The sequence below is a fragment of the Marinobacter excellens LAMA 842 genome (assembly GCF_001574445.1).
GTDB lineage: Bacteria > Pseudomonadota > Gammaproteobacteria > Pseudomonadales > Oleiphilaceae > Marinobacter > Marinobacter shengliensis.
This window is the reverse complement of the sequence record NZ_LOCO01000005.1, coordinates 72,648-185,705: the sequence shown is the minus strand read 5'-3', so window position 1 is coordinate 185,705 and position 113,058 is coordinate 72,648. Positions and strand designations below refer to the sequence as shown.

The following is a 113,058-nucleotide window of genomic DNA, read 5'->3' as shown; positions in this document are numbered from 1 at the left end:
GACGGCCGTAAGGTGTGGGTCTGGGAGCGTGGCTGCGGTGTCGAGCACGATGACGGCAGTGTTTTCCTGGAGGGGATAGTGCTGGATATCTCCGACCGCAAACAGCTGGAAACCGAGTTGGAGGAGATGGCCACCCGAGATCCTTTGACCGGCCTGCTCAACCGGCGGGAGTTCTCCAGAGTCCTGGAGGAAGAGTTGGAGCGCGCCCGCCGCTATGAACGTCCGATGGCGCTGCTATGGATTGATTTTGATCACTTCAAGGACATCAATGACAGCTGGGGCCACGCTGCTGGTGATACCGTGCTCTGTGCGGTGAGCGAGATCCTGACCGACCGGGTAAGAAGTGTCGATTCCGTCGGCCGGTTTGGTGGCGAGGAATTCGTTATTGTGCTGCCGGAAATGGATGTGGAGGGTGCCCGGGATACCGCCGAGCGTTTGCGCCAGCGGGTAGGTAACGCGCCGATACCGCTGGAGTCTGGCCACTCGGTGCCATTAACCATCAGCGTGGGTGTCGCGGTTTATCCTGTTCATGGTCACACAGTGGAAACACTTTGCAGCGCAGCGGACAAGGCGATGTATCAGGCCAAAATGCAGGGTCGCAACTGTGTGGCCATGGCGCAGCCGATCGAGCCGGTTCATAATGAAATCTGATAAAGGCTGAAATGTCGGCCTCAGCAAGTGTCCCGGGAGGGGCCAGTTCTCAATAACGATAAAAGGCGTCCGTTATGCATTCACTCGCCCGCCGTGCCCTGCACACCTGCGATATTCCGGAAGACCTGACCTCTGTCACTTTCCGCAATCGTGACACCGAACACCCGGATCGGGTTGGTTTACCGCAGGACGTAGTGGAATCCGTATGGCGTAGTGTGGAGGGCTTGTACCGGACCGGTGTGCACCCGGGAATCCAGCTGTCGCTCCGTTACCGGGGCGAGCAGGTGCTGCATGGCGCCATGGGCCATACCCGGGGCAACGGCCCCCATGATCCCGCCGCTCTGCCCAGGCTGCCGATGACCACGGAAACCCCGATCTGCTATTTCTCCGCCTCCAAGGCGGTGACGGCGCTGCTGATGCACATGCTCGCAGAGCAGGGCCTGGTGAATCTGATGGACCCGGTTTCCTACTACTGCCCGGAGTTTGCCAAGAACGGAAAGCGCACCATCACCGTGCACCAGATTCTCTCACACCGGGGCGGTATTCCGGCGATTCCCCGTGAGACCCCCATAGACGTGCTCTGGGAGCGTGATGAAATCTGGCGCCTGCTGTGCGCTGCCAAACCGGTCGAGGTGGATGGCGCGAAGGTGGCTTACCATGCCATTACCGGTGGCTTTGTGTTGCAGCGGGTCTTGGAGAAGGTCACGGGCGATACCATCGAGAATTATCTGGACCGGTACCTGCGCAAACCTATGGGTATGAAGTGGTTCACTTACGGAATCGCCCCGGAGAAGCTGCACGAACTGGCTACCAATTATGCCACCGGCCCGACCCCGATGTTTCCGCTGTCGTGGATCGTCAGCCGGGCCCTGGGCGGAGACATTCGCACGGTGGAGAAAGTCACCAACGACCCGCGCTTCCAGGAGGCGGTCATACCCGCCGGTAATCTCTGTGGCACCGCGGAGGAAATGGGCCGGTTCTTCCAGATGATGCTCAATGGCGGGGTCTGGAATGGTCAGCGAATTTGCAGTGAATTAACCATCCGCCGTGCCATCCACCAGTTCGGTTCATTGCAGATAGACCGTACCATGATGATCCCCATGCGCTTCAGTGCTGGCATGATGCTGGGCGGCAACCCGGTAGGACTCTGGGGGCAGCAGAGCCGTTATGCCTTTGGCCATGTCGGTCTGATCAACAAGTTGTGTTGGGCCGACCCGGCCCGGGATATTTCCGTGAGCCTGCTCAACACCGGGTTTCCGATCGTGGGTCATCACTTACCTGCACTGGCCAGATTTGTCTATACTGTGTGCAGGCAGTTCCCGGTGTTGCCGGAAAACAAGCGAAGGCTGGTGGCTGCCTGAGTCAGTAAAAGTGAAACCTTTTTCATTCTAATTGCACTTTGTCTGACAGTTCTGCAAAATCAGGCATTCTGAAACGGATTATTCACCAGACTCAAAGGATGAGGCACCATGGACAAACCGGAACTTCCCCCGCCTGAACTTCAGCGCGTCAAGCTGGACCAGCACGACAGCGTACGCAGCCATGTGCAACAGCAGGTCTGCGACGAGGTCCAGCGCCTTGAGTGCCGTATCGAAACACTGCGCCTGACCAAAGCCCCCCATGCGGCCATCATGATCTCCACCTACGAGCGTATGATCAGCCGGAAGAAAGGCTTTCTGCAGAACTGGGACCTGTGAGCCTATTTGCGGGTTGAGGCCGACGCTGCGTTCCAGGTGGCGATGGCGAGATCTTCGCTCTGGTAGACGCAGTTATCGGGATTCTGCTTTGTTGCATCGTCGTCTTCCGCCCCGTCGTCCGGTACACGGGCAGGCTTGCCATCCGAGGTGTAGATATGCACGGTATCCATGGCGTAGTTGATCTCCACCCGCAAGCAGTCAGGGGTGGTGTTGTCTTCTTCATATCGGTCCAGGTTAAGTACCGTCTGATCGGTATTCTTGATAAACAGCGTGTCGAGCTGGGCGTCGGTTACAAAGGTTTGGCGTAGTTCAATGCCCCCGTGATTCCGGCTGACGTAATCGGCGGTGGCATACTCCGGCTGGTTGTAGCCACTGGCAACAAACTGCAAGGCGTCAAAGCGGGAACCGGCCAGCACACTCAGCAGCTCCGGCTGCTCTTCCCTGACATCATCGTTGACGCTTCGGGCCACATACTGAATGGTCCGATAGACCTTTTCGGTAAGGTCACTGCCTTCGGGACCCTCCGGCAGATATCGCCAATCGAGGGTCTGGTAGTTCCATTCGTAGTCGTTCAGGGGCTGGAGACTGAAGGACGCCGCCTGGTCGGTAAAGCGAATACGGGCGCCGGCACTGCGGGTGTTGTAGTTGCCGGCCTGGGACAGCGCGATGCGATCCCGGATATAACGCCGGCCTTCATCAAAGTTGGTAATACCGCCCACGCTGATCACCTGGTTCATCAGGTCCAGCGGGTTACGCACCCGGGTATAGTCCTGGCCGGTGTCGTCTGGCTGTGCACCGATGAAGATATCGATATGCCGCCGGATTTCTTCCACCGTAGCCAGGTGGTCCTCGTTGTCGGCGTCGTCGCCAGTGGGTTGTATGCTTTGGTAGAAATCGCTGAACCGGGTGAAGCTGAGGGTATCCGGCGCCTGCTCGGTGTTGGTCAGGTCAAAGGTTGAGAACACCAGGTCAACATTGGTTGCCGGGTTGAACGCGGAGGAACCGGTACTTTCCATCCGGCACCCCGACAGGGTGAGGACGGACAGGGAAACGGCAACAAAAAGGCAGGAATGTCTCATTTCAGGTGGCCCCGGGGTGCGAAAAAACGGGTGAAAGGCTAAAGTGACTTGTGCTGACAATAAACGATAAAGCACGCAGCTACCCGCGCGGAGATCACATTTTGCAGCAACGGTTTTCCGAAACGCTCAACCGGGTGCTCGTCGCCCTGTTGATGCTGGTTGTTGTTTCCCTGCCATCGCTGGTGCAGGCGAAAAACGCCTGTCCTGCCGGGTCGGTGGTGCTGGATAGTACGACCAGCAGTGTGCGTAATCTCGATGGCTGTATCTGGTATCTGGAAGACGCCGGCCATGAGCTGGCCATTGACGACATCCTGGCTATGCCGGAGGAGCAGTTCAGCCTGCACCGGGGAGGCGTGCTCAATTTCGGTTATACCGACTCGGCCTACTGGACCCGTTTTGATCTGACCACCCGCGGCAGCCAGGTTGCCAGCAACTGGATCCTGGAACTGGCGTTGCCACTGGTGGATGAAGTCTGGCTGTATGTGGTGCGTGACGGTCGGGTGGTTGAACAGCGCCGTGCGGGCTACCTCGACAACTGGGACGACCGGGATCTGGCCGTGCCCAACCCGACCTTCCGTCTGCAGTTGTTGCCCGATGCCACCACCACCGTGTATCTGCGAACCACCACCACCAATACCTTCAGGTTGCCGGTAACACTCTGGCACCCGGACAGTTACATTGAGAAAGTCTCCATCGATGAAGCGGTCAGGGGCGTGCTGTTGGGGGCCATCCTGGCCATCCTCGCCTATAACCTGTTTGTTGCTGTGTCAGTCCGGGAACGCAGCAACATCTATTATGTGCTGTACCTGGTCTGCGCGGCGGTGTTTATCGGCACCGAACAGGTGCACGGGGTTCAGTTGCTGGACAACCGGCCACCGATTCTGGACAAGGCCTACCTGCATTTTCAGATCATCCTGACCTGGTTCTTCGGGTTGCTGATGGCCCGTTCTCTGCTCGAGACCCAACAGCGTTCCCCGGACCTGGACCATGTGATCCGCCTGTGCCTGTATTCGGTGACGGCCACCTTCGTGTTGTCGTTCTTCATGCCCTACTCGGTGGCGATGGAATGGATTGTGGTGGGGTCCATTCTGTTGAGCCTGATCCTGATTGTGGTCAGTTACCTGTCATGGCGCTATTACAACCCGGCGGCCCGGTCCTACTTCTTTGCCTGGACCATGGCGCTGATCGGTTTTGGGATCTATGCCCTGACGGTCATGGGGTATCTGCCCCTGAACACCTTCACCACCTATGCTCCCCAGTTTGGGTTAGTGGCTCAGATCATTCTGTTTTCCTTCGCCCTTGCCGATCGCATCAAGCAGGTTCAGGGCGAAGCGCTGGCCTGGAACCAAAGGGCACTGGCCAATCTCCAGCGCTACCAGTCACTGTTTGATAACGCCATTGAAGGGGTCTTCCAGATGTCGCCAGACCGGCGCTTTGTCACCGCCAATCCGGCGATGGCCGAGTTGTTGGGCTACAGCAGCAGCCGCGAGTTACTGCAGGACAACCCGGATGTGCTGGAAACCTGTATAGCCGATGACCGGTTGCGGCGCCTGGTGGTGGAACAGCTGGAGGTCCGGGGCATGGTCAAGGGTATTGAAGCCCGCTATTTCACCCGTAGTGGTGTTGAACGCTGGGCCACCATCTCGTTGCACACGGCCTACGATCTGGATGGCGAGCCGCTGCACCTTGAGGGTACCTGCATTGATGCAACTGAAAGTCACCAGCGCCAGCGAATCGAGCGTGAGCGTGAGCAGGAGCGCCTGGAGAAAGAGCTGGCCCGACACTCAGCCGAGGCCAAGAGTCAGTTTTTGGCCAACATGAGCCATGAAATCCGGACACCGCTGGCGGCCATTATCGGGTATGGCGAAACCCTGCTGGACCCAGACCTTGATGAACGGGAAAAACGCAGCAGCGCCGAGACCGTCGTGCGCAGTGGCCGGCATCTGCTGGAGCTGGTCAACGACATCCTCGACCACTCGAAGATCGATGCCAACAAGCTGGATGTCGATGTGGTTCCGGTCATGCTGCCGGATTTGCTGGATGAGATTCGCGCCTTTTTCGAACCCCGGGCCCGGGAAAAGGGCCTGGACTTTAACATTATCTGTGACTTTCCCCTGCCCGAGCAGATCCTGACCGACCCAACCCGGTTTCGGCAGATCATCATTAATCTGTGTGGAAATGCACTTAAATTTACCGAAAAAGGCACTATTTCTCTGATTTTGCGCTGTGACCGAGAAGCTGAAATCCTCTGTGCCCGGGTTGTGGACACCGGCATTGGCATGAAGCCGGAGCAACTGGAGCGGCTGTTTGATCCCTTCGCCCAGGGCAGTACGGCTATCTCCCGGCAATACGGCGGGACAGGTTTGGGACTCAGCATTTCCCGCCGGTTGGCCGAGCTGCTTGGCGGGAGCATCCGGGTATCCAGCACCTACGGTGAGGGCAGTGAATTTGACGTCTGCATTCGTACCGGGGGCCTTGCCGACGTTCATTTCCTGCGTGACGCCTCGGAGTTGAACCAGCGCCGGCGGGGTATTGCCATGGTGTTGGCCCCCAGGCTCAAAGGCCGGATTCTGTGTGCTGAAGATAATGACGTGAATCGACGCCTGGTATCCATGCTGGTGGACAGAACCGGTGCCGAGCTGGTGCACGTCAGTAACGGAGCCGAAGCGCTGGAATTGGCCAGCCGGGAGCGATTTGATCTGATTCTGATGGACATCCAGATGCCGGTGATGAACGGCCGGGATGCCACCCAGGCTTTGAGAGAAGCCGGGGTAAATACCCCAATCATCGCCCTGACAGCCAACGTAATGACGGAAGACATTTCCGAGTACCGGTTGGCAGGCTGTAATGAGCATCTGGCCAAGCCCATCGACAAACAACGCTTCTACGAGGTGCTGGCCCGGTACCTGACGGTTTGCCCCGAGGACTATCAGGGCGATACGCGCCAGTACTCGGGCAAGGTGCTGGTTGCCGAAGACAACGACGACAATCGTTTGCTGGTTGAGCGGATGTTACGGCGCTTTGGTGTTGAGCCGGTTCCGGTCGCCAGTGGTGATCTCGCGGTCCGGCTTGCGCTGGCTGACACTGTGCATCTGGTCCTGATGGATCGGCACATGCCGGAAATGGACGGTGTAGCCGCCACCCGCCTGCTGCGCCAGGCCGGTTTCCGCAGGCCGATCATAGCTTTCACGGCCGGGGATCAGACCGAGAACGATGCTCTGCTGGCGGCGGGCTGTGATGGGGTGCTGAACAAACCGATCGACCAGTCGCATTTGCAGGCCATTCTCGAACGATACCTGGTGGCGTCACCAGCCTCAGCGGTCACCTCCGATGATATGGCGCATTTGGTGCCCCGGTTTCTCAGTGGGCTCGGGGATCGGCGGGAGCGTATGCGAGTGGCTTTCCGGGCCAGGGATGCGAGCGCATTACAGATGGAAAGCCACCAGATCAAAGGCACCGCCGGGGCCATGGGTTACCCCTTGATGACGCGCCAGGCGAGCAGTCTGGAAAGCCGGCTGCGGGAAGATCCACCAGATTGGGCGCGAATCGGCAAAGCACTGAGAACACTGGATGAGATGATTGAACGGGCTCTGCATGGAGCGCCGGGTGAATGGGCTACAACACAGGAACAGGCCAATGAGTGAAAACCGACAACAACAGGAACAGTATTCCCTCAGCATGATGTATGGTACCTACGCCGACGTTCTGTTCGTGCTGTTTCCGTTTCTGGTGATTGCCATGCAGCGGTTGTGGGATGGCAACCTGTACCAGACGCTGATGCGCCCGGACCTGAGCATCGCGGCGGCGATACTGGCGGGTCTGGCCATTGGCAAATTTGTGCTTGGCCTGGTGACCAATCGAGAGCTTGGGCGTTACAAAGAGCGTATTGTGTTCTTTATTGCCTTGACGTTGTTCGTGGTGCTCGGCCCGGCGATTATCCTGATACTGAGTATCACAGCCAACGCACAGGTCCCGGGATTTGTGGCGTTTGTGCAGCCGGTCTTGTTGATTGTGGCCATTTCGCTCTACACCACGGCGGTGAGCATCGCCAATATTCTGGTGCGTACCAACCAGGGGCCGTCAGGGGCGGAGGTGTCTGAAGCCACGTCGCCGTCGAAAGATGGTCGTCCCCGGCCCGCGCCCCTGGATTTGCCCAGACGAACCGGCAACGATGGCTACTGATCGGAGCGGATAATACAGGAGACAATGGATGACGGATCTGAGAATACTGGTAGTGGAAGATGAGCCCGTGATGCGGGAGCGGTTGGTTGAAATGCTCTACAAGGCGGGGGCGACGCAGGTGGCTGAATGCCCGGATGCGGCCTCGGCCCGGGCGGCTTTCGATGCCAGCGAGTACCATATTGTTCTGCTGGATCTGGGTTTGCCGGATGGAGATGGCCATGAGTTAATGACGCGCTTCAAGCAGATTCGGGAGGATCAGCATATCGTGCTGGTCACCGCCGATGACTCCATTGAAAGCATTCAGCGGGCAATCAGTGCCGGTGCCAATGGTTATGTGGTCAAGCCCTACTCCCAGGAAAAAATTCACGATGTGGTGAATAACTACGCCATCGTGCATGGCGGCGATATGGCGATGATGCAGGGGCTGAACCGGCGCCACTGACCGGTTCAGCGCATCGTCAATGCAATCAGGCGACCTGGCGTGCAATCCAGGAGTTATAACGGGTGGCCAGGGCACGCACGTAACGCGCTTCGGATCCATCCAGATTGCCCAGAACCCCTTTGAAAATCCAGCCTCGTTCATACAGGCCCAGCACCCGCTGTTCGTCATCCAGGTTGACACGCTGATTCAGTTTCTTGCAAATCGCATCCAGCAGCGGCAGCTTTTCCGGGCGCTTGATCGGAGCCTGACGATTGCTGATCGGCTGATTGGCTGCACGGGTTGTCGGATGTCTTCTCATGATGTTCTCCTTGTCGTTTTGCGGCTGCAAAAACAAAAAACCCCGGGGCCTGAGGCAACCGGGGTTTGGCAGAGAAGCTGCCCCGGTCGCCGCAATGGCTCCCGGGACTGACCGAAAGCCGTTAGATGTCTTTCACCATGGCGCGCACAGACTGCCCGTGACGGCAACCGGTGGCGGAGTAAGCGGTGGTCTTGGTAATCATCCTGGTCATATCAGCTCTTTGGATTCGGTTCACTTACCAGTGTATAGGCAATTGGCCGGTTTGCAATAGCCCCGGTGATTCGGCAAACCCGTACAGACGTGGCGAAGGTCGATCGGGATAATTCCCAGCGTCACGTGTTTTTACGTTGTGCAATCCGCGGTACCTCCGTATCAGGTATCGAATGGATCTCTCCTTTCTACGCAGCCGAATTGGCTGCGTTTTTTTTGCCCGGATATTGGCAGGCCAGGGTGGTTTCGGTTAGTTCGTAGCCACTAGTCCGTACAGCCTCTTGGGGGCGTTTTTGCGATAATTCGTACACTAACTTAATGCATTGAATTATCCGAAACCCAGAGGTTGAAACCGAAGAAAATGCCCGACGAACCCGGATCTGCCCGTAACAAATTCCGTTCCGATTTCATGGTTGAGCTTGCGTTGATTGTCGCTGTGGCCGTATATCTGATGATGGCCCAGGGGCAGGCAGTTGGAGAAAATCTGTCGTTTACCGTGGTGGGTGCAGCCCTGATGGCCCTGGCCACTTACTGGACGCTGCACACCGTTCGTGACGGCCTGGAAGTTATCGCACTGCGGCTTCGCCCAGGCAAGTAACCCGCTCCCAGGTTTTGTGCAGGATCAGCGCGTCGTTGGCGGCCCGGTGAACCGGTAGTCCCAGGTCGGCAATGACTTGTTGGCGGGTGCCCGACCACTGCCGCACCTGGGCCGGGTTCAGCAGCATGGACACCGATTCCAGCTGGAACTCCGGGGTTTCGCCGGCGGCCCGGAACAGCCGGTGCAGCCAGAAGCTGTCAAAGGTCCAGGCGTCGCAGAAGATCTGCTCTGGCAGGAGGCGGTTCAGGGCACGGGCCACCTCCGATACCTGTGTGCCCTCCTGCTCCAGCCGTGCCCGGGATATACCGTGGATGGTTTCCGCGCTCTCTGACCAGTCCTGCCAAAGTACGTGCGGCTGAATCAGCCAGCTGTGCAGGCTGCCATCGGGCATGCACACGCCAACCTCGATCGGATAGCTTGCGATCAGATCGAGACTGGATGCTTCAAAGTCGATGAATGCCGGGCTGCTGTCTGAGTTCATTGAATCGTTGCTGGCTGTTTGTCGTTTTCCATCGAGTTTACCCCTGATCTTTCCGTGACGCGAACCCAAGCGGCTCTGGCGCTGTTACAATATAGCCATGGTTTGTAAAAGCCCAATGACAAATCCCCTTCTATTCCTGGTGAATACCCCATGACTGACACCGTTGTCGTTATCTATTCCGGGGGCATGGACTCCTTTACCCTGCTCCATCTTGCCCGGGCCCGTGGCCATAAGGTGCATGCCCTGTCGTTTAACTATGGGCAGCGTCATGTAAGGGAGTTGGAGGCGGCAGCTGCGGTGTGTCAGGCGGAGGCGATTCCCCACAAGGTGATTGATATCCGCGCCATGAGTGAGGTGATGGCGGGGTCCTCACTGACCTCAGACATTGCGGTGCCGGAGGGGCACTATCAGGAAGACAGCATGAAGTCGACGGTGGTGCCCAACCGCAACATGATCCTGCTGTCGCTGGCCACCGGCTATGCGGTCACGGCCGGTGCACAAGCGGTCTGGTTTGGCGCCCATGGCGGTGATCACGCCATCTACCCGGATTGCCGGCCGGAATTTATCGAGAAAATGGATGCCGTGTGTCGGGTGGCGAATTACCAGCCGGTGGCGGTTGAGGCGCCTTTCATGGCACTCGACAAGGGTGAGATCCTGGGTGAGGGGCTGAAGCTGGGCCTGGACTACAGCCAGACCTGGACCTGCTACAACGGCCGGGAACTGGCCTGTGGTCGCTGCGGCTCCTGCGTTGAACGCCTGGAGGCGTTTGCGGCTCATGGCCTGAAAGATCCCCTGGCTTACGAGAGTCGCGCCTGATGTACCGGGTAAAGGAAGCGTTTTACACCCTGCAGGGTGAAGGTGCCCAGGCGGGCCGGGCAGCGGTATTCTGCCGGTTTAGCAAATGCAATCTGTGGACCGGACGGGAGAAGGATCGGGCGGGGGCTGTCTGCAACTTCTGCGATACCGATTTTGTCGGTACTGACGGCCAGAATGGCGGTCGTTTCGAGACTGCTGTGGAGCTGGCCGAACATATTCGTAAGCTTTGGCCCGACGCCCCGGGCCGACCCTACGTGGTTTGCACCGGTGGGGAACCCCTGTTGCAGCTGGACAAGCCGTTGATTGATGCCTTCCACGCTTCGGGTTTCGAAGTAGGGGTGGAAACCAACGGTACCCTGCCGGCACCGGAGGGAATTGACTGGTTGTGTGTCAGCCCAAAGGCCGACGCCGAGGTGGTGATTACCGAATGTGATGAGCTGAAACTGGTGTATCCCCAGCCCTTGGCCCAGCCGGAACGGTTTCTGGGTATTCGGGCCAGGCACTATTTCCTGTCACCGATGGCCTCGCCGTCTGTGCCGGATCAGAATGATGACCCGGTCAAACGCAGCAACACCCGCAAAGCGACCGAGTATTGCCTGGCGCATCCGCAATGGCGCCTGACCCTGCAAATGCACAAGATCCTGGGCATTGACTGACCGAATGCCCGGGTGAGCCCCGCAGGCACTCTCCGGTCATGCTTCAGGCCGTTCGGCGCAGGGCCGTTTCCCGGGTGCGGAAATGGCTGGGGCTCAGACCGGTCCAACGCTTGAAGGCCCGGGTAAAGTTGGCCGCATCGGCATAGCCAAGGGCATCGGCAATCTGGCTCAGGTTCATGCCCGTGTTTTCCAGAAGTTCCTTGGCCCGCTCAAGGCGAACCTGATCCACCAGTTGCTGGAAGCTGGCCTCTTCTTCCTGGAGGCGGCGTTTCAGGGTGCGCTCGGACACAAACAGGGTAGCGGCTACCCGCGCCAGTTTTGGAGGAAACGGATGACTGGTCTCGATGACCCGTCGAACCCGGCAGGCAAAGCCGGCATCCTCCTTTAACTGCTTCAGGGCTTCCTCGCACTGCGCCCGTGAACTGGCAGCAAGCTGGTCGTCGCTGAATCGCACTGGCAGGCAAAGCTGGCTGACGGGCACGATAAGCGCGTTCTCGGTCGCGCCGTATTCCACCGGCACCCCGATACGATTGCGAAAGCGGTGGAAGTGGTTGGGCTCTGGCCCGCGCCGAAGCACCCGTGTGCCGGGCACCAGGGTGCCGGTCAGTTGGGCGCCCATGGTGACGCAGCCAAACAGAACCGCATCCAGCACAAAACCCTGCAGTGGCCCCAGCTCGATGTCGCAGGTCACGTTATACCAGGCGTTCTGCCCGGATACCCGTTTCTGAACTTTCAGGTGGGGCGCTCGCAGCGTCAGGTAGCGGGTCATCAGCTCCAGCGCCTCTTCCAGGGTTCGGCTGCTCATGACCGCCGTTCCCAGGGCGCCGTGCAGGGGGAGCTTGAGCTCCCGGGCGAGCATGATGCCAAGGCCCGGCTCGCCACTCTCAATAATGGCGCGGGTGACAAACTCGCTGGCCTGGGCCTGGCTGACTCTTACTTCCGTTGAGTTCAGGCGGGTGGGGTCAAGACCGACCCGAAGAATGAGATCCCTTTCGTCCACTCCAATGGTATGCAGCAATTCGGCCAGGGTATGCAGGTAGATGGCCGGCATGCCCAGATCCTGTGCAGTAGAAACTGAGACGCGCATGGGTTTCCTCGTCAGCGACTGTTCTTGTTATGTAAGGGTGTTCAGTATTGCTGATTATGACCGTTTGCCCGGGCCAGCCCCATGACTTGATTGACGGGTCAATGGGCCAGAGAGGCCAATTCGGCACCTCTCCGTTCAGTCATTTCAATGGCTATGGCGCCGGATGAAGGTTTCCAGAACCTTGGCGGAACGGCCAGGATTTTCCAGCATGGGCAGGTGGCCGACGCCCCGGAATACATGCACATCGGCGTCTGGTGTGGCGGTTCTGAACCAGTTTACGCAACGGGTCGGGGTGATAACGTCTTTCTCGCCCCACTGCACCTGCAGCGGTGGTGTGCCCGGGCCGAGATACCGGGCCGGAGCCAGGGCGTCAGCGAGCATGTCGTTGAAAATGTGTCTCAGTGCTTGTCGGCGGTTCAGAAGGTCCGGGCCCAGTAATCCGGCCATGGCCAGCCCGGGTAACGTTGGTTTGCCGGTGCCCACACTGTTGAACATCCGGTAGACCCCGGCCCAGTCCTGGGGAATCAGGATGGCATCGCGATCAGACTCAAAGGGAGCGTCAATATCCACATCCGCATGTTCCGGGATACCGGCACTGTTAAGCAGTGTCAGTGACCGGGGAGGTTGCTCCAGCTTATGGGCCAGAATCGACGCAATGGCGCCTCCCATGGAGCTGCCGGCAATGTGCAGGTTGTCTGTCGCGTAGCCGGATAGCCAGTCACTCAGCCGTCGGGCCTGGCTTTCATAGCGGTAGCAGGCGTCAGCATGGTACTGGCTCTCACCCAGTCCGGGTACGTCCGGAACCAGCAGGTGCCAGTCTGCAGGGAGTTTCTGCATCCAGAAGGCCCAGTTTTCCTTCATGGCGGCAAAGCCATGTATCAACACCAGGGTTGGTCGCCCGGGTGCCGGTTTGCCACGTTCCAGAAACACCATGCGATGGCCGTCGACAATGGCTTCCTGCCGTTGTGCGCGCAGCAGCCAGCGTTGGCCGGTGCGGGCGACCGGCCATAGGTTCGGGGTCGGGACTTTCATGGATACGACAACCTCTTGATGGTAAATCCGAATTCCAGTTTACCGCCCCTGTGGTTGGGTGCTATTGCCTGCCCGCCCCGATCTGGCGTCGGTGCGGCAACCGGGTTCAAGGCGATGGCAGCCGGATATCCGTGATCACCGGGTTGTGATCCGAAGAGCGCCAGGGGCCGCTGACCGGTATCCGAGGTGGCTGGTCGTAGCCCAGGGCCCGGGGTTCATCGGCGTTGATGTTCCAGGCCTGGGCGTGGATGACATGGGGCAGCAGGCTGGCCGAAGCCAGGGCATAGTCGAGGCTGCCTTTTTCTCCCCGGTATCGGTAACTGTGGTGTGGGCAGTGGTCCTGTTGGCAGGGATGGAAGTGGTGCACCAGGCTGGTAAAGCCCTGGCGATAAAGCACCTGCACCGGGTCTTCCTGAGCGTAGCTGTTGAGGTCGCCGGTGATCAGGGTGCCGGCGAGTGTGTCCGGTGCCGGAAGTGAGCCAAGCCAGTCGAGCATGGTTTCGGTAGCCTGGCTGCGCCGATAATTGAAACAGCCCTGGCCGTCTTTCTGATCGGAATCTTTGCCGCTGGCGTTCCGACAGGACTTCGATTTCAGGTGCGTCACTACGATGCGAACAACCTGGTCGCCATGCCGGGCCTGGAACATCTGGGCCAGGGGAGGCCTGCCCATGGGCTCTGACGGCTGCCGGCTGGCATCGCCAACAGGGGTTGCCCGGTCTGTCCGGTATAACAGGGCGCTGCGAATGGCGTCGGAGCCGTCATCGCCGGGTGTCGCCACAAAACGCCACTCGGCGCCAAGTCGCGCGGCCAGTTCGGCAACGGCACTGTCTGGGCCATAGCCGTCGTTTTCAAGTTCGGTGACGGCCAGTATGTCTGGGTCTGGCAGGGTGAGAGCCGCCACCAGCCGCTGGTTCTGTTCCCGGAAGGCTGCCACGCTCTCTGCCCCCCGGGCAGTGGGAAAGCCTGCACCCTGGCGGTTACCGTTGAAGTAGTTCTCCAGGTTCAGGGTGACGATCCGCAGGTCGACGTCATCGGGCTTTCCGGGTGGTTGCGGGCGCTCGTTGCTGGCTTTGAAGACCGGTTGCCTGTCTGGCTGGACACGCCACTGGCCAAAGCGGAAATCGAGAACACCCTGCAGTTGCGAGACGGTATCGCCGGCGCGTACCGTGTTCCGCCCATCAAGCCCGCCCGGTGGCCAAGGCACGGGATCGGGATTGCGCACGGCCAGGCCATCGTCCAGAAACACACGGTGTTGATGGTTGTTGTGGGCCTGCGTGACGGCTGCTGGCCCCGGTGCCAGGTATTCCGTCGGGATGACTTGATCCTCGGCGGCCAGAGTAAGCTCGCCGTAAAGGGCAAGGTTGTAGTGGTCAATAACCGTCAGCGGGGCGGCAAAGCGAACCCGCATGTTCTCAAGACTTTCCGGTGGTTGTGACCAGGGCAGTGACACCTCGATGGGCCTGGGCATTTTGCCCTCGCCGCAGACTGTCAGCTTGCCGACATCCACCAGTTCCGTCAGACCATGATATTCCTTGACGGTCCCTGTCAGTCGCAGGCGCTGGCCGAGCTTGCCCGCTGCCTGGCGTGTGTAGATGAACAGGGCTTCGGAGGTGGCCGGGTTCTGGTCCGTTTCAGCATCAGCCTGTTGCAGGTAGAAACCACCAAAACCACCTTTGTGGCGACTGTCCTGGGTGAGGATGCCTTCGACGGTGACGGTTTGCCCGACCAGGGGCGAAGCAGGGCCGCTGCCCTGAATGGCGTGGATGGCAGTGGCCGGCGCGCCGCACGCCTCGGCCACTGCCTGCGTCGGGACGCAGATCGTGGTAGCCAGGCCGAGGGCGGCGTTGAGCAGAAGTCTGGAAAGTGTCGTCACCGGGCCAGTCTAGCAGAGACCGGCCACCGCTTTGAGTGCCCGTTCGCGCTTGCTGCCAAAGCCAAGCTGGTCCGGGTTGGCCAGTTCCAGCTGCTGCACCAGTGGGTCCGGGTGGCTATTGTCAAAGGTAATTCCGAGCCGGGACAGGACATAGGGCGCCAACGCTGCACGGGTTTCGATGCTGAGGCAGCCCTGTTCCATACCGTAGTCGTTGGCAATGATCTGTTGTTGCGCCTCGGTCAGGCGCTGATCAGGTGCGATCTCCAGGGTGACCAGGCGTTGCCAGTCTTCATCCTGCTGCGCGGTGTGCCTGGATTTCTGCCGGAGTGCCTCCGGCTGGCCCTGAAAACGGCTCAGGGCGAAATCCCGGAATTCCCGGTTGGCATTGCACCAGGCCCGCACATGCCAGCTGTTACCCGTGCATACCAGTGAATGCGGCTCCAGCAGGCTGTCGGCGGCTTCCGGTCGGCTCAGGGACACGTAACTGGCCTTGAGTTGGCGGTGATAACGGGTAGCGTTAACCACAGCCCGCATGGTTTCCGGGGCGATGCGCCGGGACGGTTCCGGGATGACGGCATTGCCCGGCAGTCCAAGCTCCAGGTCAGAAAACGTGTCGCTCAGGCTCTGTTGCCGCGCAAGCAGGTCTTGATATTCGCTAACCTGGCCCCGTGTTACCACCGGTTTGAAACCGGCTGCCGGCACATAACCTTTCAGGTGCCGGTCGTAAACCAGGTTGCCGGGAGCCAGTTCCCGCAAGTAGGTGTTGATATCCTTTGATGCCTGCTGGCGACCAATGCCGAAACTGTGGCAGATGTGGTTGGTGGTCAGGCGTCCTTCCCACAAGGCGATGATTTCAATCAGTCGATAGCGAAGCAGTAAATCCCAGCGAATGGGCCAGTCCGTTTTCTTCATAACCAGGCGCTCACGGTCCGAGTAAGTAGCTTGATGTTTATGTTACCCGCTACGGCTATCAGGTTCTGTTACGGCCCATTAATGTAAAACATTGTCAAATACCGCGCCACTACTGGGTTCGAGGTCTCGGCAACTGCTTAATGGAGTCGTCTGGCGATGGCTGGTTAAATACTCACCAGCAGACAACCCATAACGTTGCTATCTTTTCTTTACTGTCACCCTGATGTAACCCAATACTCGGAGCCACTCATGACCCGAATGGTCACCTCCCTTTCGGCGCTGATCCTCAGCATTGTGTTGCTGGTCAGCGGCAATGCGTTTCTGATGACGCTGCTGGGTATTCGCCTGAGTATCGAAGAAGTCTCACCCAATGTCATTGGCTGGGTGCTGGTGTGCTATTCCATCGGTTTTGTCCTTGGCACCCTGTATGTCCACAAGATTATTGGCAGGGTAGGCCATATCCGCGCCTTTGCGGCATTTGCTGCTATGGCTGCCGTGGTGTCGCTGATGTATCCGATGGCGGTGTCGATGATTTTCTGGGCGGTCCTTCGGGTACTGTCTGGCTTCACCATCGCCGGTGTGTTGGTGGTGATTGAAAGCTGGTTCTCCAGCCGTGCCACTAACGCCAACCGGGGTGCGCTGTTTGCCGTTTACCAGATTGTTTTCTACTTGTCGGCCGCCGGCGGCCAGTTGATTGTCAACGTGGGTGACCCGGGCAGTTTCCTGCCGTTTTCGCTGGCGGCCATCCTGCTGACTCTCGCCCTGATTCCTCTGGCTCTCACTCGAATGGAAGCGCCGGCGATTGAGCAGGTGCACCGGATGTCGATCTTCAAACTCGGGCGGGAATCATTTTCCGGTGTCGCTGGCGCGCTGATCAGCGGCGTCATGATTGGCGGCTTCTATGCACTGGGGCCGGTATACGCCACGTTAGTGGGGCTGGACGTGGCCAGAACTTCGACCTTCATGGCCAGCGCCATCATTGCTGCCATGTTGTTGGCCTGGCCATTGGGCCGGGTGTGCGATCGATTTGACCGACGCCGGGTGATGTTCTGGGTGGCACTGATTGCTTCCGCTTCGGCCGTTGGGGTTGGCGTTTTCGGGGCGGCAAGCCTGGCGTTGCTCACCCTGCTGGTAGGACTTTTTACCGGTCTGTCGGCCACTCTGTACCCAATCGCGGTGGCCATCACCAACGACCGCATGGACAGCAACCGGATTGTCGCCGCCAGTGCCACGCTTTTGCTGAGCTACGGTATTGGCAGTGTGATCGGGCCGATCACCATGGCGGAGTTAATCAACATCATGGGGCCCTCCGGCTTGTTCTATGGCAACGCCGGCTTCCTGGTGTTGCTGGCAGTGATCACTAGCTACCGGATCAGCCACACCGACGACGTGCCGGTGGAGGAGCAGGAGCACTTTGTCCCGGCCATGCCGGAGGCGTCTCCGGTGCTTTCCGAGCTGGACCCGCGTAACACCGAGTTCCACGAATCTCCGGAAGTGGAGGAAATGCAGGAAGAGTTGCGTCAGGCTGGCTGACGCGCCTTTCGGTTTTCCCCAATTATATTTTCACCCTGATATCTGTTTTTATTTCAATGGTTAGCTTACTATTGGTGAATTTCCAATAAGGTAAGTGTTTTCTCGGTTTTCGGGGTGGCGTTTGCTTGTCCCATGCCGGATCACCATCAGGAGTGTTTAACCATGAGAGATCAATTCCCGTTTGCCGTTGCCCGGGTTACCCGCCGCTGGCGCAAGATGCTGGATGAGCGGTTGAAAGACTTGGGAGTCACGCAGGCTCGCTGGAGCACCATGGTGTATCTGCAGCAGGGTGGTGAAGGCCTTACCCAGCGCGAACTGGCCAGTCTGATGGCCATTGAAAATCCCACCCTGGTCAGGTTGCTTGATAGCCTGGAGCAGCAGGAGTTGATTGAGCGACGCCCCTGCCCGAACGATCGACGCGCCCGCCGGTTGCATCTGACCAAGGCCGGTGCCGAGTTCATGGATGAGCTGTCCGAGCGTGCCGCTGTGTTGCGTGAAGAGATGCTGGAGGGCGTGACTGACAAGGAAATCGAATGCGCGCTCAAGGTGTTCCACAAAATTATGGATAATGCCGAGAAGCAGAAGTAACGCTTGATCGATAATTCTGTCGAGGGCCTGACCGCCCGTTACGGCGAACGCTGGCGCTGGCTGGCCGTTGCTACGGTTGTCCTTGGCACCATGGCCACGGTGCTCAGCGCCACGGTGGTGAATGTTGCGCTCCATGACATCATGATGGAGTTCGGCATTCGCCAGGGCCAGGTGCACTGGCTGGCCACCGGATTCATCGCCGCCATGACCACCACCATGCTGGCGTCCGCCTGGCTGCTGGACCGTTTTGGTGTGCGCCTGACCCTGGGTGTTGCCATGGCGGTGTTCACCGTCATATCCCTTGTCGGCGGCTTTGCCGAGTCTCCTGAACAGCTGATTGCCGCCAGAATAGGCCAGGGCGCCATGGCCGGGTTGATGCAACCCATGGGCATGTACCTGGTGTTCCGGATATTTCCGGCAGACAGGCGTGGTCAAGCCATGGGCATTTATGGCATGGGGGTGATTCTGGCACCGGCATTGGGCCCTGTGCTGGGTGGCTTTCTGGTGGACCAGTTCAACTGGCGCTATGTGATGTTTGCGCCGGCACCGGTCACCCTTCTGGGTGTCTGGATGGCCTGGCGGTTCCTGCCGCTGCCCCGCTCCCGCCCTGCGCCTTATCCCTTTGATCTGCCCGGTTTGTTACTGCTTGGGGCAACCATCGCCCTGACCCTCGATACCCTGACCCGAATGCAGGCCTGGCCAGGCCAGGAACTGCGAATCGTGATGCAATGGGCGTTGGCCCTTGGCCTTCTGTTCGCCTTTGTCTTTCGGGAACGCACGGCGAAGCATCCCCTGGTTAACCTGCTACTGTTGCGCCAACCGGTGTTTCTGTTCGCCACGCTGGGCGCCATGGCGCTTGGGCTGGCGCTGTTTGGCTCAACCTACCTGATTCCTCTGTTTGTGCAGACCACGCTGGGCTTCTCCGCGACGGAGGCGGGTCTGCTGATGCTGCCCGCCGGGGTGGTGCTGGGCATTGTTTTTCCACTGTCGGGCCGGCTGGCAGACAAGCGCAGCGCCCGCAGCCTGGTGCTGTTTGGAATCGCGGTGTTCGCCCTGTCTGCGGTCCTGTTTGCTCTGACCGGCCAGTACGCTGGGTTTGGCTGGCTGGTACTCTGGGCAGTGCTGGGCCGGATTGGGATTGGCTTTATGCTGCCGGCCCTGTCCACCGGTGCGCTGAATCCACTGCCCAAGGAACAGCTGGGCGCCGGGTCCAGCACCATCAATTTCGCCCGCCAACTCGGGGGTGCCCTGGGGGTAAATGTGGTGGCACTGACCATCGAGTTCGGTGAACACCAGGGCAGTGTGCCTACTGTGGCTGCGTTCGAGGCAGCCTGGTGGCTGGTAGCGGTGTTTGTGGCGTTGGCTGCCGTGCCGGTCTGGAAAATGCGGGTGTAAGGTGGCCAGTTGCCATTTCCGGCGGGATTCATTAGCATGTGGCCAACTTCGGGGGAGTAGCCTTCGCTTCTGGGTAACAGGAGCGGACGGTAGTCAACATACTTGGAGCTCATTCTCCATGGCTACCGTGTTCCGTGATTGATCGCGGAATTGGCAAGACCTGAGGCAGATCACCTCCACTGGGCGGAAGGTGAGCTGTCTCATGTCTGACGATTTCCGCCCTGAGGTCTCTTCGAATGGATGCGTTTCTCGCTTCAACCCTTGCCGTGGCCGTTGCCGAAATTGGCGACAAAACCCAGCTCCTGTCTCTTTTCCTGGTTGCCCGATACGCAAAGCGTACCCCTATCATTCTTGGTATTCTGGTTGCGACCGTGCTCAATCACGCGCTCTCAGCGTGGCTGGGGGCCTGGGTGGCCAGCTGGATTCCGTCCCAGTGGCTGCCCTGGATTCTCGCAGTGAGCTTTGTCGCCATCGCCCTGTGGTTGCTGATACCGGATAAAGACGACAGTGCCGAATCTCGGTTTCTCGGCATGGGCGCCTTCTGGGCTACTACGGTAATGTTCTTCCTGGCGGAGATAGGTGATAAAACCCAAGTGGCTACGGTGGTCCTGGCGGCAAGGTATACGGAAACGTTATGGGTTATCATCGGCACGACGGTAGGCATGCTCCTGGCCAATATTCCGGTGATCCTGGCAGGGCGCTGGCTAATGGAGCGAATGCCGCTGGCGACGGCCAGGATCAGTGCCAGCGTATTGTTTGTGGTGCTGGCGGTGGTAACGGTCTGGACCACCCTGGTGAACTCCTGACACGGAACCGTGTCTTTCAGAGCAGAGGCCCGGAATGAATGTTTATGGGAACTGGTTGATATGTGGTTGAAAAAATGTGTCGCCGTTCTGGTGTGCCTGATGTTCCTGGCGTCAGCTGTCAATGCTGCGCAGAACCAAAAGCCGTCAGACACTGCAACGGTGGAAAACGATCGTTCGCCCCGGGTACCAACTTTCGCTCTTAACGGCGATCTGGCGGGGGAGCTGCAGGTTTTCACGACCCGCTATGAGGATACCTTTGCTGCTATTGGCCATGATGAGGCTCTGGGTTACCTGGAGTTGGTGAAGGCCAATCCGGGTGTTGACCCCTGGTTACCGGGAGACGGCACGACCATTACCCTGCCGCGTATGTATGTTCTGCCCGATGCGCGCCGGGAAGGCATCGTGATTAACTTGGCCGAGTATCGGCTCTATTATTTCACCAACGATGGCGTTCAGGTGTATCCGGTGGGCATTGGGCGTGAAGAGAATCCGTCACCGCTAACCGACGCCGAGGTAACCATGCCACTGGAATCGCCTGCGTGGTATCCGCCGGCCAGTATCCGGGCATCCTATGAGGCCCGCGGAGAGTATCTGCCGCGTATGATCCCGCCCGGCCCGGATAATCCGCTTGGCACTCATGCCCTGATGTTAAGCGAGAAAGGCTATCTGATCCACGGAACCAATAAGCGTTTCGGTATCGGCTTGCCGGTCAGTGCCGGCTGTTTCCGTATGTACAACGAAGACATTTCCCGGTTTGTCTATCAGGTTCAGAAGGGCACGTCGGTCCAGATTATTCGCGAACCTGTCAAGCTTGGCTTGTCTGGCGGCGAGGTTTGGCTTGAAGTACACCGGCCCCATGAAGATTACTCGCCCGAGGATCGCGAACAGCTATGGCGTGTAACACTGGAAAAACTGGAAGCCTTCCGCCAGCAACACCCGGACGTGGAAGTCCAGCGCCGGTCCATCGAGCTGGTGGTGGATCAGGCCGATGGCATTCCCACTATGGTCGGTGAGCGGCTGACCCGGGTGGCTTCTGATAAGGGGCAGACGGAAAGCAACCCGGCAGAGCCTGCAGAGCCGGAGCAAAAGCTGTACTTTTGACCCCGGCGCCGCAACCAACAAAAACCAAACGGCAGGAGTACTCATGAGTCGTACTATACTGATTACCGGAGCCAGTTCCGGACTGGGTGAAGGCATGGCCCGGGAGTTTGCTGCCCGGGGTGATCACCTTGCCCTGTGTGCCCGTCGTACCGAGCGGCTGGACCAGCTCCGGGCCGAGCTGGAGGGCACCTATCCGGGAGTGAAGATCAGTGTGCGGGCCCTGGATGTGAATGATCACGCACAAGTGGCCGAGGTTTTTCAGGCTTTCCGGGAGGAGTTTGGTCAGCTCGACAGGATCATCGTCAATGCCGGGATTGGCAAGGGGCAGCCGCTGGGCACCGGGCGCTTTGATGCCAACCGGCAGACCGCAGAAACCAATTTTGTTTCCGCCCTGGCCCAGATAGAAGCCGCCATGGAGATTTTCCGGGCACAGAACCATGGTCACCTGGTTGCCGTATCATCGGTAACGGCTGTTCGGGGGATGCCGGGCAACGTCACCACCTATGCGGCGATCAAGGCCGGATTGGCGGCACTTTGCGAGGGTTTGCGTGTCGAACTGAAAAAGCGCCGGTCTCCCATTCGCGTGACCACGCTCTATCCGGGGTATATCCGGACTGAGATCAACGAAAAGGTCAAGAACACACCTTTCATTGTGGACGCCAAGACCGGATGCCGGGCCATGGTCCGTGCCATTGAGTCCGGCAAGGCCGAACGTTTTGTGCCAGGTTGGCCCTGGACGCCCATTGGTTTCATACTGAGGCGACTGCCGGAGTCCGTACTGGCCCGAATATTCTGATCACTCTGCCTGGGAGATCGCCATGACGCCAAACCCGATGCAACGTCAGAACCTCCGCTTGCCCCTCTGGTCCCTGATTTTTTTCCTGGGAGGGCTGCTGGGACTGATCGGGGCTTCCTGGCAGGCAATTGCCCAGCAGGACACGCCGAGAACGGCACTGGTATTGACGGTCGAGGGTGCTATCGGCCCGGCCACAATGGATTATGTCACCCGTGGCATCAGACGGGCCGAGCAGGAGAATGCTGGCCTGGTCATTCTGGAAATGGATACGCCGGGTGGCCTGATGGATTCCATGCGGGAAATCATCAAAACCATCCTCGCCTCCGAGGTGCCGGTGGCAACCTACGTGTCACCCCAGGGCGCCCGCGCCGCCAGTGCCGGTACCTTCATCCTCTACGGCAGTCATATTGCGGCTATGGCGCCCGCCACCAACCTCGGTTCGGCAACGCCGGTTCAGATGGGCGGCCTGCCAGGCTCGCCAGAGCAAGAACCGGAGCAGCCCGCCGGGGACGACGAAGCTTCAGAGACCAGTGCCGACGACTCGGCCGCCGAACCACAGAAACGCCGGGGCGACACGGCGATGGAGCGTAAGGTTCTGGAGGATGCCGTCAGTTATATCCGTGGCTTGGCCGAGCGCCATGGTCGGAATGCCGACTGGGCGGAAGAGGCCGTCCGCGAAGCCGTCAACCTCGGCGCAACCGAGGCGCTGGAACTGAATGTTATCGATGTCGTGGCGCCTAACCTCCGCGAATTGCTGGAGGCCATTGATGGTCGCACCGTGCAGATGGCCACCGGCGAGCGGGAGCTGGTCACGGCGGACCTGGAACTGGTCCGTTCAGAACCGGATTGGCGAACCCGGTTACTGTCGGTGATCACCGATCCGAACGTCGCCTATTTCCTGATGATCATCGGTTTCTACGGCATTATCTTTGAACTGTCGAATCCCGGTGCCGTGTTCCCCGGGGTGATCGGTGCTATCTGTCTGATACTCGCGTTGTTTGCATTTCAGGTGTTGTCGGTGAATTACGCCGGCCTTGCCTTGATCCTATTGGGGCTGGCGTTCATCGTGGGGGAAGCCTTCATGCCTAGTTTCGGCATTCTTGGTGTCGGTGGCATAGTCGCCTTTGTCACGGGATCGGTGATTCTGATGGATGGCAGCCACTCGGATATCTCATTGCCCACCGTTGGCGGCACGGCTGTTGTGGCGGGCGGGTTTATTCTCTGGACGGTTACCCGCTTCATCGGTTTGCGACGCCGTACGCCGGTCAGTGGCAGCGAACACATGGCTGAGGAAAAAGGCGTGGCACTGGACGACTTTGAATCTTCTTATGACGGCTACAAGGGCCATGTCCGAGTCAGTGGGGAGCGTTGGAATGCCCGTTGTCCGCATCAGATCACCAAGGGCACGCAGGTGCAGGTAAACGGTATGGAGGGGCTGACCCTTCTGGTTGAAGCCAGGCCTGATTCTGATCAAGGTCATTGAACGAGCAATTCGTACTAACCAACGGCAAATCAAGGAGGCCGTATGAACCTGGGTGACATTATTCCCTATATTGCACCGACTGTGGTGCTGCTTCTGATTCTCGGTTCCGCCATCAAGATCCTGCCGGAATACGAGCGCGGTGTGGTGTTTTTCCTGGGCCGCTTTCAGGGTGTCAAAGGCCCCGGCCTGATCATCGTCATCCCCGGAATTCAGCAAATTGTCCGGGTGGATCTGCGGGTGATCACCCTGGATGTCCCAAGCCAGGATGTTATTTCCAAAGACAACGTGACGGTCAGAGTAAATGCAGTGCTGTACTTCCGCGTGGTTGACCCCGAGAAGGCGATTATCCGGGTCGAAGACTATGGCGCTGCTACCAGCCAGTTGGCGCAAACAACCTTGCGCTCTGTGCTCGGCAAACACGATCTCGATGAAATGCTGTCTGAGCGAGACAAGCTGAATTCGGATATTCAGGAAATCATTGATTCCCAGACCGAGGATTGGGGTATCAAGGTGGCCAATGTGGAAATCAAACACGTTGACCTGAATGAGTCGATGATTCGTGCGATTGCCCGCCAGGCAGAGGCAGAGCGCGAGCGTCGCGCCAAGATCATTCACGCAGAGGGCGAATTGCAGGCTTCCAAAAAGCTGGTCGAGGCCGCAGAGGTGATGTCTGTGAATTCCGGCGCCATGCAGTTGCGTTATCTGCAGACCCTGTCAGACATGAGCAACAACAACTCCTCCACGATTGTGTTCCCGCTACCGATGGACATGATGAAAACCTTTATGCAAAACCAGCAACAGAAGGCTTCCGGCAACCCGGAGGGGTAAGACAAAACATTTTGAGCGAGCACAAAAAAGGCCGGTTGAACCGGCCTTTTTTGCTAAACGGCAGCCTTACTTCTGGCTGGCACGCTCGAGCATGCGCTTGGCGCGCTCGTTCGCTTCGTCAGCGGACTTCTGAGCAGCACGGGCAGCAGCCAGGGCTTCTTCAGCAGTCTGCTGAGCAGTGCGAGCGGAGCTTGCAGCGCTGTTAGCAGTGTTCAGAGCGTTGTTAGCAGTTTGCTCGGCGGAGCTTGCAGTCGCATTGGCCTCGTCGATAGCGCCCTGCTCAGTGGTGGCACAGCCTGCAGTCAGAGCAGCGGCCATTGCAAACCCGGCGATCGTCAGTTTACGCATGGTAAATCCCCTTATTGGTCGTTTTATTTCCTGTGATCCAGAAGTCATTAAGACGACTTCCTGTCAGCTAAGCCCGATAGGCGTTGACTACCGGAGTCGTCAAACAGTGTAAAACACTCAGAGACAAAATGTTAACTAAGGATACGTAAATTTTCTTAGGCTATGACAACAACTTAATACTCCCGTCATGAACGGGGTGGGTTCTGCGATCAGGGAAGAATCCGAATGGGGGTGCCGTTATCGACCAGTGCCCAGATCTCATCCATCTCTTCATTGGTGACCGCAATACAGCCTTCGGTCCAGTCCAGGCCGGTATACGCGAAGGCAAGGTCGCCCGCTTCGTTGGGCAGTCCGTGGATCATGATGCTGCCGCCGGGATTGAGCCCCCAGGCTTCGGCCAGCTCCCGGTCACGGGCGTTCGGGTAGGATATATGGATGGACTTGTAGAAATCGCTGTTCGCGTTGCGCCAATCGAGAATGTAATCCCCTTCTGGCGTTCGCTTGTCACCCTCATACAGCTTGTGTCCTACCGGATTGCCTCCCAGTGAAATCCGATAGCTGCGCACCTTGTGCTCACCGCTCAACAGATAAAGCCTGCGCTCACTTTTGCGCACCAGAACCTTGGTGATGTTCAGGTGGTCTTCCAGCGTTGGTTCGCTGCCAGGCATGGCCATGCGTGTATCAGCCCGGGCCAGCAACTCCGAGCTACTGGCCATGGCAGGCAATAAGACAACTAACAGTGATAGAAAAACTCTGAAGATCATGATGCTGGCACAGGTCGCTGGATGGTTAAACTTTGTTCACGTGTGTTTATAACATAGCCAGCAAGGGGATTGATAAGGGGTTTTGTTACGGTTTTTGGTTTTCCTGCACAAACCGGACGGGCGTCACGCATCCATTTTCAGGCCAACCTTGGTTACCCGGTCGGCTTCGGTGGCCCGGGCCACGAGCGTTACTGGCCCCAATATGACGGTGTCGCCAACAACTGGATGCCCCTTGGTGCGTTTGGCGAAACACTCGGCCAGCGACAACTCGGGAGGCAACTCGTCGAACTCGATACCATAGACCTGTTCCACATCGCCGAGCAGGGCATCTCCGTTCAGCACGAAGTCGCCGAAGAAGGCTCGCTCTGCCAGGTGTTTCGGAGCTTGCCGCCCGCTCAATGCCTTGCCGAGATCGGGTAGAACCGACGGCGTGGCGAACATGGCCAACATATCGCCGGCGGTCACTTCGAGGTCCTTTGTGGGCTGAAGGCACTTGCGGTCGCGAAACACCCCGGCCACGGCGGTGTTTTCCGGCAGGCGCAGCTGGCCAAGGGCTCTGGGCTTGTCCCAACCCTTTCCCCGGAGCGGAAACAGCATCAGCTCATGGTCGCCAGCGGCAGGTGCATCCAGTGGTAGCCGACGGTAGGGATCTTCGCCAGCGGGAACTTCAAGCCGCAACTTGCGGGCGAGAGGTGCCATGGTGGTGCCCTGCACAATCAGCGACACCAGAACGATAAAGAACGCCGCATGGAACACCAGTTGCGCATCCGGCAGGTCGGCAATGATCGGGAACAGCGCCAAAACAATGGGCACCGCGCCTCGCAGGCCCACCCAGCTGATAAAGCCCAGCTCCCGCCGGTTGAAGCCGAATGGCCAGAGCGTGATCAGCACGGTTAATGGCCGAATAACAAAGATAAGCGCCAGAGCCAGCACCAAACCGGCGCCTGCCAGGGGGATCAGGTCTGATGGGCTCACCAGCAGGCCGAGCATCAGGAACAGGCACAGCTGTGCCAGCCAGGCCATGCCGTCGTGCACCTGAAGAATCATCGGCATCATCCGGACATGACGGTTTCCAATGACCACACCGCACAGGTAAATGGCGAGGAATCCGCTGCCTCCGACAGCGTTGGTGGCTGAAAACACCGAAATGCCGGCCGCACCCACCAGCAGGGGGTACAGCGCGGGGGTCAGGCGCATCCGATTGGCCAGTTCCACCACCAGAAAGCCACCCAGAACGCCGGCTGCGGCGCCGATGCCGAACTGTTGTACCAGCATGATCAGGCCCGAGAGAATGGACCCCTGCTCATGTTGGCCAATCAAGGTCACCAGCATCAGGGTGAGGAAAATGGCCATCGGGTCGTTACTGCCAGATTCGATCTCAAGGGTGGCACTGACCCGCTCGTTCAGGTGCAGGCCCCGGCCCTGCAGCAGAGAAAAGACAGCGGCGGCATCGGTTGAGGAAATAATGGCCCCGATCAACAAAGCCATCATCCAATGCAAATCGAATACCCACCATGCCACGATGGCCGCGCCACCCGCGGTCAGGGCAACGCCAAGGGTGGCAAGTACCAGGGCTGGCCGCAGACCTACCCGGAAGGTCTCTACCCGGGTGCGCATGCCGCCATCCAGCAGGATAACGGCCAGTGAAAGATTGGCGATAAGAAAAGCCAGCTCAAAGTTATTGAACTGGATGCCGCCCGGTCCGTCTTCGCCCATCATCATGCCAACAGCCAGAAAAACCAGCAGCACCGGCATGCCGACCCTGCTTGAAAGCGGGCTGAGAACGATGCTGAACACAAGCATCAAGGCGCCAATCAGAGTAAACGTGGGATCCATCAGACTCCTGACCAAAGGGACTTGCCCGGACGCTGGTCCGGGCCTATATTGCTGTGGCAATCATTATGCAGGCGGGCGTAGCTCAATGGTAGAGCAGAGGCTTCCCAAGCCTACGACGTGGGTTCGATTCCCATCGCCCGCTCCAGCCTCACACGCTAAGCAGTGGTTCGCTCAATGCAACTTCAGGCGAGGATGCATCGCTCGGCTGATCTTGTCCATCAGCCAGATAATGCCCGTGCGCACAAACCCGTGCAGGGCGACCTGGTGCATTCGATACAGCGATACGTAGAATAGCCGTGCGACCTTGCCCTCGATATACATACTTCGGCCTGACAAGTTGCCCATCAGGTTACCGACAGTGGTGTAACGGCTGAAATTGATCAGTGAGCCATGGTCATTGTAGACAAAGGCCACTGGGTCTTTGCCTTCCAGGCGGTTGCACAGCGTCTTGAACAGGGCATCGGCCTGCTGATGGGCGGCCTGGGCCCGTGGTGGCACGGGATGGTCGGAATCGGGCTGCGGGCAGGCTGCGCAATCACCGAAGGCAAAGATGTCGGTATCCCGTGTGGTTTCGAGGGTTTGCTTCACCAACAGCTGATTGCTGCGATTGGTTTCCAGGCCGCCGAGTTCCGCCAGAAACGGGGGGGCCTTGATGCCCGCGGCCCAGATGGTCATTTCGGATGGCAATTCGGTGCCGTCTTTCATGACCAGGCTGTTTTCGCGCACTTCGCTGACTGGCTGCCCGGTCAGTACTTTCACCTTCTGGCGTTCCAGTTCACGGGTGGCTGCCGCTGACAGGCGCCCGGGCAGGGCCGGCAAAATCCGGTCTGCCGCTTCGATCACGCTGATGGAAACATCCGAGGACTGCAGGTGGTTCATGCCGTAGACCGGCAATTCCCTGGATGCCAGTCGCAGCTCGGCAGCCAGCTCCACACCCGTGGCGCCAGCGCCGATGATGCTGATGTTCAGAGTATGGGGTTTGCCCTGATTGGCCTCGTGGTTCTTGCGCAGGAAGGCGTTGAGCATCAGGTTATGGAATCGCCTTGCTTGCCTGAGGCTGTCGAGAAACAGGCAGTGTTCCTGGGCGCCGGGTGTGCCAAAATCGTTGGCTGTACTGCCCACGGCGATCACCAGGGTGTCGTATTGAATCCGACGCTCGGGCACCACCTCGTGGCCCTCTTCGTCCAGGAACGGCGCGATGATGATTTCCTTGGCCGCCCGATCAAGGCCGTTCATGCGCCCCAGCTGAAATTCATAGTGATGTTTCCGTGCGTGGGCCCGGTAATTAATTTCGTTGGCACTGGCGTCCAGTGAGCCGGAGGCCACTTCGTGCAGCAGAGGTTTCCAGACGTGGGTCAAGCCGGCGTCGACCAGGGAGATGCGAGCCTTGTTCTTCTTGCCGAGTTTGTTGCCGAGGCTGGTGACCAGTTCCAGGCCTCCGGCGCCACCGCCGACGACGACAATGTGATGCAGGTTTTCCATAACAGTCAGACCTTCAGAAGATGAGAGCCAAGCGCTCTCGCGGGAAAACGCTTGGCTGTCTGCTCTGATCAGTCTGACCTGTGAACACAAAAGGTAGGCTGCTAACTCCGTTATACTAACGTTGACGGCCCGGGATGACAATTGGACAGAAGTGTTGCCTGGCGGGTGCTTTGGGTTACACCTGAGCGCAGAAGCCGTGTTTTCCGCCGCTAGTTTGCTAATCTGGACAAAGACCTGACGTGGTTGATAAAACCGGAACACCGGCCGGTCCCGTATCATTCGGCGATGGCTGAATTAATCAAAAGCCGCTCGACAGGAGAGACGATCGTGAAACTAGAGGTTCGTGGTGTAGAAGAGGGACAACCCATTCCAGAGAAGTTTGCCTTTGGGGTTTTCAGCGAGCAGGACCACATGAGCTTTGGCCCCAACCGAAACCCCGAGTTGGTCTGGTCTGGGGCACCGGAGGGTACGAAGAGTTTTGTGGTGATGATGTTTGACCCGGACGTGCCCAGCGTAGCCGATGATGTGAATCAGGAAGGCAAAACGGTGCCCGCCGACCTGCCCCGGGTGGATTTCTTCCACTGGTTGCTGACAGACATTCCAGCCAATATCGGCCGCATCCCGGAAGGCGAGGACAGTGACGGCGTGTTGCCCAAGGGCAAGGACCATGGGCCGGGTCCGATTGGCGTTCGGGGCGTGAATAATTACACCCAGTTCCTTGCCGGCAACCCGGACATGGCGGGCACCTATGCCGGATATGACGGCCCCTGCCCGCCCTGGAACGACGAGATCATCCACCACTACCATTTTGAAGTGCACGCGCTGGATGTCGAAAGCCTGGGGCTGGAGGGTGAATTTGACGGCAACGATGTACGCCAGGCCATGGCCGGGCACGTGCTGGCCAGTGCGCGGGTGACCGGCACTTACACCCTGAATCCGGACCTGCGTTAATGCCGTTGGTTGCCGGGCTGATGGTTTAGCGCCCGGCTTCATAAAACTGACTTGCCATTGTCACCCGGGTGTCACCGGAGCTTGCCAAGGTTGTTACAGGAAACCGAAGGCAGGCCTGACACCACGGGAGGCAACATGCGAGCGTATCGCAGCGTATTCATTTCCGACGTTCATCTGGGAACGGCCGATTGCCAGGCCGACTACCTGCTGGATTTCCTCAACAACGTTCGCTGCCAGACGCCAGGCTGTTGTTCAGTTCTGTGCTTTATAAGCTTCCAGAATCGCCGCCATGTCGTCGCCGAGCTGCTCCAGCTCGGTGGCCGACAGGTTGCGCTCAGCCATGGAGCGCAGCCCCATAATCTGGCTCTGAAGCAGCCTCGCCAGCCGCCGGCAATCGGTTTTGGCGGCAATTTCTCCCTGAGTCCTCGCACTTTCCAGCAGCTCGGCAAAGGACGTTTCAATAGCGGCCAGCACACTCTGGGCCTGTGAATACAGTGCCGGGTTGGTGCTGCTGGCCTCCAGCAGGGTTTTCACGATCAGGCAGGCGCGTGCGGGGGCGCAGTCAACGTCTGTGCAGCTGCTCGCGATTTTCCGAAGATACGCCTGCAACCCTTCGACAATGCTGTCATAGCCGGCCATGTGCTCTGAAAGATCAACCCCGCCCTGTTGGGCGTAACTGGCCAGGGCTTCAGAAAACAGGCCATCTTTACTGCCAAACGTGGCGTAGATGCTGCCCGGGCGCATATCCAGCGCCTGCTCAATCTGCTTCATTGAACTGCCGTGATAGCCCTTGTGCCAGAACAGACTGACGGCCTTGGCCAGGGCTGTATCCCGGTCATAGCTTGGAGGTCTTGGCATAACAACACCGCCTTCGTGTGAGCTTTGAATGTTCACTCAATTATAGCTTGAGTGACTGATCAAAAACAGCTGAGCTACCGTAACCGGCACGTACTGAAAGTGGTCATGACGTTGTCCCAGAAAATCATGAGTAACTACATCAATCACATCGCCAACAAGCCGGTAGATGGCCGTTTCAATTGAACTACCTTGATTACGCCCGCAGACTGGAGAGTCCAGCCAGAAGTCAGGGATGGTGAGGCTGGGCCCACCCTTTTGTTGTTATTGATTTAGTTGCAGCCAACGGGCCAGCCTTGAGCCGGGGCGTCGGCTGATCGACCAGGGTAACCATACCATGGCGGCCAGAATTGCAGCGCCGGCCAGCACGGTCAGTATGGGATTTAGCCTAAAGGTGTTCCCCAGCCCGGCGAAGACCACTGTCATCGGGAGCATGCCGAGCAGAGTCGCGATGGCAAAACGCCAGGCTTTAATGGCAGTAACGCCGGCGGCATAGCTGATCAAAGCAAAGGAAAATACAGGAATCAGCCGGGTCAGCAGAATTGCGATGGTCAGAAAACGCTGAGACCCATCCTGAGCCAGCACGGGGTTGTCGGGGAACCGTTTGCAGATGGCATCGCGGCCAAGGCTTCGGGCAATCCAGAAGGCCGCCATGGCGCCGACCAGCGCGCCGGTCGCCGCGATCGCTGTGCCCCACACAACGCCGAAGGCAAGTCCGGCGGTTGCGCTGACAGGTAGGGTTGGGATGGGGCCCACCACCACCGCGATGATCATCAACATCATCAGCAGGAGAGGACCGATTGCGCCTTGGCTACCAAGCCAGGCGGACAGTACATCCGGAGAAAGGTTCGTTGGCATACCCAGGTTCTGTAACAACCACCAGGATGCTGTCAGCGCAACAAGAACCACGACCAGAATTGTGATTCTGAGAGTCATTGAACAACCTTCAAGGAAGTGGCGGGTTAGCTCTGGGATAACGGGGCTTATTACTCAAGCAAGAGCGTGTCGTATCAGTGAAACCTAGGATATCACTATGACTGAGGCGTGTCGTTCGAGTCGTTTGGGCCTGTGGCTTGAGTCTTCAGAGCCTCGGAAACCCGCTCATCAATCCGGCGAAGGAATTCCTCGTCTGCGCGCCCCGAGGAGTGCGCCCTCAGCAGGTTGTTACTGGCCCTCAAATTGCCAATAAACGTCCGGCAGTCCTTGCACATCATCAGGTGCATTTTCACCGTCAGATTCTGGCGGCCGCTGAGTTCGCCATCGATGTAATCACTGGCGATTTCGGCCAGGCCCCTGCACATTAACATTCGCCGGTCTCCTGGAAAGTCTCCACCATGAGAAAGATCTTCTGCCTCGCTCGGTGTATCAGCACACGCAGGTTAGAGGCACTGACATCCAGAATGTTACAGACATCATCCGATTTGTGCTGGTGGGCTTCATAGAGCATAAGCGCTGAACGCTGGGTTTCCGGCAGGGCGGACAAATGTTTGTCCAGGCAATCGCTGAGGGCACCATTTTCCATCAGATTGTCGGCTGAGTCATGGAACTGAAGCTTTGGGGGCAGGTCCCAACGACCTTTGGCGTTGAAACGGTCGGCCAGTTCCGGTTCCAGGCTTTCCGAGAAATCCGTGGCCACTTCCCGATTGCTTGAGCGCAGTTTGTTTTTGCACCGATTGGCAACGATGCGGTGCAGCCAGGTTCTCAGGCCAGAACGGCCCTCAAACTTCTGGATAGCGTCTATCACGGTTACCCAGCAGTCCTGGACAACCTCTTCCGCGCTGGAGTGGTCCAGGTAAAACCGGGCCACGGCGAGCATGCCCGGTGAGTATTCACGTACTGCCCGGCGATAGGCGCTGGGCTCGCCCTGCTTGAGGTCGTCGATCAGTGATGTTTCAACTTCAGGGCGTGCCGCTGTGTCCATGGGTTTCCGTCCCTTGTTGCTGTCAGTATGGCTGTTTGTCTTTGTATAGTGTTTCGGAATCGGTAAAAGTTCCGGTATTCTGTAGCGAATGCTCAAAAATAATAGTTCAGGGGCGGTGTAACATCCAGCCGGTGATCGTGTCTTGGCTATAACAGCGTATTGGTTTATTCAATTCTTACAGGCATGGATATGAATCGCAGCAAGCTTTTACTTCTTCTGATTATCGCCGTCATCGTGGGGGGCTTTCTCGGACTCGACGGTCACAAACTTCTGACTCTGGAAAACCTGCAGTCGCACCAGAGTGCCATCGGGCAGTGGATTGACCAGAATCTGGTATTGGCCGTCACAGGTTACGCGGTTATCTATGTGGTTGTGACTGCCCTGTCTCTGCCCGGAGCCACCATCATGACTCTGGCCGGCGGAGCCTTCTTCGGCAACCTTTACGGTTTGGCGGCGGTCTCCATTGCGTCGACCGTGGGCGCATCCCTGGCCTTTCTGGTTGCCCGATTCCTGATGCGGGATACCCTGCGTAAGCGCTACGCGGAAACCGTATCCAAAATGGACCGTGGCATCGAGAAAGACGGCGCCTTTTATCTGGCCACCCTGCGCCTGGTGCCGGTGTTCCCCTTCTTCCTGATCAACCTGGCCATGGGCCTGACCGCGATGAAGCTGCGCACCTATGCTCTGGTGAGTTGGATTGCCATGTTGCCGGGCACTTTTGTTTATGTGAATGCCGGCACCCAGTTGGGTCAGATCCAGTCCACCGGTGACATTGTGTCGGCCAACCTGCTGCTGTCCTTTGCCCTGTTGGGGCTGTTCCCGCTGATCGCCAAGTTTGTGGTGGGCTTTATCCGCCGCCGCAAGGTCTATGCCGGCTGGCAGAAGCCGGATCATTTCGACTACAACCTGCTAGTGATCGGCGGTGGTTCGGCCGGGCTGGTGTCGGCCTACATTGCGGCCGCGGTGAAGGCCAAAGTGGCGCTGATTGAAAAGCACAAAATGGGCGGCGACTGCCTGAACACCGGCTGCGTGCCTTCCAAGGCTTTGATCCGCAGTGCCAAGGCGGCGGATACCCTGCGCCATGCCAATCGTTACGGGCTGGAGTCGGTGCCGGTAAAAGGCTCGTTCAAGAACATCATGAATCGGGTCAAGGATGTCATCGCAAAAGTGGAGCCCCACGATTCCCCGGAACGCTATCGGAAGCTGGGTGTGGACTGCATTTCCGGCGAGGCGAGTTTCGTGTCGCCCTGGGAGCTGGAGGTGAAACACAATGATGGCCGCACCGAACGCCTCACTGCCCGCAGCATCATCGTCGCCACCGGTGGCAAACCTGCCGTGCCACCCATTCCCGGCCTGAACGACATGCAGCCGCTGACCTCCGATAATTTGTGGGAACTGGAGGAGCAACCGCAACGCCTGCTCGTGCTCGGTGGTGGCCCCATTGGCTCGGAACTGGCGCACGCGTTCGCCCGGCTTGGCTGCCATGTGACCCAGGTGGAAAAAGGCGAGCGATTGCTGGCAAAAGAAGATGCTGATGTCTCGGAGCTGGTACTCAAACAGTTTGAATCCGACGGAATTGACGTCCGGTTGAAACATTCCGCTGCCGAGTTTCGTATAGAGGATGGAGAGAAGGTCGCCTATTGCGATTATGAAGGCGAGACAATACGGCTTCCCTTTGATCAAGTTTTGGTGGCGGTGGGGCGCGCGGCGAATACCTCCGGCCTGAACCTGGAAGCGATTGGCGTGGACACCTTGCCGAACGGAACTGTGCCGGTGGAAGACGACATGAGCTTGCGTTATCCCAACGTGTTTGCTTGCGGCGACGTGGCCGGCCCGTACCAGTTCACCCATGCGGCCGCCCATCAGGCCTGGTACGCGGCGGTGAACGGTCTGTTTGGCCAGTTCAAGCGCTTCAAGGTGGATTACCGGGTAATGCCCTGGGTGACGTTTACCTCTCCGGAAGTGGCCCGGGTTGGTTTGAGTGAAGCGGAGGCTCAGCAGCAAGGGGTTGCCTACGAGGTGACTCGCTATGCCCTGGACGATCTGGACAGAGCCATCGCCGAGAGCGAAGACCACGGCTTCATCAAGGTGCTCACGCCGCCGGGCAAAGACAAGATTCTGGGGGCCGTGGTGGTGGGTGCCCATGCAGGAGAAATTCTTGCCGAGTTCACGCTGGCGATGAAACATGGCCTGGGGCTGAACAAGATTCTGGGCACCATTCACCCGTACCCCACCTGGAACGAGTCAGCCAAGTACGCGGCGGGTGAATGGAAGCGGGCCCATGCGCCCGAAGGCATTCTGAGGCTGCTGGAGAAGCTCCACGGCTGGCGCCGTGGTGGCAAAAATACAAAAGCATTGAGGAGCACCTATGCCCCTGACTGAAACCCGACCGGCACGCAGTAAACGCATTCCGGCCGTGGAAGTGCTGGAACCCCGGGCATTCGACAGCTGGACCCACACCCGCAACGGCGACCCCCGGGGATACATCGACGCGGACAAGCTCAAGGAGCTGTGGATTCACACGGGCACCGCCTGCAACCTGGCCTGCCCCTTCTGCCTGGAAGGTTCACACCCCGGCGATGGTCGCATTCCGGGCATGAAGCTCAGCGATGTGAAACCGTTTATCCACGAAGCCATCGACATGGGCGTGGAGCAGTTCTCCTTCACCGGCGGAGAGCCGTTCGTGATCCGGGATTTCGTGAATATCCTGGATTACGCCAGCCAGCACCGGCCCTGTTTTGTGCTGACCAACGCCACCGAGCCGCTGCATAAACGGCAACACCAGGTGTTGCCGTTACTGGACAACCCCTACCCGATTCACTTCCGGGTCAGCCTGGATTTTCCGGATCGCGCACGGCACGACAAAGATCGCGGCGAAGGCAGCTTTGCCCAGGCACTGGACGGTATCCAATGGCTGATCGAACAAGGTTTCAAGGTGTCCATCGCCCGGCAGACCGACCCCGGCGAAAACCCGGTGGAGGTGGAAGCCGCGTTCCGTGAGATTTTCCGTCAGTGGAACATTCCGGAGAACCTGGCGTTTACCGCGTTTCCGGACCTGGGCACGCCGGGATCTGAAGACGGCAGCCCGGAGATTACCGAGACTTGCATGGAGAAGTACCCGACCAAAGAGGCCCGTTCCCACTTCATGTGCACCTACACGCGGATGCTGGTGAAGAAGGGCGATCAGGTTCGGGTGTATGCCTGCACGCTGGTGGATGATGACCCGCAGTACGACTTGGGCGGCACGCTGGCTGAGAGCATGGACGAGCGGATTATGTTGCGGCATCACCGGTGTTTTTCCTGTTACCGGTTTGGGGCTAGTTGTTCGGCGCCCGGTTGATGTCTTGTTTCGGAGTTCTGGGGTTCTGGAGCTTTGGAGTTACGGCTGTTGGGGTTGGGGGATGCCCTCCAAAACAAAAATCGTGGATTTTTTAATGGTTTTGGAGGGCATCCCCCAACCCCAACAGCCTTGTTGAATACCGGTGGTGTACCGGAAAGCTGTTATCGATGTCGGGGGCGTTGAGCGGTGGAGGGGGTTCCAAAACCATTAGAAAATCCACGATTTTCGTTTTGGAACCCCCTCCACCGCTCAATGACCTGCACCAAAACAATGGAATAAAAAAATGAACTTTACTGAAGCCTCCCTGTTCTGGGGATTTCTGTTGGTCTACGGCGTGGTTATGTACGTGCTGTCGCCCAAGAGCAAGAACGCCAATTCGTTTTACAAAGGCGCAGATGACCACGGCAACCCGGTGGGCCAGTGGTCGCTCACGGCGAGTATCTTTATCAGCTGGATCTTTGCCAAATCGGTGACCAACGCCGCCAACCTCGGCGCCGCTTATGGCGTGGTCGGTGGCCTGGCCTACGCCAGTTACTGGTTGTCGATTCCGGTGGCGGGTTACGTTATCTACCTGATCCGTACCCAGACCGGGGCCAGGAGCCTGCAGGATTTCCTGACCTCCCGGTTTGGACGGTTCGCAGCGCTGGCGTTTGCGGCGGCGATCCTCATCCGGTTGTATAACGAAGTCTGGAGTAACACCGCCGTGGTCGGTGGGTATTTCGGCCTGCCTGGTGAGTGGGAATACTACGCTGCGGCGATGCTGTTTACCGTTTTTACCCTGGCGTACAGCCTTAAAGGCGGGCTTCGGTCTTCGATCTTTACCGATGTGATTCAGGCCTTTGTGTTCGTGTTCTTCGTCGGGGCGGTGTTGTTCCTGATTATTCCGGCCAACGATACCAGCGCGCTGCTGACCAACGGCGAGTTCCGCCTGAACGCCGGCTTCGATCTGCTGCTGGTGGCTTTGTTGCAGCTGTTCAGTTACCCGTTCCATGACCCGGTGCTGACCGACCGGGGCTTTGTGAACAAGGAAAAGACCATGCTCAAGAGCTTCGTGGTCGCGGGTCTTCTTGGCTTTGTGGCAGTGTTTATCTTCAGTCTGGTGGGCGTGCATGCGCGTCTCAATGGCATTGAAGCCATGGGTAATGCGCCGGCCGCCGTCGGGCAATCGCTCGGGTTGGCGGCGTTGTTCTTTATGAGCGTCATCATGATGACTTCGGCCGGTTCAACGCTGGATTCCACCTTCAGTTCGCTGGCGAAATCCCTGGCGGTGGATCTGCCCCGCCTGGCCCGTCGTGCTCAGGATAAGTTGCCGAGTGTTCGCATGGGAGCTGTGGTCATGGTTGTGTTTGCCTTGCTCGGCAATCTACCGATGTTCGCAGGCACTGACATCCTCAAGGCCACAACTATTTCGGGCACCATGGTGATGGGCCTGGCGCCGGTGTTCCTGTTTTATGGCTTTACCCAGTGGTCGCCCTGGAGCTTTCACCTCAGTTTCTGGACCGGGCTCGGGTTGGGTGTTCTGCTGGCGGCGGGCCTCATTCCCTCCAGCTGGGCGATTGGTGATGGTGCCTACGCCATGTTGCTGGGTGTGAATGCCTACGGCTTTCTGATCTGTACGGCGTGTTTCTTCCTGCCTTTGCTGCTGCGGCGCCTGGCCGGAAAGTCTGTGGTTGCTGAGGGCGCGTGATAAAACGGGAGGGATCAGGCAATGGCTGACACAGAAGGGCGCAGCTGCCCGCTGGCTTACCGCTACCGGCCGGAAGCGCTTTGCGGGGAGCCCTCCCATGCCTCCGAGAGTGTGCTGTATATCGTCGGCGGGCTGTACGGCAACCCCTTTGCCCTGGACGAAATCGAAGCCATGGCGCAGGCGGAGGAGCGCCATGGTCACCGGGTCAAACTGGTGTTCAATGGCGATTTTAACTGGTTCAACGCCGACGACACCTTGTTCCGGGAGATCAACAGCCGGGTTCTGGACCATACCGCGGTTCTCGGCAATGTGGATTATGAGCTATCGCTTCCCAATGCCGGAGCGGGCTGTGGTTGTGCCTACCCGGAGTACGTGGATCAAGGTGTGGTGGCGCGTTCGAACCAGATGATGGAACGCCTGCAGGCGCTGGCGGACCAACACCCCGATATCCAAAAGAAACTCTCGCTATTACCAAGATACCGCTGCCTGATCTTTGGAGGCCTAAAGATTTTGGTGTTGCATGGTGACCCTGAGTCGCTGGCGGGCTGGGGGTTGTCCCATGAAGCATTCACCGCCGGTAACGACCGGCAGTTGGTCAGTTGGTTTCGCACCACCGGTGCCGATGTGATCGCGTGCACTCACACCTGCCTGCCGGTTCTCTGGTCTGGAGAAGTGGATGGGCGCCCTTGCCTGGTGACCAATAACGGCGCGGCGGGGATGGGTAACCTGCGCTCTGACCCACGCGGTTTGATTACCCGTCTTGGCTTTACGAGCCCCTTCTCTGAGCCTGTGGCGGGCTTGGCGCGGCCCGGTTTGCACGTTTCCCTGATGCCTGTGGCTTACGATGTGAATGCCTGGCTGTCACAGTTTGACCGGCTGTGGCCGGAAGGCTCGCCTGCGGCAGTGTCTTATCGGAGCCGCCTGGTGGGTGGAACCAGTCTGGATCCTGGCAATGTGGTTTTTCCTTCCATTCCGTAACCAGTCTGTCACTGGCGAATGCTTCAATTCGGTCTATTCTGAAAGAATCGAACCCCGGTAGTTCTTGGTGGCTGTTGGGGGCGACTTGAAATATATTTTGTGGTCTATATAATTCAACTCTAACTTTTGAAGCGAATTGATCACGTTATGACATCAGAAGGATCGAATACCACCGCCATCACCTTGCGCAAACCTACCAAGGATGATGGCTTCAGGCTCCACCAGCTGGTTGCGGAATGTCCGCCGCTGGACCCCAACTCGATTTACTGCAACCTGTTGCAGTGCAGCCACTTTGCCGAGACCGGCGTGGCGGCGGAGAAGGACGGCGATCTGGTCGGCTTTATCTCCGGATACATCCCTCCCCAACAGCCCGAGACCGTGTTTGTCTGGCAGGTGGCGGTTCACGAGAAAGGTCGTGGACAGGGCCTCGCCAAGCGGATGCTGAAGGAAATTGTGGGTCGCGAAGCGTGCAAGAATGTCACGCATCTGGAAACCACGATTACCGAAGACAATGAAGCCTCCTGGGCGCTGTTCCGCTCTTTTGCACGTGATCTGGGAGCCGAGCTCACCTATCACGAGCACTTCGAGAAAGAGACCCACTTTGGCGGCAAGCACGACTCCGAGTTCCTGCTGCGCATCGGGCCCTTCACGAAGCCTGTCTGAGTGCCCTGATTCACCAATGTGAATCGCCGATAGCGACTAGAAACAGCCGGCGGGCTACCCGAGGTGGGCCTGCCAAAGGGCTGACATCAACGCACGGCGGGCTTGTTGCGACCGACACGTATTACCAGCAGGCTCCCCGCGCAATTACCTCGAACCTGACATGCTAAGAGGCAAGACAATGGAAATTTTTAAGTCCACTGAATCTGAAGTACGCGTTTATTCCCGTGCCTTCCCGGTGATTTTTAACCGTGCCAAGAACGCGCACCTGTACACCGAAGACGGCAAACAGTACCTGGACTTCCTGGCCGGTGCCGGTTCCCTGAACTACGGCCACAACAACGATATTCTGAAAAAAGCGCTGCTTGAGTACATCGAAGCGGACGGCGTGAGCCAGGGCCTGGATATGTTTACCACCGCCAAGCATGACTTCATGGAAGCCTATAAGAAGTACATCCTGGATCCCCGCGGCCTGGACTACAAGATGCAGTTCACTGGCCCCACCGGCACCAACTGTGTGGAAGCGGCCATGAAGCTGGCCCGTAAGGTCAAAGGCCGCACCGGTATTATCTCGTTCACCAACGGTTTCCACGGTGTCACCATGGGTGCGGTTGCTGCAACCGGTAACAAGCACCACCGTGGTGGTGTCGGCACACCGCTGGGCAGCGTTGATTTCCAGTTTTACGATGGTTACCTCGGTGAAGACATCGACACCCTGATGATCATGGACAAGGTGCTGTCCGACAGCTCTTCCGGTGTTGAATTGCCGGCGGCAGTGATTGTTGAGGCGGTTCAAGGCGAGGGCGGTCTTAACGCAGCCCGTGCCGAATGGCTCAAAGGCCTTTCTGACCTGTGTAAGAAGCACGATATCCTGCTGATTCTGGATGATATCCAGGCGGGCAACGGCCGTACCGGTGAATTCTTCAGCTTTGAATTTGCTGGCATCAAGCCGGACATTGTGACCGTGTCCAAGTCGCTGTCCGGTTACGGTCTGCCGATGGCGCTGGTGCTGTTCAAGCCGGAGCTGGATGTTTGGGAATCCGGTGAGCACAACGGTACCTTCCGTGGTAACAACATGGCGTTTGTCACGGCCCGTGCCGCGGTAGAAACCTACTGGAAAGACGACAGTTTCGCTAACGAAGTGAAGGCCAAGACCAAGGTGCTGGGCGACGCCCTGCAAGCGATCTGCGACAAGTACCCGAGTGAGTTCAAGATGAAGGGCCGGGGCCTGATGCGTGGCATTGAAGCGACCCATGCGGACATCACCGGTGCCATTACCAAGCGTGCTTTCCAGAAGGGCCTGATCATCGAGACCAGTGGTCCGAACGACGAAGTCATCAAGTGCCTGATGCCGCTGACCACCAGCGAGGAGGACTTGCGCCTGGGAGCCAGCCTGCTGGCCGAGTCGGTTGATGAAATCATGCAGGAAGGTGTCAGCGAGGCGTCGTAAGGCGCCCGTCATCCAGACCATTCATTCCGCAGGATAGCGAAGGCAAAAATATGACTACGGCACAGCATACCGTCGAGAAGATCGGCGGTACCTCAATGAGTAATTATGAGGCCGTTCGCGACAATATCATTATTGGTAAACGCAAGAAGAGCGACCTCTACCAGCGGATTTTCGTGGTGTCAGCCTACGGTGGTGTCACCAACGAACTGCTGGAGCACAAGAAAACCGGCGAGCCGGGCGTATACGCCCTGTTCGCAGACGCTGAATCAGACTGGGCCTGGGGCGACGACCTCACCAAACTGATCCAGTTCCTGACCGACATCAACGGCGAACTGTTTGAAGACCCCATGCTCAAACAGCAGGCTGACCAGTTCATTACCGACCGAATTGAAGGGGTGCGGGGTTGTCTGATCGACCTCCAGCGTCTGTGTTCCTATGGCCAGTTCCAGCTGGAAGAGCATCTGCTGACCGTTCGGGAAATGCTCGCCGGAATCGGTGAAGCCCACAGTGCGTTCAACACCGCCCTGAAATTGCAGCAGGAAGGCATCAATGCGCGCTTTGTCGACCTGACCGGCTGGCGCGACAGCGAACTGCTGCCTCTCGACCAGAAGCTCAAGCAGGCGTTCGACAGCGTTGACCTGACTCGCGAACTGCCGATTGTCACCGGCTACGCTCAGTGCAAGGAAGGCCTGATGCGAACCTTTGACCGGGGATACAGTGAAATGACCTTCAGCCGGGTGGCGGTAATCACCAATGCCCGTGAAGCGATCATTCACAAGGAATACCACCTGAGTTCTGCTGACCCCAATATTGTGGGTGAAGAGAAGGTGGTGCCCCTGGGCCGAACCAACTACGACGTGGCCGACCAGCTCGCCAACCTCGGTATGGAAGCCATTCACCCCCGTGCCGGTAAGGGCCTGCGCCAAAACGAGATTCCGTTGCGGGTGATGAACACCTTTGAACCGGAGCACACCGGCACGCTGATCACTGGCGATTACGTCAGCGAGAAGCCGCAGGTGGAAATCGTGGCCGGTGCCAAGGGCGTGTTCGCCATTGAGGTGTTTGACCAGGACATGCAGGGTGAGCCGGGCTCAGACCGCCGAATCCTGGAAGTGCTCAGCCGCTTCAAGGTGCGCTTCATGTCCAAGGACACCAACGCCAACACCATTACCCATTATGTGGACACCACGCTCAAGCACGTGAAGCGTGTGGTCAAGGCGCTGGAGGAAGAATTCCCCAATGCCGAGATCAGTACCCGCAAAGTGGCCCTGGTGTCTGCCATTGGCAGTGATATGAAGGTGCCAGGCATCCTGGCCCGTTCGGTGAAATCATTGGCAGACCAGGACATCAGCGTGTTGGCCATCCACCAGTGCATGCGTCAGGTGGATATCCAGTTTGTGATTGAAGAAGACCACTACAACCAGGCGATTGTGGCCCTGCACGGTGCTCTGATTGAACCCCACAATCACGAGTACGCCATTGTAGCGGCTTCAACCACCTGAAGAATTACCCACCGGCAAAACCGGTCGCTTTGCCGGTGGGTAATGGAGGACGTCTTGCCTCCTGATCGGGCGCCCGGTCGGCCGTTTTGCCCGGTGTTTTCACCGGGTAAGTAACATGGCCGGGCGTGACCGATCTCCTCACCTCCCCGCTCGTTTGTCTCGGTTTTCCACGCCTTCCAGGGCAATCTGCCCGCCCGACCTCACCGTATATTCGACAAAGTTTCAACGGGTACCTTAGCCAATGCAGATACATGATCGGCAGGGACCGTCTCCGACTCTTCCCCACGATGGTGAAAGGGATTCCCTGGTAGGGTTGTACTTCAGGGATGCGTCCCGACATGAACTTCTCAGCGATGATGCGGAGCGCCGTCTGGCGCGGCAGCTGATTCGCAGCTTAAGAGTGATCAGCCAGGAACTCTGTTTGCCCGATGACACCCCACAAACCCTTCGGGAAGTGGTTGGTAGCCTGGGTGATGCCTGTGCCTTCTCCAGCCGCTGTCGCCGGGCCTATCACCTAGCCATGGCCTGCCGGCGCCGGCTGATTCAGTGCAACCTGAGGTTGGCGGTGCACATTGCCCGCCGTTACAACCAGCACGGTATCCCCATGTCAGACCTGATTCAGGACGCCAATGTGGGTTTGATCAAGGCGGTTGAACGATACGACCCGGCTAAGGGTTTTCGTTTTTCAACCTATGCCTACTGGTGGATCAGCGAGGAGGTGCGCCGTTGCCTGCAGCGTGGCGTGCGGGTAGTGCACACACCGGAGAACGTCGTCGAGGAAATACGTCAGCTCCAAAAAACCTCCATGCGATTACACCAGGCCCTGGGGCGCACGCCATCGCAGACCGAGCTGGCCAAAGCCATGGAGGCCTCGCCCTCGCGCATCGGCGAACTGAGAGCGCTGGCCGCCCGGGAAGTGTCCACCGATGTGCCTTTGCTTGAAGACGGTACCATTACCCTGGGCGACAGCCTGGCCAGTGGCGAAACCATGTCTCCAGACCATCCTCTGCGGCAGCGGGACCGGCAGATTACCTTGCAGGCCATGATGGGTGAGTTGACTGAGCGGGAGAGGGATATTCTGTCCCGACGTTACGGACTGGGCGTATCCGAACCGGAGACGCTGCAAACCCTGTCGGATCAGTTGGGAATCAGCCGTGAGCGGGTACGCCAGATAGAGAAGACCGCGTTAAAGAAGCTGCAACAGTGGTTTTCGGAGCCGAACAACGGTGCCTGACCTCAGGCACCGTGACTAAGATAGAACCACACGCCGACGGTCACCTGGCACGCCAGTACCACGGTGGTCAGCACCAGGCGCAGTCGCAGATACCATGCCGGCCAGTAGGGCCGCATCCAGCGAGCGTCGACGATGTACAGCAGCAGGTAGGCGGTGGTGTACAGGGCAATCTTGTGGGGCGTTTGTAATAGCAGCCCTACTCCGGCGGCGACGAAAAACAGCTGGCTGAGTAACATCGACACCAGTGGTGACTGGGGGTAGGAGCGGTTCTCCAGTTGCAGTGCGATGGTCCAGTAAATGCCGGCCATGAACGCGAGAATGCCCGCACTGTACGCGTAGAACCAGCTCAGGATGATGATGCTTTTCCCCGGCATTGCAAACAGGCCGGCGGTTCCTGCAAGAAACGGTATCAGGCCGGCTATGCCGACCAGGATGGCGAGACGGGCAACTGCAATCACGACCGTTGCCTCTGAACCTGTATCCGCATGGGTTCGAATTCTGTTGGCTCCATGCCCACCATTTCATGGTAGGCGGACGGGTGAACAATCTGGGTTTCACGCACGTCCAGATCGCTCAGGGTGTCCTGCAGTTGCCAGGCGCTGCGAAACAGGCGTGTTTGCCCTTTGTCGTCAGACAACAGCATCAGGCCATCCGGCCCGTGCAGTCTGGCCATGTAATGCTGGCCTTCCAGTGAAATGATCTCCAGCAGTTCAATAACCGGCTGCTCGAGGTTCCTGAGTTGGTTGAGGGTGATGCGCACGGATTGGCTCCCGAAATGGTGTTACCCAGGGATTTACGTGCAACCGCTCCGGTAAGATCATTGTGACATCTCAAAGCAGGCCTGATAGGCCGGGCATTGAACCAGATGATCATTCACCATGCCTGTAGCCTGCATGAAGGCGTAGACGATGGTCGGGCCAACGAACGTGAAGCCGGCTTTCTTCAGGGCCCTGGACATGGCCTCGGATTCTTTGGTGATCGCCGGAACTTCCTCGAAACGTTGCCAGGTGTTCTGGATTGGCTGGTGATCAACGAACTGCCAGAGAAACGAGGAAAAGCCAATGCCCTGTTCCTGCAGTTCAAGGTAGCGTCGGGCATTGTTGATCACCGAACGTACTTTCAGTCGATTACGGATGATGCCCGGGTTCTGCAGCAGGCGTTGCTGGTCTTGCTCGGTAAAGCGGGCGACGGTTTCCGGATCAAAGTTGGCATAAGCGTCGCGATAGCTCTGTTGCTTTCGCAGGATGGTGATCCAGCTCAAACCTGCCTGCTGGCCGTCCAGACACAGCTTTTCAAACAGCGCCTGGTCATCGTACTCCGGGCGGCCCCAGACGGTGTCGTGGTAATGCACGTAGAGTGGGTCGGTGCCGCACCAGGGGCAGCGCTCGGTGTATTGGGTCATAACAGTGAATCCCGGTTATCGCTTTGACCGGATGACCCTGTGGAACATGGGCTCCCAACTTGCTTCCTGGGTACCCGCCAGTGCCAGGTTATAGTCATCCGGAGGTGGTTCCAGCAGGGTGATGCCGGGCCAACTGCTCGGGCCGCCCTGATCCCTGTTTCGATAGACCAACGTTACCAGAAAACCCTCCACGTAGAAGCAACTGGCCAGCCAGGTCTGGTCGGGCTGATCGCCATAGAGCTCAAACTGGTTGCGAACTTCAAGGGTTTGCAGGTTGCCGGCAATGCCACGACCGGTTGCCTTGAGCCAGGCTTCTTTCAGGGTCCATACTTTAAGGAAATCGAAGGGATCATCAGCGCGAAACAGCCACTCCTGTTCGATGGGGGAGAACCAGCGTCTGGCAACGGCGACCCAATCCGGCCTGCGTTGGCTTGGCTCGATGTCGATACCCAGCTGATAGGTGTCTGTGCCCACGGCGCAAAGCCCCCGGCTATGGCTCAAGGACAGAAATCGGCCTTCCGGATTAACGGCACTGTTTGGTCGCCCATCCACGGGAAGACAGCACTCTGGTGCCTGGTCACTGGTTTGCGCAAGGCTTTGCCGGAGCAGCCAGCGGCTGGTCAGGAACTCCTGACGGCGAGTACCCGCCAGCCGAGCCAGTGTTTCAGCCTCGAAACCGGTCATCCAGGCAGGAGCTTCGGGAACATCCCGGTTGATCTGGTGGCACAGCCAGATACTGGGACGATCAGGGTTGGAGTCGTTGGATGGTCCAGCCATCGGCCTCTCTCACGTATTCAAAACGGTCGTGAAGTCGGCTTGGCCGTCCCTGCCAGAACTCGATGCGTTCCGGTACCACCCGATAACCGCCCCAGAAGCTGGGTAAGGGTATTTCACCGGAGCTGAACTTGCGTTTCATCTCCGCCACCTTTTGTTCCAGTAGCCCCCTTGAGGTAATCGCCTTGCTCTGTTCAGAAACCCAGGCTCCGAGCTGGCTGCCACGGGGTCTGGAGGCGAAGTACCTGAGGGATTCCGCCTTACTGACTTTCTCTACCTTTCCCTGAATACGTACCTGGCGGTTCAGACCGATCCAGGGGAACAGCAGCGCAGCCCTTGGGTTTTCGTCCAGTTCTCTGGCCTTGCGGCTGCCGTAGTTGGTGTAGAAAACAAAGCCTTGGCTATCAAAGTATTTCAGTAGCACGGTGCGCAAGTCCGGCATCTGGTCAGAGCCGGTGGTGGCAAGTGACATGGCGTTGGGTTCCAGAATCCCGGCACTACGGGCATCGTTAAACCAGGCCTGGAACTGGGCTACTGGGTCGTCATTCAGGTGTTCCCTGTCCAGCCCCTTACTTTCAAAATCCCGACGCATATCGCCGATGTCCATTCACCTCTCCTCGTCTTGCTGCGTAACCCGCTAAGTGTCTACAGGTACGGCACTCAAGCATAACGGGTTCACGTTGGCGTGTCAGCGGCTGACAAAGGACTACCGGGCGGACTATCCTAGTGTCAGGCAGGGGGTGCAGGCAGCCCCGTGTGTTCGCCCTCGATCAAGGAGAGTTTCGTGGCCCGGAGTCATTCCCCCAGTCGTTTGCCCAGAAACCTGGCTATTGTAGCGGTCGTTCTGTTTGGCTTGTACGCCCTCGCAGGCTTTTTGGCTTTGCCCTGGTGGCTCGAAAAGACTTTGCCGGAACAGCTGAATCAGCAGATGGGCTGGCAGGCTGAGTTGTCGGAAGTTCAGGTAAACCCCTTCACCCTGACCCTGGATATAACGGGGTTGTCTGCGGACGACCGTGCCGGCGAAAAAGTGGTCGGGTTTGATCGCCTGTTTGTAAATCTGGGTTTCTTTCCCCTGTTCCGGGGGATCGTCCATTTCCAGGACATTCGCCTGCAGGAACCGCACATCCGGCTGGATCTGTTGGATGACTACAGGATCAACTTTGCCCGCGATTGGCAGGCCTCCCGGCCAGATGAGCTCGCACAGGAACCCGTAGCCGCAGCCGAAGCCGAAGCCGGGGATGAGGCAGGCGCGATACCCAAGCTGTACTTCCAGCACCTGGCGATCGATGGCGGCGAGTTGCTGTTCCGGGATTTCAGCCAGGCGGAGCCGGCAGAGTTCCGTATTACCCCGCTCGACCTGTCCATCAACGAGCTGGCCACCTGGCCAAGGGAGACCGGTGGCAGTCAGTATTCAGTGATCGCTGCCCTGGGTGACCAGACCATTGAGTGGGACGGTGAGCTGAGCATAGCGCCACTTTACTCCGAAGGCCGCCTGAAGGTGGCTGATTTGCGCCATGACACCCTGGCGCATTTTCTGTCGCCGTTTTTGCCATGGCAGTTACGGGATGGCACCGTGGCCATAGAGTCCTATTACCAGTTGGCGGGTGGCGAGCCGTTTGAGCTGATCACGTCCCAGGGCAAGCTGACTGTGCAGAACCTGGCCCTGGCCCTGGATGCCGGGGATGAGGAACCGGGCTTGACCACTTCCGGTATCCAGGTTGATGGTATCGGCTTTGATCTGACAGCCAGAGAAGTCCGCGTAGGTATGATCACACTCGATCAACCCTTTGTTGCCGCGGTCCGCAACAACGAGGGTCAAATTGACTGGCTGGCAACTATGCCAGAAGCCACTGCCGATGAAGGCCAGGGCGAGCCACCGGACACCGGCGTACCGGCGTTTCGCTGGTCGGTTCAGGGTTTTGAGCTGGCTGACGGGCGGGTGCGCTGGCGGGATCAGGTGCCACAGCAAGCGGCGGAGCTGGAACTGGTGGATCTGGACATAACCCTGGGCGGTTTATCGGATCGCCTGGATGAACCCGTCAGCTACCGGCTGAGTTCAGCGCTTGCCAGTGGTGGCCGTGTCGCCGCCAACGGCCAGTTGACACCGGCGCCGTTCACGCTGGAGGCGGCAGTATCCGGTTCCGATCTTGTGCTTGCGGTGATTGAGCCATACCTGCAGCAAGCGGCCAACCTGGCGTTGGCCAGCGGTGAGTTGAGTTTTGATGGCAACCTGGACCTGGACAGCCAGGACGATCCGATGACCGGCACGTTCAGCGGCACCGGCGAGGTCGCAAACCTGGATTTAAGGCTGCCTGATGGCGATGCCTCCATGTTGGGCTGGCGTACCCTGCGCCTGGCGCCAATCGAATTCAATGTTTACCCGCCAAGGCTGGAAATCGGCACGGTAACCCTGGCACGGCCCTCGCTGAACGTCGTTCGCTCATTTGATGGCGTGCACAATCTGGCCCGGATCGTTCGCGGGCAGCCAGATACCGGCAGTGAGCCTGCATCAGCGCAATCGACAGGCCCCGAAGCCAGCTCCGGAGAAACGGAGTTTGTTTTCCGGATCAATCAACTGGTGGTTGAAGACGGAGCCGTCGGTTATTCCGATCGCACACTGGAGCCGCCGTTCAGTACCAACTTTGATCATCTCACCGGTGCGGTCAGCGGCATCAGTAATGTGCCGCCACAGCAAGGACGGGTGAACCTCAAGGGCCGGCTCGCAGGCGTTGCCCCCGTCACCTTTGAAGGCACGCTGGGCGCATTGGGCACCGAGGATACCAGCGACATTCGCCTGGCCATGGAGGATCTGGCATTGCCGGTATTGTCACCCTACTTCGGCCGATACCTGGGCTACGCCGTCGACTCGGGCAAGCTCAAAATGAATCTGGACTATGCGTTCACCGGCACCCGCCTGAAAGCCTCAAACCGGGTAGTGCTGGACCGTATGGAGCTGGGTCAGGCCGTTCCGAGTGATGAGGCCATCAGCGCGCCGGTCAAGCTCGGCCTCGCGCTGCTGACAGACCGCCGTGGCCTCATTGAGGTCGACTTGCCGGTGCAGGGTGATATCGCCGATCCGGAGTTTCGGGTCGGCCAGATCGTCATGCGCGCGTTTGTGAACCTGCTGGTGAAAGCCGCGGCATCCCCCTTCAGCATGTTGGGCTCCCTGGCTGATCTGGCGGGCTTCAGTAATGAAGACCTGGGCGAGGTCAGTTTTGTGCCGGGTAGCGTTGAGTTGGCGGAGGGTGAGGCCGCCAAACTGTCGGCCCTGGCACAGGCTTTGAGGGAGCGCCCTGAGCTGGTGCTGAACGTTCGCGGCGGCGTAAACCCGGAAGCTGACGCCCTGGCGCTACTGCGCGCCCGGATGGAAGCCCGGGGCGAGGAACTGACCGACGAAGCCTGGGCCCAGGCACAACAAGCCTGGCGCGAGGGTGAGCGCCCGCTGCCGCCAGAGGCCCTGGGGCAACTGGCTACCAACCGGGGTCTGGCGGTTCGCCGCCTGCTGCAGGAAACCCACGAAGTAGACCCCGCCCAGTTGTTCACCCTGGAGCCGTCCCGCCAGGCCATCACCGATGAACAGGGGCTTGTCACCGTGCAGTTCACGCTGGACGTTCGTTAATCCTAATCGAATCAGGTAGTTCTATGGCCAGTCTGACACAGCGCACTGCCAGCCACTTTTTTGCCTATGTTTCCCGCCTGCGCTGGATCAAGCGCTGGGGCTTGATGCGCAACGCCATCGAAGAAAACGTCGCCACCCATTCCTGGGAAGTGGCGACCATCGCCCACGCCCTGGCGCTGATCCGCAACCGGCATTTTGACGGTCAGGTCAACGCGGACCGCATCGCGGCTGCCGCGCTTTACCACGATGCCACCGAGGTGATCACCGGCGACATGCCGACACCGGTGAAATATCACTCGAAAGTGATGCGGGAAGCCTTCGGTGATATCGAACACAAGGCAGAAGCGGAGTTACTGGCCTTGTTACCGGCCGATCTCCGGGATGACTTCTCGCCCTATGTTCGGGAGTCCCGGCTGGCTGAGCAGGAAAAGGAATTGATCAAGGCGGCTGACCGGCTCTCGGCCTGGCTCAAGTGCCGGGCGGAAATCCGTGCCGGCAACCCGGAATTCGTGCCCGCCGAAGCCCAGATCCGCGCCCGGCTGGACGCAGACGGATTGCTGGAGGTGCGCTACTTTCTGGAGGTCTTTGCACCGGGTTACGACCAGCCCCTGGATAATCTGCTGGAATAGCCGGTTGACTGGCCCCGCTGCCGGCACCAGGCGGAGTCCGCTGCCATAGGTTTGGCCCGGGTGGCTCTCTAAAGTGGCGAAGTACCTAGACGCTGCTTTAATTGGAAAGACCACAACAAGAGGCTCCCGCCATGAAAGATCTGAAAAACAAAGTTGCCGTGGTAACCGGTGCTGGTTCCGGCATTGGCCGTGCCCTGGCCCACGCCCTGGCAGCCCGGGGCTGCCGCCTGGCGCTGTCGGATGTCAACGAAGCTGGCCTGGCGGAAACCGTCGCCACCCTCGACAAGAACCGTGTGAAAACCTACCGCCTGGACGTGTCTGACCGTGATGAGATTTACGCCCACGCCGAACAGGTGAAGGCAGATTTCGGCCAGGTAAACCTGGTGATCAACAACGCGGGTGTAGCGCTGTCTGCCACGGTGCGGGAAATGACTGACGACGACTTCAAGTGGGTCATGGACATCGATTTCTGGGGCGTTGCCCACGGCACACGGGCCTTTTTGCCGCACCTGATCGCCTCCGGCGACGGCCACGTGGTGAACATCTCCAGCGTATTCGGCCTGATTGGTGTGCCCAAGCAAAGCGCCTATAACGCCGCCAAGTTTGCCGTTCGTGGCTTCACCGAATCCCTGCGCCAGGAAATGAAGCTGGAGAACCAGCCAGTGCATGTCAGCTGTGTGCACCCGGGTGGCATTCGTACCAACATTGCCAACGCCGCTCGTATGGGCAAGTCCGAAAACGCCGACGCCCAGCGTAAGGGCTTCGATAAGCTGGCCATGACCACCCCGGACAAGGCGGCCGAAATCATCGTCAAAGGCATTCTGAAGAACGAATCCCGCATCCTGGTGGGCCCGGATGCCTGGGGTATTGATGCCATCAACCGCCTGTTGGGCTCTGCCTATCAGCCACTGGTGGAGCGTTTCTCCAGAAAGAACCTGTACGTCTGATCGGTTCTAACCCCCGGCCCTTGAATACCGATTGCTTATTTTACAACCAGTATTCAAGGGCTATACTCTGAGGCTGATCCAGGGAAGAGTCAGCATGAATACGCCAAAGCATCCCGATCTGGGCGCGGCGCTGGAACACAGCCGCTCCGGTTTGCGGGACAATCACCGCCGTACACTCGCAAGATTACTGTTCTTTGTCACCGGTTCTGCACTGGTGGTGTTTGCTGTGCTTCAGTTTTTCAACGGATTCCCCTGGGTGTCTGCCATTGAACTGCTTGCCAGCGGCCTTCTGTTCTTCGGCGCGCAACGGCTGAAGACCACGCCCCACCTGCAGCAGTGGATCTACGCCTATCTGGTGGCCCTCTTCTCATTCTTTATTGTCATCATGTTGTTGCCGGATGCCTCCATCGCGGCGTTTGTCTGGGTGTTGATGATGCCGGTGTTGGCCTATTTGCTGCTGGGAAAATGCGAAGGGATGATCCTGAGCGTGCCGTTCATGGTTGTTGGCCTTGTTGTCTACTACTTCTTCCTGGAAACCGTTGGCACCGCCCACGGCATGATTGATCTGCTGAACATGGTGTTGTGCGGCGTGCTTATGCAAGTGTTCATGCATATGTACGAGGAGCGCCGGGAGGAGGCCGAGCAACGGCTGGTGGACATGGCCCAGACCGATGCCCTGACCGGCCTGGCTAACCGGGCTAATTTCCAGTCCACCCTGGCCCGCACCATTGCCGAATGCGAACGCAACGGCAGCGGCTTTGCGCTGGTGGTGATGGACATCGACCACTTCAAGCTGGTGAACGACACCCTTGGCCATGATGCCGGTGATCACGTGCTGCGCAACATCGGCCAGTGCCTGACCGAACGCCTGCGCACCACCGACTCCGTGGGCCGGCTCGGTGGTGAAGAGTTCGGTTTGATCCTGCGGGACGTAAAACCTGCAGACGCCTTTGAACTGATGGACGAACTGCGAGAGCGCATTGCCGGCCGGGAGTTACACTACGGTGAGGCCGGTATCCGGGTGACGGCGTCCTTCGGCATTGCCCAGTGGCCTGACCATGGCCAGGATGCCGAAACCCTGTTCTGTGTCGCCGACCGCTGCCTTTATACCGGCAAACGCGCCGGTCGGAATCGGGTGGCCCCTGCGGGGCCGGTGCACCGTGACCGGAGCGAAAAAACCGTGGCTGGAGGTACGGTCTGAATCGGGTATCCTAAGGCGGACAGCATCGACAGCCAAGGACCGAATTCACCATGTGCGAACTGCTGGCCATGAGCGCCAACACCCCCACCGACCTGTGTTTCAGCTTCACCGGTCTGACCCGCCGTGGTGGCGAAACCGGACCCCACAAAGACGGCTGGGGCGTATCCTTCTATGAAGGCAAGGGCGTTCGCAGCTTCCACGATTCCGACGCCAGTGCCAGCTCCCGCCTGGCCGAAGTGGTCCAGACCCACCCGATCAAAAGCGAAGTGGCCATCTGCCACATCCGCCAGGCCAACGTTGGCGAAATCTGCCTGGCCAACACCCACCCGTTTATCCGCGAACTCTGGGGCCGCTACTGGGTCTTCGCCCACAACGGCCAGCTCTCCCACTTTCGGGCCGCAGTGGGATTCTACGAGCCGGTGGGCGACACCGACAGCGAAGCCCTGTTCTGCGATATCCTCAACCACCTGCGCAGTCACTGTGACCGCAAAACGCCCCTGAAGGAAGTGGTAGAGAGGCTGGTGCGCCTGTCACAGGCCTACGCCCGCGAAGGCGTGTTCAACCTGCTGCTCAGTAACGGCGACTGGCTGTTCACTTACTGCACCACCAAAATGGCCAGCATCACCCGCCGAGCCCCCTTCGGCCCGGCCCGCCTAAAAGATGCCGACGTGACCGTCGATTTCGAATCCGAAACCACCCCCAACGACATTGTCAGTGTGATCGTCACCGAACCTCTGACCAGTGATGAACAATGGGATGTCTACCAGCCAGGCGAGTGGCGGCTGTGGAAAAAGGGAGAAGTGATAGCATCAGGAGGAAAGTAAGACTCTGGGCCGAAAGAGCCCAAAGTACAAAGTCCAGTCAAGCAGGAGAGTGGGTGGGGTAAGCTTTTCTGCAGGAAAAAAGATGTCTGAGCAAAGCGAGTTGTTTTTTCCGGAAGAAAAGCTTACCCCACCCACTCGCCAGCGTAACTCCAGAGCCCTCAGCGTAACCCAGAGCCCCCGGAGTCACGCTGAGCGGCAGACCTTACTGCAAGGTCCGCCGATTCCCATTCTTATACTGCGGCGCAATGTAACCCTCGATCTCCGCCTTGAACCGACCGATCACCTCACTGTTGTCCTTGTCCCAGGGGTGGAAACCAGGCTTGAAGTACTCCAGCCAGGTCGGAATCAGGCTGGAAAACGCACCGTCCTTGCCCCACATGCGCCACATGCCCTTGGCGGCATCCTTCAACGAGAAATGCTTGCGATCGTGCATGATCATACGGCCGGTGTACCAGGTACCCACAATGCCCAGTGCGACAGTACTGAACACCTGATAGAACGCCCGCTCGGCGTAGGTGCCGCCAGCCTGCTGGAAGACATCGTAGGCAACCGCCTTGTGTTCGGTCTCCTCGATGGCGTGCCATACCCAAAGCGGGCGCATGCTCTCGTGCATATCCTCGCGCACGTCATCCCGCTCCAGCAGCATGTCGGCCATCATGGCGGTGATGTGCTCCAGGGCGCAGGTAATGGCCAGCTGGTGGCGCTTGGGCAGTTTGCGGGCCACGTCCAGAATCACCTTCAGGTCACGCTCCATTTCCTCCACCGGCATGCCCTGGTCCCGCACGTGCTGGTTCATGGCAATGTGTTCCAGCGAATGCATGGCTTCCTGGCCAATAAAGCCGCGAACTTCCTCTTTCAGCTTGGGGTCCTGAATCTGGCCCCGGAACGCCCGTACCGAATCCACAAAGAACTGCTCGCCCTCGGGGAACAGCACCGACAGCGCATTCATGGTATGGCTGATCAGGTAATTGTTATCCAACCAGTACCGGGGTACCTGTTCTCCAAATTCAAAGCCCATGCGCTGCGGCTTGATCGAGACATTGTCCGGTGTATGTGAAACCTTGTTTTGCTTGTCTGTTTGAGTTGTTGTCAGCATGTCTGTACTCCTCTGCGATTGAACGCTTTGGCTGATGTCATGGGTCCAGTGTGGAGGAGTCAACGGCGTTTCAGAATGCGAGGTTGGGACGGCTACCGTTCACATTGGGACAAAAAGCGCCGCACAATTGGCCCGGGAGACAGGTAAATCGGTGCGAGCCGCCCCACTGCCAGTGGCGGTGGCTTCTGATAGAGTCAGAAACACGATAAATATCAATCAGGGACACCGCATGGCATCAACCAGTGCAGACAAAGAACGACAAATGCTGGGGCTGTTCCTGGTACCCGGCGTTTACCTGCGGGTACTGGGTGAAACGGTTCGCCAGCTCGGCCACAACGACCGGGCCCTTTACCAGGGCCTGGATTTCACGGCCGACGACCTCAAGGCCAACGACAGCCGCATCTTCGTAACCGATGCCATCCTGATGGCCCAGCGCGCCCTGGAGCTGGCCGGAAAGGATGGCCTCAGCTTCCACCTGGCCAAGGAACTGCGGTTGACCATTCACGGCACCCTCGGTTTTGCTGCCCTGACCAGCCCGACCTTTGAAGGGGCACTGGATTCGGTCCGCCGCTATCTGCAGTTGCGGGCCCCGTTCCTGAGTATGAAACAATCCCTGGCCGGTGATCAGGTGCTGGTGCAGCTGTGCACCGAATTCGATGTGCCGGGGCTCTACGGTTTTCTGGCGGAAACCGTCAGCGCCACCCTGATTCTGTTAACCGAACAGCTCCTGGACCGCGCCGATGCCGAAAGCCGCGGCTTTGCCCTGGAAGACGGCAAGTTGCCGGGGGTCTCGGTGCGCCTGTCTGGCCCGGAGCCGGCCTACTATTCTGGGTTTGCGAGCCAACTGCCGGTGCGCTTTGAGTACGGCCAGCCGGAGGAAATGCTGGTGTTTCCCCGCAAACTACTTGATGTGCGCATGCGCCTGGCCGACGCCGAGGCCTCCCGCATGGCCCGGGACCAGTGTGAGTTTGAACTGCAAAAGGCGCTGAAGGAACAGGGTGATATCGTGCTCGCGATTCGGAACATGCTGCGCATGACGCCCGGGCCCTTGCCCTCCCTGGAAGCGATGGCGGAGCGGTTCTGTGTGTCGTCCCGAACGCTCAAGCGCCGACTGGCGGAGAAAGACACCAGCTACCGCGAAATCGTCGAGGCGGTACTGAAAGACCGGGCCATCCAGCTGTTGCGTTATACCAATCAGTCAGTCAGCGAGATCGCCTATGAACTGGGCTACGCCGACCTGTCGAATTTCAGCCGGGCCTTTCGCAAGTGGACCGGGAAGTCGGCGTCCGAGTTTCGGGAAGGTGGGGTTGATCCGGCTCCGGAGGTGGGGCCCTGATTTGTTGCGCCTCTGGTTTGGGAGCGTGGTCGCAGGGTGGTCAGAGAATTTTTCCTGCGAAAAACAACTCGCTTCGCTCAGACATCTTTTTCACAGGAAAAATTCTCTGACCACCCCGCGCCCTGTTAGCCTGTTAGCCTGTTAGAAGGCGTACCTATTGATAGATCGCCGTTTTTGAACGTTTTTTTCAGTGTTCTTTATTCGTTTTCGCAGTTGTCTTTCTCCGCCTATGCCCCGATATTGTGACGGACGGGGAGGTGGGATTATTTTTCCCGCCAGAAAAAAGATGTCTGAGCGAAGCGAGTTGTTTTTTCCAAGGGAAAAATAATCCCACCTCCCCAGTCCCGCCCCCAAAACCCACAGGCTAGGGCCGGAGTTAAAGCCAAAAAAAGGAACCAAGATGAACGGACAACCAGACACCCACAGCAAAATCATCGGCTACCTGCTCTGGATCTTCGGATTCCTGGGCTCCCACCGCTTTTACTACGGCAAACCCATCACCGGCACCATCTGGTTCTTCACCTTCGGGCTGTTCCTCATTGGATGGATCATCGACCTGTTCCTGATCCCCAGCATGGATCGCCAGGCCGACAAGCGCTTCCAGGAAGGCAATATCAGCTACAACATCAGCTGGATACTGCTCACCTTCCTGGGCGTGTTCGGCGTACACCGCATGTACATGGGCAAGTGGATCACCGGCATCATCTACCTGCTCACCGGCGGCCTGTTCCTGATTGGTGTGCTGTACGACTTCTGGACCCTGAACAGCCAGATCTCCGAGCGTAACCACGCCGACCAGATCGGCTGATCAAAGGCCTGCGGCGATCTCCAGTTCTGCGAGGCCGTCTTCCAGGTAATCCAGCATCCGCTGCAGGCTGGGCAGGGTTCTTCGGCAGCCTATCAGCCCGAACTCCACCTGGCCGTTGTAGCTGATCAGGGTCATGTTCAGGGCCATGCGATCCATGGCAATGGACACCGGGTACATACCCTCCAGCTTGGCGCCGTTCCAGTAGCGGGGTGAGGACGGCCCCGGCACGTTGGAAATCACCACGTTGAAGGTCTGCCACTTGGGCGCCATGCCGGTGAGCAGGTGGAATGCCGCAGGGGCCAGGGTAAGCGCGGTGTAGTTGATGATCTCTTCCGGCGACATGTGCCGGTACCGGTCCTTTGCCTCCTGCATACCATGATGGATCTTCAGCAAGCGCTGGCCGGCGTTGGTCTCGTCGGTATGCAGGTTGGCGAGAATCACCCCCACCTGATTGCCCTCGGTGCTGTCGTCCCGGTGCAGGGACACCGGCACGAAGGCAATCAGCGGTTTCTCCGGCAGGGCATCCTGATTCATCAGATACGTGCGCAGAGCCGAGGCGCACATGGCGGTGACCACATCGTTGATGGTGGTGCCGTAGGCTTCGCACACCGACTTGATGCGGGTGAGGCAATAGGACTGGGCGGCGAAACGGCGGGAGCCAGTGATTTTCTGGTTCAACACGCTGCGTGGCGCGTGGAAGATGGAGTCGTACGCCGGGTCTTTACGGGCCTGGTTGATGGTTTTCAGCAGCTCTTTGGCCACCGTGGGAATGGTGCCCAGCTGCTTGCCAGACATCCCCAGCAGGTGGGTGATGCTGTGCCATAGGGAGCTGCCCGGGTCGTCCCGGTCTGGCCGGGCTTTGCGGGGCAGGTCCCAGATGGGGGGGAGACCGGTGTCCTGCGGGTTGTCGCTGAGCATCCGGGTGGCCATGCGCATGGCGGATACGCCATCCACCAGGGAATGGTGAATCTTGGTGTAGATGGCAAACTGCCGATCCTTAAGCCCTTCAATCAGGTGTACTTCCCACATGGGCCGTTCTCGGTCCATCAAATGGGAATGCTCCGCCGACACAAATGCCAGTAACTCCCGGATACGGCCGGGGGTTGGCAAGGCCTCGAAACGGAAATGGTGTTCCAGGTCCAGGTGTTCGTCTTCCACCCACATTGGCTGACCCAGCTTGTAGCTCAGCCGCTGGTTAAACGGCGGCGTCACCTCAAATTTCTGCCTCAACTCCTCCGCTAGCTGTGCCACATAATCATCCGGCGCGCCCTCGGGAAACGAGAATAACTGCAGGCCTCCCACATGCATGGGTTGCTGGCGTTTTTCCAGCCAGAGAAACAATTGGTCGGTGGGGCTCAGAGGTTTCACAGCGCAATCCTTGTTATTGATCTATGGGCCGATACTAGCGCAAGTCGGCCCAGGCTTTATTGACTTTATTAACCCGGTTCTGTGTTACCCAGGCGACTGCGCGGTAGTTGGGATCAGCGGTGGTCACCCCGCAAGGCTTTGACTTTTTCCTCCAGAAACGATGCGGAGGCCTGCTCCGGGCCAACGGGGTGGTCCGCCAGAAGGTGTATCCGGGACCAGAAGCGCTTCGGCAGGTGACTGAATGCCGGGCCGCCGCAGTGGCTGAAGAAACTGCCCCACAGGCCTCTCAGGGCCATGGGCACGACGGTGACCGGCCGGCGCTGCAGAATCATGTCCACACCGGGCTTGAAGGTATCCACCTCGCCGTCCTTGGTCAGTTTGCCTTCCGGGAAGATGCACACCAGATGGCCGGCGGCCAGCTCCTCGTCAATGCGGTCGAAGGCCGCTTCGTAGATTTCCGGGACCCTGGATTTCGGACCAATCGGGATGGTCTTGGCCAGCCGGAAGAAGCTGCCCATGATGGGGGTTGCGAAGATGTTGTGGTCCATCACAAAGCGAACCGGCCTGCGCACGGCACCGGCAATCACCAGGGCGTCCATGTAGGACACGTGGTTACACACCAGCAGCGCTGGCCCTTCTTCGGGGATCCTGTCCAGGTGATGATGGCTGACCCGGTAAACGGTGTGGGACAGCACCCAGATCACAAAGCGCAGGGCAAAATCCGGCACCTGCTGATAAACAAAGCCGGCCACGATCAGGTTCATGATCGACAGCACCAGGAAAAACTCGGGAATGCTCAGCCCGATCACGCCCAGCATCAGCATCGCCAGCAAAGCACTGATCACCATGAACAAGGCGTTAAAAATGTTGAGGGCGGCGATTACCCGTGCCCGGGTGTCTGGCGAGGCTTCTCGCTGAACATAGGCATACAGCGGCACAATAAACAGCCCGCCAAAGATGCCGATGGCCAGCAAGTCGATGGCTACCTGGCGGTAATGGGGATCGGTGATGATCATCCACCAGTCTGAGGGGATGGGCTGCTCGGGCATGTTGAAGTACAGGTCAATGCCGAAGAAACTGAGCCCGAGGGAACCAATGGGCACAATGCCCAGCTCAATCTTGTGGCCGGACAGCCGCTCACAGGCAATGGAGCCGGCGGCAATGCCAATGGTGAAAATGGCCAGCAGGATGGTGACCACGGTTTCGTCACCCAGCAGATGGGTTTTGGCAAAGTTGGGGAACTGGGTCAGGTAGGCGGCGCCGAGAAACCAGAACCAGGAAATGGCCAGAATGCTCAGGAACACATTGTGATTATCCCGGGCGATGGCCATCAGCTTCCAGGTTTCCTGTAGCGGGCGGAACCGGATCTTCAGATTCGGCGCGGCGGCCTCTGCCTTGGGAATACGCAGCGCGGCGATCAGGCCTGTGATGGCCAGTAAAGCCACGGCTACCGCAATCACCGGGCCCGGCACCGGGGCTTTCATCATCACGCCGGCCATCAGCGTGCCCACCAGAATGGCTACAAAGGTGCCCATCTCCACCAGCGCGTTGCCACCCACCAGCTCAGAATCCTTCAGGGCCTGGGGCAGAATGGCGTACTTTACCGGCCCGAAAAAGGCGGATTGCACCCCGGTGAGGAACAAAAGCAGGAACAACATCTCGTACCAGCCGAACCAGAGCCCGACGGCGGCGACGCCCATGATCACCACTTCGGCAAACTTGATCCAGCGGATCACCGCAGACTTCTCGAACCGGTCCGCCACCTGGCCGGCAATGGCGGAGAACAGAAAGAACGGCAGGATAAACAGCATGGCGGCGAGGTTGACCACCACATCCGCCGACAACCCGAACAGGCCCCCGGCAGTGTAGGTGACCAGCAAAAGCAAGGCGTTCTTGAACAGGTTGTCGTTGAATGCCCCGGCGAACTGGGTCACAAAAAACGGCAGGAACCGCCGCTCTGACAGCAGGCGAAACTGACTTTGATCTTCCATGACCCGAACACCCTCGATTGGCCTTGTAATGTTGCCGGAGACTAAACCCGCCGGTGAGGGTGGTCAAGCTATGAAACGGCCTCCATACTGGGCCACAGTCTGAGCCTGTTCAAACAACAACGACGTTTTTGGGAGCTGTCTTCAATGGATGTACAACAAGCCGTCCAGTCCCGCAGGTCGGTCCGGGATTTCCTGGACACCCCGGTCTCCGAGGCTACCCTTCGCAAAGTGATCGAAACCGCCACCCGGGCCCCGTCCGGCGGCAACCTGCAACCGTGGCACCTGCACGTGGTTACCGGCGATGCCCTGGCCCGCCTGAAAACCCTGATGCAGGCGAAAGTCAGCAAAGGCTTCAACGAAGTGCCGGAATACGAAATCTACCCGCCGAAACTGCAGTCACCCTACCGTGACCGCCGCTTCGAGATTGGTGAACTCATGTACCGACAGCTCGACATCCCCAGGGAAGACAAAGCCGCCCGCTTCGAGTGGTTCAAACGCAACTTCGAGTTCTTCGGCGCCCCGGTCGGCCTGTTCTGCACCGTCGACGACAACATGGGCCCGCCCCAGTGGTCAGACCTGGGCATGATCTTGCAAACCATCATGCTGTTGCTGCGCGCCGAAGGCCTCGACAGCTGCGCCCAGGAATCCTGGTCGGTGTACCCGAAAACCATCAGCGAATTCCTGGGCCTGCCCGAACACCGAAAAGTCTTCGCCGGCATGGCCATCGGCTACGCCAACCCCGACAGCCCGGTGAACCAGATCACCAGCCCAAGGGCACCGCTGGAAGAAAACGTCGAATTCATCAGCTGACGTAAGCGTCTCTCAGATCTCAGGCGGCCACCGACGCCGCCTGAGCCACCGGCACTTCCAGCCGGATCTGATCCCCGTCCAGTAAAACCGGATAAACTTGGACCGATACGCGCTCGTCCTCCAGGCAGCGCCCGGTGCGCAAACTGAAATGCTGCTTGTACAACGGCGACGCCACCACCGGCTCGCCGCTGATATCCCCGGTAATCCCCCGGGCCAGCACATTCGAGCCGCTGAACGGATCGGTATGGCTGATGGCAAACAACGCCGGCAAGCGATGCGGCAGATAAAACACCGCCACCGGCCCGTCCTCCGTCCAAACCGCAATGCCGGAGTCAGCCACCAGATCGTCCACCGTACAAACCGCTTCCCAACAAGTCCGAGCTTTCATAAAACGTTCTCCTGAATCCCAATGTCTTTAACTTGCCTATCCCACTTATGTCTGCGAGCGCGGGGGTCGGGGTAATTTTCTGGCAGGAAAAAAGATGTCTGAGCAAAGCGAGTTATTTTTTCCAGAAGAAAATTACCCCGGCCCCCGTGCTCCGCCCCCAAACCAGAAGGCTACGAAGAAGCCACCTCCAAAACAGGCCGCCGCTGCCCCCGCTCCGAAGTCCAACGCTGCACCGGGTCCTTTTGCGCCGGCGCATTCACAAACTCCCGGAACCGCTTGCGCTTCTCAGGATCCTCAACGGCGGTTTTCCACTCACACTGATAGGTATCCACCAGATCCGCCATATGCTGCTCCAGCTCCTCGCCAATACCGAGGCTGTCCTCCAGCACCACCTGCTTCAGATACTCCAGACCGCCCTCCAGATTCTCCATCCACACCGACGTCCGCTGCAGCCGGTCCGCCGTGCGCACATAGAACATCACCACCCGGTCAATCGTGCGGATCAGCTCCTCATCCGACAGATCCGTGGCAAACAGATCCGCATGCCGGGGCCGCATGCCGCCGTTGCCACACACGTACAGATTCCAGCCCTTCTCCGTGGCAATCACCCCGAAATCCTTGCTCTGGGCCTCGGCGCATTCGCGGGTACAGCCAGACACCGCCATCTTCACCTTATGGGGCGCCCGCAGGCCCTTGTAGCGATTCTCCAGGGTGATCGCCATGCCCACGCTGTCCTGCACGCCGTAGCGGCACCAGGTGCTGCCCACACAGGACTTCACCGTGCGCAGGGACTTGCCGTAGGCGTGGCCGGTTTCGAAACCGGCGGCGATCAGCTTCTCCCAGATCTCCGGCAGCTCACTCAGGGTGGCACCGAACAGGTCCACCCGCTGACCGCCGGTGATCTTCGTGTACAGGTTGTACTGCTTGGCCACCTCGCCCAGCACAATCAGCTTATCCGGGGTGATCTCGCCGCCGGGAATGCGCGGCACGATGGAATAGGTGCCGTTCTTCTGCATGTTGGCCATGAAGGTATCGTTGGTGTCCTGCAGCGGCACGTGGTCCGTGGCCAGGATGTGCTCGTTCCAGCAGGTGGCCAGAATCGAACCCACAGTCGGCTTGCAGATATCACAGCCCTGGCCCTTGCCGTATTGCTTGAGCAGGCCCCGGAAGGTGCGGATGCCGTTTACCTTCACCAGATGGAACAGCTCCTGGCGGGTGTAGGGGAAGTGTTCGCACAAATCCGTGCACACCTCCACGCCGCGTTTCTCCAGCTCGCTGTCCACCACCTTTTTGAGCAAAGCGGCACAGCCACCACAGCCGCTGCTGGCCTTGGTTTCGGCCTTCACGCCGCCCAGATCAGTGCAGCCGGCGTCAATCGCGCAGCAGATGTCGCCCTTGGTAACGTTGTGGCAGGAACAGATAGACGCGGTATCCGGCAGGGCATCGGCACCCAGGGCCGGGGCACCGCCTTCGCTCTCCGGCAGAATCAGGGCTTCCGGATTGGCCGGCAACTCAATGCCATTGAGGGCGTATTGCAGCAGGGTATCGTAGGGGCCGTTATCGCCCACCAGGATGGCGCCCAGCAGGGTCTTGCCGTCCTGGCTCACCACCATGCGCCGGTAGTGGCCGGCCTGCTCATCGTGAAAGCGAATGTTACGGGCGCCGGGGGTCTTGGCATGGGCGTCGCCGATGGAGCCCACATCCACCCCCAGCAACTTCAGTTTGGTGCTCATGTCGGCACCGGTAAAGGCCGCACTGGCGTCGTTGTTCAGCGCCGCCGATAGCGTGCGGGCCATGGTGTAGCCCGGCGCCACAAGGCCGAAGACAAAGTTGTTCCAGAGCGCGCATTCGCCGATGGCGTGGATATGCGGGTCGGACGTGGTGCATTGGTTGTTGATCACAATCCCGCCGCGTTCGCCCAGTTCAAGGCCGCAGGCCCGAGCCAGGGTGTCCTGGGGGCGGATGCCGGCGGAGAACACAATCAGGTCGGTTTCCAGATGGCTTTCATCCGAGAAATTCATCCGTAGCCGCGCGGCGCTGCCCGGCACAATGGCGGTGGTGGCTTTCTCGGTGTGCACCTGCACACCAAGATCTTCAATTTTCTGGCGTAACAGGGCGCCGCCCTGATCGTCCAGTTGAACCGGCATCAGGCGCGGAGCAAACTCCACCACGTGGGCCTGTAAGCCGAGGCTTTTCAGCGCGTTTGCCGCTTCCAGCCCCAGCAGACCGCCGCCGACCACCACGCCGGTCTTCGCCTTCTGGGCGCTGGCCTGAATGGCGTCCAGGTCATCCAGGGTGCGGTACACAAAGCAGCCTTCCTGATCGTTACCGTCAATGGGCGGGACAAACGGGTAAGAGCCGGTGGCCAGCACCAGCTGGTCGTAGGGGTACTCGCCCTTGGGTGTGGTGATCATCCGGGCGTCCCGATAAATGCCGGTCACCGGCTCATTCAGGTGCAGATCAATGCCCTGGTCGGCATACCAGTCCGCGGTGCCCATTGCCAGGTCCGCATGGCTTGAGCCGCTGAAATACTCCGACAGGTGCACCCTGTCGTAGGCCAGTTGCTTTTCTTCGCCGAAAACGACGATGTTATAGGCGTCGGCGGCCGGAGACTGGCTAAACTGTTCCAGGAAGTGATGGCCAACCATGCCGTTACCGATCACGATCAGGGTCTGTTTGCTCATAGTCTTGTCCTCTCTCATGGCAGCGGATCAGGCCGCTGCGTCGCAATAGGGTTTGCCGAAAGCGATGGTGTCCCGGTAGCGGGATATATCCGTGCCTGAACGAATCAACTCGCTGTACCAGGGGGCGCTGCTGGTGTCGCCGAGCAGAATGGCGCCGGTCAGGCGGTTGTGTTCCACCAGCAGTTGGCCGTAGACCGCTTGGGCGTAGTCCTGCCACTCAATGGTTTCGGTGTGCGGACCCGGAGTGATCGGCCCGCAGGAAAAAATGGGGAGGTCGCTGATTTTCAGGCGTGTGGCGATTTCTCCCGGTGTGAAACCCGGGTTTCCGGACACCTGGCAGAGATGCTGGGCCAACACGGCCGCCTGTTCGTAGCCGGGCTCCACGAGGCCAAACGTGTGTTCCTGAAACTGGCAGCATTCACCGAGGGCGTGGATATGAGGATTGGAAGTGGTCATCTGCGAATCCACCTGTACGCCCCGGTTGCAGGCCAGGCCGGCGGCTTCTGCCAGTGCTTTGTTCGGATGAATACCGGTTGCCAGCACCACCAGGTCGGTAGCCAGCACGGTGCCGTCGCTGAGCTGTACCGCCCGGACCTGGTGTTTGCCCAGCAGCGCTGTGGGTTCGGTACCGGTCAGAACGGTAAGGCCCCGTTGCTGTAACTGGTGCTTCAGTAATTCGCCGGCAGCTGGATTGAGCTGTCGGTTCAGCAGGTGACCGCTGCGATGCAGAACCGTGACGTCCATGCCCCGGGCCCTGAGCCCCTCGGCCGCTTCCAGGCCAAGAAAACCGCCGCCGATGACGACCGCACGGCGATGTGTCTGCGCCCGGTGAATCAGGGTGCGGGTATCGGTCAGATCCCGGAAGGTCATCACGCCATCCAGATCCTCACCGGGCAGGCCAAGACGTGAAGGACTGGCGCCGGTGGCCAACACAAGGGTGTGGTAAGCCAGCGTGCGCCCGCTGGCGGTCGTCACCCGGCGCTGATGCGGTTCGATGGCCGTGACCGGCTCACGGTTATAGACCTCGATTTTGTGCTGGCGGAACCAGGACCGGGGTTTCAGTTCCAGCTCTGACTCCCGGACCTGATTCGCCAGCAAGGACGACAGCTGGATTCGGTTATAGGCAGCGAAAGGCTCGCCGTTGAACACCACAATGCGGCTGAACGGGTGCCCTGTGGCCACCAGTTGCTCCAGCAATCGCTGCGCAACCATGCCATGGCCGCAGATCACCAGCGCAGGGGTCTGTGTGTGTTCCATAGGTGCGCTCCCTTACTCAACGAATTGCCGAAAACCAAACGAAAAAAGCCGGAGCATCATGCTCTCCGAAGAGAACAGATGGTCCGGCACCAATGCCAACAACAATGATCTGATGGTCCGGCCTGATTCCATGGCCGGGACAGTCGTCCTTGATTAGGACAAAGCGATCTCCATGCCAACTTTTTAACTCCATTTAATTCAGTTGCTTAGATGATATCGCGGCTCTATTGCACCCGTGCCGGGCAGAAAAGATGCCCCGGGATGGGGCGAAACGCACGAAGATGATGCCGGTGGTTCTGGCCTGTTAATTGCTGCAGTCCAGTCAGACAGGAACCCGCTGTGTACCGATACCAGGAGTTGCACCATGAACAGCAAACGCCAGACCAATACGGCCGCGACGGCCACAGCCGCAGACTTTCTGATGGCCTCCCGGCAGTGCGAAATCCGCAACCTGGAGTACTTTCTGCAGATGGGCCGGCTGGTGCAGAGCGTGGGTAACCTGGTGCACGGACTGCAACGGGAGCGGGGAGCTACCAACCTGTATCTGGGGTCCGGTTGCCAGCGTTTCGCCCGGGAGCGTTCGGTTATCCTGAAAGAGAATGACCAACTGGCTGTCATCTTCCGTAAGGCGCTGACCGACATACAGGAAGACCTGACTACCCATCCGGTCAGCAGCCCGCTGCTGGGTCATATTGCCAGTGCCCTTCATAGCCTCGATCAGCTGGCCGAGTTCAGGCAGAAAGTGGTCGGGCAGGAAGCCAGCGTGGTGGATGCTACGGACTGGTTTTGCGACACCATCCATCAGCTGATTACGGTGGTTTTTGAAGCCGCCGAAACCGTTGCTGAACCCTCCATTGCCGGCCTGCTGGTGGCCATGGTGCACGTGATGAATGGTAAGGAATACTGTGGCCAGGAGCGGGCGGCAGGCTCAGCGGGATTCTCCAGTGGCCACTTCGAAAACGCACTGTCACGGCGCATGATGCACCTGGTTGAAGCGCAGGAACGGTGTTTCGAGGTATTTGTTGCCTTTGCCAGCGAAGACAGCCTGGCTCTCTGGCAGGCGCTGCGGTCTCACCCGCGGGAACTGGAAATAGAGCGGATGCGCCAGAAGGCGGTGTCGGTCGGACCCTATAAATCCCTGGACAGGGAAATGGCCGATCGCTGGTTTAACCTGATGACCGACCGTATGGATGATCTCAAGAAAATCGAAGATTCCGTGGAAAACGCCTTCCACCACCGTTGCGTGGAACGCTACACCGAGGCGCGCCACTCCCTGGCTCACCAGGAAACTCTGCTGGCCTCGCTGGAACAACGGAACGCCTCGACAATGCCGGTATTGGTGGTCTGCGATAATGGAGTAGATGCGGGTACGGCAGATGCCTGGGCCGGTGACGGTGTCGGGCAACAGTCAGGCAGATCCATCTTTGATCTGGTTCAGGAGCAAACCCGCCGCCTGCGCCAGATGTCTGAAGAACTGCAAAGTGCAAAAGAAGCTCTGGAAGACCGACGTACCCAGGAAAAGGCCGTGTTGCTACTGATGGAACATCGTGGCATCAGCAACGACGAAGCCCACCGATTGCTGCGAAAGCTGGCCATGGATCAGGGCAAACGCCTGCCTGATGTGGCTAGAGCCCTGGTCTCCATGGCCGGCGTTCTGGGCTGACACCATCCTTGATGGCACCGGGGGCAAAGTAGCCCCGGTGCCGTGCAGCCTCAGGCAGACGCCGGCTGTTTCTCCTTCTCCACCTTTGCACTCTCCCCACCCTGCGTGGAGGCACTGGCGGCCCGCCGGCTGCTCAGGGATTCCAGCTTGCGCTGTTTCTCGTACAGGAACGACAGCACCTCCTGCCGGTAATGCACATATTTGGCGTCATCCGCCAACGCCACCCGATTACGCGGCCGAGGCAAATCAATGTGCAAATCTTCCCCCACCGTCGCCGCCGGCCCGTTAGTCATCATGATGATGCGGTCCGACAACAGCACCGCCTCGTCTACATCGTGGGTGATCATGATCACCGTATTGTTCAGCTCCTGCTGAATCTCCATCAGCGAATCCTGAAGATGTGCCCGGGTCAACGCATCCAGGGCCCCGAACGGCTCATCCATCAGCAGCACGCTCGGTTTCATCGCCAACGCCCGGGCAATCCCCACCCGCTGCGCCATGCCCCCGGAAATCTCCCCCGGCCGTTTATTGGCGGCATGGGCCATATTCACCAGCTCCAGGTTATGGGTAATCCAGTCCCGGCGCTCCTTACGGTTCATCGACTTGCGAAACACCTGCCGAACAGCCAGCTCCACATTCTCATACACCGTCAGCCAGGGCATCAGCGCATGATTCTGAAACACCACCGCCCGCTCCGGCCCCGGTGAGTTCACCTCATGCCCGTTTAACACACAGCCACCCTTGGTGGCCTGCAACAAGCCGGCGACAATGTTCAGTACCGTCGATTTACCACAGCCGGAGTGGCCGATAAGCGAAACAAACTCCCCTTTCTGGATCTTCAGGTTCACGTTGTCCAGGGCAACGAACGGCCCTTTCGGCGTGTCAAACGCCATCTCAACACCGGTAAGTTCTAAATGTGTTTTACTCATGGAAATCACCTCAAAAGTAAGCGGAGCGCCGGGTGGGTTACGCCTCCCGAAACCCTCAAAAACATGGATGTTTTTGCGGAGCCTACATGGATGTACTCGCCGCGTGTTTCGGGCGGCGTAACCCACCCGGTGCGGCATGCTCCCAAGTTTGATCACTCATTCCAGGCCACCTTCTTCTGAATCAACAGCATCACCCGATCCAGCAAAAACCCGATAAACCCGATGGCCAGCACCGCCACCATGATCCGGCTCAAAGACTGACTGCTGCCATTCTGAAACTCGTCCCAGACAAACTTGCCAAGCCCGGGACTCTGCGCCAGCATCTCCGCCGCAATCAGCACCATCCAGGCAATACCCAGAGACACCCGCAACCCGGTAAAAATCATCGGTACCGACGACGGCAGCACCACCTTGCGAACGTGGGTCCAGAACGACAGCTTCAGCACCTTCGACACGTTCAGCAGGTCCGGATTCACCGCGGCCACGCCCACGCTGGTATTGATCAGCGTGGGCCACAGGCTGCAAAGGGTGACCGTGATCATCGACGTCAGAAACGACTTCTGGAACATCGGGTCATCGCTGACGTACGTGGCTGACACCACCATGGTGACCAGTGGCAGCCAGGCCAGGGGCGACACCGGCTTGAAGATCTGGATCAGCGGATTGACCGCCGCCTGAAAATACCGGTTAAGACCGAACACAATTCCCAGGGGCACCGCAATCAGCGTGGCCAGGGCAAATCCAGACAACACCGTGACCAGGCTGGTACCGATCTGATCGATAAAAGTGGGTGCGCCGGGATAAGACCGGATCCGCACCTCCGCCTCCGGGTTGTCGGCCAGAATCCTGGCATTACGCTGCTCCTGCATGGCGATGAACTGGCTGGCGCGTTCCCGCTGGTTGGCGTGCTCTTGCCAGAGTTGCCCCGCCTGCTCCCAGACCTGAGCCGGCCCCGGAAAGGCGCCAAGGGACGTCTGCACCTGGGGAGCTGCCAGATGCCAGAATCCCAGAAACACGAGAATTCCGATCAAGGGCAGCAAAGTCTGTTTGCCGGCCGCCAACAATTCATTCGGGCCCAGCCGGGAGAGCAGGTTGCGGCTCCTGGTGGCCATCGACTGACCAATCCTTATGCTTAATGTGCTCATGTTGTGCCCCCTTACGGTGTCTCGGTGCCTTTCAGCCCGATATCAAAGCGTTCTATGTAAGCGTTCGGTTCGCGAGGTGTGAAAGGCACACCGTCAATCAGCTCGCCCTGGTAGGGGCGTTCAAAGTTCTCGGCGTCAAAGTCCGGGAAGTCACTGGCATTCATCACGCCATCATCGATCAGTGACTGTGCGGCCTGAGCATACAGATCACCCCGGTATACCCTTGCTGCGGTCTGCATGTACCAGTCATCCGGCTTGGCGTCCGGAATCTGGCCCCACCGGCGCATCTGGGTCAGGTACCAGATGGCATCCGAGGGATAGGGGTAGGTGGCGTGATAGCGGAAGAACACGTTGAAGTCCGGAACCTCCCGCACATCCCCTTTCTCGTATTCGAATGTGCCGGTCATAGAGTTGGCGATCACGTCTTTGTCTGCGCCCACGTAGCTGGAGCGTGAAAGCAGCTCTACCGCTTCCTGGCGATTTGCGTTGTCGTTTTCATCCAGCCAGTAAGCCGCGCGGATCAGTGCCCGCAACAACCGCAGGTGGGTATGGGGATGCTTCTCTGCCCAGGTCTCGGTCACACCAAAGACTTTCTCAGGGTTGTTTGGCCAGATCTCATAATCAGTGATGACCGGCACCCCGATGCCCTTGAATACCGCCTGCTGGTTCCAGGGTTCGCCCACGCAGTAGCCCTGAATGGTGCCGGCTTCCATGGTCGCCGGCATTTGCGGCGGCGGGGTAACGGACAGATGAACATCGGCCTGCAAGGTGCCACTGGTATCACCCCGTTGTGGGGCGTAGAAGCCGGGATTCAGGCCACCGGCCGCCAGCCAGTAGCGGAGTTCGTAGTTATGGGTAGACACCGGGAACACCATGCCCATCCGGAACCGCTCGCCTTTGCTCAGGGATTGCTCCACCGCCGGTTTCAGTGCGCTCGCGGAGATCGGGTGGGCGGGTTTGTCGCCATCCATTTCCAGGTGGGGCTTCATGGTGTCCCACACCGCGTTGGACACGGTAATCGCGTTGCCGTTGAGGTCCATGCTGAAGGCGGTAATGATGTTGGCCTGAGTGCCATAGCCAATGGATGCGCCCAGAGGCTGGCCGGCCAGCATGTGGGCACCGTCCAGCTCGCCGGTGATCACCCGGTCCAGCAGCACTTTCCAGTTGGCCTGCGCCTCCAGTTCCACGAACAGGCCTTCGTCCAGGAAGTAGCCCTGTTCCCAGGCAACCGCCAGTGGCGCCATATCGGTGAGTTTGATGAAGCCCAGTTTCAGGTCTGGTTTCTCGGCCGGCCCGATGCTCGCCTGGGCCAGCGTGCTCAGCCCAATCAGTGCGCCTGTGAGCAAGCCTCTGAGTTGATGACGGCGTGTGTTCATGCTGTTACCTCTCTGTGTCTCTCTTTTCTGGCGCACAAAAAAAACGCCCACCCTCCGTTTCCGGAGAGCAGGCGCCAATGCCTTAGAACGAGAGATGTGATGTCTTGATGGTTCGCTGTTACCTCAGCATAAGCCGTGCCATTTTTTAATATTCATAGTTTTCAAAGGCTTGATATTCCCTTCCGTGTTGAGCGAGGAAAACGCCAATCGAGCCCGGTCTGTTTTTGGTGCAACCTGAGCGATTTCGCACCAATGTGAAACCTCAAGGCAGAAGTGTATCCCGGCCTGCCGGAGCCGATGGATCTGCTGAACAAGGCCGTAGCCCGGGCGTTGCCACAAGGCCGGCCGGGCAAGTGCTGTTTTGGCAATCGCTGGCCCCGTTATTGCTTTCCATAAAACAGACAATTTTGGCAAAGAAGCCCGCCCCGGCTCTGGAAACAGACCCCGGATGGCGGGCTTTTTTATGGGTAAAGCAGAGGATTGATCATGAAAAACCGCCGAACCACTCCCGGAAGTACCGCCACCACCTGCCCTTATTGCGGTGTGGGCTGTGGTGTTCTGGCGAAACCTGACGCCGTTCAGGGCGATCTTGGCCACCCGGCCAATAATGGTCGCCTTTGTGTCAAAGGCTCTGCGTTACATGAGACCGTGACCGGACACGACCGTTTGCTGGCCCCCCGTGTGGCAGGGCATACCGTTGAGTGGTCGGAAGCCATTGACCGGGTAGCTGAGGCCATTCGTGTTTCGGTCAGAGACCATGGCCCGGAGTCTGTGGCTTTTTACCTGTCTGGCCAGCTGCTCACAGAGGACTATTACATTGCCAACAAGCTGGCCAAGGGCTTTATTGGCACCCCGCACGTGGATACCAATTCCCGGTTGTGCATGTCGTCTGCCGTGGCAGCCCACAAGAGGGCGTTTGGTGAGGACTGCGTGCCCGGCTGTTATGAGGACCTCGAGCTGGCGGACTTGCTGGTGCTGGCGGGCAGTAATGCCGCCTGGACGCATCCGGTACTTTATCAGCGGATAAAAGCGTCCCACCGGCCCGGGCGCAAAGTGGTAGCCATTGACCCAAGGCAAACCGCAACCACAGAGATGGCTGACCTGCACCTGCAACTGCGGCCGGGAACCGACACCCTGCTGTTCAATGGCTTGCTGGTTTGGCTGCATGACCACGGAGCCCTGGCCACACAGTACCTGGAACAGCATTGCAATGGATTCGAGGAGACTCTGAGTGTGGCCCGCGCCTGTGCGCCTTCGATACTGGCGGTCGCCCGCGGATGTGACCTTCGGGCTGCGGATGTGGAACGCTTCTATCGGTGGTTTGCCGAGACCGATCGGACAGTCACCGCCTTTTCCCAGGGCATCAATCAGTCGGTGGCTGGCACCGACAAAGCCAACGCTATTATCAACTGCCACCTGGCCACAGGGCGCGTTGGCCGGCCCGGTGCCAGTCCGTTTTCACTCACCGGTCAACCCAATGCCATGGGTGGGCGGGAAGTGGGCGGTCTGGCCAACACCCTGGCGGCCCATATGGATTACGACACGCCCGGCGCGGTGCAACGGGTTGCCGACTTCTGGCACAGTGAAAAATTGGCAGCGGGACCGGGCTATAAGGCGGTGGATCTGTTTGAAGCCGTTCATCGGGGCGACATCCGGGTGCTCTGGGTGATGGGCACCAATCCTGCGGTCAGCCTGCCCGACAACGCCCGGGTCAGGGAGGCCCTGGCGCGATGCGAGACCCTTATAGTCTCAGACTGCGTGGCCCAGACCGATACCACGGCGTTTGCCGATATCCTGTTGCCTGCTGCCGGTTGGGGCGAGAAGGACGGTACCGTGACCAACTCGGAACGGTGCATTTCACGCCAGCGTCGATTTTTGCCAGTGCCAGAGGGTGTCCGGCCGGATTGGCGAATCATCCGGGATATCGCCCAGGCGCTCGGTTATGGTCACGCCTTTGACTACCAGGAGCCTGCGGAGATTTTCAGAGAACACGCGGCACTGTCCGGTTACGGTAACGGCGGTGAGAGAGTGTTTGATATTTCCGCCCTGGCCAAGCTGAGTTCCACGGAATATGACCGGCTTCAACCCGTGCAGTGGCCGCTTACCGGGGGCAATCCCGGTGCCTGGCTGCAGACCCGCCGGCTGTTCTCCGATGGTCGCTTTCCCACGCCCGATGGTCGCGCCCGCCTGGTACCGGTTTCGAACCTGCCGCCCGGACAGCAGCCCGATGCCCGGCATCCCCTGATCGTGAATACCGGTCGTATTCGGGACCAGTGGCACACCATGACGCGCACGGCACTGGCGCCCAGACTGTTTGCCCATCGCAGTGAGCCCTTTATCGAGGTTCACCCGAAGGACATCGCCACCTTTGGTTTGATTGAAGGTGCACTGGCCACGCTGACAGGGCATGCCCGAAAGGGGTTCACCGGCCGGGTCCGGGCCAGCCCGGCACAGAGACCCGGAGAGGTATTCGTTCCCATTCACTGGAATCGGCAGTTTGCATCCTCAGCCCTGGCCTCCGACCTGATCGCCCCCGTCGTCGACCCGATTTCAGGGCAACCGGAAGCCAAATTTGGCGTAGCCTCCCTTCGGCCACTAATCACTCGATGGCAAGCCCGGCTGATGCTGCCCGCGGCCGGGGGCACCGCATTGGACGCCACGTCGCTGGACTACTGGAGCCACCAGGCACTGCCTCATAGCCGGTCCTGGTGGCTGGCCGGTCGCCGGTCAATGGACTGGCGTGAATGGGCCCAGCAGATTTTCGCCAGGGAACCGGAGCTGGTTATGCAAGATAGTGCCCGGCGTCGCTTTCGTGCGGCCTGGCTCACCGGCAACCGGTTGGATGGCGTATTGCTGGTAGAGTCCTGTGTGCAAACCATGCCGGACCTCGGCTGGTTGGATGACTGTTTTGGCTCCGAGAACCTGACACCGGAGCAGCGCCGATCCTTGTTGGCTGCAGGTTCGATCGATGCAGAACCGACCGGGCCGCTGGTCTGCAGCTGTTTCCAGGTAGGCGAGCGCCAGATCAACCAGGCAATCGAAGATGGGGCCGCCAGCGTTGAAGCATTGGGTCAGCGGCTGCAGTGCGGCAGCAATTGTGGTTCTTGTATACCTGAGATTCGTGGCTTGCTGGCGAAATCGGCGGATCGGGAGCCTGCCTGAAACCGGATCAGTCCGGGCGGCGTAGGAGGGAAACCGGTACCCGGTACCGCAAACCGCGGGCATTCAAAGTAACCGCAACCGTGCAGGTTTTTCGGTTCACCCGGACAACCTGGCCCCGTTTCTCGTGCCGGCCTTCGCCAAAACAGACCGCATCGCCGACCTGCCACTGCCGGAGCTCCCGGACTGGACTGGGGAATACAAACGGTGTGCTGGGCAATGTCACTCCCGCTTCTACGGCAGTCTCCTCAAGGTACTGCCGGGTGGCGACCGACGCACCACTGCTATACAACCCGTCCAGCGCTTCATAGAAATGCCGGTTATGCACCGAACCATAGTGCCGCTGGCCTGCACTGTATTGCAGCAAATGGGCAAACTCATGGCAGCAGGTGTGGGCCAGCAGGTTCAATACACTCACCTCACCCCCAAAATAACCCCGACTCCGGATTTCCCGAGTCGATAACCAGCCCTGGGCGGTTTCCGGCTGATGCTTGGCGGCAATCATCCGCGCGCCATAGGTGATCAGATGCTGCTTCTGGGTTGGATCGTAACGGTGATAGGTGGCCTGGCCGGACCCTACCCGCAATGCCAGCGCTACACCCCGGTTTTGCTCCCGAACCCGGGCTTCGGCGGGTGCCCATAGGATGTCGCGGGTGGCTTGGCACATGAGAGTGCCGATGGCTCGGGTGGTTGATGTTGGTACTGGCATACGCGTTGGATATCTGGATTGAAAAGCACAGAGTGGTAATGGTCGTGCAAGCGTAACCATGGGATTCACAAATTGCTATGGCCCGTGTTGGCAAAGTTGTTCAGAGTCTCTTTGACGTTTTGTACCGTGGTAGTATTCTCTTGCCGGGCGAGTAAAAAAGGAATAGTTTGTACTCATGGATGTGTTTGAATTTGACGGAACCAAAAGCCAGGCCAATCTGGACAAACACGGCATTGATTTCTTGGCTGCCCAGCAGTTGTGGGAAGACCCGTATTTGCTGGAAGTAAAGGCAAAGTGCGTGGATGAGCCTCGATATCTGCTGATTGGAAAGATTGGGGACAAGCACTGGTCGGCCGTTGCGACCCACCGGGAAGGACGTATTCGTCTGATTTCGGTCAGGCGTTCCCGCAAGAAAGAGGTTGAGCTTTATGAAAGCTAAAGATTTTGACAAGAAGTTTGATGAGAGCCAGAAAGATGTTGTTGGAGATCTTGATCTGTCTTCTGCAAGGCGGGTGAATCAGGAACAAAAGCGAATCAATGTTGATTTTCCGGCCTGGGTCGTGGAGTCTCTGGACCGTGAGGCTGCGCGTATTGGCGTTACCCGTCAATCCATCATCAAGGTCTGGCTGGTTGAACGTTTGCAGGCGGAGGCGGCCAACAAGCCGCTTAATCAGGACAATGCAGGCGGTACTCACTAACGGAGCGGTGTAACTCCGGGGAAGTCCACCACCCGGTCCATGGAGTCGGCAGGCCGATGGCTAGTTTTATTTCGGAAGACAATATCGAGCAGGCGCTATTGCAGCGCCTTCAGTACATTCATGGTTTCAAGGGATATCGGGTATCTCTGCGCCATAGGCAGTTGTTTCATCGCCTAAACAAACATAGACAGCATAGATCATTTGCGTGGTTTTCTGACAGATAAAAAAATAGAATTTCGATTACAAGTTTTTTCTATGCAAAGTTACAAGCCGGCTGCACTACTCCGAAATTCTTACGCCATTTATACGCAATGACGTTGAGCTTGCAGCTGGCCCCTGAAATGTAATAAGTGATTGAGCTTGGCTGTTCGGTACGATAAATACGGTTCTAAATTCTCCCTGAACTACTCCAAATACCCGAGCTTCGGGAATCTGCTCTATCCAAGCTGGTTTGTTTGAACCCTGACTTGCGCTCTCAAAGAGCGTCAGTGAAGTGTCGATTGCTGAACCTGAGCTTACTGAACTTGGGATGTCCTCTGATTGGACAAAACCTACGATTCGGTCGTTTCGTAGAAACACGAGCTCGCCATCTCTCACCTTTACAGAGGAGAACATCGTATCTGGTACTTCTATGGTTAATTCGCTGTATGGTTGAATCACCAATGAAGAGTGCGATGCACAGCCGGAGAGAAGAAGTACAAATGCTAAAGCTAGGCCCATCCGTGGCATGGTAGAAGGCTAATCTCAATGGCGTTTAGATAGAGGTTCTAAAATGGGGTAGAACCCCTCTTTTCCTGAACAAATATAACCGGCGTGGATCATTTGTGTGCCTTGCTGACAGACATGGAAGATAGAACATCGTCGAACACGTCTTCCTTAATACTTATGGTAATCCATGAAGTTGGATGTTTTGAGGTGGCGATAAATGCAGTGGTGTATCCATTGACGGTGACTGAGAAGCCGTAGGCGCTATCACCCAAGTCCAGCTGAACGATCTTGCCGGAGGATTTTTTCGCTTCATCAAATCCTTGCCTGACTTCGTCGACCGCTGTGTCAAAATTTGGGTTGGTTTCCATGGTCATCAACGAACCAATCATTGCCGAATCGAGCCAAATCTGAGTTTCAAATGGTTGCACATCGACTGTATCAAACTGACTGTTACTGAGTTCGAAAGTCAGGTCGTTGGAGGTGCGAAACTGAATGGGTGTCTGGCCCGTAGCAGCACAACCAGAGAGCATGCTGACTAACACAAACCCTATAGCGATAGTTCTTTTCATCAAACGGATCCCTGTTTAGTTCAAAGAGTCGAGAATAGCAGGTTTGAATTGAACAGCGCGAAAGCGCTTGCACATCATGTTAATGCGTACGTTGCCCAGTAGAAAGGGCTCCCCCGACTTTCTAATGACACGTAAAGCCCATTTTCTAAGCTTGTTTGCGGGCCAAAGGAGATCCTGAGGGTTTGGAACGGCATCAATCCATGTGCTGCAGTCTTCCATTTCCGCCAGTAATTCAACCACCCTTATGATTGTCTCATCCGTAATCGAAGATGATGTAAAAAGTCGGGCGTTAGCCTGTCCGTAAAATGCGCTGATGATTGCCTGAATGATATCGACATCATTCTGAGTAATAGTGTCGCTCATAATCTTCATTCCTTGAAGTCCAAAGCAAATGCCCCGACCATCTTACGATGGCCGGGGCAATATGACGCATGGGCGAAGCTAACTTACGCCTCGATCGGCGTACGCCAGTCGTCTGCACCGGAAGTACCGGCAACGGCATGCTCCCAGGTTACCTTGCGGTAGGACAGGGAAACGGTCACCAGCTGGGTGAAGTCAGCGTTGGCGGCGTCCTGGCAGTGGGGCATGTTGCAGTTGATGTCGATGATGGTGGCATCTTCCAGGATGGTGGAGAAGAAGTGCTCCTGTTTGCCTTCTACGGAAGTGCGGTACCACTTGAGCTCTACCTTCGGCAGCATTTCGCCGGAAGCCAGGGCGTTGTACATCAGCGGGGTGGCTTTGTTCAGGGCAGAAGTGAACTTGAACGGCTTGTGAACACGCTGGCCGGAAGGCTGACCAGACTGCGGGTCAGTAGGGACGGTGACAACGTGGCTGAATTCCTGAACCAGCACTTCGTCTTCGTGACCTTCAACGTAGATGTTACCTACGGAGTCGGAAGTGAATGCGCCAGCGGTGATGTTACCCTGAGTTTTACCTTCGATGCTGATATAACAAGGAGTTGGCATAGTCTGCTCCATGACGTTTAAGTGAATGTTTGTCCCCGGGCTGTTCCCTGGACGCGCTTACTGGTTACAAGCGCTGTGCCAACTCTAAAAAATATATTAAATACATATAGTTATGTAATATTCGGCGAAGCCGAAGTTGGTGGTGAGCAAACCCTTGCTTGGCCTCTGGGCGAGCTTTTGCTGGCCGGGCAAAAAGTTGCCCGATCAGGGGCGCCAGGCGAAGGACGCAAGTAAGGCGAGTAACAACAGCGCAGACATTCCCTGCCAGAAGGCCACCGGGTGGCGCTCCATCAAGGGTTTCTGGTGATGCTGCTGCCACTGCGGATTCGGTTGGCGCAGGTCGAACAGAAATTCCGACAGCGCCGGGTAGCGTTTGTGGGATTCCGGGTGCAACGCCCGGGCCAGGGCATGGTCAATCCAGCCGGGAAGGTCCTCCCGGTGCAAGCGAGCAGGATGGTAGCTGAGCTGGCGTAACTGGCGGTGATTGCGAATACCCGGCACGCGGGTGCCGTAGGGTAGCTGGCCGGTCAGCATCTGATAGGCGATCACTCCCAGTGAAAACTGGTCCGTCTGCCAGCCGGTGGTTTCGCCGAGAAAGGCTTCCGGAGCGCTGTAAAGCGCGGCGCCACGGGGCCAGGTGGGCTCATCGTGGTCATGGAGTTCCTGCAGGCCAGCGATGCGGGTGGCGCCGAAGTCGATGAGCACCACGGTGCCCTCGCCGTTGATCAGGATATTCTCCGGTTTCAGGTCCTGGTGTACCATTTCCAACCGGTGAAACGCCCGCAGCCCGCGGGCAATCTGCTCCACCAATTGACGCACGGTTTCCAGTGCCGGCGCCGGGTGGTCCAGAAGCCATTGCCGCAGGCTGATTCCCTGAACGTACTCGGTGGCCAGGTACAGGCAGCTGCGAGGGCGTTCCGGCGCAAACGCTTTCACTACGTGAGGGCTGTCGATGCGCTGGGCTACCCATTGCTCGGTGGCAAATTGCTCCAGCCCCGCCGGGTTTTCGCGCAGTTCCATGGCTGGGACTTTCAGGGCGACATGCTGATGGCTGGCTTCATCGATGGCCAGGTAGACCTGGCTGCGGCTGCTGGCGTGAATCGGCCGCACAATACGGTAGCCATCCAGTACCTGCCCCGATGCCAGTTCCCGGGCGAACGGCAACTGCTGAACATCCCGGGCGAATTCGGCGCTGCTCTTTCCGGCGGCAACGGAATCTACACGAACAAGCTGCACGCTCAGGTTATCGTTGCTGCCAGCGGCAAGGGCTCGCTCGACCAGCGTTCGGGCGGCGGAGTCCAGATCTTCACCGGCCGCCTGGATAATGCCGGCCATGTCACGCTCGGACAGATGTTCATAGACGCCGTCAGTCGCCAGCAAAAATGTATCACCGAGCCATACCGGCACCGCCAGGTAGTCGATGTCGACTTGCTGGCTCAGCCCCATGGCCCGGTTCAGGCAGCTGTCTTCCTGCGACAACCATACCCGGTGATCGGTGGTTAGCTGTTCCAGCGAGTTACCCTGCAGCCGATAGATGCGGGCATCGCCAATATGGAACACATGGGCCGTCGCCGATTTCAGCACCAGTACACTGAGAGTGCAGACGTAGCCCCTGTCCTGATCATAGCGGTAGCGGCTTTGTCGAGTTTGGGCGTGCAGCCAGGCGTTGGTGGCCCGAAGCACCCGTTGGGCCGACTGCTTTACGGACCAGCTGTCTGGTGTGGCGTAATAGTCGTTCAGAAAACCGGCGACGGCAGATTCGCTGGCAATCTGGCTGACGTTGCTGGAGCTGATGCCATCGGCAATTGCCACCGCGATACCCTTGGTGCCCAGCTGATGGTCGCCCGGGATCATCAGTCCATGAAAATCCTGGTTGACCGGCTTGGGCCCCGGGTCAGTGTGCTGGCCGGTGGAGACCGCGAGCTGTGAGGTCATACCGCATTGGAGTTAAAGCGTTCCGGCAGGGTGCGCTTGGGCGCCGTGCGCACATGAGTGGCATAGAGGGTCAGGCCGGTGAACGACAGGCCTCCGACCAGGTTGCCCAGTACGGTGGGAATTTCGTTCCAGACGAAGTAGTCCATGATGCCGAACTCGCCGCCCATCAGCAGGGCAAAGGGGAACAGGAACATGTTGACGATGGAATGCTCAAAGCCCATGTAGAAGAACAGCATGATCGGCATCCACATGGCCAGCACCTTGCCCTGTACCGTGGTTGAGATCATCGCTCCGACCACGCCCATAGATACCATCCAGTTGCAGAGTACGCCCCGCAGAAAAATGGTAAACCAGCCGGCCACGCCGTGTTCCGCGTAACCCAGAGTGCGCTCCTTGCCGATCGCGGCAATGCGGTCGCCGACCACGCCGGGTTCGGTATTAAAGCCGTAGGTGAAGACAAAGGCCATGATGACAGCGACGGTTAAAGCGCCGGCAAAGTTGCCAAGGAATACCCAGCCCCAGTTGCGAAGAATGCCGCGGGTATCTACCCCCGGGCGTTTGTCCAGCAGGGCCAGGGGGGTGAGCATGAACACCCCGGTGAGCAGGTCAAAGCCCATCAGGTAAAGCATGCAGAAGCCAACCGGGAACAGCATGGCGCCGATCAGTGGGCTGCCTGTCTGAACGGCAACGGTGACCGCGAATACCGCTGCCAGGGACAGAATGGCGCCAGCCATGAACGCTCGGATCAGTACATCCCGGGTAGCCATGTAGATTTTTGATTCACCGGTGTCCACCATTTTGGTGACAAATTCCGAAGGCATGATGTAAGACATAGGTTATCCCCTGGTTCCTTCTTTGCCCGCTTTTCCGTGGGCGAAAAAAAACGACGACGCCCATGGGCTGCCGTGAATGGCAGGCATGAGCAGACGCCGTCGTCTGAAAGATTGCTGTTTGGGCAGACAAATTCGATCTGCTGACCAGGACTCAGCAGGCACCGTGCCAGCTCTGGGTTTTTCGGGGAAAAGGCTTTTAATTCAGTAAGTAATAAAAGGGCAGCGGGCTGTGTGCCCGGGGCGGTGTTTGCTGGCCTGCACCGGCTCAGTGCGATCTGCGCTTCTGTGGTGCGGGTTCAGCGCAAGCTGAAGCGAACGGGCAGCGCGTAGGTAAACGTCTGGCCGCGCATGGAGTCCGGAACCTTGGGTAGGGGCGCTGCCTGGGCCAGCATCTGCATGGCTGAGTCATCAAGCAGTTGATGCCCGGAGCTGTCCCGCAGCGAATGGCTGACCAGCGTGCCGTCACGGGCAAATTCGAAGACGATCACCGGGGTACCTTCCTGCCCGAGGCGGCGGGCCCGCCGGGGGTATTCGTAATAACGGGCGAGGTGGCGGCTGAGCTTGCTCAGGTAGCTGTCGACCTCGCTGGAATTTCCTGCGTTCTGGAGGGGTATCGCATCCTGGCTGTTTTCGGCATCTGCTTCCTCCCCCGCTTCTTCTACAGCCGCTGAATCCGTGGGCGCTGGTGTGCTGGGCTCGCTGACTGGCTCAGGAACGGGCTCTGGCTTCGGAGCCGGTTCGGGCTCTGGTTCGGGCTCTGGTTCAGGTTCCGGTATCGGCTCTGGTTCCGGGGTGGGTTCAGGTTCGGTCACAGGTTCCTGTTCCGGCTCTGGCGATTGTCGGCCCGCAAGGCTGATCCGGATGGCCGGAGCGGTGTTGACAGCGCTGTCGCCCAGCACCGGAAGTTCCATGGGTTTGTCTGGTGCCATCAGCGCCAGTGTGGCTACCGTCGCCACAATGGCGGCGGTCAGAATCAGAGTTTTCGGGCCCCGGCCTGCGGCTGTCATGCCCCGGGCTCCGTCAGCAGTAGCACGTCGGTGTAACCGCCGGTTTCAAGAACACCCAACAGGTCTTCCAGGTCCGCCATGGTGAGGCTTTGGTCTGCGGCAATGCGCAAAGACGCGTGATCTTCAGGTTCGGGTAAACTTGCCAGCAGTCGGTCCCGGCTGACCGTTTCTCCACCCACTGTCCAGCTGCCATCGGCCTTGACCATCAGATCTGCCTCTGGAGCACGTTCTTCTTCCAGCTGGGAGCTTCCCGGCAGTTCCGGCAATGGGTCTTCAGTGAGCTGGCCAGCAACAACAAAGAACATCAACAACAGGAACACCAGATTGATCAGCGGCAACAACGCATCTTCAACACGTTCGAGCAGTCCTTTTCCGGAGGTGGCGGGGGGTGGAACCAGTTCGGTCATGACTCGGGTGTGCCGCTACGTTTCCAGTGGGGGGTGATGCCGGCGTTATCCAGCGCGCTCAGCGTGTGGGTAAAGCTGGCCAGGCTGGCCTCTGGAGCCGTCTCGAGGTTCGCTTCGGAAACGCCGGCGGCGGTCAGGGCCGGCATCAGCTCCTGCAGGCTGTAGCGGGTGTCCCGCCAAAGGATGCGGCCATCTGCCTCTACCCGGAGTTCCGGGTGGGGGTCGCCTGCGGTGGTGCTGCGCTGGCTGGTGTCGTTGCTTAGTTCCAGGTAATCCACAGGTAACAGCCGGGTGGTGAGCATGAAAAACACCAGCAGGATAAACACCACGTCAATCAGTGGTGTCATCCGGATCGGTATGGGCCTGCTTGGTCGGGGCTCAACCAGCTGCATGGGCAAAACGCGGGTTGTCTGCGTTGTCGTAGCTGTGGCTGGCTTGAGCGGTCTGCTCCGCAGCAACTGCGGATTGCTCGGTAACGGGCTGCGGCTCAGTGGCAGGCAGCACGTTGAACACGCTTACCAGGGTGCTGTTGATCACTTTGTGAATGCGTCGCAGGCGAAACTCCACCCAGGCCGCCAGTGCCGCAAATGGAATGGCAATGACCAGGCCTGCGGCAGTAGTGGTCAGCGCTTCGTAGATACCGCCACTGAGTTGGCTGGCATTGGCACGGCCATCGGTTGCGGCCATGGCGCTGAAGGCTTCCATCATGCCCATGACTGTACCCAGCAGGCCAAGCAATGGCGCCAGGGCTGCGATCACTTCAATGATCTTGAGCGGCGCTTCAAAGGGTTCCAGAGCGTGTTGGGCATCCCGCACGGCGGTCTCCCGAACTGCTGTGGTGTTTGCCGTGCCTTTGCAGGCCAACATGGTGTTAACCAACAAATGCATAAGTGGGTTACAACAACCCAAAAAGCCTGCCTGCTCTCGCACCTTTTCGGGCCGGGTATCTGCCGGGGAGGACTGCCACTGATGGATCAGGTGGTTCAGCCTGCGAGTGTATCGGGGAGCGTACAGGGCTCCAAACAGCATCAGATAAACGAAGGTGACGAAGCCGATAACGGCAATGGCGATGAGCACAATCATCACCGGTCCGCCCATGTCGATCAGCTGGGCAAGGGGGCCGTGCTGAGCCAGTGCGGCGGAGGCAGGGCTGATGGAATCCATACAGAATCGCTCGGAAAATTAAAGTTGATCTAAATAATAACGATTATCACCTGAATTACAAGCGGGGATCTGATAGGAAAAACCTGCCTTTGCTACACTTCAATAAAGCCCGGAGAATGCGAAGCGTCCGCTTTGGACGGTATGAGGTTAGTTATTTGATCAAGTTGTGGTTTTCGAGTCTGGCGAACCGGGCAGTTGCCCTGGTAGTGGCTTTTGTGTTGGTGACCGCGGTTGTGGTGGCCAGTGTTAGTTCTGCGCTGAGCCGGGCTGAACTGGAGCATCAGGCGCACCAGCAAGTGGAAGTGATTGTCGGAATGGTGGCAGGTGACCTCGACCAGAAACTTGCCCTGCGGCGTGATGTTCTCTCTCACGTTGCCACTGAAATCCTGGCCTCGGATGCCCTGCTACAGAATCGGGCGCGCGTGGTATTGCGCCAGCAGGCCTCGCTACTCCGGCTCTTTGATGCCCTGCTTATCATCGATGCCACTGGTGAGCTACTGGCCGCCAATCCCCGTGATGACCTGATCCCCGGCTTCAATGCCTCGGAACGGCCATACTTCAAAGCCGTTTCCAGCCAACTGGTACCCATCATCAGTGAGCCTTACTTGACTCACATTGATGGTGAGCCGGGTGTCATGATTGCTGCACCACTTTTTGATCACCGCAAACGATTTGCCGGCATGATTGGCGGGTTGATTCTGCTCAACGGTGACAATTTCATGCGGGATTTCTCCAGCATTCGGGTGGGGGATGCAGGCTATCTGCGCCTGATTACTCGCCGGGGTGTGGTACTGGCTGATGGCAGCGATGGTCGCGTAATGTCGCCAGTAGATGCCCGGCAGAGCTCTGTTGCACGTGCCATGGAGGGCTTTGAAGGTTCACTTCGCGATGCGTCTGCCGGGGAGAGCCCAACCATCAATGCCTATCGCCAAATGGTTCAGGTCCCCTGGTTTGTGGCGGCGGTTTGGCCCGAAGCGGATGCCTTCGCCTCGGTCAACCGAATGCGCGATTCGTTCAGTTGGACACTGCTATTGGTGCTGGTCTTACTGGTACCCCTGGCATTCTGGTTCTTCCACCGTTTGTTGCGGCCACTGCGCGATCTGAGCGTTCAGATCTATCAGCGCCATACCGGCGAACGCCAGATGCCGGTCTCGGAAATTGGGGGTCGGGAAATCCGGAATGTAGCCCGGGTTTTCAACATGGTCCGCCATGAGCGCGATGAGATTCTGCGATCATTGGCGGAACGAGAGGCGTTCTTCCGTTCTCTGACCCAGGATGCCCCCATTGGCATTGTCCACTCCAATATTCTCGGTCGGATTGAGTTCGTTAACCCGGCGCTGTTGAATATTCTCGGTGAGACGGCTGAGCAACTTGCACAACAGTACCTGATCTCGAGAGTGGCCGGTGAGGATCGCGTTACGGCTATGGTGGGTTGGCGCCGGGCTTTGACCCGACGAAGGTTTTATCGCGGACGCCTGCGATTGCTGACCACCCGTTCACCGGGGTATGTCTGGGTCGATACCATGACGTCGGTCGTTGATTTGCCGGACCAGGCTCTCGGTACCATTACGATTGTACGGGATGTCACTCAAGAAATGCGTTTCGAGAAGGCACTCCGGGAAGAGCAACAGAGGGCCGACTCGATACTGGATGTGTTGCAGGAAGGCGTTCTGATGGTTGATAAGGCGGGCCTTGTCCGTTACGCCAACGACGCGGCCGGCGAGTTTCTTGCGTTGGGCGATGATTGCATTGGCAAGAACTTCTTCGAGACGGTGACCTTTCGTTATGACAACCACAAGATGGAGCCGGAGGAATTTCAGGAAGGCGAGGAAATCGATAACCGGTACGTTACTCTGGAAAACTCGCAGAGCCAGGTCTACGACATTGATCTCACCATGTTGCACTTGCGCAGGGGTGAGCATGAGGAGCGCCTGGTATTTGTGCTGAGGGACGACAGCGAGCGGCGTCGGGAAGAAGAACGACTCTCCTGGGAGGCTACCCACGATGCGCTGACCCAACTGGTGAATCGCCGGGCTTTCACTGCCGCGCTGCTGAAAGCGCTGGCTGAGGCGCCACATCAGGCAACGCCCGCTGTTTTGATGATGATCGATCTTGATCATTTCAAACCGGTCAATGACCAGGGCGGCCACCTGGTGGGCGACGACCTGTTGAAACGCCTGGCGGATCTGTTCCAGAGCGCGGTTCGCCAATCGGATACCGTCGCACGATTGGGTGGTGATGAATTTGCGGTTCTGTTGCCCGGATGTGGTCTGGACCGGGCCGAAGCCCTGGCAGAAAACCTGCGCAGCCGGGTCGAGGCACTGAAAGTCCAGCACGATGGCCGTTCTTTCGGTGTCACTGTAAGCATTGGGCTCACACCGGTGTCTGCTGGCGACAGCGGCCCGAGGGAGGTCATGGCACGGGCGGATGAAGGGTGCTATATCGCCAAATCTCGGGGGCGCAATGCGGTGGTCTCAGTGCCCGCCCCGCCTGACGACACGGGACTTTAGGCCAACCAGCCGGCGGACTCCGCCGCTTGCCACAGCAGGCGCAGCGCCAGCAGTGTCAGTACCAGGTTGAAGGCGAGGCTGAACCACCGGTTGGTCATGGATTTCAAAACGTGCAGCCCCAGCCAGGTGCCGGTGAAGCCGCAGGCAATCATGGCGAGAATGAACAGCAGCCAGTCCGAGAACACGAATCCGGCAACCCCGAAGACCAGCGCTTTGGGCGCATGTTGCAAGGTCATGGCAGCGGCGAAGGTGGCCACGGTTTTAAAGCGATCCCGGTGAATCTGCTTGATAAAGGCGGCGACCAGGGGGCCCGTGGCGCCCACGAACAGGCTGACAAAACTGGTGACGGCGGAAGCTAAAAAAATGCCAACGGGCCCGAACGACGCTTTTGGCAGTTTCGGCCCCCAACACAGATACAGCACGAACAGAGCGATGGATAGCTGCCAGAGGTGCGCGGGTAAATCAACCAACAGCCAGGCGCCAAGCGCCGCCCCTGCGATTACGCCGGGCGTGAAGGCAGCAATAACCTTCCAGTCGATGTGGTGCCGGGTCAGCACTGCCCGGCCGGTATTGGAGCCAAGCTGAATCATGCCATGCACCGGAATAATCGCCGCCGGTGGCATCCAGGATGCCATCAACACCAGCAGCAGAACGCCACCACCGGCACCGAGCACAGCGGTCAGCATTGAGGTTATCGCCGAGGCTAATAGCAGAAAAAGAGCGACGCCCGGGCTAATGGCCTCTGGAAACAGGGTCAGGTCCATGGAACTCACTTTGGGATTGGCGTAAGCTCCTGAGTTTCCGGTTTATGCCCCGAAAGTCCAGTGGGGGCGGGTAAATAACAACAAACAGGGTGGCCCATGAACCAGTCCGAATATCTGAGATACGACGCAACAGCGCTGGCTGATCTGATCCGTCGGGGTGATGTGACGCCCCGAGAAGTAACCGATGCGGCGGTGGAGCGAGCCAATCATGTCAATGGGGCCTTGAACGCCATTTGCCACCCCCAGTACTCGGATGCCATGGGGCAGTCGCCGGTGTCTGATGGGCCGTTTTCTGGTGTACCCCTGCTGCTGAAAGACCTGGCCCAGGAACAGGCCGGGCAACCTTGCACCTACGGCAGCCGGGCCATGCGAAAGAATATTCCGAGCCGGGACTCACAGTTCGTACAACGTGCCCGTAAGGCCGGCTTGGTGTTTATCGGTCGCACGGCAACGCCGGAGTTCGGCCTCAAGGCCGTCACCGAGTCTGCTCTTTGGGGCCCGAGCCGCAACCCCTGGAACACGGAACTGACGCCCGGGGGCTCCAGTGGTGGCTCCGGTGCCGCGGTAGCCGCCGGTGTTGTTCCCATGGCCGGAGCCAACGATGGCGGTGGGTCCATCCGCATTCCGGCAGCTTACAACGGGCTGTTTGGACTAAAGCCATCCCGCGGCCGGATCTCTGTAGGGCCCCACGCCGGAGAGGCCTGGACCGGCGCTTCGACCGACCACGTGGTGTCCCGCACGGTGAGAGACAGCGCCAGCATGCTGGATGTGTTGGCCGGTGCAGCCAGTGGCGACCCCTTCCGCATTCCGGAACCGGAGGGTTCCTGGCTGGACCTGATGCAGCAATCGCCGGGGCGGCTGAGGATTGGTGTGTTTACCTCGTCGCCTTACGACACCGAGGTAGCGCCGGAGTGTGTGGCCGCCGTCGAAGAAACCGCCCGTATGCTGGAAGGCCTTGGGCATCATGTCGAGTATGCCCGGCCGGAATTTGACGGCATGGCCTTGGCACGGTGCTACCTGGCCCTTTACTTCGGTGAAGTGTCCTCAATGATGGACAGGGCCCGGGAGCAGTTCGGTGCCGAGGACAAGGATTTTGAGCTGGAGACCCGGTTACTGGGTATGTTGGGGGGTACAATGCCGTTGCCGGATTATGTTCGTCGTCGCCAGCAGTGGAACGATTTCTCCCGTGCCTTGGGCGCATTCTTCGAGCGTTTTGACCTGTACCTGTCCCCGACCACCGGCCAGTTGCCGGCCAGGATCGGTGAAATGGATACGCCGGCCCACCTCAAACTGATCGCCAGGCTGATGCTAACCCTGAAAGCGGGCAAACTGGTCCATCGTAGCGGCCAGGTGGACCAGATGGCGCTGGAAAGCCTGGCCCGAACGCCCTTTACCCAGCTTGCGAACCTGACCGGCACGCCGGCGATGTCGGTACCCATGCACTGGACCCGCGATGGTTTGCCGGTAGGCGTCCAGTTCGGCGCCGCCCATGGCCGCGAGGATCGACTGTTGCAGCTGGCCGCCCAGCTTGAGGAAGCAAACCCCTGGTTCGCCAATTACGAACGCCTGGAAAACGCATTCTGACGCGGTGACACAAACTCCCGTGCGAGGTTGTGATCCGCGCCGGCAAACTCCACGTTTATCTTTACTGGTGGAACAGGCTATGCTGTAACACAGGGATCTGATTCCCTGACTACCCTGATGGCATCGAGGAGGCGAGCATCTTATGAACCAATCGATGGCAATCGACGATCTGGTATCCGTAGCACAGGCCGAAGCCATGGGGGAACTGGACGCCCCGATGATGGCCATAGTTCTGTCCAGTGAGCAGAGCTACGACCTGCCCATCAACTCTCTGGAAACCGATGCCGACAAGGCCCGCTGGGGTCTGATTCTGCGGGCGGCCCGCGAACATGTGGAAGCCGACGCCGTAGCGGTACTCTACCCGGCCTGGACCACCATCCGTCGAAAACCGACCGATGCCGAAACATCCCAGGCCCAGGCAGAGGATGAAGACAGTGCCGATGATGATAACGGTCCCATCGACACCCTGTTTGTTCAGCTGCACACCCGAGACAGAATCTATTGGCGGGGCTTTGAACAAATCCGCGATCCCAAACATCAGCGCATTATCGGCTTTCGCCGGATCAAAGCGCTGTCCACCGACTACGACAGAGACAGCGCGCCAAGTGTGGCTGCCTGGTTGAGCACCCTGTTCGAACCTTTGCCAGACGAAGGCGAGGAAACCGATATCGACCGCGAGCTGGCGGATTTGCTGGAAGAACCCGAGGTCAGCGCGGCGCTCTACCCGCGGCAGATGCGGGCGTTGCACTGATCCCGTGATAAAGGCCGGCCGGGCGCCACGGCCCCGGCCGGATAGGTTCTATATTTCGGCGATCCGTTCCACCACCCAATACAGGCTCAGGGCGCCGACTGCCACGAGCATGGCTGGCACGGCGGCCCGTTCGTAGAAACGCGAGCGGGCGGCGAGGTACAGCAATGGGAAAACCACCAGCACCAGCGCAACCTGCCCCAGTTCCACGCCAAGATTGAACCCGGCCAGCGCCACCGCCATTTGAGAGACGCCGGTGGTCAGATCGCCCAGCACACTGGCAAAACCAAACCCGTGAATAAGACCGAAGCCGAAGGCCAGCTTCCAGGTTTTCCGGCCCAGTATCGGCCAGATGACGTTCAGGGCGGCCAGCGCAACGGACAACGCAATAATGGTCTCTACCCAGGCAATGGGCGGGCGCACCACACCGAGTGCTGAAAGTCCAAGGGTAATGGAATGGGCCACAGTAAAAGCGGTGACGATGCCGACCAGTTCAAGCAGCCTCGGTCTCAGACCGGCGTGAACCGAAGTATGTCGGGTCCCAGTAGTTTCCCGTCGTCGAATCGTGGCTGGCAGCATCAACACCAGCAGGAAGAGAATGTGATCAAGCCCTATCAGCAAGTGAACGACGCCTTCATAGAGAAACGTGCCGAATAAGCGACCACTACCGAAGCTGGTTGCTGCTAAGGCCAGCGTCGGGTCATCGGGGCCAATAACGGCAAGCGTCTGCTGGCCTTCGTAGGTCAGGCTGACAAGCCCTCTGTGCAGGGGGTCGCGATCAAACAGCAGTGTATAGGTAATGGATTCCGCCACTTGTCCGTTGGGGCACGAGACCTGATACAAAGCCGCCGCGTAAGGGCCATCGCTGTGGGTGGATAGCCCCCACTGCTCACCCTGCAGGGCGCAGCTGCCGCTGTGATTGGCCAGTAGCAGACCCTCCTCCAGGTAACGGGTAATCTCTCCTCGGGCTGCTCTCAGCTCGGCACCACTGACCCTCCGGTCGGCATTGCGGTCGAGGGGCACCTCCAGGGCAAGGTCCCTGAGGGCGAGGTCCACCCGGACGGTCGACTGGTCAAGGTCAAGGTAGATAAAGGCATCGCTGGCCTTGTGGGCCCAGGCCGGCGATGAGCTTGCTGCCAGCATCGCAACGAACAGTAACCCAGGAAGAAGGAATCGGTTCATGAGTCGGTCTCCGGGAAGCGGCTGTCGGTTTGCCGGTGTTGGTTCAGCCAGTTGCGAACCGTATTGGCGGGTTCGTCTTCGCCGGCCGCAACGCTGGCGCGTAATACCAGCCTGGTGTCTTCCGGCTCCCGTTGATCTTGCCAGTTGGCCAAGGCATGGCTAAGCGCTTGCTGTGGTTGGCCTTCCACATCCAGTTGGAACCGTGCGAGATCTCGTTCATGCAGAAGGCTCCCCCGCCAGCGAGCTTCGGAAAACCGCTCTTTCAGGCGAGTGATCATGGCGTTGGCTTGGTGATGATTGGTTTGCAGCATGGCAATCGCCTGGATAACTGCCAGGGAGTCCACGTGCTCATAGCCTTCTGTCAAAGGCAGGGCGTTCTCTGGTTGGTTGTTGTCCAGAAACCAGTCGGCCAGCCGGGCGCGGGTGTACAGATCGTCTGGCTGCTGGCTGAGAATGAACCGCCAGTGGTCGCGGGCACGGGCATCGCCGAGCTGGGCTGCGAGGTCGGCAAGCGTCCCCTCCGCCCAGAGTCTTGCCGAGCTGTTGTGCCGCTGTTCTGCGCGGGTACGATCAAGAAGCTGTTGATATGCCGCTTGTGGTTGCCCGGTTCGGCCCTGAACTTGTGCCTGACAACTGTGGGCAACCAGCCCCGGCGAGGATTCAATCAAAGCCTGACATTGTACGGCCGCCTGTTCATAGCGGCCCTGCACCAACTCTAGGTTTGCCAGCGTCAGTTGGGCCTGTCGCTTCTGAGTTGGGTCATTGGCGGTGTTAATGACGGTTTGCAGGTCGGCCCGTGCATCGTCAAATTGATGCAGGCTTTGCCGAACCGTGGCTCGAAGAACTCTCAGTCGGTCGGTCAGTCGGTCCTCGGGCCATTGGCCGAGCAAGCCGCTGGCATAACCCAGGTATCTTGGATCGCCATCCCGTCTGGCCTGGAGGATCTGCTGCTGTATGGTGTCTGCCAGTTCCGCTGCGTTGTCGGGCAGCGGGGCTCGGGTCAGCGCTGGTTGTGGCAATGTGACGAGAATGTCGGCGTCATTAAAGTCGGTTCTGATGTCGGCAGGTGCTGCCCAGGCGGCGGAGCCAAAGACGGCCATCCCTGTCAGGATGACCGAAAAGGCTCCGCCCTTCAGGGCAGGAGCAAGAGCTACCAGCGCGCCTTTCCCGGCACGCTGGTAGCGGAGCAAGCCGCGATCAGAACAGGTTGTCAAACGCCTGTTCGTTGTCTTGATCATTGAAGCTGAACTCCAGGTTATTGATATTGACCGGTTCTCGATCATCCGCGGTGCGCTGTATCTCGTTCTGGACAAATGTGGTGAAGTCCACCGAGATTTTCAGGCCCTGGCCCCGGTTATTGGAGCTGTCTGAACAGCCAGCAAGTGCCAGAGCAAACACCAACAACGCCGCGATCTTGAGCATGGGTTTCATGGAAACCTCCTTTTGTCGCTTCAGTTACGCTGTGGATTCGGGGAGCCAGAGAACGGATGGCCCAGGTACGGGAAGCCGCTCAGCAGAAGATCCCGATCAACCACTGCTCCGTCGGTGTATTCGATCTGACCAGCAGGTGCCGATTCCTCATCGAGCAGGACGCCCATCACCACGCGCAAGGCAATGTCCACCACATCATCCACAGGCCGGCGGCCATTCGGGAAGCCGGTAACGTCTCCGGCGATGACGCCCAGATCATCCTGCATGGTGACGTCGCTGCTGGCGGCCTCAATGCTGGTGTTCAGCCGAAGCATTTCACCCAGGGTTGGCGTGCCGCCGGGGCGTGTCAGGTCTGGTACACCATTGAGGAAGGCCCAAACCAGATCGGTGCGTGGATAGGCGTCGGGCGCCTGCACACCGAACAGGCTCTCGATCAGCACTGGTAAGGTGGGAGTCAGTACATAGGGTGCGAAGTTAGACGCATCGTCTTTCGGCTCGCTGGCATTGAAGAGATCCTTATCCCGAAGGCCAATCACGACTTCATTGACCAGCGGGGAACCGAGGCGCGACACCTGGGTGAATGCGCCACCTTCAACGGTCGCACCCTTGCCTGCATCACCTTCTTCGAAGGCCACAGGTCGCGGATTGATCACTCGTGCCTGGCGAACGCTGGCTGTAGTCCAGGCACCGATGACCGGATCATTGGCCGAGGCAACACACTCGATCGGCACCTCAAGAGCAAGCGACGTCACGTTCTTGCCTTCCAGAATATTCAGACCAAGATCCCGGCCGTTGGCGCCGGTGACATCTGCGGCAGACAGGTTGATCAGATCGAAGACTTCGCCGAGGTTGACGGCAAAGGCTTCGGCCCGCTGGCCGGCAAACACCCGTCCGGTACCGCAGCCCGGGATATTGGCGGTGTATACGTGGCTCTGGGCATAGGCAGGATAGTCTGCAATGGTTTTACTGCCGATGTTATCCAGTGGCTTGCTGAAGGTAGGGCTGCCGCCATCACCGGTGACGGGCTGCGAAACGCCAGTGCGTCGATCACCTCGAATGACATCCACGGTGTAGGTCTGCCGAACCTGAATAGCGCCGTTCATGGCGTCATCCATGGCGCCGGGACCAACCGGTGCGCCAGTTTTCAGAGGGATGGAGACCATTTCTCCGTTCACATCGATTTTCAGATCCTGCTTCACATCCTGGAATGAGAAACGGAAGGTGATGTCTTCCTGCGCGTTCCCGGTGTTGTCGATGTGAATCTCGTAGATGGCGTCTTCATCAAGATCGAAGTAGTTGGGCCCGCCATACGCATCCTGCAGCGGCAGATAGTTCGCGATCAGGGTCACAAAGCCCTCCCGGCCGGCTTCATAACTGCGGAACATATAGAAATCGGTTCCATCCACTTTCGGCATTTCGGTAATAAATGGGGCTTCTCTGTGGCTGGACGCGTGTCCGGATCCGGCGGCCAGGCACAAGCCGGCAACCGCAACTGCGAGGCCGGATCGTTTTATTAATGTGTTCATTCCGTGCTTCCTCATCGATGGTTGGTATTGCCAAGGGATAACGGGTGCCACCGGTGAAAAGATGCACTCCGAAGCGAAAAAAATGTGCGATTTTCAACGAGCGGTCTTGCAACTTTCGCGGCGCCCGCCCCGTAACTGTTCAGGAGCATTGGATGACACGGGGCAGAACATGACGGTTGATGAGTCAGAACAAAAAGAATTGTTGAACCTGTTGTTGGCAGTGGCACAGCATGATCGGGAGGCTTTTCGACAGCTGTACCAGCGAGTCTCGGCTCGCATGTTCGGGCTGTGTTACAAGCTCTCAGGCCAACAGGATCTCGCGGAAGAAGCGTTGCAGGATGCCTTTGTTCAGATCTGGCACAACGCGGGCGAGTATCACGGCGATAGAGGCGCACCCCTGGGCTGGATGTTGACCATTGCCAGATACCGAACTCTTGATCTCATCCGGGCACGCCGACCTCTGAGAAGTGCTGGTGACGACATGCTGAAACATCTGGAAGACGGACGCCGGGGGCCACTGGAGACCCGGCTACAGCAAGCTGGAGCAACAGCGCTGACAGGGTGCCTGGAAGAGTTGAGCGATACCCAGCGAGACACCATTTTGCTGTCCTACTACCGGGGCCTGACCCACGATGAGCTGGCTCAGGCCATGAGTTCGCCTGTCGGCACTGTGAAGAGCTGGATAAGACGCGGCCTGATGGCGCTGAAGAGGTGCCTGGAACGATGAAAAAAACGCCGGAACGTGTTGAAAGTCTCGCCGCAGAGTATGTGTTGGGTTCGCTAACCGGGCGGGCGAGGCAGCGCTTTGAGCGCTGGATGATGCAATCGGTGCAGGTTCGGCAGGAGGTCTGGTTCTGGGAAGAGCGGCTTGGCCAACTGACCCGGGCGGTGCCTTCGGTCAGTCCAGCTGCTTCGGTTTGGGCGAACATAGAACGGCGGCTTTGGCCCACTGCCGGCGAAACTCCCCAGGCACGCCCGCGCATGCGTTGGCTCTGGCCGAGCTGGAGCTTGCTGGCAAGCGCGGCTGCCTTGGTTCTGGCAGTGATTGTGGTTTCTCCTCACCAGACGGGCACAGGCCGTGATGTCCAGTTAACCGGCGCAGTGGTACAGGCTGACGTGAGCGATCCGCTATGGCTGGTCAGCGAAGCGGGAAGTAACCGATTGAGGCTGAGACCCGTGGCCGCCGTCGACGCAGAACAGGGCAGGGATTACGAGTTATGGGTAGTGCCGGGTGACGGTAGCCCCTTGTCGTTGGGCGTTATGGCCGTGGGAGGAGTATACGAGGTGACGCTGTCTGAGGATGCCCGCAGGCTGCTGGCCAGCAGCCGCACGCTGGCCATCAGCCTGGAGCCGAGAGGCGGCTCTCCCACGGGCGTACCGACCGGCCCGGTCCTGCATATCACCCGGCTTTACGAGATGTGAAACAGGGTCGAGCCGCCTCTCGGCTGATCAGTGGTTGGTGGTTAGCAGCGTGAGGCACAATTGTGCGTTCTGGATAAAGTGGGCAAAGGCTGCCAGCTGCTGCTCCGACGGCACATAGCCCGCCGCCGCATTATCGGCATAGAACAGGCCCACCAGTCGGCCCTTGGCGGTAAGCGAGCCTACCAGGGCCGGCACCTTGCCCAGCCAGCGGTCATAGGGAACACCGCCCGCCTGTTTGCCGGGTTTGTAGATGGCACAAGTGCCATGGGGTAAAAGCTCTCCCAGTGGCCCGGTGCCATCCTTGTGGATAATCAGGTGTTCTCGCCACTCTTCGGTACCACGGCCGCCTACCTTTTTGGGGATCAGATCTTGACCGGTGCGGTCACTCATCAGCAGGGCTACCCGTTGCATTCCAATGGCCCGGTGAATGCCTTCGATCACCAGCTGGCACACTTCGTTGATATCGGGTTTTTCTGCCAGTGTATGGGTCAGATCCCGAAGGATCTGCAACTGCAGGGCGGGGTCCATAACCGGGGCTTCGGCGCCGTGTCCGGCGGCGCTCTCCTGATTGCCGGGCAGCAACGCCGTGACCTGCGGAATGCCCAGAGACACGGCTACTTTGGTGGCTTCCTGGGCGTTGACCTTCAGTTGGTCCCGGATGGCGGCGGGGCTTTCTCCAACATCTGCCGACAAACGTTCCAGCACCTTGTCCATCTCTGGCCCGCTCCAGCCATGCTCGGACACCGTGGCCATTTCCACGGTGTTGCGCACCAGGCTGCTGGCCATGGAGTTGGCCTTGCCGGGCGCCACCACTTCACGGATAAACGGACCTAAAGACCAGGCTTCCACCAGGCCCCGGGTGATCTCGGTAAAGGTGGTGTGCAGCACGGCCTTCTGTGCCTCCACAGGCGGTTCGTCCAACCGCAGGCGCTCTTCCAGCTCGGTCGCCTGATCGGTTTCGCAGGACCAGAATGCCAGCTCACCGATGTTCATCAGCAAGGCCCCGATAAACACTTCCTCGAGCGCATGTTCGGTGCGTTTGGGCATCAGGCACCGGGCCTGAACGGCTGCGTGAATAGCGCGGGCAAGGCAACGCAACAGGTGTGGCCGGTCGTTGCGTTTGAGCAGAGTGTCGACAATCAGCGATGAAATCGCCATGGATTTCACGGCATCGAAACCGATCAACGTGATGGCACGGCTGACCGTGCTCACTTGGGTGCGGGTCTGGTTGTAGAACACCGTGTTGGAAAGCCGAAGCACCTGGGACGTCAACTGGGCATCATTCAGAATCACATTCGCCAGTTCGTTCACTGTGCTGTTGCGGCTGTCGGTCAGTTCGTTGATCTGCCGGAGGGTGTTGGCCAATACCGGCAGCTCTACCTTGCTGAGGTAGGAAACCCATGCCTGGGTGGAATTCATCCTTGAGGGCGTATTCTCGGACGGTGTAGTCACAGTTACGGCGCGCCTCGGATAGGTGGAGGTTTATTAATGTTCTTTTCAAATAGCAGTTTAGCTGAGGGCAGGCGGGTGTGTCAGGTAGCTTTTTGTGTAAGGGCAACTACACACCGCCTGGATTCGGGTTTGGTCATCGAATAGGCTATAATCGCCGGTTTTCGGCTGCGCGCCCTACGCACTCCAAAGGCAAAGACCAAGGCACTGATCGTGATTGTATTTGACCAGGTACAGAAGTCATACCAGGTGGCCGGCCGGGCGATCCCCGCGCTGCACCCCACCAGTATGACCATTGAAACCGGCGAGGTATTCGGCATCGTCGGCCATTCCGGCGCGGGTAAGTCCACCCTCGTGCGGCTGATCAACCTGCTGGAACCGCCCACCGGCGGCCGCATCCTGATCGACGACGAAGACATTACCCGGTACAACTCTGCGGAGCTGCGAGCCTTCCGCCGCAAAGTGGGCATGATCTTCCAGCACTTCAACCTGCTGTCGTCCAAAACCGTGGCAGACAACATCGCGTTTCCGATGAAGCTGGCGGGCATCTACAGCAAAACCGAGATACGGGAGCGGGTACAGGAACTGCTGGCCCGGGTCAGCCTGACCGACCACGCAGACAAGTATCCTTCGCAGCTGTCCGGTGGTCAGAAACAACGGGTTGGTATCGCCCGTGCCCTGGCCTGCCGCCCCACCATTCTGCTATGCGACGAGGCCACCAGCGCACTGGACCCGCAAACCACCCAGTCGGTGCTGAAACTGCTGAGTGACATTAACAAAGAGCTGGGCCTGACCATTGTCTTGATCACCCACGAAATGGATGTGGTACGCCGGGTGTGCGATCGGGTAGCCGTAATGGACGCTGGTCGCGTCGTGGAAATGGGCCCGGTGAGCGAGGTGTTCCTGCACCCCCAGCATCCCACCACCCGGGATTTTGTGTTCGAAAGCGAAAACATCGACCGCAACGAACTCCAGGAAGACCTGCAGAAAGCCGAAGGCCGCATCCTGCGCCTGACCTTCAAGGGCGAATCCACCTACAAACCCCTGCTGGGCAGCGTGGCAAGGGAATCCGGCGTAGACTTCAGCATCCTCTCCGGCCGGATCGATCACATCAAAGACACCCCCTACGGCCAGCTGACCCTGTCACTGGTGGGCGGTGATCTCGACGTCGCCATGCAGGCGCTGGAAGCCGCCGATGTTCACGTGGAGGTAGTGCGCTGATGGAAGCTTTAATGGAAACCCTCATGGGCAACGTCGACTGGCTGGAAATCGGCTGGGCCAGCTGGGACACCCTGGTGATGGTGGGCATGTCCCTGCTGTTCAGCGTACTGATCGGCCTGCCCATTGGCGTATTATTGTTCCTGTTCGGCAAACGCCAGCTCCTGGAACAACCGGTGGCCTACGCGGTGTTGTCGTTCGTGGTCAACGTACTGCGTTCCGTGCCTTTCATCATCCTGCTGATCGTGATGATCCCGTTCACCGTACTGCTCATTGGCACGTCACTGGGCGTGGCCGGCGCCATCCCGCCACTGGTGGCTGGCGGTGCCCCCTTCTTCGCCCGCCTGGTGGAAACCTCCCTGCGGGAAGTCGACCGCGGCATCATCGAAGCCACTCAGGCCATGGGTGCTAACGTGCGCCAGATCATCTTCGGCGCCTTGCTGCCGGAAGCGCTTCCGGGCATCATCGCCGGTATTACCGTGACGGCCATCACCCTGGTCTCCTACGCGGCCATGTCTGGCGTCATCGGTGGCGGCGGCCTGGGCGACCTGGCCATCCGCTTCGGTTACCAGCGTTTCCAGACCGACGTGATGGTGATTACTGTCGCCTTGCTGGTGATTTTCGTACAAGTACTCCAGATGGTCGGCGATCGTCTGGTGCTGTATTTCAGCAGAAAGTAAGACTGTGATTGAGCCGGGCAGGCAATTCCAAAGTCCGGTATAGGCAGGCCGCTGGGAGGCTCCTTCCGAAAACCTGGAGCGCCAGGGATGGCGCGACGGAGCCCTACATGGACGTATTCACGGGCGTTTTTCGGAAGGAGCCTCCCAGCAGCGTGCCGTAAACCAAAGTTAAACACGATGCTCCACAGGAGAACGCAATAATGAATCTGAAGAAAACTCTGGTAGCCATCGCTGCCGTAGCAACTTTCTCCTCTGCTGCTGTTGCAGAGAAACTATCCGTAGCCGCCACACCGGTGCCCCATGCTGAGTTGCTGGAATTTGTGAAGCCGGCGCTGGCCGAACAAGGCGTTGAGCTGGATGTGAAAGTCTTCACCGACTACGTACAGCCCAACATCCAGGTTGACCAGAAGCGCATGGACGCCAACTTCTTCCAGCACCAGCCGTACCTCGACGAATTCAACAGCGGCCGTGGCACCAACCTGGTCACCGTTGCCGGAATTCACGTTGAGCCGTTCGGCGCCTACTCCAGCAAAATCAGCTCGCTGGACGAACTGAAAGATCGTGCCGTGGTGGCCATCCCCAACGACCCCACCAACGGCGGCCGCGCCCTGTTGCTGCTTCAGGAAGCTGGCCTGATCACCCTGAAAGACGAAAGCAAGATCACCGCCACACCCCGTGACATTGCCGACAACCCCAAGCGCCTGAACTTCCGCGAACTGGAAGCCGCTACCCTGCCGCGTATCCTGAACCAGGTCGATATGGCCCTGATCAACACCAACTACGCCCTGGAAGCCGGCCTGAACCCGTCTGAAGATGCCATGGTGATTGAAGGTGCCGAGTCCCCTTACGTGAACATCCTGGTTGCCCGCCCGGACAACAAGGACAGCGACGCCATGCAGAAACTGGCCAATGCGCTGAAATCAGACGCCGTTCGCGAGTTCATCAAAGAAAAATACGAAGGTGCAGTAGTACCGGCATTCTGACATCCGGGTACCCGATAATGAAAAAGCCGGGCAGTTCGTACTGCCCGGCTTTTTACTGGCACAAAACTTACTGTAAGGCGAGGATCAGTCACCGCTCCAGTTAGAGGACGGGTCTGGAGTCATCCGCAGGTAGGATTTCACTGCCTTGTAGCCCTTCGGGAAGCGCTGTTTGATCTCGTCTTCATCCTGCAGTGACGGCACAATCACCACATCGCCGCCTTTTTCCCAGTTACCTGGCGTAGCCACTTTATGGTCATCGGTCAGTTGCAGGGAGTCGATAACCCGCAGCACCTCGTTGAAGTTACGACCGGTGGATGCCGGGTAGGTAATGATCAGGCGCACCTTCTTGTTCGGATCAATGATAAACAGCGAACGCACGGTCAGGGTGCTGTCGGCGTTCGGGTGGATCATGTCGTACAGCTTGGCGACCTTGCTGTCGTGGTCGGCAATGATCGGGAAGTTGACGGTGCAGCCCTGGGTTTCGTTGATATCCTTGATCCAGTCCTTGTGGGAGTCAACCGGGTCGACACTCAGGGCAATGGCCTTGACGCCACGTTTGGCGAATTCGTCTTTCAGTTTGGCGGTCAGGCCGAGTTCCGTGGTGCATACCGGTGTGAAGTCGGCAGGGTGTGAGAACAGAACCCCCCAGCTGTCACCAAGCCAGTCATAGAAGCGAATGGTGCCTTCGCTGGAATCCTGTTCAAAATCCGGTGCAGTGTCTCCAAGACGCAAACTCATAGTCGTTCTCCTCAGACAGGTTGTTGGCAAACACGGTGTTATTTTCTGTGTACGTTAGACACTGTGGCGATGGATGCCCTGAATGCAAGGGGGGCTTGATCCAGAGCATCCAACGGTTTGCTCACATCCTTATGAGCACCAGACTTAGATGCCGACTATTTCACACCCAATGCCTTCTGCTTCTCAAAGTGCTCCCGGGTGAGTTTGAACACCACCGGGCTGAGTAACAGCAGGGCGATCAGGTTGGGCAGCGCCATCATCGCGTTGAGGGTGTCGGCCACCAGCCAGATAAAGCCCAGGTTGATGGTGGCACCCACGGGGATGGCGACAATCCACAACACCCGATAAGGCACGATGGCCTTCACACCGAACAGGAACTCGATGCAGCGTTCACCATAGAATGACCACCCAATGATGGTGGTGAAGGCGAAAATCGCCAGGGCAATCGCTACCACGTAGTTGCCGAAGCCGGGGAGGCCTGTTTCAAAGGCCAGGGAGGTGAGGGCCGCACCCGTCTCGCCGGAGGTCCAGGCGCCGGAGGTAATAATCACCAGGCCGGTGATGCTGCACACAATGATGGTATCGATGAAGGTGCCCAGCATGGCGACCATGCCCTGCTTGACCGGGTTCTTGGTCTGGGCGGCGGCATGGGCGATGGGCGCAGAACCCAGGCCCGCTTCGTTGGAGAAGATACCGCGTGCGACACCAAAGCGGATAGCCGCCCAGACAGCGGCACCGGCAAAGCCCCCCTCGGCTGCGGCCGGGCTGAAGGCATAGCTGAACACCATGCTGACGGCTGCGGGAATTTCACTGGCATTGATGGCCAGAACAATCAGGCCAACCAGCACGTAAGACACCGCCATAAATGGCACCAGGGCACTGGCCACCTGGCCAATACGCTTGATGCCGCCAATCAGCACCAGGCCCACCATAATCATCAGCAGAACGCCGGTGATCCAGTGGGGCAGGCCGAAGTTGGCAGACAACACATCCGCCACCGAGTTGGCTTGTACCGTATTGCCGATACCGAAAGCGGCAATGGAGGCGAAGATCGCGAACAACACCCCAAGCCAGGCCCATTTCTTGCCCAGGCCATTGCGGATGTAATACATGGGGCCGCCCACATGGGCACCACGCTCATCCACTTCCCGGTAGCGCACGGCCAGCACGGCCTCGCCGTACTTGGTGGCCATGCCCACCAGGGCGGTCAGCCACATCCAGAACAGGGCGCCCGGGCCGCCCAGGAACACGGCGGTGGCAACCCCCGCAATGTTACCGGTGCCGACGGTGGCTGACAGGGCGGTCATCAGGGCCTGGAATGGCGGAATATCACCATCGTCCTCGTCACCGCGGGCACGGCCGCTCCACATCAGCCGGAAACCGGCACCCAATTTCAGGATCGGCATCAGTTTCAGACCAATACTGAGAAACAGCCCTACCCCGAGGATCATCACCAGCATGGGGGGTCCCCAGACCAGGCTATTGATTTGACTTACAAATTCAGAAATGGGTTCCATGGGTTCTCCCACTGTTTACCACGGCTAGGTCATATGATTAGAGCCCCAGAGGGCATAACCTGTTGAGTTTAGTCGACTATTTTGTGGTGTAAACCGTTTTGCTCCTGAGAGTTGTCCATTTTGCCGAGCATTGCCTATGTTTAGAGTAACTGCGGTGCCAGTTTCGGCGCCTTAAATAAAACCGAAAAGGGGCTGCCTATGCGCTCACTGAAAATCTCGGAAGTCATGTGGAATCACATTGAGCCTATCCGTTGCGGCACACCGCTGACCAAGGTTGTTAAAGCGTTACTGGATAACCACGTTACCGGTTTGCCAGTGGTGGATGAAAAGCGCCAGGTTCTGGGCTTTGTGTCGGAGCAGGACTGCATTCACTCGCTGCTGGTGAGCAATTATCACAGCGAGGGCGAGCCCATTGTGGACGATGTGATGTTCCATAAACCGCTGACGGTGTCGCCAGAGATGTCAGTGATCGATCTGGCGCAGAATCTGGGGGCCGGAAAGCCGAAAGTGTACCCGGTGGTTGATCATGGCAAACTGGTGGGGATTGTCACCCGTACAGCTATTCTGTCCCAGTTGGCCAAATCCGGTAATACTATCGAAAAACAGCGTTTCGCCAACGTCGAGGACTGACTTCTCCACCTACAATCGCCAGGAGAGCTATGGAACTTTTAGCCACCAACGTTTGCTTTGACGGCGAGCACCGCCGCTACCGCCACTCATCTGCCACGCTCCAGTGCGACATGGAGTTTGCGGTGTTTCTGCCGCCGTCGGCTCTGGGCGAGGAAGGCAAACCAGCGCCAGTGCTTTACTGGTTGTCCGGGCTGACCTGCACCGACCAGAATTTCATGCAGAAAGCCGGTGCCCAGAAACTGGCCGCCAGGCTGGGCCTGGCGATTGTGTGCCCGGATACCAGCCCCCGGGGCGTGGACCTGCCTGGCGAGCACGACAGTTACGATTTTGGCAGTGGCGCGGGCTTTTACGTGAATGCCACAGAACAGCCCTGGGCACCCCACTACCGCATGTACGATTACGTTGTGAAGGAGCTGCCCCAACTGGTCGAGAATGAGTTGCCGCTTAGCGGTGAGCGGTCGGTCAGCGGCCATTCCATGGGCGGCCACGGAGCTTTGATCTGTGCCCTGAAGAATCCGGGGTATTACAAATCGGTATCGGCGTTCGCGCCCATTGCCAACCCGATGGCGTGCCCCTGGGGGCAGAAAGCCTTCAAGGGTTATCTTGGAGATGACCAGAGCAAGTGGGAAGCGTGGGATGCCACCCGCCTGATTCCGACCGCAAAAGAGCGGCTGCCGCTACTGGTAGACCAGGGTACGGCCGATGAGTTTCTGGAAACCCAGCTGAACCCGGAAACGTTGGCGGATGTCTGTGAGAAGTTTCATCACCACATCAACCTGCGAATGCACCGTGGGTACGACCACAGCTATTTCTTTATTGCCTCGTTCATTGACGACCACCTGAATCATCATGCCAGGGCATTGGGTTTGGCATGAGCCCGCCACGCTCCGCGGGTTTCAGTTGCGAAAGCCCCAGAGCAGGCTGAAATCCATGGAGGGCATCTCTTCTGGCTCTTCGGCGCCCTGGATGTTGTATTCGGGAACGCTGGTGTCGCGCTCAAACGTGCCGCTGTAGCGGTTGCCCCGGGGCCCGAAAATAGCTTTGACAAACGGTCCCCTGGCCCTGACGGCGCGGCCGGTCACCACACCGACTTCGTTATTGTCGAGCCGCACCAGCATGCCAGGCGGGTATTCGCCGAGTACTTGCAACAGTGACCGTGGAATGGCCGGGCGGACCTTGCCGTCACCGAGAGTGGCTATCAGTTTGCGGGCAGCGGTGATGGTCATCCTGTTGCGGTAGGCTCGTTTGGTGATCATGGCCACGTAGCGTTCTGACAGAGCCAGAATTTCCGCCTCTGGCAGAATATCAGTGCCACTTAATCCTTCCGGATAGCCGGAGCCATCGGCCTGCTCGTGGTGCTGGGCGATGATTTTCAGCAACAGTTTATTGGTAATGCCGGCGGAGGTCAGTGCCTGGATGCTGCGGTGCGGGTGTTTGCGGATAACCGCCCGCTGGTCGTCGGTGAGCACACGGGTGGAAGCATTTAGCTGGTCGGCCACCGGCACAAGTGCCAGGTTGGCGGTCAGGGCCGCGGCGGTCAGCACACTGGTACGTTTTTCATCAAGCCCAAACGCCCTGGCCGTGAAGTGGCACAAAATGCCGTAGAAAAGAATCTGTTCGTGAATGGTGGGGCCGATGGAGTACAGATGCACCAGGGCCAGGCTGGCTTCCGGCGCTTCCTGACAGGTCCGCTCCAGCATTCGCGCCAGCCCCAATAAGCGTTTTTGGGCAGACGGATCTTCACTGGTGATGGCGTTGAGGGTTGCTTCCAGGGTGGCCAGCAGGTCGGCGTAGTCGGCGAAGGGGTTACGCTGCCGTTGATCCTCCTGAATTTTTTCCTTTTTCCGTTCGATTTTCCGGGGCTTGAACCGGCCCCGCTCAAACAATTGCTCCAGCTGAGTATTGGTCTGGATAACATAGCCCTGACGCAGCAAGACGTTTCCATCGGCGTCGAAAACATCCCAGGGTAATGGACGGCCGATGGTCAATGCCCCAGGGGCGATGCGTATGAGTGAATCCAATTTGAATATCCCAAGGTGTCGTAGAGCGATTCTTGTTCTTCGGAATACTTCTTTCAATATTCTGACGTCAAAACCGGCATAGGCTTGTGTATTTAGAATACTAACCGACACACTTTTGTGATGCATGTCACATTGTGTCGTGTTCAGAGATAGAATTGTTAAGAATCGTAGCCCGGTAGCGCCCCCTTACATAGCTTACGCTAAGCTTGTGCACTAACTAAGACCATAGTCGGACCCGATCTGAATGTTTCATCGGCTAAAAAACGATTTCCGATTATCGATCATCACATTGCTTGGCATCAGTGCCATCGTTGGCATCACGCCGTTCGTGATCCTGCGATTTGTCGAGGGTAATCCGCTCGCCGGTTTTGTTGATCTCGGGATTCTGTCTGGCATCGTTGGCAGCCTCGCTTATGCCTGGGTCACCGGCGACACATACCGCAGCGGCATGTTCCTGGCGATTATTATCTGCGCGGGCGCGGTCACCGTTGGTGCGGTTATGGGTGAGGCGGGTTTGTTCTGGATATTCCCTTGCCTGGTAACAACCTTCTTTCTTGTATCCAGCCGACTTGCGGCCATTCTGAACCTGCTATCCGTTCTGGCGCTGATGTCGATTGAAACGGCTTTCAGCTCAACGGTTCAAATGTGGACGTTTGCGACCACGGCGACGGTGGTCAGCGCCTGTGCCTATGTCTTTGCCTATCGTAACCAGGATCAGCGGGAACGCTTGGAGCACCTGGCCACCATCGACCCACTGACCGGTGTCAAGAACCGCCGCTCCATGGATGAGGAACTGGATGCGGCTGCTGCCAATGCTGAGCGATCCGGGCTACCCTATGCCCTGGTGATGCTGGATATCGACCACTTCAAGAAAATCAACGATGTGTATGGTCATGGCGTCGGTGATAATGTGCTGACGGACTTGGTGGCGCTGGTTGAACGCAACACACGAAAGTCTGATCAGCTGTTCCGTTATGGCGGTGAGGAGTTCGTGTTATTGCTGCCCGGTGTGGATGGGTCCAGCCTGCAGGCGGTTATGAACAACCTGCAACAGGTGTTGCGCAGGCATCTCAAGTACCCCGGTGGCCCGGTTACTTCGTCATTTGGTGTCGCCTTGCTGGGCCACGGCGAGAGCGTGGAGAGCTGGTTGGCGAGGGCTGATGAAGCGCTGTATCAGGCCAAGGAGACCGGGCGGGATCGGATTGTATTTGCAGATAAGAACACTCAGTTGGTGGCCGAACCGGCTTGAACTGAAGTCCGGCTGTCGGGTTCGCCGTGATGGTGGTTTCCGGGCCGGTAGCGAAACAATCGCCAACCCAGCAAAACACTGGCGGAGGTCAGCCCCGCCGTCAGCCCCACCCAGAACCCCGCCGCTCCCAACGCCGGCCAAAGCAGGTCTGTAAAGGTCAGAATGTAGCCCAGTGGCAGGCCAACCCCCCAGAACGAAAACAGCATAATGAACATGGGAATGCGGGTGTCTTTATAGCCCCTGAGCGCACTGATGCAGGTTACCTGAATCACATCAGCAACCTGGAACATGGCGGCAAACGCCAGCAGGCGAATGGTGACATCCCGCACGGCCTGGTCGCCGGTGTAGAGTGCGGCGATCTGTGCGGAGAACACAAACAGCAACGTGGCAAAGATCAGGGCAACCGCCGAGGCCAGGATCAGTGAGCTACGGGAAATCAGCCGGGCGGTATCCGGCGCCCGGGCACCCACCAGAAAACTCACCCGCAGCGTCAGTGCCATGCCTATGCTCAGCGGTAGCATGAACAACAACGACACCACGTTCAGCGCAATCTGATGTCCGGCCACAATCACCGGCCCCAGGGGTGCCAGGAACAGGGCAATGACTGAAAACATGCTGGCTTCAACAAAAATGGTGAAGCCAATGGGCACACCGATACCCAGAATGTAGCGAACTCCCCGCCAGTTGGGCTTCACCCAGTCGGCCAGCAGGTGAAACTGGCGGAAGGTACGGCTCCGGTTCAGGTAGATCAGTAAGGCAATGGCGGCCGTCCCGTTGGACAGCGATGTCGCCCAGCCGCAGCCCACACCGCCCATGGCGGGCAGGCCGAGCTTGCCGTAAATGAAGATGTAGTTCAGCGGCAGGTTGATCAGCGTGCTGAGTACAGAGAAAGCCATGATTACCCTGGTGTGGCCGAGGCCGTCAGTGAGTCCCCGCAGAGCGTTCATAAGAAGCAGGGCTGGAATGCCCCAGGCGAAGGCGTTCAGGTATCCCTGGGTGATGCCGGCAGTCTCTGTATCCATCTTCAGCATCGCCAGTACCGGGTGTACGTTGGTCAGCAACAACGCCATGATCACCGTGCCGCCGGCTGCGATGTAAATGCCCTGCCAGGTGGCCGGCATGATCTTCGAGTGCTGCCGGGCACCGTTGTAGCCGGAAATGATCGGTTGCAGCGCCCCCAGCATGCCCATGAAAAACAGAAACAGTGGCATCCACAGGCTGCTGCCAATGCCTACCGCGGCCAAATCCCGAGCGCTGGCGTGGCCCGCCATAACGGTATCAATAACCCCATTGGCCATCTGTGCCACCTGGGCAATCAGGATCGGCCCGCCCAGAATGGCCAGGGTTCTCCATTCCGCCAGCGTGCGGCGAACAAGGGGCTGTCGGGCTTCGGGTAACGGTTGGTGGTTTTCGTCCATGGTGCTGGTTTCGATGTTGGTTCGTCAGGGTTGTACCTGTCAGAGGCGGACATGGTACCCGATTGGCGGTCGGGCAGCTTATAGGGGTTTGCACCGCCTTCCGTACTGGATAATGCCGGCAAAAACGGTACAGTAGCGGTCCGGTTTATCTCAGGTGCGGTGGTATGGTTCTTCTGGTTCTGGTAACGGCGCTGTGGGCGTTTTCGTTCAGCTTGATCGGCGAGTTCCTGGCTGGCCGGGTAGACAGCGATTTTGCCGTGCTTACCCGTGTGCTGCTGGCGGCCCTGGTGTTTCTGCCCTTCACCCGCTGGCGTGGTGTGCCCGGGGGCATGAAGCTTGGTATTCTGATTACCGGCATGCTGCAGTTCGGTATTACCTACCTTTGCCTGTACCGCTCGTTCAGTTACCTCACGGTGCCTGAAGTGTTGCTGTTCACCATCTTCACCCCTTTGTACGTTACGCTGATTGACGATGCCCTGTTTCGCCGGTTCTCCCCGGTGGCCTTGCTGGCGGCAGCCATCGCTACTCTGGGCGCCGGCATTATCCGCTACGATGGCCTGAGTGAAGATTTCATTACCGGCTTCTTGTTACTGCAAGTGGCTAATTTTACCTTTGCCGCCGGCCAAGTGGGCTACAAACACGTGATGCGCCACTACGCCCTGGCTTTGCCGGGCTACCGTACCTTCGGCTACTTCTTTTTCGGGGCGCTGGTGATCGCCTTGCCGTCGTTCCTGATATTCGGTGATGCTGACAAGCTGCCCACAACCAGTCTTCAGTGGGGCATTCTCGGTTGGCTGGGGCTCGCGGCCTCGGGGCTTGGGCTATACCTGTGGAATCGCGGTGCCTGTGAGGTAGATGCTGGCACCCTGGCTATTATGAACAATGCCCTGGTGCCTGCCGGGTTGCTGGTGAACCTGCCGATCTGGAACCGGGATGCGGACCTCATGCGCCTTATGCTTGGCGGCGCGGTGATCGCGTTTTCACTGTGGGTGAATGCCCGTTTTCATCCCCGGGCAAGGGTCCTGGCCGGGCCCTGACAAGCCTTGTCTTCAAGATATCGGGTTGTGTGCCGTTACATTAATGTGACGTAGCGTAACTCATTAGATATTTCCTTGATATTCATCCAGACTTACGCTTGCGCCCTGAAATAATTTCCCCGGTTTAACGGACATCGACCCCCTATGCGCAAGAATCTACCTGTCACCCAGCGCGAAATTACCGTACCGGAAGGTATGCGCCTGATCAGTACCACCTCCCTCAAGGGCGTGATCACCTATTGCAACGACGATTTTGAAACCATCAGTGGTTACACCCGGGACGAACTGATTGGCCAGGCCCACAATCTGATTCGCCACCCGGACATGCCGCCGGCGGTGTTCGCCGACATGTGGGAGTATCTGAAAGCGGGCAAGGCCTGGATGGGTGTGGTCAAGAACCGGGCAAAGAACGGAGATCATTACTGGGTCAGTGCCTATGCCACTCCTATCTGGGACAACGGCCAGATGGTGGGCTATGAGTCCGTGCGCGTGGCTGTCACTCGGGACCAGATTGCGCGGGCTGAAAAGCTCTATTCTGGTATCTCCGCAGGCAAGTTGTCGTCATCGTTCAGTAACCGGGCCATGTCGATGGGCCGATCCGGCTGGCCGTTTTTGTTATCCCTGGTAATCACCTTGGGTGCCATGCAACTCGAGCCGCTCTGGCTGGCAGCGCTGGTCGTGTTGGTGGGTCATGGTCTGGCTTTCAGTCTGGTGTTCGGGTCTATTTCCAATCGTTTGAAAGGTTTACTCGCGTTGCGCCCCGATGCTTTCCAGGACCCCGTCGTTGCCCGCACATACAGCAGTGAGCGTGGCCTGATGTCGCGGTTGGCCCTGGTGCTGGTCAGTGAGGAAGCACGCATTCGCACAGCGCTGGCGCGAATTGACGATCAGGCTGAGCATTTACTGCAGCAGGCCCGGGCGTCCCATGGCTTCATTACCGAGGGGGCCACGGCGATTGCCCGGCAGCGGGCGGAGACGGACCAGACCGCCTCGGCGATCAATGAAATGACCGCGTCCATTCAGGAAGTCGCGGAAGCCGTTACCCACAACGCCAAAGAAGCAGAGCAGGCCAACCGGCTGGCCCACGAGGGCAGCCAGCGCAGTGGTGAGGCCACTGCCGCGATTGAGCAGCTGGTGCAGCAGGTGAATGGCATTGGCGAATCGGTGAGTCGCCTGGGTGAATCCACCCGCACCATTGGTGAAGCGGCCGACCTGATCTCGGACATTGCCGAGCAGACCAACCTGCTGGCCCTGAATGCGGCCATTGAAGCAGCCCGCGCCGGCGAGCAAGGCAGAGGCTTTGCGGTGGTGGCCGATGAAGTGCGGTCCCTGGCCCAGAGAACCCGGCAGTCCACCGTCAAGATCCATGAGGTGATTGAGCAGTTTCGGGCCCAGGTGGATGAAACCATTCAGGCCGTACGTTCTGGTGAGGAAATCGCCAGCCAGGGTCTGGCCCGGGTGCAGGGCGCGGCAGAATCCCTGCAAACCATTGTGGGTTCGGTGGATTCGATTTCCGACAGTTTCATTACCATGTCGGCCGCGTTCGAGGAGCAAAGCCAGGTATCGGACGAGATCAACCGGCAAATCGTGAACATCGCCGGTCTTGCCGACCAGAGCGACGAGCAGGCGGAAGCCGCTAAAGACAGTAGCGACCAACTCAGTGGCATGGCCCGTGGCCTGAAGGATCTGATCGCCCGGTTTGTCAGTAAATCTGGCTAGTTAGCGCTGGCCGGTTGGATCTGTGTGGTCGACAGAAACCACTGAACAACATTTCAGCACTGGCATCACCGCGCCAGTGCTGGCAGAATCCCGCACCAATGGCCTGAACCATTGGTTTGGCGCCCTCACAATTCGTAGTTTCCTATAGCCAAAAGCACAGGAAGAAAATTCATGTCACAGTCCAACTCCGCATCAGACAGCGGTATCGGGGCTCGCGGACTCTGGTCGTCCAAGTTCGCGTTTATTCTGGCAGCAACCGGTTCTGCTGTTGGTCTCGGTAACGTCTGGAAGTTCCCTTATGTCACTGGTGAGAACGGCGGCGGTGCCTTCGTTCTGGTTTACCTGCTCTGTATCTTCATCATCGGTATTCCCATCATGATGGCCGAGGTGTTTATCGGCCGGAATGGTCGCCACAACCCGATCACCAGTTTCCGCCTGGTGGCTGAGCGCAACCTGGCATCGTCCGGCTGGCGAATTTCCGCCATCATCGGCATGCTGGCGGCCTTCATCATTCTGTCGTTCTACTCGGTGATCGGTGGCTGGGCTGCGTCCTATGTTGGCCACGCCGCCATGGGTGATTTCACCGGTGGTACCGCCGAATCCGTGGGTGAAATGTTCGGCGGCCTGCTGGCCAGCCCGGCCAAGCTCCTGCTCTGGCACACGGTGTTCATGGCTCTGGTCGTGCTGGTTGTCGCCCGCGGCCTGAAAGGCGGCCTGGAGCGTGCGGTTACCATTCTGATGCCGGCCCTGTTTATCCTGCTGTTGATGGTGGTGGGTTATGCCACCACCACCGGCCACTTCGGGGAAGCGGTTTCCTTCCTGTTTAATCCGGATTTCAGTGCCCTGACGGTTAACGGTGTGCTGGTGGCCCTGGGTCATGCGTTCTTCACCTTGAGCCTCGGTATGGCTATCATGATGGCTTACGGCTCTTACCTGAGCCGCGATGTCTCTATCGGCCGCACGGCAGTCACCGTGGCCATCATGGATACCGTCGTGGCCCTGCTGGCTGGCCTGGCTATTTTCCCGGTGGTATTCGCCAACGGCCTTGAAGCCGGTGCCGGCCCCGGCCTGATTTTCCAGACCTTGCCACTGGCGTTCGGCAACATGCCCATGGGTACCCTGTTTGGCACCCTGTTCTTCGTCCTGCTGCTGTTCGCCGCCTGGACATCCGGCATCTCACTGCTAGAGCCAGTGGTAGAGTGGATTGAGGAGAAAACCAGCTTTGCCCGTGTGGGCAGTGCCGTGATTGCCGGTGGTGCCTGCTGGTTGCTGGGTATCGCGTCAATCCTGTCACTGAACGTATGGGCCGATGTGGCACCGCTGGGTATGTTCGCTGCATTCGAAGGCAAGACCATCTTCGATCTGTTGGACTACTTCACCGCCAACATCATGCTGCCGCTCTCCGGCCTGCTGACCGCCATCTTCGTGGGTTGGTTCGTGGCCAAGGAATCCCTGAAGAGCGACCTGGCTCTGCAGGAAAGCACCTTTGGCTTGTGGTACAACCTGATCCGGTTTGTGACGCCGATTGCTGTAGCAATCGTGTTTGTCTACAACCTGCTGGCGTAATCAGCCCGGCTGATAGCCCGCCAAAAAGAAAACCCGGCGCTGGAGACAGTCGCCGGGTTTTTTATGGCCTTGAATAACTGCGGGAGGCGCAATCGCCAGGGGTTACACCCTGAACTGTGCCACCTGGGTGCTGAGTCCTTCCGCCAATCTGGCCAGCTCTTCACTGGCGGCCGATACCTGCTCGGTCGATGTGGCGCTCTGCTCGCCAACATCACGAATCAGGGTGACGTTCTGGTTGATGTCCTCGGCAACAGACGTCTGTTGTTCTGCCGCAGTGGCGATCTGGCTGTTGTACTGTCGGATCTCCTCCACTGCTTCAGCCATTTCCTGAATGGTGGCACCGGCGGTCTGCGCGCGCTCAAGGGTCTGTTCGGCCAGTTTGGAGCCTTTCTCCATGGTGGTGACTGAGGTTTCGGCGCTGCTCACCAGATTGCTGATCAGGGTTTCGATCTCGGTGGCGGAACTCTGGGTGCGTTGGGCCAGTGAGCGGACTTCATCGGCCACCACGGCAAACCCGCGACCCTGCTCGCCTGCGCGAGCAGCCTCAATGGCCGCGTTCAGGGCCAGCAGGTTGGTCTGCTCGGCGACGGATTTGATGACGTCCAGAACGGTGCCAATGTTCTGGGTGTCGCTTTGCAGATCGCGAAGCTGCTTCATCACTGTGCCGATCTGGCGGTTCAGATCAGTCACAAACGTCAGGGTCTCGTTGACGGCGGCTTCGCCATCGCCGGATTTCTGGCTTGCCAGCTGTGCTGCTGCAAAAGCCGCTTCGGCGCTCTTGGCAACGTCACTGACGGTGGCGACCATTTCATTCATGGCCGTGGCCACTTGATCGGTCTGGTCCCGCTGCTCTGCCACACCTTGGCGAGTTTGGTCGGTTACTGCGGAAAGCTCTTCGGAGGACGACGCAATGTTAGAGGCGCCCGTGTCTATCTGCTGAATCAGTTCCCGAAGTCGGGTCACCATGGTGCCGAAGGCGGCCAGCAAGCTGCCGAATTCATCACCGCGGTCGCTATTGACCATTACGGTAAGATCTCCGGAGGCAACCTTGTTAGCAACGTTGACCGTTTCCCGAATTGGGCGGGTAATGGCTTGAATCATATACCATGCGATCAGTATCGAGATGGCAACTCCCAGCAGCGCGATGACACTGAGCTGGGTAACTGCAACGCTGAAGTCTTCATCCATGCGCTGAACCTGAATATTCTGCAGTTCCCCGGTAATCCCGACCATATCCTGGGCTACTTCCGTCATTTGAGCTTCCAGGCCCTGGACAACGGAGCGCGAGCTATCAAGGTTCTGAGCCAATTCCCCAAGCAGGGATTTGTAACGCTGGATTGATTCAACCACTGAGTCCACCCGGGTATTATCTTCGGCGACTACCAGTGACTCTTTCAGGGGAATTAATGAGCTTGCTGCCCGGTCAGCAAAGCGTTCGGCTTCTCTCCGATGGCCGATTTCCCGAGTCATCTGAAAGTACTTCACAGCAACTCTCGCACGAATAAGGTTCGATTCTGCACTGCTGACCGTTGCTACAATCACAGAGCGGTCATGGTAATCTCCCAGCCTGTCAACGCTAACGTAGACCAAAACGATGGTTATCAGAACCAGTAGGCTAAAGCCGGCGCCGAGTTTTTTACCTACCGAAATGTCGTTCAGCTTGGCGGTAATTGACATTGATGTTTCCTTTTTATCAGTCAAGAGCTAGTTGGGGAGGAGGGTTAATGCTTAACGGCAATAACCCCCAAACCTTTAGATAAAGGACCCAAATATGACCTGAATCAATGTCGGTTCAGTAAATTTTGGTTACCAGCCGCTGTCTTCATCCTCGCTCAGGGCCCGCAATTCCTCCATAAACGGTCGAACCGCCCGTTTATCGCTTTCCGGTGCGTTCCTTGCCGTGTCCATGGCGGAAGTAGCGGATTGCATCATCGCCCGCATCTGGGCTTTTTGTTCTTCGGTCATATGAGGGCTGTTTTCGATTTCAGCCAGTGCCTGCTGCATTTCCTGTTGCGCTACGCCCCCTTGCTGGTCCATCTCCAGGGCGAACCAGGCACGGAACACACGGTCCCCGGTCTCGCCCCATTGGTCCACGCTGGAGAAACCATGTTGTTTGACGACTTTTTCAAGTTCGCCGTACATGGCATGGCCTTTCAGATCTTTGAGGCTGGAAGAGAACACGGTGGAGAAATCCATGTTTTCGTCGTCCTGCTCGGCTTCCAGGGCATCTAGAAATTCTTTGTGGTCCTCGGCCAGGGTTTCGGCGGCACCGAGGCTGTCGATGAATGACCGGACGGTTTTTTCTGTCAGGTCGCGAGCTTGAGCCTGGGGGGCGAGTGTGAGGGCAGTCAGGGCGAGTGCAATGATGATTGGCGTAAACAGTTTCTGGCTAATGGATTGGTGTAACGGCATGTCGCGCTCCTTTGCGGGTGTTGATTCCGGGTGTTTGTGGTCTGCTTTTGAACGGGCCGGGGCCCGGCGTTATTGCGTCAGATTAGCCTGCGTTGCACGGTTCTGCCAGCGCAGATGTTGTCAGACTTTCCCGCCTAGCAGGATGCGCACAGCGGTGCAGGCATCTTCCAGCTCTTCATCCCTGGGTTCGCGGCCGCCGATGATATCGCTGTACAGACAGGATTCGGCGATGCGCACCATGAAGTAGGACAGGCTCTGGATGTTCATCGGTGGGCTCAGGTGGCCGGCGCGCACTTCGTCTTTCAGTAAGCGGGTGTTCACTTCCACGGTGCGGGCGTGCAGGGTGGAGTGAGACGAGGTGAGCATTTTCAGGGCGTATTCAGGGTCCTGGTGCAGGAATTTGCGCAGGGGGCTGAAGTGCAGAATGGTCATGTTGATGTGGCGGAATACGCCGACCACGTAATCTACGCCATGGCCGGGGGTTTGGGCCCGGGCTTCTTTGTACAGAGGCTCATAGAGCGACCATAGGATTTCACCAATCAGGAGGTCTCGGTTGCCGACCCAGCGGAACAGGGTAGCTCGGCCGATGTGCAGGTCATCGGCGAGGGAGGCGAGGCTGATTTTCTCCCCTTTTAGCCACATTCTTCTGGCGCGACGGAAGGCGTCCAGGGGGGTGGTTTTGGTGATTTGTTCGGTCACTTTGGGCTCTTTGGTTGGTGTGGGGTCATTCTAGCGGTTGCGGGGCTTTGGGGCTATGGCCCTTTGGCCTTGGTGCTGTTTTCCTCCCTAGCCTGCGGGTTGGGGAGTTTGTGGGAGTGGGGGCCTACTTTCCAAAAAACGCTACAAGCACATCCCTGTGCGCTTCGCTCCGGCCATCCATGGCCTCCGAGATTTTTGGAAAGTAGGCCCCCACTCCCGCAGCCATCCGCTGGCGAGATAGTCGGTGAATGAAAGTTTCCTGCATGGCCGGAGTAGTGTGTGAGGGGTTGGTTAAACCCAAAGATCTCCAATAGGCGTATCAGTGCCGAAATGATGCTGCACCTGGGCCTGGAACAGTTCGGCGGTGGCGATGGCGTCTATCAGGGCGTTGTGGCCGGCGTAGTGTGGTAAGCCGTAGCGGGTTCGGCTGTCGGCCAGGCGGATGGAGATGGGTTGTTTGCCCATGAGTTGTTGCCAGCGGCTTGGGTTTCGTTTGGGGTGCAGGTGGGCTTCGATGGCCATGGTGTCTATGACCGGGAAGCGGAGTTGTTCTTTCAGGCGCCACTGCAGGGCCCGGTTCAGGAACGGGCGTTCGATGTTGC

General features: G+C 58.6%; 106 protein-coding genes, 1 tRNA gene, 1 pseudogene and 1 riboswitch (2 of these 109 running past the window's edge). Of the genes and pseudogenes, 55 read left to right on the top strand and 53 right to left on the bottom strand.

All coding sequences use genetic code 11. From position 1 onward, the window contains the following. The 3 genes from J122_RS27815 to J122_RS27805 all read left to right on the top strand — a co-directional run. Positions 1–651 carry the 3' portion of a GGDEF domain-containing protein gene (locus J122_RS27815; protein ID WP_061331354.1) on the top strand. The gene continues 570 nt to the left of window position 1, outside the view, so only the last 651 of its 1,221 coding nucleotides appear in the window; the start codon falls outside the window, past its left edge; its stop codon occupies positions 649–651. Positions 652–725: 74 nt separating this feature from the next. Further along, a complete protein-coding gene (locus tag J122_RS27810) occupies positions 726–2,012 on the top strand; it encodes a serine hydrolase domain-containing protein (protein WP_061331353.1) in 1,287 nt (428 codons plus the stop codon). A gap of 108 nt (positions 2,013–2,120) precedes the next feature. Further along, positions 2,121–2,348: a hypothetical protein gene (locus J122_RS27805; protein ID WP_061331352.1), complete on the top strand. Its 228-nt coding sequence runs from the start codon at positions 2,121–2,123 to the stop codon at positions 2,346–2,348. A gap of 2 nt (positions 2,349–2,350) precedes the next feature. Here J122_RS27805 and J122_RS27800 read toward each other — a convergent pair whose 3' ends face one another. Further along, positions 2,351–3,364 (bottom strand): hypothetical protein, encoded by a 1,014-nt coding sequence (locus tag J122_RS27800; RefSeq protein WP_227510092.1) that lies wholly within the window; start codon positions 3,362–3,364, stop codon positions 2,351–2,353. Between the two features lie 164 nt (positions 3,365–3,528). Here J122_RS27800 and J122_RS27795 point away from each other — a divergent pair, with 164 nt between their 5' ends. The 3 genes from J122_RS27795 to J122_RS27785 are packed head-to-tail and all read left to right on the top strand — an operon-like array spanning position 3,529 to position 8,051. Continuing rightward, positions 3,529–7,071, top strand: a complete 3,543-nt coding sequence (locus tag J122_RS27795; protein ID WP_061331350.1) for a 7TM diverse intracellular signaling domain-containing protein — start codon at positions 3,529–3,531, stop codon at positions 7,069–7,071. Continuing rightward, a complete protein-coding gene (locus J122_RS27790; RefSeq protein WP_061331349.1) occupies positions 7,064–7,609 on the top strand; it encodes a hypothetical protein in 546 nt (181 codons plus the stop codon). The genes J122_RS27795 and J122_RS27790 overlap by 8 nt, the downstream gene beginning before the upstream one ends. A gap of 28 nt (positions 7,610–7,637) precedes the next feature. Beyond that, on the top strand, positions 7,638–8,051 hold the full coding sequence (locus J122_RS27785) for a response regulator (RefSeq protein WP_061331348.1): 414 nt from the start codon (positions 7,638–7,640) through the stop codon (positions 8,049–8,051). A gap of 25 nt (positions 8,052–8,076) precedes the next feature. On the opposite strand, the gene J122_RS27780 is transcribed toward J122_RS27785, so the two are convergent. After that, entirely contained in the window at positions 8,077–8,349 is a 273-nt protein-coding gene (locus J122_RS27780) for a hypothetical protein (RefSeq protein ID WP_061331347.1), read from the bottom strand. A 571-nt stretch (positions 8,350–8,920) separates the two neighbouring features. Between J122_RS27780 and J122_RS27775 the strand changes: the two genes are divergently transcribed. After that, positions 8,921–9,157 carry a hypothetical protein gene (locus J122_RS27775; protein ID WP_058092893.1) on the top strand — a complete coding sequence of 79 codons (237 nt, stop codon included), beginning with the start codon at positions 8,921–8,923 and terminating at the stop codon, positions 9,155–9,157. On the opposite strand, the gene J122_RS27770 is transcribed toward J122_RS27775, so the two are convergent. After that, a complete protein-coding gene (locus tag J122_RS27770) occupies positions 9,126–9,638 on the bottom strand; it encodes a hypothetical protein (RefSeq protein ID WP_061331346.1) in 513 nt (170 codons plus the stop codon). The two genes, J122_RS27775 and J122_RS27770, sit on opposite strands and share 32 nt — an antisense overlap. Positions 9,639–9,788: 150 nt before the next feature. On the opposite strand from J122_RS27770, the gene queC reads away from it, so the two are divergent. Together queC and queE are read left to right on the top strand one after the other, a co-directional pair. After that, on the top strand, positions 9,789–10,454 hold the full coding sequence (gene queC, locus J122_RS27765) for a 7-cyano-7-deazaguanine synthase QueC (RefSeq protein ID WP_061331345.1): 666 nt from the start codon (positions 9,789–9,791) through the stop codon (positions 10,452–10,454). Then, on the top strand, positions 10,454–11,110 hold the full coding sequence (queE, locus tag J122_RS27760) for a 7-carboxy-7-deazaguanine synthase (protein WP_061331344.1): 657 nt from the start codon (positions 10,454–10,456) through the stop codon (positions 11,108–11,110). Before queC ends, queE begins: the two co-directional genes overlap by 1 nt. A gap of 43 nt (positions 11,111–11,153) precedes the next feature. On the opposite strand, the gene J122_RS27755 is transcribed toward queE, so the two are convergent. The 4 genes from J122_RS27755 to J122_RS27740 all read right to left on the bottom strand — a co-directional run bounded on the left by J122_RS27755 (position 11,154) and on the right by J122_RS27740 (position 16,014). Then, positions 11,154–12,197, bottom strand: a complete 1,044-nt coding sequence (locus tag J122_RS27755; RefSeq protein WP_061331343.1) for an AraC family transcriptional regulator — start codon at positions 12,195–12,197, stop codon at positions 11,154–11,156. Between the two features lie 144 nt (positions 12,198–12,341). Continuing rightward, positions 12,342–13,229 (bottom strand): alpha/beta fold hydrolase, encoded by an 888-nt coding sequence (locus tag J122_RS27750; protein ID WP_061331342.1) that lies wholly within the window; start codon positions 13,227–13,229, stop codon positions 12,342–12,344. A gap of 106 nt (positions 13,230–13,335) precedes the next feature. Beyond that, positions 13,336–15,102, bottom strand: a complete 1,767-nt coding sequence (locus J122_RS27745) for an ExeM/NucH family extracellular endonuclease (protein WP_061331341.1) — start codon at positions 15,100–15,102, stop codon at positions 13,336–13,338. A gap of 9 nt (positions 15,103–15,111) precedes the next feature. After that, positions 15,112–16,014, bottom strand: coding sequence for a helix-turn-helix transcriptional regulator (locus tag J122_RS27740; RefSeq protein WP_061331340.1), 903 nt, complete (start codon positions 16,012–16,014; stop codon positions 15,112–15,114). A gap of 249 nt (positions 16,015–16,263) precedes the next feature. Between J122_RS27740 and J122_RS27735 the strand changes: the two genes are divergently transcribed. The 8 genes from J122_RS27735 (at position 16,264) to J122_RS27700 (ending at position 24,544) form a co-directional block, all read left to right on the top strand. Next, entirely contained in the window at positions 16,264–17,547 is a 1,284-nt protein-coding gene (locus J122_RS27735) for an MFS transporter (protein WP_061331339.1), read from the top strand. Positions 17,548–17,709: 162 nt separating this feature from the next. Continuing rightward, positions 17,710–18,135 (top strand): MarR family transcriptional regulator, encoded by a 426-nt coding sequence (locus J122_RS27730; RefSeq protein WP_058092884.1) that lies wholly within the window; start codon positions 17,710–17,712, stop codon positions 18,133–18,135. A 3-nt stretch (positions 18,136–18,138) separates the two neighbouring features. Next, positions 18,139–19,530: a DHA2 family efflux MFS transporter permease subunit gene (locus tag J122_RS27725; RefSeq protein WP_061331338.1), complete on the top strand. Its 1,392-nt coding sequence runs from the start codon at positions 18,139–18,141 to the stop codon at positions 19,528–19,530. A 46-nt stretch (positions 19,531–19,576) separates the two neighbouring features. Continuing rightward, positions 19,577–19,681, top strand: a riboswitch (yybP-ykoY riboswitch). A gap of 85 nt (positions 19,682–19,766) precedes the next feature. Then, positions 19,767–20,336, top strand: coding sequence for a TMEM165/GDT1 family protein (locus tag J122_RS27720; protein ID WP_061331337.1), 570 nt, complete (start codon positions 19,767–19,769; stop codon positions 20,334–20,336). Positions 20,337–20,396: 60 nt separating this feature from the next. Further along, positions 20,397–21,437, top strand: a complete 1,041-nt coding sequence (locus J122_RS27715; protein WP_061331336.1) for a L,D-transpeptidase family protein — start codon at positions 20,397–20,399, stop codon at positions 21,435–21,437. 43 nt (positions 21,438–21,480) lie between these two features. Next, the gene (locus J122_RS27710; protein WP_061331335.1) at positions 21,481–22,233 is read left to right on the top strand and encodes an SDR family oxidoreductase; all 753 of its coding nucleotides are present in this window, start codon (positions 21,481–21,483) and stop codon (positions 22,231–22,233) included. Between the two features lie 22 nt (positions 22,234–22,255). Beyond that, complete coding sequence (locus tag J122_RS27705; RefSeq protein ID WP_061331334.1) at positions 22,256–23,716, top strand: NfeD family protein; 1,461 nt, start codon at positions 22,256–22,258, stop codon at positions 23,714–23,716. A 42-nt stretch (positions 23,717–23,758) separates the two neighbouring features. After that, entirely contained in the window at positions 23,759–24,544 is a 786-nt protein-coding gene (locus tag J122_RS27700; protein ID WP_061331333.1) for a slipin family protein, read from the top strand. Between the two features lie 66 nt (positions 24,545–24,610). Here J122_RS27700 and J122_RS27695 read toward each other — a convergent pair whose 3' ends face one another. The 3 genes from J122_RS27695 to J122_RS27685 form a co-directional block, all read right to left on the bottom strand. Next, on the bottom strand, positions 24,611–24,892 hold the full coding sequence (locus tag J122_RS27695) for an Lpp/OprI family alanine-zipper lipoprotein (protein WP_061331332.1): 282 nt from the start codon (positions 24,890–24,892) through the stop codon (positions 24,611–24,613). 209 nt (positions 24,893–25,101) lie between these two features. Continuing rightward, positions 25,102–25,656, bottom strand: a complete 555-nt coding sequence (locus J122_RS27690) for a L,D-transpeptidase family protein (RefSeq protein WP_197463807.1) — start codon at positions 25,654–25,656, stop codon at positions 25,102–25,104. Positions 25,657–25,779: 123 nt separating this feature from the next. Next, a complete protein-coding gene (locus J122_RS27685; protein ID WP_061331330.1) occupies positions 25,780–27,492 on the bottom strand; it encodes a potassium/proton antiporter in 1,713 nt (570 codons plus the stop codon). A gap of 71 nt (positions 27,493–27,563) precedes the next feature. On the opposite strand from J122_RS27685, the gene J122_RS27680 reads away from it, so the two are divergent. Then, positions 27,564–27,637: transfer RNA gene (locus J122_RS27680), tRNA-Gly, on the top strand. A 26-nt stretch (positions 27,638–27,663) separates the two neighbouring features. On the opposite strand, the gene J122_RS27675 is transcribed toward J122_RS27680, so the two are convergent. Next, on the bottom strand, positions 27,664–28,974 hold the full coding sequence (locus J122_RS27675; protein ID WP_061331329.1) for an NAD(P)/FAD-dependent oxidoreductase: 1,311 nt from the start codon (positions 28,972–28,974) through the stop codon (positions 27,664–27,666). A 327-nt stretch (positions 28,975–29,301) separates the two neighbouring features. Between J122_RS27675 and J122_RS27670 the strand changes: the two genes are divergently transcribed. Then, positions 29,302–29,925: a YbhB/YbcL family Raf kinase inhibitor-like protein gene (locus tag J122_RS27670; RefSeq protein ID WP_061331327.1), complete on the top strand. Its 624-nt coding sequence runs from the start codon at positions 29,302–29,304 to the stop codon at positions 29,923–29,925. Between the two features lie 135 nt (positions 29,926–30,060). Next, positions 30,061–30,166 (top strand): annotated as a pseudogene (locus tag J122_RS27665) (UDP-2,3-diacylglucosamine diphosphatase); the annotation flags it as partial. A gap of 11 nt (positions 30,167–30,177) precedes the next feature. Here the strand turns inward: J122_RS27665 and J122_RS27660 are convergent. After that, positions 30,178–30,783: a TetR/AcrR family transcriptional regulator gene (locus J122_RS27660; RefSeq protein ID WP_061331326.1), complete on the bottom strand. Its 606-nt coding sequence runs from the start codon at positions 30,781–30,783 to the stop codon at positions 30,178–30,180. A gap of 51 nt (positions 30,784–30,834) precedes the next feature. Here J122_RS27660 and J122_RS27655 point away from each other — a divergent pair, with 51 nt between their 5' ends. Beyond that, positions 30,835–30,966: a hypothetical protein gene (locus tag J122_RS27655; protein WP_319822987.1), complete on the top strand. Its 132-nt coding sequence runs from the start codon at positions 30,835–30,837 to the stop codon at positions 30,964–30,966. 78 nt (positions 30,967–31,044) lie between these two features. On the opposite strand, the gene J122_RS27650 is transcribed toward J122_RS27655, so the two are convergent. The 3 genes from J122_RS27650 to J122_RS27640 form a co-directional block, all read right to left on the bottom strand. After that, entirely contained in the window at positions 31,045–31,716 is a 672-nt protein-coding gene (locus J122_RS27650) for a TVP38/TMEM64 family protein (RefSeq protein ID WP_061331324.1), read from the bottom strand. A 95-nt stretch (positions 31,717–31,811) separates the two neighbouring features. Further along, positions 31,812–32,087 (bottom strand): zf-HC2 domain-containing protein, encoded by a 276-nt coding sequence (locus J122_RS27645; protein WP_061331322.1) that lies wholly within the window; start codon positions 32,085–32,087, stop codon positions 31,812–31,814. Beyond that, a complete protein-coding gene (locus tag J122_RS27640) occupies positions 32,081–32,701 on the bottom strand; it encodes an RNA polymerase sigma factor (protein WP_061331320.1) in 621 nt (206 codons plus the stop codon). The genes J122_RS27645 and J122_RS27640 overlap by 7 nt, the downstream gene beginning before the upstream one ends. 189 nt (positions 32,702–32,890) lie before the next feature. On the opposite strand from J122_RS27640, the gene J122_RS27635 reads away from it, so the two are divergent. From J122_RS27635 to J122_RS27600, 8 genes are all read left to right on the top strand, one after another. After that, positions 32,891–35,083 (top strand): FAD-dependent oxidoreductase, encoded by a 2,193-nt coding sequence (locus J122_RS27635; RefSeq protein WP_061331319.1) that lies wholly within the window; start codon positions 32,891–32,893, stop codon positions 35,081–35,083. Further along, positions 35,070–36,041: a radical SAM protein gene (locus J122_RS27630; RefSeq protein ID WP_061331317.1), complete on the top strand. Its 972-nt coding sequence runs from the start codon at positions 35,070–35,072 to the stop codon at positions 36,039–36,041. Before J122_RS27635 ends, J122_RS27630 begins: the two co-directional genes overlap by 14 nt. 283 nt (positions 36,042–36,324) lie before the next feature. Next, positions 36,325–37,728 carry a sodium:solute symporter family transporter gene (locus tag J122_RS27625; protein ID WP_061331314.1) on the top strand — a complete coding sequence of 468 codons (1,404 nt, stop codon included), beginning with the start codon at positions 36,325–36,327 and terminating at the stop codon, positions 37,726–37,728. A gap of 21 nt (positions 37,729–37,749) precedes the next feature. Continuing rightward, entirely contained in the window at positions 37,750–38,706 is a 957-nt protein-coding gene (locus tag J122_RS27620; RefSeq protein WP_061331312.1) for a hypothetical protein, read from the top strand. 147 nt (positions 38,707–38,853) lie between these two features. Beyond that, positions 38,854–39,369, top strand: a complete 516-nt coding sequence (gene ectA, locus J122_RS27615; RefSeq protein WP_061331310.1) for a diaminobutyrate acetyltransferase — start codon at positions 38,854–38,856, stop codon at positions 39,367–39,369. Between the two features lie 178 nt (positions 39,370–39,547). Beyond that, positions 39,548–40,816: a diaminobutyrate--2-oxoglutarate transaminase gene (gene ectB / locus J122_RS27610; RefSeq protein ID WP_061331308.1), complete on the top strand. Its 1,269-nt coding sequence runs from the start codon at positions 39,548–39,550 to the stop codon at positions 40,814–40,816. 50 nt (positions 40,817–40,866) lie between these two features. Further along, positions 40,867–42,318 (top strand): aspartate kinase, encoded by a 1,452-nt coding sequence (locus J122_RS27605; protein ID WP_061331306.1) that lies wholly within the window; start codon positions 40,867–40,869, stop codon positions 42,316–42,318. 241 nt (positions 42,319–42,559) lie between these two features. Next, positions 42,560–43,552, top strand: a complete 993-nt coding sequence (locus J122_RS27600) for an RNA polymerase sigma factor RpoD/SigA (protein ID WP_061331304.1) — start codon at positions 42,560–42,562, stop codon at positions 43,550–43,552. A gap of 2 nt (positions 43,553–43,554) precedes the next feature. Here the strand turns inward: J122_RS27600 and J122_RS27595 are convergent, their stop codons facing one another. Genes J122_RS27595 through pdxH form a run of 5 tightly spaced genes read right to left on the bottom strand, consistent with a single transcriptional unit; the run spans position 43,555 to position 46,335 of the window. Then, entirely contained in the window at positions 43,555–44,010 is a 456-nt protein-coding gene (locus tag J122_RS27595; RefSeq protein ID WP_061331302.1) for a DUF3429 domain-containing protein, read from the bottom strand. After that, positions 44,007–44,312: a DUF6482 family protein gene (locus J122_RS27590; protein WP_061331300.1), complete on the bottom strand. Its 306-nt coding sequence runs from the start codon at positions 44,310–44,312 to the stop codon at positions 44,007–44,009. The genes J122_RS27595 and J122_RS27590 overlap by 4 nt, the downstream gene beginning before the upstream one ends. A 57-nt stretch (positions 44,313–44,369) precedes the next feature. Next, positions 44,370–44,954, bottom strand: a complete 585-nt coding sequence (locus J122_RS27585) for a DNA-3-methyladenine glycosylase I (RefSeq protein ID WP_061331298.1) — start codon at positions 44,952–44,954, stop codon at positions 44,370–44,372. Positions 44,955–44,969: 15 nt separating this feature from the next. Further along, positions 44,970–45,731 (bottom strand): 4'-phosphopantetheinyl transferase family protein, encoded by a 762-nt coding sequence (locus J122_RS27580; RefSeq protein ID WP_061331296.1) that lies wholly within the window; start codon positions 45,729–45,731, stop codon positions 44,970–44,972. Then, on the bottom strand, positions 45,700–46,335 hold the full coding sequence (gene pdxH, locus J122_RS27575) for a pyridoxamine 5'-phosphate oxidase (RefSeq protein WP_061331294.1): 636 nt from the start codon (positions 46,333–46,335) through the stop codon (positions 45,700–45,702). Before pdxH ends, J122_RS27580 begins: the two co-directional genes overlap by 32 nt. A gap of 177 nt (positions 46,336–46,512) precedes the next feature. Here pdxH and J122_RS27570 point away from each other — a divergent pair, with 177 nt between their 5' ends. The 5 genes from J122_RS27570 to J122_RS27550 all read left to right on the top strand — a co-directional run bounded on the left by J122_RS27570 (position 46,513) and on the right by J122_RS27550 (position 52,948). After that, complete coding sequence (locus J122_RS27570) at positions 46,513–49,347, top strand: DUF748 domain-containing protein (RefSeq protein WP_061331292.1); 2,835 nt, start codon at positions 46,513–46,515, stop codon at positions 49,345–49,347. 23 nt (positions 49,348–49,370) lie between these two features. Then, positions 49,371–49,976: a 5'-deoxynucleotidase gene (gene yfbR / locus J122_RS27565; protein ID WP_061331290.1), complete on the top strand. Its 606-nt coding sequence runs from the start codon at positions 49,371–49,373 to the stop codon at positions 49,974–49,976. Positions 49,977–50,107: 131 nt separating this feature from the next. After that, a complete protein-coding gene (locus tag J122_RS27560; protein WP_058092851.1) occupies positions 50,108–50,923 on the top strand; it encodes an SDR family NAD(P)-dependent oxidoreductase in 816 nt (271 codons plus the stop codon). Positions 50,924–51,017: 94 nt separating this feature from the next. Then, the gene (locus tag J122_RS27555; RefSeq protein WP_061331287.1) at positions 51,018–52,124 is read left to right on the top strand and encodes a GGDEF domain-containing protein; all 1,107 of its coding nucleotides are present in this window, start codon (positions 51,018–51,020) and stop codon (positions 52,122–52,124) included. Between the two features lie 50 nt (positions 52,125–52,174). Continuing rightward, positions 52,175–52,948: a class II glutamine amidotransferase gene (locus J122_RS27550; RefSeq protein ID WP_061331285.1), complete on the top strand. Its 774-nt coding sequence runs from the start codon at positions 52,175–52,177 to the stop codon at positions 52,946–52,948. A gap of 202 nt (positions 52,949–53,150) precedes the next feature. Here J122_RS27550 and J122_RS27545 read toward each other — a convergent pair whose 3' ends face one another. Further along, entirely contained in the window at positions 53,151–54,044 is an 894-nt protein-coding gene (locus J122_RS27545) for a metal-dependent hydrolase (protein WP_061331283.1), read from the bottom strand. A gap of 229 nt (positions 54,045–54,273) precedes the next feature. On the opposite strand from J122_RS27545, the gene J122_RS27540 reads away from it, so the two are divergent. Then, positions 54,274–55,380 carry an AraC family transcriptional regulator gene (locus J122_RS27540; RefSeq protein WP_061331281.1) on the top strand — a complete coding sequence of 369 codons (1,107 nt, stop codon included), beginning with the start codon at positions 54,274–54,276 and terminating at the stop codon, positions 55,378–55,380. 400 nt (positions 55,381–55,780) lie between these two features. Then, positions 55,781–56,188, top strand: coding sequence for an NINE protein (locus tag J122_RS27535; protein ID WP_061331279.1), 408 nt, complete (start codon positions 55,781–55,783; stop codon positions 56,186–56,188). Here J122_RS27535 and J122_RS27530 read toward each other — a convergent pair whose 3' ends face one another. Further along, positions 56,189–57,556, bottom strand: coding sequence for a WS/DGAT/MGAT family O-acyltransferase (locus tag J122_RS27530; RefSeq protein ID WP_061331278.1), 1,368 nt, complete (start codon positions 57,554–57,556; stop codon positions 56,189–56,191). It abuts the gene before it with no gap. A 113-nt stretch (positions 57,557–57,669) separates the two neighbouring features. Continuing rightward, positions 57,670–59,547, bottom strand: coding sequence for an MFS transporter (locus J122_RS27525; RefSeq protein ID WP_061331276.1), 1,878 nt, complete (start codon positions 59,545–59,547; stop codon positions 57,670–57,672). A gap of 144 nt (positions 59,548–59,691) precedes the next feature. Here J122_RS27525 and J122_RS27520 point away from each other — a divergent pair, with 144 nt between their 5' ends. After that, positions 59,692–60,357 (top strand): nitroreductase, encoded by a 666-nt coding sequence (locus J122_RS27520; protein WP_061331273.1) that lies wholly within the window; start codon positions 59,692–59,694, stop codon positions 60,355–60,357. A 19-nt stretch (positions 60,358–60,376) separates the two neighbouring features. Here the strand turns inward: J122_RS27520 and nirD are convergent, their stop codons facing one another. From nirD to J122_RS27505, 3 genes are all read right to left on the bottom strand, one after another. Further along, positions 60,377–60,745 (bottom strand): nitrite reductase small subunit NirD, encoded by a 369-nt coding sequence (gene nirD, locus J122_RS27515; protein ID WP_061331271.1) that lies wholly within the window; start codon positions 60,743–60,745, stop codon positions 60,377–60,379. A 170-nt stretch (positions 60,746–60,915) separates the two neighbouring features. Further along, a complete protein-coding gene (gene nirB, locus J122_RS27510) occupies positions 60,916–63,429 on the bottom strand; it encodes a nitrite reductase large subunit NirB (protein ID WP_061331269.1) in 2,514 nt (837 codons plus the stop codon). A gap of 27 nt (positions 63,430–63,456) precedes the next feature. Then, positions 63,457–64,686 carry an NAD(P)/FAD-dependent oxidoreductase gene (locus tag J122_RS27505; RefSeq protein WP_061331267.1) on the bottom strand — a complete coding sequence of 410 codons (1,230 nt, stop codon included), beginning with the start codon at positions 64,684–64,686 and terminating at the stop codon, positions 63,457–63,459. Between the two features lie 364 nt (positions 64,687–65,050). Between J122_RS27505 and J122_RS27500 the strand changes: the two genes are divergently transcribed. Continuing rightward, entirely contained in the window at positions 65,051–66,349 is a 1,299-nt protein-coding gene (locus J122_RS27500) for a nitrate regulatory protein (RefSeq protein ID WP_061331265.1), read from the top strand. Positions 66,350–66,399: 50 nt separating this feature from the next. Here J122_RS27500 and J122_RS27495 read toward each other — a convergent pair whose 3' ends face one another. The 3 genes from J122_RS27495 to J122_RS27485 form a co-directional block, all read right to left on the bottom strand. Further along, positions 66,400–67,278 (bottom strand): ABC transporter ATP-binding protein, encoded by an 879-nt coding sequence (locus J122_RS27495; RefSeq protein ID WP_061331263.1) that lies wholly within the window; start codon positions 67,276–67,278, stop codon positions 66,400–66,402. Between the two features lie 152 nt (positions 67,279–67,430). Then, positions 67,431–68,423, bottom strand: coding sequence for an ABC transporter permease (locus J122_RS27490; protein WP_061331261.1), 993 nt, complete (start codon positions 68,421–68,423; stop codon positions 67,431–67,433). A gap of 11 nt (positions 68,424–68,434) precedes the next feature. Continuing rightward, complete coding sequence (locus J122_RS27485) at positions 68,435–69,799, bottom strand: CmpA/NrtA family ABC transporter substrate-binding protein (RefSeq protein ID WP_061331434.1); 1,365 nt, start codon at positions 69,797–69,799, stop codon at positions 68,435–68,437. A 486-nt stretch (positions 69,800–70,285) separates the two neighbouring features. Between J122_RS27485 and J122_RS27480 the strand changes: the two genes are divergently transcribed. Continuing rightward, positions 70,286–72,961 (top strand): nitrate reductase, encoded by a 2,676-nt coding sequence (locus tag J122_RS27480; protein WP_061331260.1) that lies wholly within the window; start codon positions 70,286–70,288, stop codon positions 72,959–72,961. A gap of 7 nt (positions 72,962–72,968) precedes the next feature. Here the strand turns inward: J122_RS27480 and J122_RS27475 are convergent, their stop codons facing one another. After that, positions 72,969–73,667, bottom strand: a complete 699-nt coding sequence (locus J122_RS27475; RefSeq protein WP_227510090.1) for a hypothetical protein — start codon at positions 73,665–73,667, stop codon at positions 72,969–72,971. 175 nt (positions 73,668–73,842) lie between these two features. Here J122_RS27475 and J122_RS27470 point away from each other — a divergent pair, with 175 nt between their 5' ends. Next, a complete protein-coding gene (locus J122_RS27470; RefSeq protein ID WP_061331258.1) occupies positions 73,843–74,106 on the top strand; it encodes a BrnT family toxin in 264 nt (87 codons plus the stop codon). After that, positions 74,096–74,365, top strand: coding sequence for a type II toxin-antitoxin system BrnA family antitoxin (brnA, locus tag J122_RS27465; RefSeq protein ID WP_061331257.1), 270 nt, complete (start codon positions 74,096–74,098; stop codon positions 74,363–74,365). Before J122_RS27470 ends, brnA begins: the two co-directional genes overlap by 11 nt. An 818-nt stretch (positions 74,366–75,183) precedes the next feature. Here brnA and J122_RS27460 read toward each other — a convergent pair. From J122_RS27460 to J122_RS27420, 9 genes are all read right to left on the bottom strand, one after another. Further along, a complete protein-coding gene (locus tag J122_RS27460) occupies positions 75,184–75,642 on the bottom strand; it encodes a hypothetical protein (RefSeq protein ID WP_061331256.1) in 459 nt (152 codons plus the stop codon). A 15-nt stretch (positions 75,643–75,657) separates the two neighbouring features. After that, positions 75,658–76,005: a hypothetical protein gene (locus J122_RS27455; protein ID WP_061331255.1), complete on the bottom strand. Its 348-nt coding sequence runs from the start codon at positions 76,003–76,005 to the stop codon at positions 75,658–75,660. An 83-nt stretch (positions 76,006–76,088) separates the two neighbouring features. Further along, positions 76,089–76,607, bottom strand: a complete 519-nt coding sequence (locus J122_RS27450) for an Hcp family type VI secretion system effector (RefSeq protein ID WP_058092827.1) — start codon at positions 76,605–76,607, stop codon at positions 76,089–76,091. Positions 76,608–76,811: 204 nt separating this feature from the next. Further along, positions 76,812–78,542: a bifunctional protein-serine/threonine kinase/phosphatase gene (locus J122_RS27445; protein ID WP_061331254.1), complete on the bottom strand. Its 1,731-nt coding sequence runs from the start codon at positions 78,540–78,542 to the stop codon at positions 76,812–76,814. Then, positions 78,539–79,375 (bottom strand): formate/nitrite transporter family protein, encoded by an 837-nt coding sequence (locus tag J122_RS27440; protein WP_061331253.1) that lies wholly within the window; start codon positions 79,373–79,375, stop codon positions 78,539–78,541. The genes J122_RS27445 and J122_RS27440 overlap by 4 nt, the downstream gene beginning before the upstream one ends. A 296-nt stretch (positions 79,376–79,671) precedes the next feature. Next, positions 79,672–80,382 carry an energy transducer TonB gene (locus J122_RS27435; protein WP_061331252.1) on the bottom strand — a complete coding sequence of 237 codons (711 nt, stop codon included), beginning with the start codon at positions 80,380–80,382 and terminating at the stop codon, positions 79,672–79,674. After that, complete coding sequence (locus J122_RS27430) at positions 80,379–80,789, bottom strand: ExbD/TolR family protein (RefSeq protein WP_061331251.1); 411 nt, start codon at positions 80,787–80,789, stop codon at positions 80,379–80,381. Before J122_RS27430 ends, J122_RS27435 begins: the two co-directional genes overlap by 4 nt. Continuing rightward, positions 80,786–81,136: an ExbD/TolR family protein gene (locus tag J122_RS27425; RefSeq protein ID WP_227510089.1), complete on the bottom strand. Its 351-nt coding sequence runs from the start codon at positions 81,134–81,136 to the stop codon at positions 80,786–80,788. The genes J122_RS27430 and J122_RS27425 overlap by 4 nt, the downstream gene beginning before the upstream one ends. 31 nt (positions 81,137–81,167) lie before the next feature. Then, positions 81,168–81,953, bottom strand: coding sequence for a MotA/TolQ/ExbB proton channel family protein (locus J122_RS27420; protein WP_061331249.1), 786 nt, complete (start codon positions 81,951–81,953; stop codon positions 81,168–81,170). A gap of 155 nt (positions 81,954–82,108) precedes the next feature. Here J122_RS27420 and J122_RS27415 point away from each other — a divergent pair, with 155 nt between their 5' ends. Then, positions 82,109–84,463, top strand: a complete 2,355-nt coding sequence (locus J122_RS27415; RefSeq protein ID WP_227510088.1) for a diguanylate cyclase domain-containing protein — start codon at positions 82,109–82,111, stop codon at positions 84,461–84,463. Here the strand turns inward: J122_RS27415 and J122_RS27410 are convergent. Then, entirely contained in the window at positions 84,460–85,227 is a 768-nt protein-coding gene (locus J122_RS27410; RefSeq protein WP_061331247.1) for a sulfite exporter TauE/SafE family protein, read from the bottom strand. The two genes, J122_RS27415 and J122_RS27410, sit on opposite strands and share 4 nt — an antisense overlap. A gap of 96 nt (positions 85,228–85,323) precedes the next feature. On the opposite strand from J122_RS27410, the gene J122_RS27405 reads away from it, so the two are divergent. Beyond that, a complete protein-coding gene (locus J122_RS27405) occupies positions 85,324–86,811 on the top strand; it encodes an amidase (RefSeq protein ID WP_061331246.1) in 1,488 nt (495 codons plus the stop codon). Positions 86,812–86,953: 142 nt separating this feature from the next. Then, positions 86,954–87,562 carry a hypothetical protein gene (locus J122_RS27400; protein WP_058092818.1) on the top strand — a complete coding sequence of 203 codons (609 nt, stop codon included), beginning with the start codon at positions 86,954–86,956 and terminating at the stop codon, positions 87,560–87,562. 48 nt (positions 87,563–87,610) lie between these two features. Here J122_RS27400 and J122_RS27395 read toward each other — a convergent pair whose 3' ends face one another. The 4 genes from J122_RS27395 to J122_RS27380 are packed head-to-tail and all read right to left on the bottom strand — an operon-like array spanning position 87,611 to position 91,698. Next, on the bottom strand, positions 87,611–88,741 hold the full coding sequence (locus tag J122_RS27395; RefSeq protein WP_082780512.1) for a HupE/UreJ family protein: 1,131 nt from the start codon (positions 88,739–88,741) through the stop codon (positions 87,611–87,613). Next, positions 88,738–89,979: a tetratricopeptide repeat protein gene (locus J122_RS27390; RefSeq protein ID WP_227510087.1), complete on the bottom strand. Its 1,242-nt coding sequence runs from the start codon at positions 89,977–89,979 to the stop codon at positions 88,738–88,740. Before J122_RS27390 ends, J122_RS27395 begins: the two co-directional genes overlap by 4 nt. Beyond that, positions 89,939–90,172, bottom strand: coding sequence for a hypothetical protein (locus J122_RS27385; protein WP_061331245.1), 234 nt, complete (start codon positions 90,170–90,172; stop codon positions 89,939–89,941). The genes J122_RS27390 and J122_RS27385 overlap by 41 nt, the downstream gene beginning before the upstream one ends. Positions 90,173–90,192: 20 nt before the next feature. Then, positions 90,193–91,698 carry a DUF4331 domain-containing protein gene (locus J122_RS27380; protein WP_061331244.1) on the bottom strand — a complete coding sequence of 502 codons (1,506 nt, stop codon included), beginning with the start codon at positions 91,696–91,698 and terminating at the stop codon, positions 90,193–90,195. Positions 91,699–91,867: 169 nt separating this feature from the next. Here J122_RS27380 and J122_RS27375 point away from each other — a divergent pair, with 169 nt between their 5' ends. Both J122_RS27375 and J122_RS27370 read left to right on the top strand, forming a co-directional pair. After that, positions 91,868–92,425: a sigma-70 family RNA polymerase sigma factor gene (locus J122_RS27375; RefSeq protein ID WP_061331243.1), complete on the top strand. Its 558-nt coding sequence runs from the start codon at positions 91,868–91,870 to the stop codon at positions 92,423–92,425. Beyond that, positions 92,422–93,120, top strand: coding sequence for an anti-sigma factor domain-containing protein (locus J122_RS27370; RefSeq protein WP_061331242.1), 699 nt, complete (start codon positions 92,422–92,424; stop codon positions 93,118–93,120). Before J122_RS27375 ends, J122_RS27370 begins: the two co-directional genes overlap by 4 nt. Before the next feature lie 27 nt (positions 93,121–93,147). Here J122_RS27370 and J122_RS27365 read toward each other — a convergent pair whose 3' ends face one another. After that, positions 93,148–94,572 (bottom strand): HDOD domain-containing protein, encoded by a 1,425-nt coding sequence (locus J122_RS27365; RefSeq protein WP_061331241.1) that lies wholly within the window; start codon positions 94,570–94,572, stop codon positions 93,148–93,150. Between the two features lie 210 nt (positions 94,573–94,782). Here J122_RS27365 and J122_RS27360 point away from each other — a divergent pair, with 210 nt between their 5' ends. The 3 genes from J122_RS27360 (at position 94,783) to J122_RS27350 (ending at position 97,450) form a co-directional block, all read left to right on the top strand. Further along, entirely contained in the window at positions 94,783–95,790 is a 1,008-nt protein-coding gene (locus tag J122_RS27360) for a methionine ABC transporter ATP-binding protein (RefSeq protein WP_058092816.1), read from the top strand. Beyond that, entirely contained in the window at positions 95,790–96,467 is a 678-nt protein-coding gene (locus tag J122_RS27355) for a methionine ABC transporter permease (protein WP_058092815.1), read from the top strand. Before J122_RS27360 ends, J122_RS27355 begins: the two co-directional genes overlap by 1 nt. 200 nt (positions 96,468–96,667) lie before the next feature. Further along, the gene (locus tag J122_RS27350; RefSeq protein ID WP_058092814.1) at positions 96,668–97,450 is read left to right on the top strand and encodes a MetQ/NlpA family ABC transporter substrate-binding protein; all 783 of its coding nucleotides are present in this window, start codon (positions 96,668–96,670) and stop codon (positions 97,448–97,450) included. A gap of 84 nt (positions 97,451–97,534) precedes the next feature. On the opposite strand, the gene J122_RS27345 is transcribed toward J122_RS27350, so the two are convergent. Then, positions 97,535–98,188, bottom strand: a complete 654-nt coding sequence (locus J122_RS27345) for a peroxiredoxin (RefSeq protein WP_058092813.1) — start codon at positions 98,186–98,188, stop codon at positions 97,535–97,537. A gap of 155 nt (positions 98,189–98,343) precedes the next feature. Further along, entirely contained in the window at positions 98,344–99,705 is a 1,362-nt protein-coding gene (locus tag J122_RS27340; protein WP_058092812.1) for an alanine/glycine:cation symporter family protein, read from the bottom strand. Between the two features lie 198 nt (positions 99,706–99,903). Here J122_RS27340 and J122_RS27335 point away from each other — a divergent pair, with 198 nt between their 5' ends. Together J122_RS27335 and fghA are read left to right on the top strand one after the other, a co-directional pair. Beyond that, entirely contained in the window at positions 99,904–100,335 is a 432-nt protein-coding gene (locus J122_RS27335) for a CBS domain-containing protein (RefSeq protein ID WP_061331240.1), read from the top strand. Between the two features lie 29 nt (positions 100,336–100,364). After that, entirely contained in the window at positions 100,365–101,210 is an 846-nt protein-coding gene (gene fghA, locus J122_RS27330; protein WP_061331239.1) for an S-formylglutathione hydrolase, read from the top strand. Positions 101,211–101,231: 21 nt separating this feature from the next. Here fghA and J122_RS27325 read toward each other — a convergent pair whose 3' ends face one another. Beyond that, positions 101,232–102,356, bottom strand: coding sequence for an HD-GYP domain-containing protein (locus J122_RS27325; protein ID WP_061331238.1), 1,125 nt, complete (start codon positions 102,354–102,356; stop codon positions 101,232–101,234). Between the two features lie 244 nt (positions 102,357–102,600). Between J122_RS27325 and J122_RS27320 the strand changes: the two genes are divergently transcribed. Beyond that, a complete protein-coding gene (locus J122_RS27320) occupies positions 102,601–103,605 on the top strand; it encodes a GGDEF domain-containing protein (protein WP_061331237.1) in 1,005 nt (334 codons plus the stop codon). Here the strand turns inward: J122_RS27320 and J122_RS27315 are convergent. Further along, positions 103,581–105,023, bottom strand: coding sequence for an MATE family efflux transporter (locus J122_RS27315; RefSeq protein WP_082780510.1), 1,443 nt, complete (start codon positions 105,021–105,023; stop codon positions 103,581–103,583). The genes J122_RS27320 and J122_RS27315 overlap by 25 nt on opposite strands. 164 nt (positions 105,024–105,187) lie before the next feature. Between J122_RS27315 and J122_RS27310 the strand changes: the two genes are divergently transcribed. From J122_RS27310 to J122_RS27300, 3 genes are all read left to right on the top strand, one after another. Beyond that, complete coding sequence (locus tag J122_RS27310) at positions 105,188–106,060, top strand: carboxylate/amino acid/amine transporter (protein WP_061331236.1); 873 nt, start codon at positions 105,188–105,190, stop codon at positions 106,058–106,060. 144 nt (positions 106,061–106,204) lie between these two features. After that, positions 106,205–107,779, top strand: coding sequence for a PAS domain-containing methyl-accepting chemotaxis protein (locus tag J122_RS27305; protein ID WP_061331235.1), 1,575 nt, complete (start codon positions 106,205–106,207; stop codon positions 107,777–107,779). 171 nt (positions 107,780–107,950) lie between these two features. After that, positions 107,951–109,345, top strand: coding sequence for a sodium-dependent transporter (locus tag J122_RS27300; RefSeq protein WP_061331234.1), 1,395 nt, complete (start codon positions 107,951–107,953; stop codon positions 109,343–109,345). Positions 109,346–109,447: 102 nt separating this feature from the next. On the opposite strand, the gene J122_RS27295 is transcribed toward J122_RS27300, so the two are convergent. From J122_RS27295 to J122_RS27280, 4 genes are all read right to left on the bottom strand, one after another. Next, complete coding sequence (locus J122_RS27295) at positions 109,448–111,022, bottom strand: methyl-accepting chemotaxis protein (protein WP_061331233.1); 1,575 nt, start codon at positions 111,020–111,022, stop codon at positions 109,448–109,450. Between the two features lie 129 nt (positions 111,023–111,151). Further along, positions 111,152–111,757: a hypothetical protein gene (locus tag J122_RS27290; protein WP_061331232.1), complete on the bottom strand. Its 606-nt coding sequence runs from the start codon at positions 111,755–111,757 to the stop codon at positions 111,152–111,154. A gap of 120 nt (positions 111,758–111,877) precedes the next feature. Next, positions 111,878–112,456 carry a QsdR family transcriptional regulator gene (locus J122_RS27285; RefSeq protein WP_227510086.1) on the bottom strand — a complete coding sequence of 193 codons (579 nt, stop codon included), beginning with the start codon at positions 112,454–112,456 and terminating at the stop codon, positions 111,878–111,880. A 291-nt stretch (positions 112,457–112,747) separates the two neighbouring features. Next, positions 112,748–113,058, bottom strand: partial view of a 3'-5' exonuclease gene (locus J122_RS27280; protein ID WP_061331231.1) — the 3' end only. The gene runs 412 nt beyond the window's last position; 311 of the gene's 723 nt are visible here — the last part of the coding sequence; its start codon lies off the right edge, out of view — the gene reads right to left on this strand; the stop codon is at positions 112,748–112,750.

Bases quoted from the DNA above. Each gene is read 5' to 3' on its own strand.
- J122_RS27810 (WP_061331353.1), top strand. From the start codon at position 726: ATGCATTCACTCGCCCGCCGTGCCCTGCACACCTGCGATATTCCGGAA.
- J122_RS27805 (WP_061331352.1), top strand. From the start codon at position 2,121: ATGGACAAACCGGAACTTCCCCCGCCTGAACTTCAGCGCGTCAAGCTG.
- J122_RS27800 (WP_227510092.1), bottom strand. From the start codon at position 3,364: ATGGAAAGTACCGGTTCCTCCGCGTTCAACCCGGCAACCAATGTTGAC.
- J122_RS27790 (WP_061331349.1), top strand. From the start codon at position 7,064: ATGAGTGAAAACCGACAACAACAGGAACAGTATTCCCTCAGCATGATG.
- J122_RS27785 (WP_061331348.1), top strand. From the start codon at position 7,638: ATGACGGATCTGAGAATACTGGTAGTGGAAGATGAGCCCGTGATGCGG.
- J122_RS27780 (WP_061331347.1), bottom strand. From the start codon at position 8,349: ATGAGAAGACATCCGACAACCCGTGCAGCCAATCAGCCGATCAGCAAT.
- J122_RS27775 (WP_058092893.1), top strand. From the start codon at position 8,921: ATGCCCGACGAACCCGGATCTGCCCGTAACAAATTCCGTTCCGATTTC.
- J122_RS27770 (WP_061331346.1), bottom strand. From the start codon at position 9,638: ATGAACTCAGACAGCAGCCCGGCATTCATCGACTTTGAAGCATCCAGT.
- queC (WP_061331345.1), top strand. From the start codon at position 9,789: ATGACTGACACCGTTGTCGTTATCTATTCCGGGGGCATGGACTCCTTT.
- queE (WP_061331344.1), top strand. From the start codon at position 10,454: ATGTACCGGGTAAAGGAAGCGTTTTACACCCTGCAGGGTGAAGGTGCC.
- J122_RS27755 (WP_061331343.1), bottom strand. From the start codon at position 12,197: ATGCGCGTCTCAGTTTCTACTGCACAGGATCTGGGCATGCCGGCCATC.
- J122_RS27750 (WP_061331342.1), bottom strand. From the start codon at position 13,229: ATGAAAGTCCCGACCCCGAACCTATGGCCGGTCGCCCGCACCGGCCAA.
- J122_RS27740 (WP_061331340.1), bottom strand. From the start codon at position 16,014: ATGAAGAAAACGGACTGGCCCATTCGCTGGGATTTACTGCTTCGCTAT.
- J122_RS27735 (WP_061331339.1), top strand. From the start codon at position 16,264: ATGACCCGAATGGTCACCTCCCTTTCGGCGCTGATCCTCAGCATTGTG.
- J122_RS27730 (WP_058092884.1), top strand. From the start codon at position 17,710: ATGAGAGATCAATTCCCGTTTGCCGTTGCCCGGGTTACCCGCCGCTGG.
- J122_RS27720 (WP_061331337.1), top strand. From the start codon at position 19,767: ATGGATGCGTTTCTCGCTTCAACCCTTGCCGTGGCCGTTGCCGAAATT.
- J122_RS27715 (WP_061331336.1), top strand. From the start codon at position 20,397: ATGTGGTTGAAAAAATGTGTCGCCGTTCTGGTGTGCCTGATGTTCCTG.
- J122_RS27710 (WP_061331335.1), top strand. From the start codon at position 21,481: ATGAGTCGTACTATACTGATTACCGGAGCCAGTTCCGGACTGGGTGAA.
- J122_RS27705 (WP_061331334.1), top strand. From the start codon at position 22,256: ATGACGCCAAACCCGATGCAACGTCAGAACCTCCGCTTGCCCCTCTGG.
- J122_RS27700 (WP_061331333.1), top strand. From the start codon at position 23,759: ATGAACCTGGGTGACATTATTCCCTATATTGCACCGACTGTGGTGCTG.
- J122_RS27695 (WP_061331332.1), bottom strand. From the start codon at position 24,892: ATGCGTAAACTGACGATCGCCGGGTTTGCAATGGCCGCTGCTCTGACT.
- J122_RS27690 (WP_197463807.1), bottom strand. From the start codon at position 25,656: ATGATCTTCAGAGTTTTTCTATCACTGTTAGTTGTCTTATTGCCTGCC.
- J122_RS27685 (WP_061331330.1), bottom strand. From the start codon at position 27,492: ATGGATCCCACGTTTACTCTGATTGGCGCCTTGATGCTTGTGTTCAGC.
- J122_RS27675 (WP_061331329.1), bottom strand. From the start codon at position 28,974: ATGGAAAACCTGCATCACATTGTCGTCGTCGGCGGTGGCGCCGGAGGC.
- J122_RS27660 (WP_061331326.1), bottom strand. From the start codon at position 30,783: ATGCCAAGACCTCCAAGCTATGACCGGGATACAGCCCTGGCCAAGGCC.
- J122_RS27650 (WP_061331324.1), bottom strand. From the start codon at position 31,716: ATGACTCTCAGAATCACAATTCTGGTCGTGGTTCTTGTTGCGCTGACA.
- J122_RS27645 (WP_061331322.1), bottom strand. From the start codon at position 32,087: ATGTTAATGTGCAGGGGCCTGGCCGAAATCGCCAGTGATTACATCGAT.
- J122_RS27640 (WP_061331320.1), bottom strand. From the start codon at position 32,701: ATGGACACAGCGGCACGCCCTGAAGTTGAAACATCACTGATCGACGAC.
- J122_RS27635 (WP_061331319.1), top strand. From the start codon at position 32,891: ATGAATCGCAGCAAGCTTTTACTTCTTCTGATTATCGCCGTCATCGTG.
- J122_RS27630 (WP_061331317.1), top strand. From the start codon at position 35,070: ATGCCCCTGACTGAAACCCGACCGGCACGCAGTAAACGCATTCCGGCC.
- J122_RS27625 (WP_061331314.1), top strand. From the start codon at position 36,325: ATGAACTTTACTGAAGCCTCCCTGTTCTGGGGATTTCTGTTGGTCTAC.
- J122_RS27620 (WP_061331312.1), top strand. From the start codon at position 37,750: ATGGCTGACACAGAAGGGCGCAGCTGCCCGCTGGCTTACCGCTACCGG.
- ectA (WP_061331310.1), top strand. From the start codon at position 38,854: ATGACATCAGAAGGATCGAATACCACCGCCATCACCTTGCGCAAACCT.
- ectB (WP_061331308.1), top strand. From the start codon at position 39,548: ATGGAAATTTTTAAGTCCACTGAATCTGAAGTACGCGTTTATTCCCGT.
- J122_RS27605 (WP_061331306.1), top strand. From the start codon at position 40,867: ATGACTACGGCACAGCATACCGTCGAGAAGATCGGCGGTACCTCAATG.
- J122_RS27600 (WP_061331304.1), top strand. From the start codon at position 42,560: ATGCAGATACATGATCGGCAGGGACCGTCTCCGACTCTTCCCCACGAT.
- J122_RS27585 (WP_061331298.1), bottom strand. From the start codon at position 44,954: ATGACCCAATACACCGAGCGCTGCCCCTGGTGCGGCACCGACCCACTC.
- J122_RS27580 (WP_061331296.1), bottom strand. From the start codon at position 45,731: ATGGCTGGACCATCCAACGACTCCAACCCTGATCGTCCCAGTATCTGG.
- pdxH (WP_061331294.1), bottom strand. From the start codon at position 46,335: ATGGACATCGGCGATATGCGTCGGGATTTTGAAAGTAAGGGGCTGGAC.
- yfbR (WP_061331290.1), top strand. From the start codon at position 49,371: ATGGCCAGTCTGACACAGCGCACTGCCAGCCACTTTTTTGCCTATGTT.
- J122_RS27560 (WP_058092851.1), top strand. From the start codon at position 50,108: ATGAAAGATCTGAAAAACAAAGTTGCCGTGGTAACCGGTGCTGGTTCC.
- J122_RS27555 (WP_061331287.1), top strand. From the start codon at position 51,018: ATGAATACGCCAAAGCATCCCGATCTGGGCGCGGCGCTGGAACACAGC.
- J122_RS27550 (WP_061331285.1), top strand. From the start codon at position 52,175: ATGTGCGAACTGCTGGCCATGAGCGCCAACACCCCCACCGACCTGTGT.
- J122_RS27545 (WP_061331283.1), bottom strand. From the start codon at position 54,044: ATGCTGACAACAACTCAAACAGACAAGCAAAACAAGGTTTCACATACA.
- J122_RS27540 (WP_061331281.1), top strand. From the start codon at position 54,274: ATGGCATCAACCAGTGCAGACAAAGAACGACAAATGCTGGGGCTGTTC.
- J122_RS27535 (WP_061331279.1), top strand. From the start codon at position 55,781: ATGAACGGACAACCAGACACCCACAGCAAAATCATCGGCTACCTGCTC.
- J122_RS27525 (WP_061331276.1), bottom strand. From the start codon at position 59,547: ATGGAAGATCAAAGTCAGTTTCGCCTGCTGTCAGAGCGGCGGTTCCTG.
- J122_RS27520 (WP_061331273.1), top strand. From the start codon at position 59,692: ATGGATGTACAACAAGCCGTCCAGTCCCGCAGGTCGGTCCGGGATTTC.
- nirD (WP_061331271.1), bottom strand. From the start codon at position 60,745: ATGAAAGCTCGGACTTGTTGGGAAGCGGTTTGTACGGTGGACGATCTG.
- nirB (WP_061331269.1), bottom strand. From the start codon at position 63,429: ATGAGCAAACAGACCCTGATCGTGATCGGTAACGGCATGGTTGGCCAT.
- J122_RS27505 (WP_061331267.1), bottom strand. From the start codon at position 64,686: ATGGAACACACACAGACCCCTGCGCTGGTGATCTGCGGCCATGGCATG.
- J122_RS27500 (WP_061331265.1), top strand. From the start codon at position 65,051: ATGAACAGCAAACGCCAGACCAATACGGCCGCGACGGCCACAGCCGCA.
- J122_RS27495 (WP_061331263.1), bottom strand. From the start codon at position 67,278: ATGAGTAAAACACATTTAGAACTTACCGGTGTTGAGATGGCGTTTGAC.
- J122_RS27490 (WP_061331261.1), bottom strand. From the start codon at position 68,423: ATGAGCACATTAAGCATAAGGATTGGTCAGTCGATGGCCACCAGGAGC.
- J122_RS27485 (WP_061331434.1), bottom strand. From the start codon at position 69,799: ATGAACACACGCCGTCATCAACTCAGAGGCTTGCTCACAGGCGCACTG.
- J122_RS27480 (WP_061331260.1), top strand. From the start codon at position 70,286: ATGAAAAACCGCCGAACCACTCCCGGAAGTACCGCCACCACCTGCCCT.
- J122_RS27475 (WP_227510090.1), bottom strand. From the start codon at position 73,667: ATGCCAGTACCAACATCAACCACCCGAGCCATCGGCACTCTCATGTGC.
- J122_RS27470 (WP_061331258.1), top strand. From the start codon at position 73,843: ATGGATGTGTTTGAATTTGACGGAACCAAAAGCCAGGCCAATCTGGAC.
- brnA (WP_061331257.1), top strand. From the start codon at position 74,096: ATGAAAGCTAAAGATTTTGACAAGAAGTTTGATGAGAGCCAGAAAGAT.
- J122_RS27460 (WP_061331256.1), bottom strand. From the start codon at position 75,642: ATGAAAAGAACTATCGCTATAGGGTTTGTGTTAGTCAGCATGCTCTCT.
- J122_RS27455 (WP_061331255.1), bottom strand. From the start codon at position 76,005: ATGAGCGACACTATTACTCAGAATGATGTCGATATCATTCAGGCAATC.
- J122_RS27450 (WP_058092827.1), bottom strand. From the start codon at position 76,607: ATGCCAACTCCTTGTTATATCAGCATCGAAGGTAAAACTCAGGGTAAC.
- J122_RS27445 (WP_061331254.1), bottom strand. From the start codon at position 78,542: ATGACCTCACAGCTCGCGGTCTCCACCGGCCAGCACACTGACCCGGGG.
- J122_RS27440 (WP_061331253.1), bottom strand. From the start codon at position 79,375: ATGTCTTACATCATGCCTTCGGAATTTGTCACCAAAATGGTGGACACC.
- J122_RS27435 (WP_061331252.1), bottom strand. From the start codon at position 80,382: ATGACAGCCGCAGGCCGGGGCCCGAAAACTCTGATTCTGACCGCCGCC.
- J122_RS27430 (WP_061331251.1), bottom strand. From the start codon at position 80,789: ATGACCGAACTGGTTCCACCCCCCGCCACCTCCGGAAAAGGACTGCTC.
- J122_RS27425 (WP_227510089.1), bottom strand. From the start codon at position 81,136: ATGACACCACTGATTGACGTGGTGTTTATCCTGCTGGTGTTTTTCATG.
- J122_RS27420 (WP_061331249.1), bottom strand. From the start codon at position 81,953: ATGGATTCCATCAGCCCTGCCTCCGCCGCACTGGCTCAGCACGGCCCC.
- J122_RS27410 (WP_061331247.1), bottom strand. From the start codon at position 85,227: ATGGACCTGACCCTGTTTCCAGAGGCCATTAGCCCGGGCGTCGCTCTT.
- J122_RS27405 (WP_061331246.1), top strand. From the start codon at position 85,324: ATGAACCAGTCCGAATATCTGAGATACGACGCAACAGCGCTGGCTGAT.
- J122_RS27400 (WP_058092818.1), top strand. From the start codon at position 86,954: ATGAACCAATCGATGGCAATCGACGATCTGGTATCCGTAGCACAGGCC.
- J122_RS27395 (WP_082780512.1), bottom strand. From the start codon at position 88,741: ATGAACCGATTCCTTCTTCCTGGGTTACTGTTCGTTGCGATGCTGGCA.
- J122_RS27390 (WP_227510087.1), bottom strand. From the start codon at position 89,979: ATGATCAAGACAACGAACAGGCGTTTGACAACCTGTTCTGATCGCGGC.
- J122_RS27385 (WP_061331245.1), bottom strand. From the start codon at position 90,172: ATGAAACCCATGCTCAAGATCGCGGCGTTGTTGGTGTTTGCTCTGGCA.
- J122_RS27380 (WP_061331244.1), bottom strand. From the start codon at position 91,698: ATGAACACATTAATAAAACGATCCGGCCTCGCAGTTGCGGTTGCCGGC.
- J122_RS27375 (WP_061331243.1), top strand. From the start codon at position 91,868: ATGACGGTTGATGAGTCAGAACAAAAAGAATTGTTGAACCTGTTGTTG.
- J122_RS27370 (WP_061331242.1), top strand. From the start codon at position 92,422: ATGAAAAAAACGCCGGAACGTGTTGAAAGTCTCGCCGCAGAGTATGTG.
- J122_RS27355 (WP_058092815.1), top strand. From the start codon at position 95,790: ATGGAAGCTTTAATGGAAACCCTCATGGGCAACGTCGACTGGCTGGAA.
- J122_RS27350 (WP_058092814.1), top strand. From the start codon at position 96,668: ATGAATCTGAAGAAAACTCTGGTAGCCATCGCTGCCGTAGCAACTTTC.
- J122_RS27345 (WP_058092813.1), bottom strand. From the start codon at position 98,188: ATGAGTTTGCGTCTTGGAGACACTGCACCGGATTTTGAACAGGATTCC.
- J122_RS27340 (WP_058092812.1), bottom strand. From the start codon at position 99,705: ATGGAACCCATTTCTGAATTTGTAAGTCAAATCAATAGCCTGGTCTGG.
- J122_RS27335 (WP_061331240.1), top strand. From the start codon at position 99,904: ATGCGCTCACTGAAAATCTCGGAAGTCATGTGGAATCACATTGAGCCT.
- fghA (WP_061331239.1), top strand. From the start codon at position 100,365: ATGGAACTTTTAGCCACCAACGTTTGCTTTGACGGCGAGCACCGCCGC.
- J122_RS27320 (WP_061331237.1), top strand. From the start codon at position 102,601: ATGTTTCATCGGCTAAAAAACGATTTCCGATTATCGATCATCACATTG.
- J122_RS27315 (WP_082780510.1), bottom strand. From the start codon at position 105,023: ATGGACGAAAACCACCAACCGTTACCCGAAGCCCGACAGCCCCTTGTT.
- J122_RS27310 (WP_061331236.1), top strand. From the start codon at position 105,188: ATGGTTCTTCTGGTTCTGGTAACGGCGCTGTGGGCGTTTTCGTTCAGC.
- J122_RS27305 (WP_061331235.1), top strand. From the start codon at position 106,205: ATGCGCAAGAATCTACCTGTCACCCAGCGCGAAATTACCGTACCGGAA.
- J122_RS27300 (WP_061331234.1), top strand. From the start codon at position 107,951: ATGTCACAGTCCAACTCCGCATCAGACAGCGGTATCGGGGCTCGCGGA.
- J122_RS27295 (WP_061331233.1), bottom strand. From the start codon at position 111,022: ATGTCAATTACCGCCAAGCTGAACGACATTTCGGTAGGTAAAAAACTC.
- J122_RS27290 (WP_061331232.1), bottom strand. From the start codon at position 111,757: ATGCCGTTACACCAATCCATTAGCCAGAAACTGTTTACGCCAATCATC.